This is a genomic window from Nocardioides sp. (assembly GCF_044226765.1).
Classification (GTDB): domain Bacteria; phylum Actinomycetota; class Actinomycetes; order Propionibacteriales; family Nocardioidaceae; genus Nocardioides.
Genome location: NZ_JBGAGJ010000009.1, coordinates 1 through 113,212, shown reverse-complemented (window position 1 = coordinate 113,212; position 113,212 = coordinate 1). Strand labels below are relative to the sequence as shown.

Here is a 113,212-nt window from a genome sequence, read left to right as displayed (position 1 = left end):
CGAGCTCGACGCCGCGGTCGCGCAGCGCGGCAGTGACCCGGTCCAGCAACGCGTCGTCGTCGGCGGCGAACCAGATCTCGAGCTGGTCGTTGGCGGCGACCGGTCGCCCGCGCACGGCGAGGTCGAGGTTGACCACCGAGGTGTTCGGCGGGGAGGCGGGCACCCGCACGACCGACGCGACCCGGCGGGCGGGCTGGTCCTGGCCGTCGACACCGGCCAGCGCGAACCCGTTGCCGTCGGTCCCCGGCGGCAGGTCGCCGGCGACGAGCGCGCTGAGGTCGTCGGGGAGCCAGGCCTGCGGGAGCGCGACGGTCTGCGACCCCGCCCCGCGGACCACGACGGTGAGGTCGTCACCGCGGCCGGCCGCCCGGACCTCGCCGTCGCCGTCCGCCACGTCGACCCACTGGTCGGCCGGACCGAGCGGGTACTGCCCGGCGTCGGTGCGCAGCGGGGAGAAGGTGGCCGCCCCGTCGATGCTCGCGCCCGGCAGGCTGGTGAACGTGATCCGGGTGACGTAGCACCCGTCGCGGCAGCTGAGGTCGCTGGTGAATCGCGCGCGGTCAGCGCCCGGAGCCAGGTCGCCCAGGGTCGCGTGCAGCACCTCACCGGCGTCGGTGACCAGGTCGAGGCCCACCTCCACCGGCTGCCGGTCGCCCCCGACGCCGACCGACCGCAGCGTGCTGGGGTCGACGTCGACCGCGAGCCGGGTCCCCACGACCGTGACCGGCGACGTGTCCGGCGTCGCGAGGCGTTGCCACGCGGCGTTCGGCGGCGCACCGCCGGGGAAGAGCGCGATGCGGGCGAACTCGCCGGGGACCACGGCGAGCGTCTCCCGGGCGCTGTTGCTCGGAGGCACCACCCGCAGCACCGGCGTCGCCAGGCGCCCGCCCGCGTCGACCTCCGCGAGCGCGGCCCGGACGGACGCCAGGTCGGTGCCACGGACGCTCGCGACCATCGCGGCGCCCGCCTCCTGCTCGGCCGCCGAGGCCCGGTTGCGCTCCCCGACGAGCAGGGCGTCGGCGGAGAACACCGCGAGTGCCGTCGCCAGGGTCACGACGGCCACCACCCGCCGGGTCGCCGGGCTGCGCGCGGCGTCGAGCACGCTGACCCCCGCCCGGACCCGGCCGCGACGCAGCAGCCGCCCGCCGGCGACCGCCGCGGTCGGGCTGGTCAGGTGGGCGAGCACCACGCCGACCACCACCGCGAGCAGCCCCGGCGCCGCCAGTGCCGCCGGTCCGTCCAGCCCCCCGGTCGCGAAGACGACCACGACGGAGCCACAGCCGGCGACCAGGAGCGCCTCGGCCACGCCCAGCGTCCAGCCGGCGCGCCGGGGTGGGACCCGGCGCAGCAACGTCGCGACCGGCTCGCGGGCGACCCGGGTGACGGCGAGGACCGTGACGACCGTCAGCAGCGCGACCGAGAGCAGCACGGCGCCCAGGACGGGCACCCGCAGCTCGAACGGCGCGTCCCCCGGCAGCACGGCGGTCCGGGCGACCCAGGAGCCGACGACCGCGAGCAGCACGCCCGGGACGACGCCCACCCAGACGACCGGCAGCAGCTCGCCGAGGAGGAGCCCGCGGGCTCCCCGGCGACCGCGTCCGCGCAGCCGCGCGAGCGCCACCTCGGGGCGCCGCTGCTCGGTCACGGCGAGGAGCACCAGCCAGAGCACCACGACCGTCAGCAGACCGAGCTGGGCCATCAGCAGGGGGACGGTCACCCGCGACTGCGCCCGCTGGTCGCGGACCTGGTCGGCCAGTGCCGGCAGGCCCGAGTGCACGCTGATGGTGGCACCCTGCTCGGTCAGGCGGTTCTCGTCGGCGAGGGTTCGCACGGCCGAGCCCAGGCGCAGCAGCTCGTCGACGCCGACGGCGTCGGGGTCGACCGCGAGGTCGACGGTCGACGACGCGCCCGGCAGTGTCAGGCCGGAGTCGAAGGTCTCCCGGCCGGTCAGCCAGACGTCGTGCTGGACCTGCGTGGGCGGGGTGGGGCTGACCAGCCCGGAGCGACCCGTGAGGATCTGGCCCATCCAGTAGTCGTCGGGCCGCTGGCGGTAGACCCCACTCACGGTCAAGCGGGTCGACCGGCCGTGGACGTGCACGTCGCCGGCGCCCACCGCCGCGATGCGGAACGACGCACCGGGCCGCAGCCCGAAGTTGTCGACGTCCGCCTCGCTGACCGCGACCTCGCCGGCCGCGTCCGGACAGCTCCCGGCGACGATGGTGAGGTGGTCGCAGACGTCGCTGCGCCAGCGCAGCTCACCGATCGGGTCGTGGGAGGCGCCCGGCAGCCGGGTGGCGGTGGCGGCGTAGCCGAGCACCGGCGTGCCGAACGACGACCGCACCCCCGCGGGCACCTTTGTCACCACCGTCTCCGGCGGCGGGGGCGGTTGCGTGCTGGACCGCCCGAACCCGACCGCGTCGGCGTACACCGCCGAGAGCTGGAGCCCGTCGGTGACGGGCGGCGCCTGCTCCAGGGTCAGGTCGACCAGCGACTGCTGCATGGCCCGGTCGTAGAGCGGGGCGAACACCGCGCACGCCGTGACCAGCGCCGCCAGCGTCGCGACGACCGCGGCCTGGAACGGCCGGTACCTCCACCTCACCGAGACCTCCCGCGCACCCCCGTCCGGCGCGTCGCAGCACCCTACCTGCTGGTGCGGGCGCGGAGGCCGCGCATCATCCCCCGGCTCATCAGCAGGTCGGCGGGGACGACGAGCAGGTGCGTGCCGGCGGTCAACCACCCCGGTGACGTGCGCGCCCGCCAGCGGAACAGCAGCCGGGTCGAGCGGCCCCCGTCGACCGGCTCGAGCAGGAAGGTCCACGTCCAGTGCAGGCGGGCGCGGCCGCTGCTCCGCCAGCCGAGCGGCAGGTGGGTGGTGGACTCGAGCACGAGCAGGCGGCCGTCGGCGACCTCGCGGACCACGAACCCGCACTCCGTCTCGGGTGGCCCGTCCGGCACGAAGTCCCCGACGCGCAGCCGAGCGTGCCCGGGGAGCAGCCGGTCGGCACTCGGCGCATTGGCGGGGAAGAGGAGCACGTCGACCCAGCGTGGCGTGTACCAGCCGCCACGGTGCCAGCCGACCTGGGCCAGCCACGGCCACACCTCGTCGGGCGGGGCCGGCAGCGAGGTCGCGTGGGTCGCGACGGTCTGGGGCGCGATGACCACCTCGTCACCGGGCAGGACCCGGCGCCGCTCGGCCCGGGTCGCGCCGTAGCTGAGGCCGAGGTGGTGCACGACCGCGCCGGCGGCCACCACCGCGGCCGCCACCAGCGCGCGGGGTCCGGGCCTCATGGTCCGACTCTCGCCCCTCGTCGCTCCCGACCCCAGAGGCCTTGGTCCTCCCCGCGGTCGGGCCGGGAGCACATTGTCGGTGCCGGCGGGCAGGATGGTGACGAGCAGGAGGACAGCATGCGGACCGTCTCGGGACTGACCACCGACACCTTCGAGCGCCCGCGCGAGCTCGGCGACCGGGCCGACCCGACGGTCCTCTACGCGCGGACCTACCTGCTGATCCGGCTCGTGGTCGGGGGCGTGGGCGTCCTCCTGCCCGTCGCGCTGTGGCTCGTCGACGCCCTGGTCCTGCAGGGCTCGATCACTCTGCGCGGCTCGTTGAGCGCCTACTACCACTCCGGTGCGCGGGACCTGTTCGTCGGCGCGCTCTGCGTGGTCGGCTGCCTGCTGCTGACCTACCTGGCCGCCCAGCGGCGCACCTGGGACTACTGGCTGAGCACGGTCGCCGGCGTCGCGGTGCTCGGGGTCGCCTTCCTGCCGACGCAGCGGCCGCCGTTCTCCACCACGCCACCGACACCGCTGCAGCAGCGGTGGGGCGAGCACCCGGTGGCCGCCGCGCACTTCGCGTGCGCCGCCGTGTTCATCCTGAGCCTCGCCGCGCTGTGCTTCGTCTTCGCCGCCCGGGACCGCCGGTGGGGCGGCGGCCACCCGGCGCTCCACCGCGCCTGCGGGGTGGTCATCCTGGTCGCCGTCGCCTGGGCCGTGGCCGGGTTCGTCGTGGACCTCGACCTCGGGTGGCTGACCGCGCTCTACGCCGGCGAGGTGGCCTCGGTGTGGGCGTTCGGCCTGTCGTGGCTGGTCAAGGGGTCCGACCTGCTCGGCCGGCCGCTCCTCACCCGGCGAGGAAGCTGAGCCGGACCTCGCGCTCGTGGTTGTCGACGTTGAGGTCCACCAGGCAGATGCTCTGCCAGGTGCCGAGGGCCAGCCGGCCGTCCAGCACCGGCACCGTCGCGTACGGCGGCACCAGCGCCGGCATCACGTGCGAGCGCCCGTGACCGCGGCTGCCGTGGGCGTGCCGCCACCGGTCGTCGGCCGGCAGCAGGTCGCCGAGGGCGGCCAACAGGTCGTCGTCGCTGCCCGCGCCGGTCTCGATGACGGCGATCCCGGCCGTCGCGTGCGGGACGAAGAGGTGCAGCAACCCGTCGCCCCGCCCGGCGACGAAGCCGCGGCAGTCGCCGGTCAGGTCCAGCACGGTGTCGGAGCCGCCGGTGCGGTAGGTGCGCGTCTCGGAGTCCACGGCCCCGATCGTGCCACGCGCCGCGTTACCGTCCTGGCGTGGACATCCCCTCGCTCGCGTTCCGCACCGACCTCTCCCTCGCCCGGCTGGCGGGCAGTGAGGTCGAGGACCGCGGCGACCACGTCGTCGTCCGGACCCCCGACAACCCGGACTACTACTGGGGCAACTACCTGTTCCTCCCCCGTCCGCCCACGCCCGACGAGGTGGCGGACTGGGAGGAGGTCTTCACCCGCACCTTCCCGCGCTGCCGGCACCGGGCCTACGGCGTCGCGGTCGCCGACGGCGCGCGAGACGACCTGGCCGCCTTCGCCGCCGCCGGGCTGGAGACCGAGGCGGCGACCGTGATGACCGCGACCGCGGTGCACGAGCCGCCGCGACCGAACCACGAGGCGACCTACCGCCCGCTCACCGGCGACGAGGACTGGGAGCAGCAGGTCGGCCTCTGGTCGGCGGGCGAGGATGTCGCGGCGACGCCGGACTTCGTCCGCGCGAAGGTCGCGGGCGAGCGGCGGATGACCGAGTCGGGGCAGGGCGCCTGGTGGGGTGCGTTCCTCGGTGACCGGCTGCTCTCGTCGATGGGCCTCGTGGCGGCCGACCCGGGGCTGGCCCGGTTCCAGCAGGTGCAGACGCACCCGGACGCGCGCGGCCGCGGCCTGGCCGGCACGCTGGTCCACCGGGTCGCCCGCTACGGCTTCGAGGAGCTCGGCGCCCGCACGCTCGTGATGGTCGCCGACCCGGAGTACCTCGCGATCCGGATCTACCGCTCGGTCGGCTTCGAGGGGACCGAGACCCAGCTGCAGGCCCAGCGCCGACCGTCCTGACGGAGGGCCGGAAGCGGTGGGACTTCGGTCCGGGACCGCCGGGCCGCCCGGCTCTGCCGCCGCGGGCCCGACGCGACGACGATCGGGACGTGACCAGCTCACGGCTGCCCGGACCGCTCGTCGTCCTGCTCGGCGCGGTCGCCCTCGCGGTCGCGGTCCTCACACTCGCGGCCCCGGGCGTCCTGCGCGGACCGGACGCGATGGACGGGTCGGCGCAGGGCACGGCCCTGGTGATGCTGCTGGTCGGCCTGCCGGCGTACGTCGTCAGCGCGGTGTGGACCCGCGCCGGCTCCCTCTGCGCCGAGCTGGTGCTGACCGGTGTGACGGCGTACCTGCTCTACAACGCGGTGATGTTCCTCGTCGCCACGCCGCTGAACCGGCTCTTCCTGCTCTACGTCGCGATGCTGGGGCTCGCCGTGGTCACCCTCACCCACGAGGCGCTCGAGGTCTGGCAGCGCGCCGCGCGCGAGATGAGCGTCCCGCCACGGTGGGTCGCGGGATACGTGCTGGTCGTGGTCGTGCTCAACGCGCTGGCCTGGCTCGGGCGGATCGTCCCGGCGCTGGTCGGCGACGACCCGGGCTCGCTGCTGGAGGGCACCGGCGTGGCCACCAACCCCGTCTACGTCCAGGACCTGGCGTTCTGGCTGCCGGTGATGGCCTGGCTCGGGCTCGGCACCTGGCAGGGGCACCGTCCGCGCGCCGCGCTCGCCGTCGCGGGCCTGGTGATGTGGCTCGTCGAGGCGGTCGGCGTGGCCGTCGACCAGTGGTGGGCCCACGCGGCCGACCCGGCGTCCCCGGTCGCCTCGCTGGGCGGCGCGTGGCTGTTCCTCGCCGTCGCCCTGGTCGCTCTCGTCCCGACGGTCGTCTCGCTGCGCGGGGTCAGTCCTCGAGCAGTCGTTCGACCCGCTCCACCTTCGCGGTGAGCTGGCCGTCGTAGCCCGGACGGATGTCGGCCTTGAGGACCAGTCCGACCCGCGGCGACACCGCGGCGACGACGTCGACGGCCCGCTTGACCACCGCCATCACCTCGTCCCACTCCCCCTCGACGTTGGTGAACATCGAGTTGAGCTCGTGGGGCAGGCCCGACTCCCGGACCACCCGGACGGCTGCGGCCACGGCCTCGGAGACCGAGCCCGTCTCGTCGGCCGAGGTCGGGGAGATGCTGAACGCGACGATCATGCGGTCACGGTATCCGCCGCGTCGGCGCGCAGCCGGGCGAGGGCGTCGCGGGCCTGGGACTTGACCGTGCCGACCGAGATCCCGAGGACACGGGCCGTCTCGGCCTCGGTGAGGTCCTCGTAGTAGCGCAGCACCACCACCGCCCGCTGCCGCGGCGCGAGGCGGGCCAGGGCCCGCTGCAGCGCCACCCGGTCGGCGCCCGGCCCGTCGACCGGCCCGCCGACGGGGCCGTCGGGGAGGTCGTCGGTGGACACCTCGCGCCACCGACGTCGCCGCCACCGGCTGATGCTCTCGTTGACGAGCACCCTGCGGACGTAGGGCTCCGGGTCGCTCGCGATCCTGGACCAGCGGGGCACCACCTTGACCAGCGCCACCTGGACCAGGTCCTCGGCGTCCTCGCGGTGACCGGTCAGCAGGTACGCCGTGCGCAGCAGCGCGCCCCGCCGCGCGGCGACGTACTCCTCGAAGGAGTGGCGGCCACCGTCGTCATCGCGGTCACGGCCGAGCACGGCGCCTCCACACGACGAGCGCGCCTGCCGCGGCGACGATGACCCCGGCGACCAGGCCGGTGGTGAGCCGTGGATCCATCGGGGTCGGGGGCGGGGTCGCCTCGACCGACGGCGCGCCGAGCAGGTCGGTGGCGAACTGCCAGCCGCCGCCGCTCACGCCGGGCAGCAGGACCAGGCGCTGCGACCGACCGGTGGTCACCGCGACCCGGTTGAGCGCACTGTTCTCCCAGCCGTGCCTCGTGAGGGTGACGATGCTGTCCGGAGCGACCCAGGTCACCACGCCGAAGGCCCGCTGCTGCGTCGGCACCTTCCGCTGCGCACCGAACGGACCGGCATGCACCCAGTTGGGGTTCCGGTTGCCCAGGACCAGGGCGAGCCGACGACCGCTCGCGTCGAGCGCGACCGCATGCAGGTGACCGACCGTGCCTCCAGGCCGGGGGAACGAGACGACCCTCGAGGCCGACGCCTCGTGGAGGTCCACCAGCAGCTGGTCGCGATGCGGATCGGCCGAGAGGTCCTGCACCAGGATGCGCCCGTACGCGGCGGCCTCCAGGTCCGCGCCCGGCTCGACCCCGAGGACCGGCTGCGGCTCGCCGCCGGGATCCCACGCCGTCACGATGCCGTGGGACGACGAGGACTGGTCCATGAGCGAGTCGTCGTCACCCCCGCGGAACTGCCCTGCCGAGTAGACGATCGTGTCGGCGTCCGCCCAGGCGAGGAAGTCCGGTGCCAGCCCGTGCACCGTGGTGATCCAGTGCCGGGTGAGCTCCCCGGACGTGGTGTCGTAGACGCCGACGCCCGTGATCGGCCCCGAGTCGCTGTTCGGGGACCCGGTCGTCGGGCCGGTCAGCCAGTACGCGAGGTGCCGTCCGTCGGGCGAGAGCTCGACGTCGCCGACGCCGCTCTCGAGCACGGCGTCGGGCAGGTCGACGAACGCATACCGGCCGGTGGTCGCCGAAACACCTGCCACTCCCGGCTCGGTCCCGGTCCACGTCCCACGTGCCGTCGTGGTCACCGCGACCAGCCGACCCGGCCGCGACGTCGACGGCAGCCAGGGGCTCGGCGTCCAGACCCGGTCGGGCAGCCCGACCGGACCGCCGGCCGGCAGCGGCTCGGGAGCCGACCGGTGCCAGTCCACCCCGGCGACGGCGGCGATCAGCACGGCCGCGGTCGCTAGGATCGCCGCCGTCCCGACCCGACGGCGCCGTCGGAAACGGATGCCCCGGTCCCACAGGTCGGGCGCGGGCCCACCCGGCGGGGCGTCGTCGGCCAGGTCGGCCAGCCGGTCGTGGAGCGTGGTCATCGGTCCTCCCGCACAGTGCTCACACCCTCTCCCACGCCACCGGGCCCGCAGAAGGAGGGGTGCGACCTCGGCACGGCCGCGTGGTCCGGACGACACCACGCCTCGGAGCGCAGGTCCTACAGTGCGCCCATGGATGTCGCACTGGTCACCGGGACCTCGTCGGGCATGGGGATGCACGCCGCCGTCGAGCTCGCAGCGCGCGGACTGGACGTCGTGGCCACCATGAGGGACCCGCGGCGCGCGGACCGCCTGCGAGCAGCGGCCGATGATGCCGGAGTCAGTCTCGACGTGAGAGCGCTCGACGTCACCGACCCGGCGCGGGCCGAGGCGGTCGCCGGGATCGTCGCCGACCACGGCCCGATCTCGGTCCTGGTCAACAACGCCGGTCGGGGCATGGTCGGGACCGCCGAGCAGCTGTCGCTCCAGCAGGTCCAGGAGCAGCTCGACGTCAACTACCTCGGTCCCGTGGCGCTGACCAAGCTGGTCCTGCCGGCCATGCGCGAGGCCGGACGCGGACGGATCGTCACGGTCACCAGCGTCGGCGGAGCCGTCGGCCAACCGTTCGCCGACGCGTACTGCGGCGCCAAATTCGCCGTCGAGGGCTTCATGCAGTCCCTGGCCGCCGTCGCGGAGCGGTTCGGCGTCCGGGTCAGCGTGGTCGAGCCGGCCGCCGTCGCCAGCGAGTTCGTCGCCAACGTCGACCGCCCCGCCGTCGAGGGCCCGTACGCCGAGCTGCTGCAGGCCTACGTCGACCGGACCGCGGGTGCGTTCGCGAACGCGCAGAGCGCCGCCGACGCCGGTCGGGCCATCGCCGATGCCGTGACCTCCGAGGAGCACCGGTTCCGCTGGCAGACGTCCGAGGCCGCGGTCGGGTTCGTCGGGGTGTCGCTCGCCGACCTCGACGGTGGTCGGGTGCAGGCGTTCACCCGTCCGTGGATCGGTTGATCGACCGTCGCGACGTGGACAGCGGCTCGCCGACGTACGCACGCGACACCAGGCCTACGAGCCGCTCGACGGCGTCCTCGGCCGGGGAGAACGGGCCGGGGGCGAAGTGGGGTGACGCCAGACCCCGCTGCACGGACTCGCACGCCGCCCAGTCCTGACGGTTGGTGAGGTCCCAGAACTCCACTGCGTACGTCGGGTCCGGGACGCTGCCGTCCTGGCCGGGGAGGAGGAGCCAGGAGCACTCGACCCAGGTGCGGCCCGGGCCGAGAGGGACCAGGCGGTGGGTCATCACGTAGTCGGGGTGGGCCGAGACGAGCAGGTTCGGCAGCAGGTGGACGTACTCCACGGTGGTCGGCGGGACCCCGGGGATCGGGTGACCGCCGGACTCCCCCGTCAGCGACATCGTCGCCACGCCGTCGCGCAGGTCCATCGTGCCGCCGACCCAGGCGCCGGCGAGGTCGTAGTTGTGCCCCGACGTCGGCGGGGTGACCTGGCAAAGCTCGGGGTGGATCAGCGGGCAGTGGTAGCACTCGTGGTAGTTCTCGGCGACGATCTTCCAGTTCGCGGCGACCTCGTAGGAGTGCCGGGCGGCGAGGCGCAGGTCCGCCGGGCGGTAGGGGTCGATGACCCGGCCGAGGTCCCCCAGCCAGTCCTCGAACGAGACGACGTCGGCGCGGCCGAGCGGGTGCAGCGCGTGCCCGAAGACCCAGCCGGCCCAGACCGCGACCGGCAGCGGCACCAACGAGTACGACGCCCGGTCGAAGCCGGGCACGCCGCGGTAGCCGGGTGCGGCCACGACGTCGCCCGCGAGGTCGTAGGACCAGGCGTGGTAGGGGCAGGTGACCGAGCGGCGCGACGTGGCGTCGTCGGCGGGCAGCAGCTCGTGGCCGCGGTGGCGGCAGGTGTTCGCGAACATCCGCACCTGCCCGTCCTGCCGGGTGAGCAGCGCGGCGACGTCGCCCACCATCACCGCGCGCTGGGTCGCGGGCCGGCCGTCGAGGTCGTCGGGCAACAGCTCGTCGAGCCGGCCCAGGCAGGTCCAGCCACCCGCGAAGAGGTGCCGCCGCTCCCACGCGAGCACCTCCTCGGAGGTGTAGGCCACCGCGGGCAGCATCGCCGGCACCGAGCCGCCGCGCGCTCGCACCTCGTCCTGCAGCCGTTGCACGTCGCCCATGCGCGCCTCCTGACTCGTCAGTCTGCCCGCGCACCCGCGGGTTGCCCGGGAATTGCGCGAGCCGGCGCAGCCGTCGGGTGACAGCTGCGCCGGCTCGGTGGTGGATCAGGCGCGCCGCAGGTTGCGCAGGACGTACTGCATGATCCCGCCGTTGCGGTAGTAGTTCGCCTCGCCGGGGGTGTCGATGCGGACGACGGCGTCGAACTCCACGTCGCCAGCCTTCACCTTCACCGTCTTCGTCGTGCGGCCCTCGTTGAGCTCGGTGATGCCGGTGATGGAGAACTCCTCCTCACCGGTGATGCCGAGGGACTCCGCGCTCTCGCCCGCGGGGAACTGCAGCGGGATGACGCCCATGCCGATCAGGTTGGACCGGTGGATCCGCTCGTAGGACTCGGCGATGACCGCCTTGACGCCCAGCAGCGAGGTGCCCTTGGCCGCCCAGTCGCGCGACGAGCCGGAGCCGTACTCCTTGCCGGCGAGCACGACCAGCGGCGTGCCGGCGGCCAGGTAGTTCTCCGACGCCTCGAACACCGTGGTGACCTCGCCGCCGTTGGTGAAGTCGCGAGTGAAGCCGCCCTCGGTCCCCGGCGCGAGCTGGTTGCGCAGCCGGATGTTGGCGAACGTGCCCCGGATCATCACCTCGTGGTTGCCGCGGCGCGAGCCGTAGGAGTTGAAGTCGCGCTGCTCGACGCCGTGCTCGGCGAGGTAGCGGCCCGCGGGCGAGTCCTTCTTGATCGCGCCGGCCGGGCTGATGTGGTCGGTCGTGACCGAGTCGCCGAGCTTGAGCAGCACCCGGGCGCCCTCGATGTCGGCCACCGGGGTCGGCTCGTCGGGCATGCCCTCGAAGTACGGAGGCTTGCGCACGTACGTCGACTCCTGGTCCCACTCGAAGGTCTTGCCCACGGGGGTCGGGAGCGACTGCCACTGCTCGTCGCCGGCGAAGACGTCCTGGTAGCTCTCGCCGAACATGTCGGAGGTGATCGCCTGGCGGATCGTCTCCTCCACCTCGGACGGCGACGGCCAGATGTCCCTCATGAAGACGTCGTTGCCGTCGGCGTCCTGGCCCAGCGGGTCGTTGAACAGGTCGAGGTCCATCGAGCCGGCCAGCGCGTACGCGACGACCAGCGGCGGGGACGCGAGGTAGTTCATCTTCACGTCGGGGTTGATCCGGCCCTCGAAGTTGCGGTTGCCCGACAGCACCGAGACCACCGCGAGGTCCTTCTCGTTGACCGCGGCCGAGACCTCCGGGATGAGCGGGCCGGAGTTGCCGATGCAGGTGGTGCAGCCGTAGCCGACCAGGTTGAAGCCGAGCTTGTCGAGGTACGCCGTCAGGCCGGCCTTCTCGTAGTAGTCCGAGACCACCTTGGAGCCGGGCGCGAGCGTCGTCTTGACCCACGGCTTGCGCTGCAGGCCCTTCTCGACGGCCTTCTTCGCCAGCAGGCCGGCGCCGATCATGACCGACGGGTTGGAGGTGTTGGTGCAGGAGGTGATGGCGGCGATCGTCACCGCGCCGTGGTCGAGGGTGAACCTTGTGCCGTCCTCGAGCGTGACCTCGACCGGGTCGCTCGGGCGGCCGCCGTCGGTCGCCGCGGCGCTGAAGTGCACCGGGGCGGCCTCGCCGTGGCCGTTGGCCGGCGGGTCCGAGGCCGGGAAGGACTCGGCGACGGCCTCGTCGTACCCGTTCTCGTCGCCTCCCTCGACGTAGTCGGCGAGGGCGGCGCGGAAGCCGGCCTTGGCTTCGGCCAGCTCGACGCGGTCCTGGGGACGCTTCGGCCCGGCGATCGACGGGACGACGGTGGCGAGGTCGAGCTCGAGCTTCTCGCTGTAGCGCGGCTCGGCGTCCGTGTCGTGCCACAGGCCCTGCGCCTTGGCGTAGGCCTCCACGAGCGCCAGCTGCTCGGCCGGACGGCCGGTGAGCTCGAGGTACTTCACCGTCTCCTCGTCGATCGGGAAGACCGCGATGGTCGAGCCGAACTCGGGGCTCATGTTGCCGATCGTGGCCCGGTTGGCCAGCGGCAGCGCGGAGACGCCGGGGCCGTAGAACTCCACGAACTTCCCGACCACGCCGTGCTGGCGCAGCATCTCGGTGATGGTCAGCACCAGGTCGGTGGCGGTCGAGCCCTCGGGCAGGTCGCCCGAGAGCTTGAAGCCCACCACGCGCGGGATCAGCATGGAGACCGGCTGGCCGAGCATGGCCGCCTCGGCCTCGATGCCGCCGACGCCCCAGCCGACCACGCCGATGCCGTTGACCATCGTGGTGTGGGAGTCGGTGCCGACACAGGTGTCGGGGTAGGCCAGCGTCTCTCCGTCCACTTCGCGGGTGAAGACGGTGCGGGCCAGGTGCTCGATGTTGACCTGGTGGACGATGCCGGTGCCGGGCGGGACGACCTTGAAGTCGTCGAACGCGCCCTGGCCCCAGCGCAGGAACTGGTAGCGCTCGCGGTTGCGCTCGTACTCGATCTCGACGTTGCGCTCGAACGCCTCCGGGGTGCCGAAGACGTCGGCGATGACGGAGTGGTCGATGACCATCTCGGCCGGGGCGAGCGGGTTGATCTTCGACGGGTCACCGCCGAGGTCGGCCATCGCCTCGCGCATGGTCGCGAGGTCGACGACGCACGGGACGCCGGTGAAGTCCTGCATGATCACGCGCGCCGGCGTGAACTGGATCTCCTTGTCGGGCTCGGCGGTCTCGTCCCACCCCGCCAGTGCCTTGATGTCGTCGGCGGTGATGTCGGCGCCGTCCTCGGTGCGCAGGAGGTTCTCCAGCAGCACCTTGAGGCTGAACGGCAGCGACGCGACGTCGAGGCCCTCTCCCTGCACCGCGTCGAGGCGGAAGATCTGGTAGGTCGTCCCGTCCACGTCCAATGTGCTCTTGGCACCGAAGCTGTCCTGACTGGCCACAGCCGTCATCTCCTGAGTCGTCGTCCCGGTCGTGATCGTGCCCATCCTGCCGCCGCGCCGCGGTCCGAGGAAGGACGGGGTGCCTACCCCATGCGTACCCGGCAGGCCCGATCCGATATCTCTTGACATCAAGATACATGATGCCGAGACGAGTTTCAGCCCTGGGCGACCTCCGCGACGTGCTGCCACCGCTCCCAGGTGGCCAACCGCGCCTCGTAGTCGGCCCGCGCGATCCCGAGAGGCGCCGTGCCGAAGAACACCCGCAGCGGGGGCTCCTCGGCGTCGACGACCTCCAGCACGGCGGCCGCCGAGGCGGTCGGGTCACCGGGGCTGGCCACCCGGGCCCGGCGCTGCTCGGCCGCCTTCTCGCGGAACGCGTCGTACGCCGGCAGCGGCGTCGCGTGCTTCGCCGAGGCGCCTCCCCAGTCGGTGTCGAACCCGCCCGGCTCGATGATGGTGACCTTGATCCCGAAGTCCGCGACCTCCTGCGCCAGCGCCTGCGAGAACCCCTCGAGCGCCCACTTGGAGGCGTTGTAGATGCCGATGTTGGGGAAGGCCGAGATGCCCCCGATCGAGGAGACCTGGAGCAGGTGCCCGCTCCCCTGCTCGCGCAGCAAGGGCAGGGCCGCCTGGGTGACCCACAGGGCACCGAAGACGTTGGTCTCCAGCTGGGCGCGCGCCTCCTCCTCGCTGATCTCCTCGATGAGGCCGAACTGGCCGTAGCCGGCGTTGTTGACCACGACGTCGAGACGCCCGAAGTGGTCGTGCGCCTGCTGGACGGCCGCGAAGTCCGCCGCGCGGTCGGTCACGTCGAGCCGCAGCGGCAGCAGCGCGTCACCATGCCGCTGCACGAGGTCGTCCAGCGTGCCGGTGTCGCGCGCGGTGGCGGCCACCCGGTCCCCGCGCTCGAGGGCCGCGACCGTCCACTCGCGCCCGAAGCCGCGCGACGCGCCGGTGATGAACCAGGTCTTGGGATCCATGCGTCCGAACCTAGCCACGGCTCCCAACGTCACCGCGTCAGCAGCGCGACGCACTCCACGTGGTGGGTCATGGGGAACAGGTCGAAGCCGCGCAGGCCGACCAGGCGGTAGCCGAACTTCTGGAACGTGGCGACGTCCCGGGCCAGGGCGGCGGGGTCGCAGGCGACGTAGGCCACCGCTCGCGGCGACCGCTCGACCACCTGCTCGACGACCAGCGCCCGGGCGCCCTCGCGCGGCGGGTCGAGGACGACCAGGTCCACCTGCGCGAACGCCGACGGCAGCGGCGAGGCGAGCACCCGGTCGACCGGGCCCTGCTCGACGACCACCCCGGGCAGCCCGGCGAGGTTGGTGCGCGCGTGGCGCGACGCGGTGCGATCGCCCTCCACGGAGAGGACCCGGCCGGTTGGCCCCACGGCGTCGGCGAGGAAGCGGGCGAACAGCCCGACCCCGGAGTAGAGGTCGAGCACGACCTCCCCCCGCTTCGGCGCGAGCAGGTCCAGCACCGCCTCGACCAGCGCCCGGGGTGCCCCGGGGTGGACCTGCCAGAACCCGTCGGCCTCGACCGCGAAGAGGTGGTCGCCGTACCGCGGCGAGACCACCCGCTCCCCCACGACCGTCGAGAGCGCGGCGGTGTGCCGGTCCAGGGAGGTGCCGGCCCGGGTGACCGAGCGGGCGTCCGTGCGGGTGATCAGGCAGTCGTCGACGGGCACCACCTCGCGCGAGCGGTGCTTGCGCAGTCCGCGCCTGCCGCCGGGGCCGAGGGCCCACTGGATCCGGGTGCGCCAGCGCAGCCCGTCCTCGTCACCGGGCACCGGCTGCACCTCGACGTGCACGTCGGTCGCCGCGAGCCGGGCCAGCTGCTCGCGCACGACGGCGGCCTTGAGCTCGCGCTGCCGCGGCAGCGCCACGTGCTGGAAGTCGCACCCGCCGCACGCGCCCGGCCCGGCGTACGGACAGGGCGGCGCCACCCGGTCTGCCGACGCCTCGAGGACCTCGACGGCGTCACCGCGCCAGAACCGGTCGCCGTCGGTGCCCTCGGTGATCTCCACGACCACCCGCTCGCCCGGGATCGCGTGCCGCACGAACACCACCCGGGAGCGCTCGAGCGGGCCGACCGCAGCGTCCTCGAGCCGCACGACGCAGTGCCCGCCGTGCGCGACCGGCCCGACGACGGCCTCGAACCGCTCACCGACGTGGGAGCCGCCCCGCGGCTTGCGACGCCGCGGGCCGCGAGGGCCGGGCTTGCGGGGGCGGTCCCTGCTCATCTCGGGGAGCTCATGGCTGGATCTGCCGGTCCGAGTCCCCGCGCGTGGGCCCGCCGCCGATCCGGTACTCCGTCGGGCGGGTCCAGGTGCCGAGCCGCTCCTCGCGCTCACGGACCAGCTCGGAGGACCGCAGCTGGTAGGGCACAGACGTGACCATCACGCCGGGGGCGAACAGCAGCCGGCCCTTGAGGCGCAGCGCCGTCTGGTTGTGGAGCAGCTGCTCCCACCAGCGCCCGACGACGTACTCGGGGATGTAGACGGCAACGACGCCACGCGGGTTGGCCTTCTTGATCTCCATCGCGTAGTCCACGATCGGGCGGACCAGCTCGCGGTACGGCGAGTGCAGCACCTTGAGCGGGACGTCGAGGTGCCGCTCCTCCCACTCGGTCATCAGGCGCTGGGTCGCCTCCGGGTCGGTGGAGACGTAGACGCCCTCGAGCACGTTGGGCCGCGTCGCCTTGGCGAAGGCCAGGGCGCGCAGCGTCGGCTTGTGCAGCCGCGACACCAGCACGATCGCGTGCACGCGGGTCGGCATGACCTTGTCCTCCTCGTCCGCGGCCAGCTCGAGGTTGACGTTCTCGTAGTGGCGGTGGATCGCCCGCATGATCACGAAGAAGACCACCATCGCCAGGATCGTGATCCAGGCACCGGCGAGGAACTTGGTGAGCAGCACGATCACCAGGACGACGGCGGTGAAGGTGAGCCCGATGGCGTTGATCACCCGGGAGCGAACCATCCGGCGACGTTCGGCAGGGTCGGTCTCGGTGCGCAGGTGGCGGGTCCAGTGCCGGATCATGCCGAGCTGGCTGAGGTTGAAGGACACGAAGACGCCGACGATGTAGAGCTGGATCAGGCGCGTCGTCTCGGCGTTGAAGGCCTGGATCAGCACGATCGCCATGACGGCCAGGAAGACGATGCCGTTGCTGTAGGCCAGCCGGTCGCCGCGCGAGCCGAGCGCCCGCGGCGCGTAGCCGTCGCGAGCGAGGATCGACCCGAGCACCGGGAAGCCGTTGAACGCCGTGTTCGCGGCGAGCACCAGGATGATCCCGGTGACCGTCACGACGAAGTAGAACCCGGCCGGGTAGTCGTGGAAGATCGCGCGCGCCATCTGCGCGATGACCGCGTGCTGGTCGTAGTCCGCGGGCACGGGCTCGCCGTCGATGGTGAGGCGGTCCAGGTCGTTGGGGTCGACGTACTTCAGTCCCATCTGGTCGGCGAGGTTGATGATGCTCAGCATCATCGTGATCGCGATCGCGCCCAGCAGCAGCAGGGTGGTCGCGGCGTTGTCGCTCTTGGGCTTGCGGAAGGCCGGCACCCCGTTCGAGATCGCCTCGACACCGGTGAGCGCGGCACAGCCCGACGAGAACGCGCGGGCCAGCAGGAACATCAGCGCGAACGTCGTCATCGCGTCGCCGTAGCCGGGTGCCGCCTCGATGTCGAAGGCGGCGCTCTCCACCTGCGGCAGGGTCCCCGCGGCCAGCTCGAAGAGCCCGATCACGCACATGCCGAGGATCGCGACCATGAACGCGTAGGTGGGGATGGCGAAGAACGTGCCGGACTCCCGGATGCCGCGCAGGTTGATCGCCATGAGCACCAGCACCATCAGCGTCGCGAGGTTGGCCTCGTGGCCGCTGAACGCGCCGACCGCCGAGGCGGCGTACTGGGCTCCCGAGGAGATCGACACCGCCACGGTCAGGACGTAGTCGACCAGGAGAGCGCTGGCGACCGTCGTGCCGGCGGTGGCCCCCAGGTTGACGGTCGCGACCTCGTAGTCGCCGCCGCCACTGGGGTAGGCGTGCACCGTCTGCCGGTACGACGCGACGACCGCCGCCATCACCAGCGCGACGGCGATGCCGATCTTCCAGGACCAGACGTACGCCGACGCGCCGGCCAGCGACAGCATGATGAAGACCTCGTCCGGGGCGTAGGCCACCGAGGAGAGCGCGTCGCTGGCGAAGACGGGCAGCGCGATCCGCTTGGGAAGCAGCGTCTCCCCCAGCTGGGAGCTGCGCAGCTTGCGTCCCAGCAGGATCCGCTTCGAGACATCGCCGACACCCACGACGAGCAAGGCTAGACCCAGGCGGCGGTCCCGTGAGCATCCGTGCCGAGGCACGGGCCGGGCTGCTGTAGCGTTCGGACGTGCACGTCGTGATCATGGGCTGCGGACGGGTCGGCTCCACGCTGGCGCGCAGCCTCGAGGACCGCAACCACACGGTGTCGATCATCGACGCCAACCCCGACGCGTTCCGCCGTCTCGGGCCCGGCTTCAACGGCGACAAGGTCACCGGCCAGGGCTTCGACCAGGAGGTCCTCGAGAAGGCCGGGGTGCGCCGCGCCGACGCGTTCGCCGCGGTGTCGAGCGGCGACAACTCCAACATCATCGCCGCGCGGGTGGCCCGGGAGAGCTTCGGGATCCAGCAGGTCGTGGCCCGCATCTACGACCCGGGCCGGGCCGAGGTCTACCAGCGCCTGGGCATCACCACCGTGGCCACCGTGAAGTGGACCGCCGACCAGGTGCTCCGCCGCCTGCTCCCGGCCGGTGCCGAGCCGGACTTCCGCGACCCGTCGGGCACCATCCGGGTCGACCACCTCGCCGCTCCCCCGGCGTGGATCGGCCACCGCACGGTCGCCCTCCAGGAGCAGGCCGGCGTGCGGATCGCCTGGATCGACCGGCTCGGCGAGGGCATGCTCCCCTCCCGCGAGAGCGTCATCCAGGAGGGCGACGTCCTGCACGTCGTGATGCGCGAGGAGGGCGCGGGACGCGCCTACGAGGTCATCGACGCCGGACCGGAAGAGAGCTGAGGGCACACCATGCGGGTCGCGATCGCCGGCGCCGGCGCCGTGGGGCGCTCCATCGCCCGGGAGCTGATCGAGAACGGGCACGACGTGCTGCTCATCGACCGCAGCCCCACCGCGATCCGGCCCGAGCGCGTGCCGGACGCCGAGTGGCTGCTGGCCGACTCGTGCGAGCTGTCGTCGCTGGAGGAGGCCCGGCTCGACGAGTGTGACGTCGTCATCGCGGCGACCGGTGACGACAAGGTCAACCTGGTCACGTCGCTGCTGGCGAAGACCGAGTTCGGGGTGCCGCGCACCGTCGGTCGGGTCAACCACCCCAACAACGAGTGGCTGTTCACCGAGGCGTGGGGCGTCGACGTCAACGTCTCGACCCCGCGGATCATGTCAGCGCTGGTGGAGGAGGCCGTCGCCGTGGGCGACCTGGTCCGGCTCTTCACCTTCCGCCAGGGCCACGCCAACCTGGTCGAGATGACCCTGCCCGCGGACTCGCCGTACGTCGGCAAGCCGGCCGGGCTCATCCCGTTCCCCGAGAACTGCGCCCTGGTCACCATCCTGCGCGACGGCCAGGTCTACGTCCCCGACGCCGAGCAGCCCGTCGAGGCCGGTGACGAGCTGCTGTTCGTCGTCCCGGCCGACGTGGAGCAGGACCTCGAGCGGATGCTCGCCCCCTCCGCCCACAGCTGACGGCACGACGGGGCACGACGAGGGGTCAGGCCGGCTCCGCCGCCGGCTGGACCGGGGTCTTGTTGCGGGTGAGCACCCAGGCCATCGCGGCCAGGGCGGCGAGCTGCAGCGGCCAGCCCATTGCGATCTTGAGGATGCCGAGCAGCGCGACCGCCCGGTCGGGGTCCATCGCGCCCGACCGGCCGGCGAACCAGATCGGCGCCTGGGCGAGCACGCGCAGCAGGCACGGCACGGCGAGCAGCCAGGTCAGGCGGGAGCACAGCCGCACCACCTGGCGGTCCCGGTGCCAGGCGGTCGGGTCGCCGGTCACGCTGCCGACCATGAAGCCGACCAGCGGCCAGCCCACCAGGCAGGTGAGCGAGAGCACGAGGGTGTAGCCGGCGTTGTAGATGATGCCGGGCAGGAAGTACGCCAGGGCCTGGTCGTCCGCGCTGCCGCCCTGCCGGGCTGAGATCGTCACGAACAGCCAGCCGATGCCGATGCCGAACAGCGCGTTGAGGCAGAACTGCACGGTCGACCGCTGGGCCAGGCGCACACCCAGCATCACCACCGCGATCGTCACGCTGGCGACCAGCGCGTACCGCAGCTCCTTGGTGGTCAGCCAGACGATGGTGAAGACCAGGGTCGGCACGGCCGCCTCGACCATGCCGCGCCGGCCGCCCAGCGCCCGGCTGATCTGCGCGCGGACCACGGCCTCGACGGTGTCGACGGTCGCGGCCGGGTGCTCGCTGCCCATCTCCTCGGACCCCGTGCCCTCCGCAGCGGTCATGGCAGCAGCTCGTAGCGCGGGTTGTAGAGGATGCGCTGGCCGTCGTGGCGGCCGATCCGGCCCTGCACCTCCAGCGAGCGGCCCGGGTTGACCCCCGCGATCGTGCGCCGGCCCAGCCAGATGACGGTGAGCGTCCCGGTGCCGTCGTACAGCTCGGCCTCCAGGGCCGGGACGCCGCCTCGGGGCCGCAGGGTCACCGAGCGCAGCGTGCCGCGCAGCCGCACCGGCCGGCGGTCGGGGGCGTCGGCGATCCGGTCGTGGTCCTCGTCCGGGGCGTAGGCGCGCTGCATGTCGCGGGCGTGCTGCTCCCGACTGCTCGCCCACCGGCTGATGCTGCGGCGCAGCCGGCTCTTCTCGGCCACGTCACCCGGCCGAGGGGTCCGGCCGCTCGACGAGCTGTCCGTCGCGCGGGAGGCTGAGGGCGAGCTCGGCGCCGGCGGGCATCGGGTGGCTGCCGCGGCGCACGACGACCTGCTCGACCAGGTCCTCCCAGGCGCCGGCCTGGTCGACCTCGACCGCCGGACGTCCGAGCAGCGTCGCGCGGAGCATCCAGCGCGGCCCGTTGACCCCGATGATCCGCGACGGCTGGGTGCCCGTGCGCCCGTCGGGCATCCGCACGGTCAGCTGGCAGACGAGCTCGGTGCCGAACCGCCCCTCGCGCTCGTCCGCGGTGCCGCCACGCTGCGCGAAGTCCGCCGCGATGCGCGGGCGCACCTCGGCCCAGAGGTCGCCACCGCGCGGCGCGGCGAACGCACGCAGCTCGACCGCGCCCTCCTCCCCCGCGATCAGGACGGCCTGGACGGCCTCGGTCTGCTCGTCCACCTGCAGCTGCACCTCGGTGCCCTCGGCGGGCGGGACGAGCAGGGACCCCAGGTCCACGCGTGCCACCGGGTCGTCCTCGGGGAGGTCGTCGACGTCCCAGGGCCCGGTCGTCGGGCCGGCCACGGCGGGGGTCTCCTCGACGTCGTCCTGCTCGACCTCGGGGTCGGCAGGCGCCGCGGACGCCTCGGCGGACTTGCGACGGAACTTCACGGCTGCTGCTCCTCGGTGGGGACGGACGGGCGGCCGAAGCCTCCGGTAGAACCGTAGCCCCCGGCCCCTCGGACCGACGCGGGCAGTTCCCCCACCTCGGTGAACAGCGCGTGCTCGACCCGCTGGACGACGAGCTGGGCGACCCGGTCACCGCGGCGCAGCTCGATCGCCTCGCGCGGGTCGTGGTTGACCAGCGCCACCTTGATCTCGCCGCGGTAGCCGGCGTCCACGGTGCCCGGGGTGTTGACGATCGAGAGCCCGTGCCGCGCGGCCAGGCCGGAGCGGGGGTGGACGAACGCCGCGAACCCCTCGGGCAGGGCGATCGCGACCCCGGTCGGGACGAGCGCGCGCTCCCCCGGGGCCAGCGTCACGTCGACGGTCGTCACGAGGTCGGCGCCGGCGTCGCCGGGATGGGCGTACGACGGCAGCGGCAGGTCGGGGTCGAGGCGGGTCACGAGCACCTCGACGTCCCTCCCGGGGGCGGGGCGGTCAGCGGGCGGGGGCTGGGGGTCCGGCACGGGCCCGGACACTACCCGCCCCACGACGGGTGACAAGATGCCGCCCGTGACCGTTGCCCCCGCCTACGAGGAGCGCCTCGGCGTCCCGCTGCGGTGGTGGGTGCAGAGCACCATGCTGGTCGCGGTCCTGTGGCTGTCGGTCGCCGTCGCGACACCGGCCGCGGTCGCCTGGGTGGTCTGCGCGATCGGGCTCGCGGTCATGGTGTTCTCGCTGCTGCTGATCGGCTCGCCGCGGGTCGTCGTCGCCGACCGGACCTTCCGCGCGGGACGGGCGCACATCGGTGCCGAGCACCTGGGCAGCGCCGTGGCCCTGGACGCCGAGGAGACGCGCCGGGTGGCCGGGGTGGACGCGGACGCCCGCGCCTACCTGCTGCTGCGGCCCTACCTCAAGCGTGCGGTCAAGGTCGAGATCACCGACCCGGCCGACCCGGCGCCGTACTGGCTGGTGAGCACCCGGCGGCCCGACGAGCTGGCCCAGGCCCTGACCGCCCTGACCCGCACCCCCTGAGTCCCACCCCCTGAGCCTGGGTACTGTTCGGCCATGGCCAAGGATTCGTCCAAGTTCTGGACCGTCTTCTCCCTCGTCTCCGCTCTCGGGGCGGCCGCCCTGGCGAAGCAGTCGCTCGACAAGCTGTGGAAGGTCATCACCGGCAAGCAGCCGCCCGAGAACCCCGCGGACCCCGACGTGGACATCTGGGAGGCGGTCAGCTGGGCGATCGCCAGCGGTGTCGCGGTCGGGATCGCCCGGATGCTCGCGCAGCGCAAGGCGGCCGCCTACTACGCGCGCACCACGGGCCACCTCCCGCCCGAGCTCCAGCGCGACGGCCAGGAGGCCTGAGCCCGGACACCAGACGCCCCCACCCCGTGGGGGCTGCGGCCTTCTGGTGCGTCTCGTGCCGCGCCGTCAGGCGGCGCAGTCGCGGCAGATCATCTTCTTCGGGTCCGCCAGCTGGCTGCGGTGGTGGACCAGGAAGCAGCTCATGCAGGTGAACTCGTCCTCCTGCGTCGGCTTCACCTCGACGGCGAGCTCCTCGTGCGAGAGATCGGCGCCGGGCAGCTCGAAGGACTCGGCGGCCTCCGCCTCGTCCTCGTCGACCTTGCCGGAGTTCTTGTCGTGGCGACGCGCCTTGAGCTCCTCGATGCTCTCCTCGGACTGCTCGTCCTCGTTCTTGCGCGGTGCGTCGTAGTCAGTCGCCATCCGTCACTCCACTCCCGTACTTCTCATGCGCCTGCGTCGGCGCCAGATTGTGCACCATCGGACTGATCGACTGCACGCCGGTCCCCTGTGGCGGATCAGGAACGCCCGCCACCAGCCCACTATTCCCCCGCTGGAGCGGTGAAACCCGCCCGTTCCAGCGCCGCCGCGAGGTCGTCGAAGCCGTGTGGCGGAGCACACACCACCAGGTCCGTCCCGCCGATGCCGTCGAGCACCTCCAGGCGGGCGCCGGCCACCTGCGCGACGAGCCCCCCGGCCGCGTGGTCCCACGCGTTGACGCCCTCCTCGAAGTACCCGTCGACCACGCCCTCGGCCACCTGGCACAGGTCCAGCGCGCACGACCCGAGGCGCCGCACGTCGCGGACCTCGGTGATCAGGCGCGCGAGCGCCTCGGCCTGCAGCCGCCGGATCCGCGCGTCGTAGTTGAAGCCGGTGGACACCAGCCTCAGGTGCAGCGGGGCCGGGCCGCGGACCGCGAGCGGCACGCCGTCGCGGGTGGCGACCGCCGGTCCGCGGTCGTCGGCCAGGTGGGCGACGTACTCGGCTCCCGACGCGACGTTGAGGACGACGCCCGCGACCACGACGCCGTCGCGCTCCGCGGCGATCGAGACGGCGTACTGCGGCAGCCCGTAGAGGAAGTTGACGGTGCCGTCGATCGGGTCGACGACCCACCGGACGCCCGACCGGCCGGCCCGGTCGGCACCCTCCTCGCCGAGGACGCCGTCGTCGGGGCGCTCGGCCAGCAGGCGGTCGCGGATCAGCGCCTCGCTGGCCCGGTCGGCCTCGGTGACGACGTCGACGTCGCTGGACTTGGTGGCGGCCACCGTCACCTCGCCGGTGCGGCGCTCGCGCACCAGCGCGGCCGCCTCCCGGGCGATGCGGAGCGCGAGGTCGGCGAGGTCGCCGTTCGAGGGGTGCGCGGCCACCGTCACGAGTCGGCGCCCGCGAGCGCGGGCCGCTCGGCGGCGCGCGCGTTGGGGCAGCAGCCGACCGGGCAGACGTCCCAACAGGCCGGCTCGCTGCCGACCGCGGCGCGGACGACCTCCTCGCCCCGCTCGACCGCGGCCCGCTCGAGGAGCAGGTCGCGCACCGTGGCCACGAAGCGCGGGTCGACGCCCGCGGTGGCGGCCCGGGTGACGGGCAGGCCGAGCTTCTCGGCGGTGGCGGTCGCCTCGGTGTCGAGGTCGTAGACGACCTCCATGTGGTCGGACACGAAGCCGATCGGCACCATCACCACCGCCGGGGCGCCGGCCGCCTGCACGTCCGCCAGGTGGTCGTTGACGTCCGGCTCCAGCCAGGGCACGTGGGGCGCGCCCGACCGCGAGCAGAAGACCAGCGCGTGGGGGTGGCGCCGGCCGGTCTCCTCGCGCACCCGCTCGACCACCACGTCGGCCACGCTGCGGTGCTGACGCACGTAGGCGCCGCCGTCCGGGCCGCTCCCGTCGTTCATCGACAGCGGGACCGAGTGGGTGACGAACGCCAGGTGGGCCCCCTCGCGCACCTCCTCCGGCAGGTCCGCGAGCGCCGCGAGGGTCGCGTCGACGACGGGCTCCACGAAGCCGGGGTGGTTGAAGTAGTGGCGCAGCTTGTCCAGCCGCGGCGCGCCCTCCCCCGCCCCGGCGACGGCGTCGAAGAGGTTCTCGCGGTACTGCCGGCAGCTGGAGTACGACGAGTAGGCGCTGGTCACGAAGCACGCGGCCCGGGTGACCCCGTCGGCCGTCATCTGCCGGAGCGTGTCGGTCAGGTAGGGGTCCCAGTTGCGGTTGCCCCAATAGAGCGGCAGGTCGATGCCCGCGCCGTCGAGGTCCTCGCGCAGGGCGGCGAGGAACTCGCGGTTGTGGTCGTTGATCGGCGACCGGCCCCCGAAGAGGAAGTAGTGCTCGCCGACCTCCTCCAGCCGCTCGCGCGGGATGCCCCGTCCCCGGGTGACGTTCTCCAGGAACGGCACCACGTCCTCCGGCTTCTCCGGTCCCCCGAACGACACCAGCAGGATCGCGTCGTACGGCGTGGCGTCGGGCGTCATGGCGCCATCGTATTGAGGCGCCCACAACCGGTCCGGGCCGGGATTCGTCCGGGCTCGCGAGGGGCCCTACGCTCGGCGACGATGCTCACGTCGTACCGCCGGGTGCTGGCCCATCCGGGTGCCCTCCGCTTCTCGCTCACCGCGCTGGTCGCGCGGCTGCCGATGTCGATGGTCGGGCTCGGGATCGTGCTGCTCGTCTCCGGGGCGACCGGGCGCTACGGGGTCGCCGGCGCCGTAGCGGCCTCGTTCATGCTCGCCAACGCCGGCCTGGCGATCGTCCAGGGCCGCCTGCTGGACCGGTTGGGCCAGGGCCGGGTGCTCGCCGCCGTCAGCCTCGCCTTCGGCGCGACGCTCACCCTCCTGGTCGTCTCGGTGCAGGCGGGGTGGCCGATCGCCTCGACCTACGTGCTGGCGGCCCTCGCCGGGGCCTGCCTGCCGCAGGTCGGCTCCGCGGTGCGGGCCCGCTGGTCGCACGTGCTGGACCGGCCGGCGGACGTGCAGACGGCCTACGCGCTCGAGGCCGTGCTCGACGAGGCCGTCTTCATCCTGGGACCGATCCTCGTCACGGTGCTCGCGACGACCGTGCACCCGGTCGCCGGCATCGCGGTGGCCGTGGTGGCCTGCGTCGCGGGGACGCTGGCCTTCTGCGCCCAGCGCGCGACCGAGCCGCCCGCGCACCCGCGGGTGGCCGCCGCCGGCGACCGGCCGCGGATGCCGTGGCGGACGGTGGCACCCCTGGCGGTGGTCTGCGCGGCCCTGGGCGTGCTCTTCGGCGCCGCCGAGGTCACCACGGTGGCGTTCGCGGACGAGCAGGGCCACAAGGCCTGGTCCGGCGCCCTGCTCGCCCTCTGGGCGCTGGGCAGCCTCACCGCCGGCGTCGTGACCGGCGCGGTGCGCTGGCGCCGGGGGCCGTCGCTGCGGGTCCGGTGGGGGGCGCTCGCGATGGCCTGCGCGATGGCGCCGCTGAGCTTCGTCGGGTCGCTCCCGGTGATGGGCCTGACCCTCTTCGTCGCGGGCTTCGCCATCGCGCCCACGATGATCGCGACCATGTCGCTGGTCGAGCAGGTCGTCCCGTCCGGCCGGCTGACCGAGGGCATGGCGATCATGCAGACCGGCCTGGTCGCCGGGGTGGCGCCGGGTGCCTCGCTCAGCGGCCTCGTGGTCGACCACGCGGGCGCATCGTCGGCGTACCTCGTCTCGCTCGCCGCCGGCGTCGTGGCCGCGTTCGCCGCACTCGCACTCCCCCGGCAGCGATCGGCCGGGGCGCCAGTACGCTCGCCGGCATGACCGAGTGGACCAACTGGTCCGGGCTGGAGTCCGCCCGGCCGCTGCGGGTCGAGGAGCCGACCGGCACCGGGGCGATCGTCGCCGCCGTGCAGCGCGCCCGCGACGAGGGATCCACGGTGAAGATGGTCGGGACCGGCCACTCCTTCACCGCGATCTCCGCGCCCGAGGGCACCATGCTCCGGCCCACGCACCTCGGCGGGATCCTCGCCGTGGACCGCGACGCGATGACCGTGACCGCCCTGGCCGGCACCCAGCTGAAGGTCCTCAACGCCCAGCTCGAGGCCCTCGGGCTGAGCCTGCACAACATGGGCGACATCGCCGAGCAGACCCTCGCGGGGGCCACCTCGACCGGCACCCACGGCACCGGCGGCGTCGCCGCGTCCCTCTCCGCGCAGATCTGCGGGCTGGAGCTGGTCACCGGCACCGGCGACGTGGTCGCGGCCTCCGGGACCGAGAACCCCGAGCTGCTCGAGCACGCGCGGGTCGGGCTCGGGGCGCTGGGCGTGCTGACGACACTGACCTTCCGCGTGGAGCCGCTGTTCGCCCTGGAGGCGACCGAGACCCCGATGTCCTGGGACGAGGCGCTCGACGGCTTCGACGAGCGCGCGGCGGCCCACCACCACGTCGACACCTACTGGTTCCCCCACACCGACCGGCTGGTGGTCAAGACCAACGACCGCCTCGACGACCTCGACGTCGCGCCGCTGTCGCGGTGGCGGGCCTGGTGGGACGACGAGTTCCTCTCCAACTCGCTCTTCGGTGCCCTCAACCACGTGACGAACGCCGTCCCCGCGGTGATCCCCCGCTTCAACCGGCTCTCCAGCCGGATGCTGTCGGCACGCACCTACAGCGACGTCGCCCACCGCGTCTTCACGTCCCCGCGCGACGTGGTCTTCCGTGAGATGGAGTACGCCGTGCCCCGTGAGGCCGGCCTCACGGCGCTCCGCGAGGCGCGGGCGGCGATCGATGCCTCCGACCTGCGGGTCACGTTCCCGGTGGAGATCCGGACCACGCCGGCCGACGACATCCCCCTGTCGACCTCGAGCGGCCGGGACTCCTTCTACCTCGCGTTCCACACCCACCGCGACGCCGACCACCGCGCCTACTTCGCCCTCCTCGAGCCGATCCTGCGTGCCCACGACGGCCGTCCGCACTGGGGCAAGGTCCACACCCGCACCGCGGCCGACCTCGCGCCGGCGTACCCCCGCTTCGCGGAGTTCCTCGCCCTGCGCGACCGGCTCGACCCCGACCGCGTCTTCGCCAACCCCTACCTGCGCCGGGTGCTGGGCGACTGAGGGGTGGATGAATCCCCGGTCAGCCGGGGAAACCTGACGTCGTCAGGGGTTGCAACACCCGACAACGTCAGGAAGAGCCTGACCGGTGGGACTCGCGGGGCTGGTGGGACGGCGCTCCAGTCGGTACGACGACGCGCGCTCGACCGAGCGCAGCTCACACGCTCGCCGGGCCGGTGGCGACCGGGGCCTGCCAGTGCCGCCAGATCGCGAGCAGCCGCCAGCCGGTGCACAGCGCGCCGCCGGTGAACGCGACCAGCAGCGTGGGCAGGTCCGCGCGGGTGCCCGCGACGACGACCGCCGCGCCGGCCAGGGCCGGGATGGCGTAGAGCTCGCCGCGGAAGACGACGGGAACCCGGGACGCCAGCACGTCGCGGAGCATGCCGCCGCCGATCGCGGTGACCAGCCCGATCAGCGCGGCCGCCAGGACGGCCAGGTCGTAGTCGAGCGCCTTGAGGGCGCCGGTGACGCAGAAGAGCCCGAGGCCGAAGGCGTCGAGCACGTTCACCGACCGCTCCCGACGGCCGACCGCGGGGTGGAACCGGAAGGTCAGCAGGCCCGCCAGGACCGGCGCCACCAGGTAGCGCCAGTCGGTGAGGGCGGCCGGCGGGCTGGCGCCGATCAGCAGGTCGCGCACGATCCCGCCGCCCAGGCCGGTGACGCCGGCGAGGACCAGCACCCCGAAGACGTCCAGCCCCTTGCGGACGGCGACCAGCGCACCGGAGACGGCGAACACGAACACGCCCAGGAGGTCGAGGGCGACGAGGAGGGAAGTGGGCTCGGAGGTCGACACGCAGGGAGGCTAGTCGGGCTCCCCGCCCCGGGGCACCCGCTGGCGTAGGCTCGGCCCACCCGAGGACGACGATGGGACAGGAGCACGACCCACGATGGCGCACCTGACGCTCGCTGGAGTGAGCGAGGACGGGAAGCGCCTGCTCCTGGTCGAGGCGGACGGCACCGAGCACAGCGTCGAGATCGATGCCCGCCTGCGGTCCGCCCTGCGCGACGAGCCTTCCCGCCGATTGGAGAAGACGATGGACAGCGCCCTGCGCCCCCGCGACATCCAGGCCCGCATCCGCGCGGGCGAGACGCCCGAGGCCGTGGCCCAGGCGGCCCAGACCTCGGTCGACAAGATCATGGCCTTCGCCGCGCCGGTCCTCGCGGAGCGCCAGCACGTCGCCGAGCGCGCCCAGCGGTCGTCGCTGCGACGCGGCGACGGGGCCGCCCCGGCGCACGGCGTCCGCACCCTCGGCGACGCGGTCGCCGCCCACCTGCGCAGCCTCAACGTGGACCCCGACGGCGTGGAGTGGGACGCCTGGCGCCGCGAGGACGGCCGCTGGTCGCTCACCGGCGGGTACGCCGTCCCGGGCCGCACCGGCACCGCCCAGCTGACCTTCGACGCCCCCGGCAACTACGTGACGCTGGACAACGACGACGCCCGGTGGCTGGTCGGTGACGCCGTCGCCGCCCCGGCCCCGGCGCACGACGACCTGCGGCACGCCCGCCAGCGCCGCCTGACCGCCGTGCAGGAGGAGGAGCTGCCGCTGGGTGGTCCGGAGCGGGGTGGTCCGGAGCCCGGCGGGCAGGAGGTGGGCGGGCAGGAGCTGGGCGACGACGCCATCGACCTGGTCACCGGTGCCGAGCAGCCGGTCGAGGCCTTCCTCGACGACCAGGCCCCCACCGAGCCCATGGTCGAGGAGCAGGCCGCCGAGCTGCGCGAGGAGGCGGCCGACGCCGCGGCGGAGGACACCGGGGACGAGGAGCCGGACCACGACCAGCACGAGCCCCCGACCCGGCGGCCGGTCAAGAAGACCCGGGGCCGGGCGTCGGTGCCGAGCTGGGACGAGATCATGTTCGGCGGCGGCGACAAGGCCTGACCCCGGCTCGCCCTGGCCGCGGAGGTTTACGCGTGGGTAGCGTGCGGCCATGTCGTACTTCGTCACGGGCGCCACGGGGTTCATCGGGCGACACCTGGTCCGCGAGCTGATCGACCACCGCGAGGGCGAGATCTTCGTGCTCGTCCGCGAGTCATCGCTGCGGCGGATGGAGTCGCTCGTCGCGCGGATGGGCACCGACCGGGTGGTGCCGGTCGTCGGCGACCTCGGCGCCGACGCGCTGGGCGTCGACCCGGCGTGGGTGGAGGAGCACCGGAGCGGGATCGACCACTTCTTCCACCTCGCGGCGATGTACGACATGACCGCGGACGCCGCGACCGACGAGGCGATGAACGTCGGCGGCACCCGCAACGCGCTGGCGCTCGCCGACGCGCTGCAGGTCGGCTGCTTCCACCAGGTCTCGTCCGTGGCCGCCGCCGGTGAGCACCGCGGTCGCTTCGACGAGACCATGTTCGACGAGGGGCAGCACCTGCCGTCGTCGTACCACCGCACGAAGTTCGAGTCCGAGAGGATCGTGCGCACCGAGGCGACGGTCCCCTGGCGGGTCTACCGGCCGGCCATCGTGATCGGCGCGTCGTCGACCGGCGAGATGGACAAGATCGACGGGCCCTACTACTTCTTCGGGGCGATCAAGGCGATGCGCGACCGGCTGCCCTCCTGGCTGCCGCTGCTCGGCGTCGACCTCGGCGACACCAACATGGTCCCGGTGGACTACGTCGCCGCCGCGATGGACCACATCGCCCACCTGCCCGACCGCGACGGCGAGGCGTTCCACCTGGTCAACCCCGAGCCGCAGCCGGTGGTCGACACGATCAACGCGTTCTGCGCCGCGGCCGGTGCACCGCGCTTCCGCACTCCGGTCGACCGCGACCGGATGCGCTTCCTGCCCCGCCCGCTGACCCCGGCCGGTGCGCTCAACCTGGTCGCGAAGCAGCCGGCGGTGCAGTCGGTGCTCGACCTGGCGACCAGCCGGGTCGGCATCCCGGCCGAGGTCGTCGCGCACACCTCGTTCGTGCCGACCTTCGACTCCCGGCGCACCGAGCAGGCGCTGGCGGGCTCCGGCATCGGGGTGCCGGAGCTCGAGAGCTACGCCCGGTCCCTGTGGGGCTACTGGGAGGAGTACCTCGACGACTCCACCGCCCGGGACCCTCGCGCGGTCGAGGCGCTCACCGGGAAGTACGTCGTCATCACCGGCGCCTCGTCGGGGATCGGCAAGGTGACCGCCCTCAAGGTCGCCCAGGCCGGCGGCACGCCGATCCTCGTGGCCCGCGGCAAGGAGAAGCTCGACGAGCTGCGGGCGGTCATCGAGGACCGAGGCGGGGCCGCGATCGTCCAGCCGTGCGACCTGTCCGACCTGGAGGCGATCGACGCCCTCTGCGAGACGCTCGTGGCCGAGCTGCCGTCGGTCGACATGGTCGTCAACAACGCCGGGCGCTCGATCCGGCGCTCGCTGCGGCTCTCGCACGACCGGTTCCACGACTTCGAGCGGACCATGCAGCTGAACTACTTCGGCGCGATCCGCCTGGTGATGGGACTGCTGCCCGCCATGCGCGCGCAGCACCGCGGGCACATCGTCAACATCTCCTCGATCGGGGTGCAGACGAACCCGCCGCGATTCTCGGCGTACGTCGCCTCGAAGGCGGCACTGGACTCGTGGAGCAACGTGGTGTCCTCCGAGCTGGTCGGCCACGGCATCACGTTCACCAACATCCACATGCCGCTGGTGCGGACGCCGATGATCGCGCCGACCAAGCTCTACGACAAGTTCCCCACGATCTCCCCCGCCCAGGCCGCGGACCTGGTCATCGAGGCGATGGTCGACCGGCCCCACGAGATCAACACGATGCTCGGCAACGCCGGGGCGGTCGCCCACACGGTCACCCCTAAGCTGGCGTTCCGCGTGCTGAACCTGGCCTACCAGGTGTTCCCGGACTCGGCCGCGGCGAAGGGCGAGACCGCCGAGGGTGGCACCCGCGAGTCCGAGCAGATCATGCTGGCCCGGCTCTTCAAGGGGATCCACTGGTAGGACCGGCGACCGGGCGGTCCGGGTCGGTGATCCAGCCCGACCAGCTCCCCGGGTAGAGCGCCGCCGGGATCCCGGCCAGCTCCAGCGCGACGATGTCGTGCACGGCGGTCACCCCGGACCCGCAGTAGACGGCGACGGCCGCGTCGCCGTCGACCCCCGCGGCGGCGTACAGCGCCCGCAGCTCCTCCGGCGAGCGGAACCGGCCGTCGGCGCGCAGGTTCGTCGTGGTCGGGACGTTGACCGCACCGGGGATGTGCCCCGCGACCGGGTCGATCGGCTCGGTCTCCCCGCGGAACCGCTCGGGGGCCCGCGCGTCGACCAGGACGGGCACCCCGAGCACCTCCTCGGCCTCGACGACCGGCAGCTGGCCGGGGCGGGCGGTGAAGTCGCCGCGCCGCCCGGGCAGCGTGGCCCCGGTCGCCACCGCTCCCCCGTCCGCGACCCACGCCGGCCACGCCCCGTCGAGCAGCCGCACGTCGCGGTGGCCGTGGAAGCGCAGCAGCCACCAGGCCCGGCCGGCGGCCAGGCCGGACCAGTCGTCGTACACGACCACCGGGCGGTCGTCGCTCACCCCCGCACGCCGCATCGCCTCCTCGAAGACGGCGGTGTCGGGCAGCGGGTGCCGCCCACCTCGACCGGGCGGGGCGGCGAGCTCGGTGTCGAGGTCGACGTACACCGACCCGGGCACGTGACCGCGCTCGTGCTCCGCACGGCCGCCGGGTCCGCCGATCCGGTAGCGGACGTCGAGCACCGTCACGGAGCCGAGGGCCTCGTGTAGCTCCCGGGGCGAGAGAAGGGGGGAGGTCATGCGGCCATCCTGTCCCACCGACCCGACGACCTCGTGGAAGACTTCCGCTCCGTGGCTGAACTGCACTTCTTCACCGGGACCATGGACTCCGGCAAGAGCACCCTCGCGCTCCAGACCAACCACAACCACGCCGCGCGTGGCCGGGTGGGGCGGCTGTTCACCACGCACGACCGCGCCGGGACGGCGACGCTCTCCAGCCGCCTCGGTCTCACCCACGAGGCGGTGGAGGTCGACCCCGGCTTCGACTTCTGGCGCTACGTCGTCGACACCCTGACCCACGGCGGGCGCATCGACTACCTGGTGTGCGACGAGGCGCAGTTCTACACCCGGGCCCAGGTCGACCAGCTGGCCAAGGTCGTCGACGAGCTGCAGATCGACGTCTTCGCGTTCGGCATCCTCACCGACTTCCGCACCCAGCTCTTCGAGGGCAGCGCCCGCCTGGTCGAGCTCGCCGACCGCACGATGGTGCTCCAGGTCGAGGCGCTGTGCTGGTGCGGCAAGCGCGCCACCCACAACGCACGGACCGAGAACGGCGTGATGGTCGTCGAGGGCGAGGTCATCGTCGTCGGCGACGTCGAGGCCGCCGACGAGCCGCCCGCGGACGTCGCCTACGAGGTCCTCTGCCGCCAGCACCACCGGCGCCGGCTCACCGCCGCGCGCGCCAAGGCGGTGTCGCTCGCGCCCGAGCCCCTTCCCTTCGGCTGAGGTCCGGGCCTAGATTCCGGCGGGTGCTGACTTCTCGGATCACCACGGCCCTCGCGGCCGGCGTCGCCACCCTCACGACCGCGCTCGGCGCGGCCCTCGCCCTCCCCGTCGCCCCGGCCCACGCCGACGGCCCGGGCAGCGGCTCTCCCTGGGTCGTCACCCTCGGTGACTCCTACATCTCCGGCGAGGCCGGGCGGTGGGCCGGCTCGAGCAACGCGTCGTCGAGCCGGGCCGACGCGCTCGGTCCGACGGCGTACTACGACAACGCCTCCGGCACCGGCGAGCAGATCGCCCGGTGCCACCGCAGCAAGGCGGCCGAGGCGTACGTCGGCGGCGGCGTCAGCGGGTTGAACCTGGCCTGCTCCGGCGCCACCACCACGACCAGCGCGGGCACGTACTTCAAGCCGGGCATCGACTTCTACGACGACGGTGCCGGCCACCGCGGCCAGGCCGCGATGCTGCAGGGCTTCGCCACCACCCACCGCGTCGGGATGGTCGTGGTCAGCGTCGGCGGCAACGACTTCCACTTCGCCGACATCGTGCAGTCCTGCGTGACCGACTTCCTCGCCTCCCCCACGTGGTGGAAGGACTACTGCCGCGACGACAGCTCGGTGACGAGGAACTTCACGGCCGCCAACGTCGCCGCCGTACGCGCCCGGATCGCCGGCGCGTTCCGCAACGTCCAGACGGCGATGCGGGGCGCGGGCTACGGCGACGGGCAGTGGACGCTGCTCGTGCAGACCTACCCGAGCCCGATCCCGCGCGGCTCCGGCTTCCGCTACCCCGAGAGCGGCTACACGCGGCAGAGCACCGGCGGGTGCGGCTTCTGGAACGGCGACGCCGACTGGGCCAACGACAGTGCGCTGCCGACGATCAACGCAGCGGTGACCGGCGCCGCCGCCGACTCGGGCCTGCCGAACGTCAAGGTGCTGGACCTCGCCGGCGCCTTCAACGGCCGACGCCTGTGTGAGAACACCGTGGGTCTCTACGAGGAGACGGGCATCCCCGGCTGGACCTCGCCCGGGGCGGTGGACCGGACCGAGTGGGTCAACCAGATCCGCACGGTGTCGACGTGCTGCGGGAACAGCAGCCCCTACTACGTCCAGGAGTCGCTGCACCCGAACTACTGGGCCCAGCTGGCGACCCGGTCCTGCGTGCGCCAGGCCTGGAACAACGGCGCTCCCCGCGGGGGTCGCTGCACGATCGCCGGCACCGGGCTGGTCAACGGCGAGCCGCGGATGTCGTTGAGGTGAGGCTGCGACGGCACCGCCCCGGCCTACGATCGGCCGCATGGACCTCGACCGCTACACGGTGGTGCTGCTGGTGACCCCCGAGCAGCCGCCCGAGCTCACCGAGGAGGAGGCCGACCGGCTGCAGGACGCCCACCTGGACCACCTCGCCGCGCTGCACGAGGAGGGCGTGCTGCTGGCTGCCGGGCCGGTCGGAGACCTCGCGGACGGCCGGCGCCGCTACCGCGGGCTGTCGATCATGCGCTGCGAGCCCGACGAGGCACTCCGACTGAAGAGCGAGGACCCCGCCGTGCAGGCCGGCGTCTTCGGGCTGGTCGCGATGCCCTGGATGCTGCCCGCCGGGGCGATGCACTTCACCCCGACGACGTTCCCGCGGTCGACCGACGACGTCTGATCGGCCACGCGGCCCCGGCTCCTCAGGACTGACCTGCCGGGGGGTCGTCAGGGGAAAGGTGCACGACACGCCGTTCGCCATCGGCGTGTCCTGCACGTTTCCCCGGGCGGCCGGGGAAACGAACACCCCTCAGCACACCACCAGCGGGATCAGCATCTCGTCCGGCGTCAGCGAGCCGTGCAGGCCCACGAGCGAGGCCTCGTAGGGGAAGTCCGCGGTGGACAGGACCGCGGTGTCACCGTGGCACGCGACGACGACGTCACCGAGGCGGGGCAGCACCCCGGACGACACCGGGCCGAACCACCCCCGCGCGGTCGCGTCGGCACGGGTGAGCACCTCGGCCCGGTCGCCGAGCAGCGCCGACCAGGTCGCGACCACGTCGTCGACCGCACCGCGCCGGCAGTAGAGGTGCCGGAACCGCGCCTCGCCGCCCAGGAGCGCGACCCCCGAGCGGAGCTCGGTGACCTCGTCGACGTCGACGCGGGACTCCGGCGGTGAGTCGACCATCCCGTGGTCGGCCACCACGACCAGGCGCACGGACGCCGGCAGCGACTCACGCAGCTGCTCGGCCTCGGCGTCGACCATCGCGAGCTGCTGCAGCCAGGGCCGCGACGCGACGCCGTGGCGGTGGCCGGTCCAGTCGAGGTCGCCGTCGTAGAGGTAGGTGAGCGACGCCGACTCGGCCGAGGACGCGACGGCGGCCGCGATCCGCTCGCCGACCTTGTCCGCGCCGACGAAGTCGGCACCGCGCTGCGAGGCCACCGTGAGCCCCGAGCGGGCGAACTCCCGCTTGTTGACGACCGTCACCGACGCGCCGAGCTCGCGCAGCCGGCCCAGCGCGGTCGGGTGCGGCTGCCACTCCTGCGGGTCGACGTCCTTGTCCCACATCAGCGCGTTGAGCAGACGGTCGGTGCCGGGGACGCGCGAGGTGAAGCCGACCAGGCCGTGCGCGCCCGGGACGAGCCCGGTGCCGAACGACGTCAGGCTGGTCGCGGTCGTCGACGGCACGCCCGCCGTCGCCGGCTGCTGCTCGGCGAGCAGGGTGGACAGGAACGGTGCCGCGTGGGCGTAGCGCTGCAGCAGCCGCGCCCCGAGGCCGTCGACCAGGAACACCACGTACGCCGGCGCGTCCGGCAGCTCCAGCGCCGTCGTGACCCCGGGCAGCGGGACGCCCAGCGCGGCGCCGACCGCGGGCACCACGTCGCCGAGCGAGCGCCGGCCGTACGCCGGGTCGACGAACTCACCCACCGGCTGGTGCCTAGGCGGTGCGGGCGGACAGCGACTCGGCGAACGCCAGCAACCGGTCCACCGCCTCGGTGCCGTCGGCCGCGGCGGAGACCCGCAGGGAGAAGTCGTCGGACGCGACCACGCCGGTGTAGCCGTGGTCGGCCTCGCAACTGGGGTCGCTGCAGCCGGCCGGCTCGAGGTCCACGCGGCTGACGCCGCCCCAGCCGATGGTGACCACGGCCTCCGCGGGCCGGCTCGGGCCGGACGCCGGGTTGGCGATCATCCGGGTCACGACCACCGACTTCACCGACGACAGCCGCACGGCCTCGGTCGAGGTCGAGGTGTAGGGCTCCGGCAGGAGGTCGTCGCCCTCGTGCTCGTCGGTGTGGGCGATGATCAGCCGGGTCGGGGTGAGGACGACCACCGACAGGTGCCGGCGCACCTCGTCGCGGTCGAACGTGGGCTCGTGGTGGACGAAGAAGGACACCACCTGCTCCCCCGCGACGGCGGCGTCCACGCCCTCGGCCACGACCTCGGGGTAGTAGCCGGTCCGGTCGATGGCGTCCTTCAGCTGGGGGGTCCTGCTCCGCATGGCCGCCAGTCTGTCACGGCCGCACCCCCGCCCTCGGCGCCGCCTCACAGCCCGCCCCGACGGGGTGCGCTCAACCGGGCAGGGTGTCGCCCTCCGGGGTCGGCATCCGCCGGACGAACCAGTCCGAGCGCGGGTCGGTGACCGGGTCCACCCGGGCCGCGGCGGTCAGCACCGTGGCCCCGTCCGCCCCGGCCAGCACCAGCGAGAGGTCCACGGAGCTGACCTGCGGCAGGTCGTTCTGCAGCTGGGCCACCCGCTGGATCAGCCGCTCCACCTCGGCGACGTCGACGACCTCACTGCCCCGGTAGCCGAACAGCATCGGCGCGGACTTGATCTCGCGGACCATCGAGGCCGCGTCCCGCGCACCGAGGGGCGGGATCCGGTAGGACTTGTCGGCGAGCAACTCGGTGAGCGGGCCCGCGATGCCGAAGGACACCACCGGGCCGAACAGCGGGTCCTCGATGCTGCGGATCGCCACCGGCACGCCCGGCCGGGCGTTCTTCTGCACGACGAAGCCGGCCCGGTCGGCGTCGCTGATCAGCTCGGTCAGGGTGTCCCAGGCACCGGCCATCTCGTCGGGGGTGTCGATGTTGCGCCACACGTGGGCCAGGTCGGGCCGCTCGCGCAGGTGCTCGGCGGTCGCCTTGAGCACCACGTCCCAACCCAGTGCCTCGCCGGCCGCGCACGCCTCCTCGCGCGTGGCGACCGGGCGGGTCTGCCACACCTCGATGCCGTACGCCGCCAGGAGCTCGGTGACGCGGTCGGCGTCGAGCTCGGCGCCGTCGGGGCTCTCCGACAGCACCTGGTTGACCAGGCGCTTCGCGGCCAGCGCGTCCACCTCGGCCGGGTCGGCCGGGTCGCCGTCGGGGGTGCGCAGCCACACGGCGTACTCGACGACCCGGGCGAGCGCCCGCACCGCCGCCTCCACGCCCGGGTACGACGGCACCGAGCCGCGCCCAGCGGTCGACCCGGCCACGTCGGGGACCCGGAGCAGCTCCGGGACGCCCTCCGCGCCGAGGAACGAGGAGACCAGCGGCTTGTCGGACTGCTCCCCCACGGCGGCGAGCACGTTGGCGACGTCCTCGCCGGAGACGTTGATCGGTGGCACGTAGACCGCCACCACGGAGTCGACCTCGGGGTCGTCGATGGCGGCGTCGAGGGCATCCTCGAAGTCCTCGGCGCTGGCCTCGGCGCCGAGCGCGGTCGACTTGTTGACGACCAGACCGACCGCGGCGGCGGCGTCGGCGGCCAGCAGGCCCAGTGCGTCGGAGTTGCCGACGATCGCGACGCGGCGCCCGCGCGGGAGCGGCTGGTGGGCGACCAGCTGCGCGACGTCGAACATCTCCTCGAGCGTGTCGACCTGGATCACGCCCGCCTGGCGGAACATCGCGTCCACCGCGGCCGGCGGGGCGGCGATCTTGCGCACCGCGTGCCCCATCGGCACGCCCTGGGTGGTGCGGCCGGACCGCACGGCGATGATCGGCTTGCGCAGCGAGACCCGCCGGGCGATCCGGGAGAACTTGCGCGGGTTGCCGATCGACTCCAGGTAGAGCAGCACCACCTCGGTGGAGTCGTCCTCCTCCCAGTACTGGAGGAGGTCGTTGCCGGAGACGTCGGCGCGGTTGCCGGCACTGACGAACGTCGAGAGTCCGAGGCCGCGGTTGTAGACCTTCTCCAGGATCGCGGTGCCGAGCGCGCCGGACTGGCAGAAGAAGCCGGCCCGGCCGCGGGGCGGCATCAGCGGCGAGAGCGAGGCGTTCAGCGACACGTCCGCGTCGGTGTTGATGATCCCGAGCGCGTTCGGACCGATCAGCCGCAGGCCGTAGGAGCGCGACAGCCCGACCAGCCGCCGCTGGCGGCCGCGCCCCTCCTCCCCGGTCTCGGCGAAGCCGGAGGAGATCACCACGAGGCCGTGGACGCCCTTGGCCGCGCAGTCCAGGACGACGTCCTGCACCGCGTCGGCGGGCACGGCCACGATCGCGACGTCGACGTCGTCGGGGATGTCGCCGACCGTCGAGTACGTCGGCAGCCCGCTGACGGCGCTCGCGCTGGGATTGACGGCGTAGACCCGCCCGGTGAAGTCTCCGGTGACCAGGTTGCGCACGAGGGCCTGGCCGATCGTCTCCTGCCGGCGGCTCGCGCCGATCACCGCGACCGAGCGCGGCTTGAAGAACTTCTCGATCGACGCGGCCTCGGCCCGGTGCTCACGGCCCATCATCACGCCGATGGCGGTGTCGGTCGGGTCGATCGGGAACTCCAGCTGGAGCACGCCCTCCTCGTACTCGCTCACCACCCGGTAGCCCGCGTCCCGGAACGTCTGGATCATCCGGGTGTTGTCGGGCAGCACCTCGGCGATGAACCGGTCCACACCGCGCTCCCGACCGGCCTGGGCGAGGTGCTCGAGCAGGAGCTGCCCGATCCCCCTCCCCTGGTGCTGGTCCTCGACCAGGAACGCGACCTCGGCGTCACCGGGCTTGATCACGTCGTAGCGCCCGACCGCGATGATCTCTCCCTGGAGGGTGAGCACGAGCGCGACCCGGTCGACGTGGTCGACGTGGGTGAACCGGTCCAGGTCGCGGTCGGAGAGCGTGGGCATCGGCGAGAAGAACCGGTAGTACTTCGACTGGTCGGAGACCCGGCTGTAGAAGTCGACGAAGACGTCTCGGTCCTCCGGCCGGATCGGTCGGATGTGGGCGGTGCGGCCGTCGCGCAGCAGGACGTCGGCCTCCCAGTGCCGCGGCGGCTCCTGCGCCGGCGCCGCGGTGGTGTCCTCGGTCTCGCTCACGGGCGAAATCTAGCGTGACGGGGTGAACGCGGCGTGCCCGCGACGTTTCGGTCGGCGGGCCTTGGGAGAATCGGCGCCATGGCACGGCGGAAGACCACCAGCGACCTCCCGGACGACTTCGAGGAGCACATCCTCGACACCGACATCAAGCAGGAGATGGAGTCGTCGTTCCTGGAGTACGCCTACTCCGTCATCTACTCCCGCGCCCTGCCCGACGCCCGGGACGGGCTCAAGCCGGTGCAGCGACGGATCCTCTACACGATGAACGACATGGGCCTGCGGCCCGACCGTGGCCACGTCAAGTGCGCCCGGATCGTCGGTGAGGTGATGGGCCGGCTGCACCCCCACGGCGACGGGGCGATCTACGACGCGCTGGTCCGGATGGCGCAGCCGTGGGCGATGCGGCTGCCGCTGGTCGACAGCCATGGCAACTTCGGGTCACCCGGCGGCGACGACCCGCCGGCCGCGATGCGCTACACGGAGGCCCGGATGGCCCCGCCCGCGGTGGTGATGACCGCCTCGATCGACGAGGACACCGTCGACTTCAAGCCGAACTACGACAGCCGCGAGCTCGAGCCCGGCGTGCTGCCGGCGGCCATCCCCAACCTGGTCGTCAACGGCACCACCGGCATCGCGGTCGGCATGGCGACCAACTGCGCCCCGCACAACCTGGTCGAGGTGGTCCAGGCGCTGCGCCACCTGATCACCCACCCGGGGGCCACGGTCGACGACCTCATGCGGTTCGTGCCGGGGCCCGACCTCCCCACCGGCGGCAAGATCGTCGGCCTGGAGGGCATCCGCGACGCCTACGAGACCGGCCGGGGCAGCTTCCGGATGCGGGCGACGGCACGGGTGGAGAGCGTGACGAGCCGGCGCAAGGGCATCGTCGTCACCGAGCTCCCCTACGGCGTCGGCACCGAGAAGGTCGTCGACCGGATCAAGACGCTGGTGCAGGGCAAGAAGCTGCAGGGCATCTCCGACATCAAGGACCTCACCGACCGTGAGAACGGCCTGCGGCTGGTCATCGAGGTCAAGAACGGCTTCGTCCCCGAGGCGCTGCTCGAGCAGCTCTACAAGCTGACGCCGATGGAGGACTCCTTCGGCATCAACGCGGTCGCCCTGGTCGACGGCCAGCCGCGCACGCTGAGCCTGAAGGAGATGCTGCAGGTCTTCCTCGACCACCGCTTCGAGGTGGTCCGCCGGCGCTCGGTCTTCCGCCGCGGCAAGGCCGCCGACCGCCTGCACCTCGTGGAGGGCCTGCTGGTCGCGATCCTGGACATCGACGAGGTCATCCAGCTGATCCGCTCCTCGGACAACGCGGCGGCCGCCAAGGAGCGGCTGATCGCGGTCTTCGACCTCACCGAGGTCCAGGCCGACTACATCCTCGACATGCCCCTGCGGCGACTCACCAGGTTCTCGCGGATCGAGCTGGAGAAGGAGCGCGACGAGCTCGAGCGGACCATCGAGGAGCTCGACGCGATCATCTCCGACGAGAAGCTGCGCTGGAAGGTCGTCTCCGACGAGCTCGCGGAGGTCGCCAAGACCTTCGGCACGCCGCGGCGCACGGTCCTGCTGGAGTCGGCCGGGACCGCCGTCACGGCGAGCGCCGTGCCGTTGGAGGTCGCCGACGACCCGTGCTTCGTCTACCTCTCCTCCAGCGGGCTGCTGGCCCGGACCGCGAACGCCGACCGGCCGGGCCAGGGCGGCGGCCGTGCCAACCACGACGTGGTGGTCTCGGCGGTGCGCGCCACCGCGCGCGGCGAGGTCGGCGGTCTCACCAGCCGGGGCCGGCTGGTGAAGGTCGGCGTCCTGGAGCTCCCCCAGCTCCCGGGCACCGCGAACGACCCGCACCTGGCCGGCGGCCTGCCGGTGAGCGAGATCGTCTCGCTGGAGCCCGGCGAGCGGCTCCTGGCGCTCTGCACGCTGACCACCGAGGGCCCGGGGATCGCCCTGGGCACCCGGCAGGGGACGGTGAAGCGGGTCAACCCCGAGGTGCTCGGCCGCGAGGACTGGGAGGTGGTCCGCCTCGCCGACGGCGACGAGGTCGTGGGCGCGGCGCAGCTCACCACCGGCCGCGAGATCCTCTGCTTCATCACCTCCGACGCCCAGCTGCTGCACTTCGGCGCCGATGCCGTGCGACCCCAGGGCCGCACGGGTGGTGGCATCGCCGGCGTCCGGGTGGCGAGTGGCGAGAAGGTCGTCTGGTTCGGCGTGGTCGACCCGGACGCGCCGGACGGCTCGGTCGTGGTCACCGCGGCGGGATCGGCCACGGCCCTGCCGGGCACGGAGCCGGGAGCGTGGAAGGTCACGCCGTTCTCGGAGTACCCCGCCAAGGGGCGTGCCACCGGCGGGGTGCGCTGCCACCGGTTCCTCAAGGGCGAGGACGCACTGGTGCTGGCCTGGGCCGGCACGGCACCGCCCCGCGCGGCCGCCGCGAGCGGTGCGCCGGTCGAGCTGCCGCCGGCCACCGGCCGGCGCGACGGCTCGGGCACCCCCGGCAGCCAGCCGGTCGCCGCGGTGGCCGGACCGGTCGCCGCGCGGGTGCAGGCCCAGGCGGATGTGGAAGGGTGACCCTGTGCCCCCACGTCTGACGTCCCGACGGAGCCGTGTCGCGTCCGTCCTGCTCGGCGGCGTCGTGGCCGCGCTCGTGCTGGCCGGCTGCGGCGGGTCGGGCGGCGGCTCGGGCGGGTCGCCCGAGGACGTGGTCGCGGCGGCGAAGAAGAACCTCGACGAGACCAGCGGCGTGCACCTGACCCTGCACACCGACGACCTGCCCGACGGCGTCAACGGCGTCGTCGACGCCGAGGGCACCGGCACCCACGCCCCAGCCTTCGAGGGCACCATCACGGTGACGCTGTCCGGTCAGCCCTTCCAGGTGCCGGTGGTCGCCGTCGACGACAAGGTCTACGTCCAGCTCCCGCTCACGTCCGGCTGGCAGGACATCGACCCGGCCCAGTACGGCGCGCCCGACCCGGCGCACCTGTTCGACACCGACGCCGGCTTCTCCAGCCTGCTCGCCGAGACGACCGACCTGGAGAAGGGCGACACGGTCCGCGGTGGTCAGGACAACAAGGAGGTCCTGACCGAGTACACCGGCACGGTGCCCGGCGAGGTCGTGACCAACTTCATCCCGACCGCCTCCGGCGACTTCGACGCGACGTACACCATCACCGACGACGACGAGCTGCGCGAGGCCACCCTGACCGGCGTCTTCTACGAGGACGCCGACCCGATGACCTACACCGTGACCTTCGACGACTACGGCACCGAGAAGGACATCACGGCCCCATGACCGGGTCGCCGCGCGTGCTGCTCGCGCTCGCGGCGGTCGCCGTGGCGTTCGCCGCGGCCGACACCTACGTCGTCGTCCTGGCGCTGCCGGACATGATGGGCAGCGCCGGGATCCCGATCGACCAGCTCCAGCGCGGTGCCCCGATCGTGTCCGGCTTCCTGCTCGGGTACGTCGCGATGCTGCCGCTCATCGGTCGGGTCGCCGACCTGCGAGGCCGGGTGCCGGTGCTGGTCGCGGCACTCCTGGTCTTCGCCGTCGGCTCGCTGGTCACCTCGCTGGCCTACGACCTGCCCTCGATGGTCACCGGCCGGTTCCTCCAGGGCGTCGGGGGCGGCGGGCTGGTGCCGGCGACGCTCGCCCTGGTCGCCGACCTCTACCCCGTCGAGCGGCGGGGCGTGCCGCTCGGGGTCGTCTCGGCCGTGCAGGAGCTCGGCAGCGTGCTCGGACCGCTCTTCGGCGCACTGGTGCTGGCCGTCGCCGACTGGCGGGCGATCTTCCTGGTCAACCTCGCCGTCGGGCTGGTGCTCGCCGCGGCCATCCGCTCGCTGACGCACCAGAGGGGTCTCGATACGCCGTCGCTCGTCCCTCGCGACGGCTACTCGACCACCGAGAGTGGCCTCGGTGGTCGAGTAGCGAGCGCCAGCGAGCGTATCGAGACCCACGGCCGGTTCGACTGGATCGGCCTCGTGCTCGCGCTGGTCGCCCTGGTGGCCGGGGTGCTGGTCATGGCCCAGCCCGGCGCCGTGATGAGCGACCTCACCTGGGGCCAGCTGTTCATCCCGGTGACCGGCGACAGCCGATGGCTGACCCCGCTCGGCCTCTGCGCGGTCGGGGCCCTGGTGCTGCTCGTCGTGCGCTGCTGGACCGCCCGCCGTCCGCTCCTGGACCTGCGGGGGTGGGCGGGCACCGTGCGCGAGGCCGACCTCGTGGGCGCCCTGCTTCTGGCCGTCGCCCTGGCCGGGGTGATCCTGGCGTTCGCCACCGCCGACCCGAAGCTGCAGGTCTTCTCCGACCAGGGGCTGTGGTACCTCGCCGCCGCCGCGGTCGCCGCCCTGCTCCTCGCCGCCCACCTGCGCCGCGCCCGATCGCCGCTGGTGCCGACCGGTGCGCTGCGCAGCACCCCGGCCTGGGGAGCGATGCTGGTCAGCTTCTTCGTCGGGGCGGCGCTGATCGCGGCACTGATCGACATCCCCCTGTTCGCGCGGACCACGGTCTACCCCGACTCCCAGCTGATGGCAGCGCTCGTGCTCGTGCGGCTCCTGGTCGCGTTGCCGGTCGGCGCCGTCGTCGGCGGCTACCTCACCCAGCGGCTGCCGGCCGGGGTGGTCACGGCGATCGGGATGGCCTGCGCCGCGGCGGCGTTCGCGTGGATGACGACGTGGGACCTCACCAGCCTGGACAGCCCGGTCGCGACCGTCCCGCTGCTGCTCGGCGGCCTGGGCTTCGGGCTGGCGCTCGCACCGGTGAACGCCGCGGTCCTCGCCGGGACCGCCGCGGACGTGCACGGCCTGGCCAGCGCGTTCGTCGTCGTCTCCCGGATGGTCGGCATGCTGGTGGGCATCTCCGCCCTCACGACCTTGGGCCTGCGCCGCTACTACAGCGAGCAGGCCGACCTGCCGCCGGTGCGGGAGGTCTGCGGCGGCAGCAGCCGGTGCGACGAGTTCACCCACCTGCTCAAGGTCGCCGGGATCGCGCAGGAGCACACCGTCTTCGCCGGCGCCGCGGTGTGCGCAGTGGTGGCCGGTGTCCTCGCGCTCGTCGTGTTCCGCACGGCCGAGACCCGTGGCGTCTCGACCGGCGAGCTGCTGCGGTCGGGCGGGTGACGCCGGACCGGACCGGTCGACTAGGGTCACCAGACGTGAGCTTCGACGACCTGCTGGCCGCCAACCGCGCGTTCGCGGCCGACTTCGACCTGGCCGGGTTCGACGGCGTCGCCCGCGCCGGCGTGGCCATCGTGACCTGCATGGACTCCCGGATCGCGCCGCTGCACATGCTCGGCCTCGAGCCCGGGGACGCGAAGATCTTCCGCAACCCCGGTGGCCGGGTGACGCCGCAGGCGCTCGAGGCGCTGGTGCTCGGCGTCCACCTGCTCGGGGTCGACCGGATCCTCGTCGTCCCGCACACGCGGTGCGCCGTGGCGAGCAACACCGAGGAGGAGCTCCACGAGCGGGTGAGCGCGTCAGCCGGGGTCGACGCGACGTGGCAGCAGTTCCACGTGGTCCCCGACCAGCTCGCCGCGCTCAAGGAGGACGTGCACAAGGTGACGTCGCACCCGCTGATCCCCGACACCGTCGAGGTGGGCGGCTTCCTCTACGACGTCGACACCGGCCTCATCGAGCAGCTCGCCTGACGCGGCTCAGGTCACCAGCGGGTCGCGGGGCAGCCCGAGGATCCGCTCGGCGATCTGGTTGCGCTTGATCTCCGAGGTGCCGCCGGCGATCGACATCGCGCGGTGCATCAGCGTGAGGCTCGAGGCGAGCCCGCCGTCGCCGTCGGTGTACGTCGCGTCCGGGCCGGCGAGCTCGGCCAGGACCGACTGGGCGAGGTGCCCCAGCTCGGAGAGCATCAGCTTGGTGACCGCCCCCTCCGGGCCAGGCTCGGACCCGGCGACGGCGCGGTGGGCGCTGCGCACGTTGAGCATCCGCATCGCCTGGCTGAGCGCGACGTACCGTCCCACCCGGGCGGCACCACCGGTGAGCCGCTCGGGGTGCTGCTCGTAGAGCGCGACGAGGAACGACGAGGGCACCGACATCGTGTCCTGGTCACCGCCGATGCTCACGCTCTCGTTGCCGAGCGTGGCCCGCGCGACCGTCCAGCCGTCGTTGATGCCGCCCACGACGTCGGTCTGCGGCACGAAGACCTGGTCGAGGAACACCTCGTTGAAGTCGGACTGGCCGTTGGTCATCCGCAGCGGCCGCACCGTGACGCCGGGCGCCTGCAGGTCGATGACCATCGTGGTGATGCCGCGGTGCTTGGGCGCGTCGGGGTCGGTGCGCACGGTGGCCAATCCGTAGCGCGCCTCGTGTGCCCCCGTGGTCCACACCTTCTGCCCGTCGACGACCCACCCGTCGTCGGCCGGGACCGCGCGCGTGCGCACACCGGCGGCGTCCGACCCGGCGGCCGGCTCGGAGAACAGCTGGCACCAGATGAGCTCGCGCCGCAGGGCCGGGCCGATCCAGCGCTCGACCTGCTCGGGGGTGCCGTGCTGGATGAGGGTGAGCAGGACCCAGGCGGTGATGCCGTACCCGGGTCGCTTGACCCCCGCGGTCCGCATCTCCTGCTCCACCACGAGCTGCTCGATCGCGCCGGCCTCGCGGCCGTAGGGACGCGGCCAGTGCGGCATGACGTAGCCGGACTCGATCAGCGCAGCCAGCAGCGTCTCGTCGTCCGCGCCCTCGACGCCTGCGAGGAACGCGCGGACCTCCCCCCGGAACGGCTCGGCCTCCGGCGGGAGCTCGATCCCGCCGACGCGGCTGACGCCGGCCGCGGTCAGCGACGTGAGGTCTGCGGCTGCCTCGGCAGGACGCAGGAAGGTCCGCAGCGCCCCCGCGCGACGCACGTAGAGGTGGGCGTCGTGCTCCCAGGTCATCGCGATCCCACCGTGCACCTGGGTGTTGAGGTTGGTGGCGAGGTCGGCCGCATCTGCGGCCGTGGTGGCGGCAACGGCGGCGGCGAAGGTGAGCTGGTCACCCCCGGTGGCGACGGCCCGTGCGGCGTCCCAGACCGCCGACGTCGCGAGCTCGGTGGCCACCAGCATGTCCGCGCAGTGGTGCTTGACCGCCTGGAACATGCCGATCGGCCGGCCGAACTGCTCGCGCTGCAGGGCGTAGGCCGCAGCCATGTCCGTGCAGGCACCCGCCACGCCCACCGCCTCGGCGGACAGCAGCACCCGCGCCAGGTCGACCAGCAGCCGCCGGCCGCCGGCGACCACGGCGCACGGCACGTCGTCGAGCTCGACCTCCGCGGTCCGGCGGGTCGGGTCCAGGTTGGGCCGGGTCGTGACCCGCACGCCGTCGCCCACGTCGACGACGACCACGTCGTCGGCCACCGGGAACGCGATCAGGGCGGCCTGACCTCCGCTCAGCACCGGCCCGACGGTGCCGGTGGCCCGGCCGCCCGAGACGGTGACCGCCGAACCCTCGGCGCCCCGACCCAGGCCCAGACCCGCGGTCGCCGTCCCGGCGGCGAGGTCACCGAGGCGGTCGGTGTGGCCGCTGGCGGCGAGGAAGGCGCCCACGACCGCCGACGGCACGAAGGGCCCGGGAGCGACCACCCGGCCCAGCTGCTCGACGACGAGCACCGGCTCCTCCAGGGTCGCCCCCGCACCGCCGTGCTCCTCGGGCAGGTGGATGCCGGGCCAGCCGAGCGCGATCGCGTCCGGCCACCAGCCGGGCAGCTCCTCGGCATCGGCCTCCAGCAGCGCACGAGCGCCGGCGGTCGCGCCGCGCCGCGCGAGCAGGTCGGCAGCGGTGTGCGCGAGGTCGCGCTGGTCGTCGGTGATCGCCAGGGTCATCGTCGCTCCTCAGCAGGCGTCCTGGACCCACTTGCCGTCCTCGCGGACCCAGGGCTGCGCGTCCTGGTCGAGCACGCTGATCTCGTAGCCGTAGCTGACCGTCGCGCTGTCACCGGAGATGTCTGCGTGGTAGGTGGTGAACTTCAGGGGCGCGCCGTAGGTCTGGCCCGCCGCCGCCACCATCGCCGCGAAGACCGGCTGCGAGGTGTTGGTGCGGCACCGCGAGGAGAGGTAGCCGAAGGCCTGCATCGCGTCGCCCGTGAGGATGGCGTCGGAGTACTTCTGCACCGTCGGGGCCAGGTGCACGCCCCCGAGGAACGGCGCACCGGCCAGCGGGGTCGGGGTCGAGGTCGCCGAGGGGCTCGCGGACGGGGTGGCGCTCGGCGTGGTGTCGGCGGCCGGGTCGGCGGCGCTGGTGCACCCGCTGACGGCGATCGCCACGACGGCGGCACCGACCGTGGCGAGCAGGGACTTCATGCGGACGTGCCCTCCGATGGTGCGGGCGGCAGGCTCGGCCGCCAGGGTGTGGTCCGGTCCTCGCGCGAGGCCGGTGACCGTACGGTAAGGGGTCGCGAACACCCGCGGACGCGACTTGCCGCAACCCGCTGGACCTCTGTCCAGACCAGACCGGTCCCAGGCCCGGTTCGTGGCTCGGCTCGTGGCTCGGTTCGTCGCCGGGTCAGGCGTCCAGCGCGGCGACGTCGACCTCGTAGGCACCCTGCACGATGAACTCCTTGCGCGGCGCGACCTCCGAGCCCATCAGCAGCTCGAAGACCTCGGTGGCGGACTCGGCGTCGTCGATGGTGATGCGCCGCAGCGTGCGGTGGCGGGGGTCCATCGTCGTCTCGGCCAGCTGGTCGGCGTCCATCTCCCCGAGGCCCTTGTAGCGCTGGACCGGGTCCTTCCAGCGCTGGTTCTTCTTCTTCAGCTCGGCCAGCCGCCGCTGCAGGTCGGCGTCGGAGTAGGTGTAGATGTACTTGTCCTGCCCCTTCTTGGGGTTGGCCACCTCGATCCGGTGCAGCGGCGGCACCGCGGTGTAGACCCGACCCTCGGCGATCAGCTCGGGCATGTACTTGAAGAACAGCGTCGCGAGCAGGCAGCGGATGTGCGCACCGTCGGAGTCGGCGTCGGCCATGAAGATGATCCGGCCGTAGCGCCGGGCCTCCAGGTCGAACGTGCGGCCGGACCCGGCTCCGACGACCTGGATGATCGAGGCGCACTCGGCGTTCTTGAGCATGTCGCCGACCGAGGCCTTCTGGACGTTGAGGATCTTGCCCCGGATCGGCAACAACGCCTGGAACTCGGAGTTGCGGGCCAGCTTCGCGGTGCCGAGGGCCGAGTCGCCCTCGACGATGAACAGCTCGGTGCGCTCGTTGTCGGCGGCGCGGCAGTCGGCGAGCTTGGAGGGCAGCGCGGAGGACTCCAGCGCGTTCTTGCGGCGCTGGGTCTCCTTGTGCTGCCGGGCCGCGATCCGCGTCTTGGCCGCGCCGGCGACCTTCTCCATCACCAGCTTGGCCTGCGCCTTCTCGTGGCGCTTGGTCGAGGTGAGGAACCTCTTCAGCTCGGTGGTGACCACCCGGCGCACGACGGTGCGGGCCGCCGGGGTGCCGAGGATCTCCTTGGTCTGGCCCTCGAACTGCGGCTCGGCGAGCCGCACGGTGACCACGGCGGTCATCCCCTCGAGCACGTCGTCCTTGATGACGTCGTCGTCGTTGACCTTGAGCACCTTGGTCTGCTTCATCACGTCGTTGAAGGTGCGGGTGACCGCCTGCTCGAAGCCGCTGACGTGGGTGCCGCCCTTGGGCGTGGCGATCACGTTGACGAAGGACCGCAGCACCGTCTCGTAGCCCGTGCCCCACCGCACCGCGACGTCGACGTGCAGCTCGCGCTCGACCTCCTGGGGGGTCATGTGCCCCTTGTCGTCGAGCAGCGGCACGGTCTCGGTGAAGGTGTCCGACCCCTGGAGCCGGACGATCTCGGTGACCGGCTCGTCGGGGGCGAGGAAGTCGGCGAACTCGGCGATGCCCCCGTCGTGGCGGAACTTCTCCTCGAGGAGCTCGGGGCCGCGCTGGTCGCGGATGACCAGCTCGAGCCCGGGCACGATGAAGGAGGTCTGCCGGGCACGACCGATCAGGCCGTCGTACTCGAAGGTCGCGTCCTTGGTGAAGATCCGGCGGTCCGGCCAGAACCGGATCCTGGTCCCCGAGCGGCCCTTGGCCACCCGGCCGCCCTTGCGGGTCAGGCCGGACCGCGGCTGGAACGAGGCGTCGGGACCGTCGCCGTCGAAGACGCCGGGCTGGCCGTGGCGGAACGACAGGCCCTGGCGCGACGGCGACCGGTCGACGTCGATGTCCATCCGGGCCGACAGCGCGTTGACGACCGACAGGCCGACGCCGTGCAGGCCGCCGGTGGCGACGTACGAGCCACCACCGAACTTGCCGCCCGCGTGCAGCTTGGTGGCCACCACCTCGACGCCCGGCAGCCCGGTCTTGGGCTCCTTGTCGGTCGGGATGCCGCGGCCGTCGTCGTACACCTCGGCCGAGCCGTCCGGGTGGAGGGTCACCTCGACGAGCCGGGCCGCGCCGGCGAGCGCCTCGTCCACGCCGTTGTCGATGATCTCCCACAGGCAGTGCATCAGCCCCCGGGTGTCGGTCGACCCGATGTACATCCCGGGACGCTTGCGCACCGCCTCCAGTCCCTCGAGGACCAGCAGGTGTGCCGCGTTGTACGTGTTGTCGATCGTGGGGCTCCTGCAGACGTTCCGATCCGGTGGGGTGGTCGGCTCCGAATCTACCTGCGACACGCCGGGTGCCGGAGCAGGCTCGCCTGCGGCGGCCGGGGATAGCGTGAGCAGCACTTCCCCGGCACCACCTGGATCCACCCGGCAGCACCGGAACGACCGGCACCACCAGCCAGAGCGGGGGTCACGATGTGGACACGATCGACCGTCGATCCACGCGTCTGCGCCCCGGACCCCGCCGCGTCGGGCGACACTCGATGCACACGTCGTCCTCCTCACACCCTCGGCGTCCACGCATGGAAATCCTGAGGACCGGGAAGAGGTCACGTGATTGGATGGAGGTGTCGGGCGCCACGCCCCGGCGGGAATCTTGGCCCCCGTCGGTACGTTGAGCCAGACACCCAGGCAGGACAGAAATGAGGCCGATGTGACCACTGCAGTTGCCCCCGACACCGCGGCGCTGAGCGCGGCGGACCGCTGTGACCGTTGCGGAGCCCAGGCCTACCTTCGCGTGGAGCTCCAGTCGGGCGGTGAGCTGCTCTTCTGCGCCCACCACGCCCGTGAGCACGGCGACAAGCTCCGTGAGGTCGCCGCCAACGTCGTCGACGAGACGCACAAGCTCGCCGGCACCCCGGCCATCGCTCCCGACGACGAGCACTGAGCCGCACCGACGCACGTCGATCGAGGCCCCGGACGCACCGTCCGGGGCCTCGGTCCGTGTCGGGGCGCCTTTGTAGGGTCGTCCCGTGACCGCCGCCGACCTGATCGCTGGGCTGGTGATCGCCGTCGGGCTGGTCGGGATCCTGGTGCCGGTGCTGCCCGGGTCCGTCCTCGTGGTGGCCGGCGTCCTGGGCTGGGCGGTGGCCGAGGGCGGGACCACCGCGTGGGTCGTCCTCGCCGTCGTGGTCCTGCTGGTGGGCCTCGGCACGGTCGTGAAGTACGCCGTGCCGGGCCGGCGGCTGCAGGTGGCCGGCATCCCGGCGACCACCCAGTGGATCGGGGTCCTGCTCGGCGTCGTGGGGTTCTTCGTGGTGCCGGTCGTCGGGCTGTTCCTCGGGTTCGTGCTGGGGGTCTACCTCGCCGAGCTGGCGCGTGTCGGCTCCGCCCGGGCCTGGCCCTCGACCGTCCACTCCCTCAAGGCGGTGGGCCTCTCGATCGTCATCGAGCTCGCCGCGGCCGTCGCCGCCACCTGCGTGTGGGTCGCCGGCGTGGTGGTGACCTGACGCCGTGACCGTCCTGCTCTCGCTGCTCGCGGCGGCGTCCTACGGCCTGAGCGACTTCAACGGCGGGCTGTTCTCCCGGCGGGCCGGCGCCTGGGCGGTCTCGCTCGTGGCCCAGCTCGGCGGCACGACGCTGGTGCTGCTGCTCGCCGCGGTGACCGGCGGCTCCCCCACCGCCGGTGACCTGGCGTGGGCGGTCCTGGCCGGTGTGGCCAACGGCTTCGGCACCGCGTTCCTCTACCGGGGCCTGGCGGCCGGCCGGATGGGGGTGGTCGCCCCGGTCTCGGGTGTCGGTGCGGTCGTGGTGCCGGTCCTGGTCGGGCTGGTCGCCGGCGAGCGGCCCGGCGGCCTGGTCTGGCTCGGCGTGCTGCTGGCGCTCCCGGCGATCTGGCTGGTCTCGCGTGAGCCGGTCGCCGCGCCCGCGGGCGGGATGGCGTCCGGCCTGCTCGACGGTGTGCTGGCCGGCGCCGGCTTCGGTGTCCTGTTCGCGGCCCTCGCCCAGATCGGGGACACGGCCGGATGGTTCCCGCTGGCGCTCAACCAGGCGGTCGCCGGGGTGACGATCGTCGCCATCGCTGTCGTGCTGCGCGCCGACTGGGTGCCGCGCGACCGCTACGCCCTCGGCGGCCTGGTCAGCGGCGGCCTCGGCGCCCTGGCGACGGGTCTGTTCCAGGTGGCCACCCGGCACGGCTACCTGACCGTCGCCGCGGTCATCACCTCGCTGTACCCCGCCTTCACCGTCCTGCTCGCAGCGACCGTGCTGCGCGAGCACATCCACCGGGCCCAGGCCGTCGGGCTCGCCCTCTGCGCCGGCGCGATCGCGCTGGTGGCGGCCGGCTGAGCCGGCGCTCAGCCGGCGACCGGCAGCACCAGCGGGCCGCGGATCAGCGTGGCGTTGCGGCGGCGGACGGCGCCGGCGCGGCGCAGCCCCGGGAGCCGCTCGGCGAGCCGGCGGACGGCGACGGTCGCCTCGAGCTCGGCGAGCGGCCGCCCCACGCAGTGGTGGATGCCGCTGGAGAACGCCAGGTGCTCGGCACCGTCGGTGCGAGCCAGGTCGAAGGTCGCCGGGTCCGCGAAGACCGCGGGGTCGCGGTTGGCTCCGCCCAGCAGCACGTTGACCCAGCGCCCGCGGGCGAGCGCGGTGCCCGCGACCTCGGTGTCGTCGAAGGAGACCCGGATGGTCCGCTGCACGGGCGGGTCCCACCGCAGCGTCTCCTGCACCGCTGCACCGGCCCGGCCGGGGTCGGCGACCAGGGCGGCCCACTGGTCGGGGTGGTCCAGCAGCGCGTTGACCGCGTTGCCCACCAGGTTGACGGTCGTCTCGAAGCCGGCGATGAGCAGCAGCCCGCACAGCGGCAGCAGCTCCTCGGTCGCGATCGAGCCGGCCGCCTCGGCCGCGACCAGCTCGCTGACCAGGTCGTCGACCGGCTCGCGGCGCCGCGCCTCGAAGAGGTCGAGGAACATCCGCTCGATCGCCGCGTTGGCCGCCATCACCTCGCGGGCGTGCGCGAGGGAGCGGACCCCGGCCAGGGCGCTGCCGATCGCGGCGCCGTACCTGCTGAAGGCGGCGGTGTCGGCATCCGGGATGCCGAGGAGGTCACAGATCACCGCGATCGGGAGCGGCGCCGCCAGGGCGCTCACCAGGTCGAAGTCCCCCGCGTCCAGGGCCTCGTCGAGCAGGCCGTCGACGGTCTTCTCCACGCGGACCCGCAGCTCGCCGATGCGGCGCGGGCTGAACGCCGGGGCCACGAGCCGGCGCAGGCGGGTGTGGTCGGGCGGGTTGCGGTCCAGGAACGACAGGTCGAAGTCGGGCGGCGGGTCCTCGCCCTCCGGCTGCACGCCCCAGCGGCGGCTGCGCAGCAGCTCGGAGCAGACGGCGTGGTCGACCGTCGCGAGGTTGCCCAGCGGCGTCTCCACGAACGGTCCCTGCTCCCGGATCTGCTCATAGATCGGGTACGGGTCCTCCCGGCCCGGGGCGAACCGGAGCCGCGCGAACGGCGACCGCCGGACGTACGCGTGATAGGCACCTCTCACCTGCTCGGCGTAGAGGCCGTAGGCGAACCGGGTGACCGCCCGCACCTGGGCCACCCGTCCCCTCGTCGACATGGCGCCGAGCGTAGCGCCCGCCTGGACGGCGGGCCGGCTACCCGCGGTCGGCCAGGGCCGCACGGACGACGAGGGCCACCGCGACCACGACGGTGCCGACCAGCACCGCGGTCCCGAGCGGTCCATGGTCTCGGTCGGCGAGCAGACGCGCGAGGCCGATCCCGACGAAGACCAGGGCGAGCGCCAGCGGCACCCAGCGGCGCAGCGCGCCCCGGGGCTCCGCCACGAGCGCCTCAGTCCAGGTAGTCGCGCACTAGGGACGGCTGAACACTGTAGTTCCGCAGCGTTCCCAGCGCGTGAGTTGCGACCGTCATGGAGCGCAATATATCCGACTGACGAGAGCGAGCTGGCCACCATGCAAGAGTCCCTGATCTACCTCAGCGTTCAGCGCGTCGACGACTCTGCCGCGCACTACCCGCGGCCCGATGCAATGACGATCACTGCAGCTCACGCTGCCTTGCGGCGGCGAGACGCCGAGGGTGGTCTCCCGACCATCCTGGCCGACGACATCAGGACTGTGCTGGCCGTAATCGGGCGGCTGAGCGTCAGCGAGCTAGTCGAGGCGTTCCCGGCAGCGCGACCGCTGCAGCTCGTCAAGGTGGAGCCGTGACAGCCGAAACGTGGGACGCCGCGATCAAGGCGTTCGACGACGCGATGCGGGTCGACGGGGGCCGGTCTCAGGGCACGCGCTGGCAGTATTGCCAGCACGTGCGGTGGGTCGCGCAAGGCGTGCAGCCCGCCGGCCCTTGGGAGCTGACGACGCCGGGCCTCGCGCGTTGGCTCGAGCTCCAGAACTGGTCGAATGAGACACGCCGCAAGGTCTTGGTGTCGGTGCGCGCCTTCTACGCCTGGGGCGTGCGTACTGACCGGCTCGAATGGGCGCCCACGGCCGGCCTTCCTTCTGCAGCCCGTCGCACCCCGGGCCCTCGACCCACGGCGTTTCCCGAGCGATGGCGCGAGCCGTACACAAGATACGTCGCTTGGCTTCGAGCTTCGTCGAAGTCAGAGGGCACGATCGGCCAATACCGATTTCGCCTGAAGCTGCTGGCCGAGGTGGCGGGCGATCCATGGAAGGTCTCGACCGAGGAGCTCGCAGCGTGGCTCTCGAATCCCGATTGGTCGCCTCAGACCAAGCGGTGCTCGGCCGTCGCGGTCGGATCCTTCTACCGGTGGGCCGCCAAGACCGGGCAGGTCGCCGAGTCTCCGGTCGACGGACTCGACACCATCCGGGTTCCCGCTGGCATGCCTCGTCCGACGCCAAACGATGCCCTGCAGGAAGCCCTCGCGAGAGCCGACGACCGCACTCGGCTCGCCCTCTTGCTCGCCGCGCACGCCGGCCTGCGGATCGGCGAAGCCGCCCGTCTTCACTTCAGCGAGGTCTCCGAGGCGATGTTGCTCGTGCACGGAAAGGGCGGCAAGCAGCGAGTCGTACCCCTGGCCCCCGGGGGCGACTTGGGACGCGAGCTCCGTGCCGAGCGGAACCGCCGACGAGAGCGCCGGCCAGGGTCAGGCTTTCCACGGTGGGCATCCGAGGGCGGTTGGGTGTTCCCGTCGAGCGCGCCGAAGAGTGGACACATCACGCCGCAACACCTGGGCCGAGTGGTCGCACGAGCCATCCCGGGCGAGGAGTGGACCGCTCACACCCTGCGGCACTTGTTCGCCACACGTGCCTACGCGGCCGAGCGAGATCTGCAGGCGGTGCAGCGGCTTCTCGGTCATGCTCGGCCGGAGACCACTGCGATCTACGCACAGGTCCCAGACGGGGCCTTGCTGAGCGCGGTGGCCGCGGCGAGCACGGGTTGGTGACTACGCTGCACGGCTATGTCTTTCGGATGCTCCACCATGCCAGCCGGACGGACCTGACCTCGTGCTCGACGACTTCAGCCGTGACCACGCGTTTCACCTGCTCTTCGAGGTCGACGAGGCGGTCGCCCTGGGCCGAAGCGCGCTCCGCGTGCTCGACTCGATGCGCTCCACCACCGAGAGTCACGCTGCCGTCCTCGCGTTACTGTCGATCGCTGCCGAGAAGACGCTGAAGCTCACGCTCGGGCTGCACGCGACTGCCTCGCTGGGGACCTGGCCCAGCGTCAACAAGATGCGTGGCTACCGGCACAACATCGTGCGTCTCGACCAGGAGGTGACTGAGCTCTACCGGACGAACTTGGAGCGTTCCCGCGTACCCGGAACTCTGGCGGTGCTTATCGAGGAGACTCAAGGCGACCCCGTGCTGCAGGGCATGCTCGAGGTGCTCTCAAACTGGGGCGGTGAGGGACGATTCATTCACCTCGACGAACTTGCAGGTCGACCTCAGGGTGTCGAGTCGGCTCAGTTGTTGTGGGACGAGACAGAGCAGATCATCCTGCAGTCGTCACCCGAGCTTCTCAGAGAACTGATCACCGCTCGCGGTGATGTGAATCCGCGAGCTGGAGTCAACGCGATCATGAGCGGCAGCGTGCGTCGCTGGTGGGAGCTGCACGTTCGAGCTTGGATGACCGGCACCATCGGCGAGCCGGCCAAGCAGCTCTCAGTGAACCTCGGACGGGTGCTCGAAGACCTCGGCGAGGGGTAGCGGAAGCCGCCTTCGGTGCCTGTGGAGAGCTCGGGGGGAGACGGAGTTGACTGGTGGGTCATGTGTTCATCGCCGTCTGAAAACTGGTCGGCATACCGACCGCACGAGAGGGGCCCAGCTCAGTGAGCAGGGCCCCTCTCGGTTGAAGCAGTGCGACCGGCGCTGGTCGAGCCGAGGGCCAAGAGCCGACCCTCGATCAGGTGCCGATCATCCGTTCCCGCAGTGTCCCAGACGATGACCCCGAAGGAGCATGGGACTCGGGTGTGGTTGACGCCGGCCGCACAGACCTTGACTGCTGGGCTTAGAAGACTGGCGCCCCCAATCCGAACCCAGCGCTGCCCGCGTTGCCGCCGACAACCCCGACAGCTCCCGGGTAACGGCCAGCGGTGAACGCGCTGTAGCCGTACGCCACGAGCGTGACGGTCAGGCTCGCGCCGGCCGCGTCTTCAAACCGCAGGTCAGTCGGCTGCCCGTCGCCGTCCTGCCACAGCAGAAGGTCGGCAGCCCGGTAGACGATGACGACGTCCTCGGGGCCGGTGCCGACGTTGATCGGGACGTTTGGGTCGACGACGACGCGCAGGCCCAGGAAGGTCGCATCAGTCACTCCGTACGCCGGTCCCCCGGCCTGATCGCTAGTGACCGCGTTGACACCCGTCGACGGAACGACCAGCGGGCGGCCCGCCGAGTCAACCTGATTGGAGAGCCATGCCCACCGGCGCGGGTGCATCACGATCGTGTCGGCTGGCATCAGCCGTGCCCCAGCAATGCTGGCGATGATGCCGTTCACCTTGGCGTAGAAGGTCGCGAAGGTGGCCGCCGCCGTGAACGCTGCGGCTTGCGCGATGCCGGAGGTGTTGAGCAGGCCTAACGCCTGACCGGACGAACCCGTGCCCGACAGACACTGCACGTCCTGTGCGGCGAAGTAGGCGCCGGTGATGTCTGCAAACACAAGCTCATCGAGACCGGGCGCCCCGCGCTCGAGCGACTGCCGGGAAACCTGGGCCTGCCCGGCGATCGTGACGACCGGGACGGTCAGGTTTGACCAGGCCTCGTCGGTGTTCGAGACGGCCGTGTTCTCTGATGCCTGCACGGCTGCCGACGATCCCGTCGTCGATCGCGGCACGACGAGCGACATGCCCTGGCCGGGGATCGGAAGCTTCTGCACTGAGTCGGCGAACGGACGACCAGTGCGCGCGAGTAGGGCAGCCTGATCGAGCAGGTAGGCCGGCGGGACCAGTCCGGCGAAGCCGGCCGTCGAGACAGCTCGCATCTGCTCCGCATGGTGTGCGGCGACCCGCTGACGCGCACCGACGTCGTTGCGAACCTCGGAGGCGAAGAGGTCGGCGAAGTAGCTGCGCTCTCCCCGCTTGCTGCGCTCGGCGTTGTAGACGTCGCGATTCGCGCCGACGCGTGCGACCCCGTCGTAGGAGGGCGCCCGCGTGCCGGTCGGCCGCGACTGGCCTGCGAGCTCGTCGACCTCGCGATCAGCGATCAGCTCTGCTTCGAGCTGCTCGATCTCGGCGAGCTCGACGGCGTTGGCCTTGTCGATGCGGCGCACCGCACCCGAGTGCGATTCCACGCGACGGGCCTCAGCCGGCGACGGGTCCCGCTGCTCGTTGTCACACTGGGTACGGATCTGGGTGATCGCTCGGACGTGTCCGGCGCGTTCGGCAGCGTTGGGCAGCTCGCCACGCTTCTTTGCGATGAGCTCCTGCAGATTCATGGTTAGGCCTTTCCTGGCTGCTACCGCTTTGTCACGTCCGCTGGGGGACGTGGGGCGGCGCGAGCCGAGTAGGTGAAGCAAGTCAGGGAGGTGTCGCGATCGGCCGGCATAGACGCCTCAGCGGTCGGCTCGAGCTGAGCGCGACGTGTCGTGCCGGCGGGGCCGACACGACGAAGACGGTCACCTGTTCGCGAGAGGCTCCGTGTCGGGCCGTGACCAGGCGGGTCGTTACGGACGCGACACCGAGGGTGTCGGGTCGGGACTCTCGCGCGGTCTCGGCTACGGGCTGGCGCCTCGCTGGGCGACCGTGACCAGGGTAGACGGTGGGACCCTCCTCCGACGTCGGACACGCGACCAGCACAAGTCGCTCTCACCGGTCTTCACCGAGTACGAGTGTCGATGCGTCGGCCGGGATCTCTGGGGGAATGTCACCTGCGGCGACGTAGTAGGCATGTCGACCGGGGTCGACCTCGGCAAGCCGCTGGCACACCGCACACAGCACTTCGGCGCGCAGCAGTCGCAGGCCCGGTGTCAGGTTCGGCCAGCGGAGGTCGTTGCGCACGAGTTGGCGCACGGATTCGAGGTGCTCGGGCGCGATCAGAGGGACGAGTTCGGCCAGCATGCCCAGCTCGCCCGCGCCGATCAGGGTCGACGCTTCGGGTGACAGCGTGCTCATGTCCGGGCTCATAGGACGTCATCACCCTGAACCGCAATGTCGCTCTCCGCCGCGGCGACGCGTGTGCGGTTGATCAGCACGACGATGGCCTGACGCGGACGTGGCCTCCATGCGCACCACGACAGGTGCGGCACTTCGACTCGGCCGGCGCGGACGACTGCGGGCGTGTGGCAGGTCGGGCAGCGGTGACTCAGCAGCGCAGTCATGCGTTCCCCTCGATTCGGCGGCGAGCAAGGGTGCGTCGGTGGACTACTCGGCCGGCGCGGGTGACGACCAGGTGAGGGCGACAGATCGGACACGGGACCGGTCGGCCCTCGGCGTCCTCGCGCTGCCATCCGTCGTGGCACGTGTGCTGGGCGTCCTGGGGTCGATCGGCCGCGGCGGCTTCGATCTCGCGCTGTTCTCTCGATTCCTCAGAGGAGACCGGCGGCCACGTCATCGGCTCTGCTCCGTACTAGGTACGTGCCCGGTATCTACCTGGGCCCGGCCCGACCCGGCCCGTCCCGTCCCGGCCCGTCCCGGGCGTGACCCCTTGCCCCTCTGGTTCGTACTGGGTACGGAACGAAGGCCATCGGCTCCCGGTGGCAGGAGTGGTCGCCCCCACTCCTCGAGCGTTCTGCCGCCCTTGGCCGAGTTGCAGCCACGGCAGGCGGTGACGACGTTCTCGTAGGTGTTTCCGAGGGCGGGATCGACGTGATCCCAGGTGCCGCCCGATGCACCTACTCGGTTCTGAAAGGACACCTTTCGGCCGCAGTATCGACAGCGGTTTTGGTCTCGTTCGCGGAGGGCGGCGAGCAGCTCGACGTCGCGGTGTAGCTCGGCCTTTCGCCTGTTGTATTCGGCGTCCGCTTCGAGCTTGGCCTTGGTGGGTTGGTAGTCCGTCCAGTCGTGGAACCGGTACCCGTCCTCACCGTCGAGGACTTCGAGCTCCCATAGTCCGACTGCGACGAGGCGGGCTGCGTGGTCGGTAGCGTCCTGGTCCCATCGGTCGAGCAGGTAGTCGGGGACGAACCCGTCCGTGCGGTTGTCGGCGGCCCACGAGGCGGCGAGAAGCCAGAGCCCGAGGGGCGCTGCGTCGACCTTGCCGGGGCCCGCGCGCAACAGCTTCAGCACCTTACGGTGGTCGTGCAGGTGATCGTCGATCTTGAGCCATGCCATCAGGCGCCGGCCTTGCGTCGCCGTCGAGCTTGGGCTGACTTCAGCGCGAGTCGCTGAAAGTAGGCCTTGCGCAGGTGAGCGGCTCGCACCGGGTCGCCCCCGGCCTCGTCGAGGAACTTGCGATCGAGGGCGGCCCGCCCGGGTGCGGTGCGCGCGGTGCGGTCAGCGGTGTTGGCCCACGAGACGTGGGCGCCGATTCGGCCGATCTGCTGACGGAAGGCGTCGGGGGTCTGGTCTGCAGGCACGAAGGGCCCTCCCTCTTCGGGAATGGCCGGTGCTCAAGGTCCGACAAGGCAGACGACTGCCGAGCGCTATGGCGACGAAGGTACCGCGCCGGGGCGCGGCGCGGACGCTATAGCGTCGGCGTGTCTCCGTTCGGATCGGGCCGCGACCCGAATCGATAGCCGGGGTTGCTCAGTCGCCGCATGAGGTCGTCATCAAGGTCGTCGTCGAGGTCGTCCAACTCGGCCCGGCGCATGTTGCTCGGCGCGTCTTCGTCGCGAGTCAGCATGGAGCTGGGCACGACGGCTCGGGGGTTGCCCTGATCGAGTTGCTCTTGCACCCACGACGTTGACAGCAGGACGTGACAGCAGCAGCGCAGATGAAGCGTTGCCCGCGGTTCGTCCCAGGACCGCACTCGCATCGCGGGCGCCCGCCGACTCGGCTGCCACAGGGGCCCAGGATCGCTGGGAGGGCTGGCGGTCAACTCGGAGAGCAGGGCGACGGCGGCGCGGGGCCGGGCATCGTCAGCGCCCGCGTCGGCGTCGAGTGGGATGCGACCGAGGGCTCGGTCGCGTCGATGATCCTCGAGGAGAACAAACGAGCCGCGGTCGGCCGGCCCGCGGAGAAGGCGCTGCGTGTAGAGAACGCCACCGGGATAGACCTCGCACAGAGCGTGTTGCCGTTCGCCTGGGCAGATCGCCGCAAACTGCCGGAGCTTGGACCTCCTCATGCGGTATTGCTCGACAGCTCGGATGACGGACGAGAACTCAGGCAGCCCGTCCGGGCGGTAGAGGCCGCTCACAGCTCACCGAGGTTCAGGTGCCGCGCCTCTTCGGCAGCTCGGCTCGCTGCCTGTGCCTTGGTGTAGCGCATCAGCATGTCGGGGCGGGTCCAGCCGGCAACGGCCATCAGCCCGGACTCGGAGCCGCCGGCTGCGAGCCATCGGTGTGCGGCGGTGTGGCGCAGTTTGTGCGGGTGGAACCCGACGACGCCGGCCTCGTCGGCGCGGAGTCGGAGCGTCTTGTGCAGTGCGTCGTAGGAGAACCGTTTGCCGCGGTCGCCGAGCCACAGATCAGGGGCCGCGGCGAGCCGGTGACCGCGGCGTACGCGCAGGTATCGGTCGATCGCCAGGGAGGTTTGCGGTCCGAACGGCACCGTGCGGCCCTTGCCGCCCTTGCCCCGACGCACGGTAGCGATACCGGCAGCAAGGTCCACGTCGGCGAGCTGCAGAGCCACGACCTCACCGGCCCTAGTGCCGGTCTCGAACATGAAGCGAATCAGTGCCTCGTCGCGGCGGTGCCACAGCATCTGTGCCGGGGTGGCGTCTCGAGGGGGTGCGCAGGCCTTGAGCATGGCGCGGATCTCGTCATCGGTGAGTGGCTCGATCACGCGCTCGTCGAGCTTGGGTGACTTGAGCCCGAGGAACGGATCAGACGGGATCTCGCGCTCGTCGGTCAGCCACGCGGCGAATCGTCGTACGGCGAGCTGCCGGGCGCGGGCCGTTGACGCCGCGGCACCACCCTCGAGTAGCTCGGCGACCCAGAGGTTGAGGGCCGCTCGAGCCATGGGCTCAGCCGGCTTGGCCGCACACCAGGCCAGGTAGGCGCGGACCCCGTCTCCGTAGGCCTTGAGAGTCTGCGGGCTCTTGCGTTCGGCCCGCAGGGCGAGCATCCACGACTGTGACAAGAGCTCGCACTGAGCGACGTTCACGACACGCACCGTAGCCGAATATCTGGACTATCAGCGTCATAGTGGTTAGCGTGTCGCCCATGACGATCGCCTAAATGGCCGCTGACCTGCACAAACGTCCGTTCAGACGCGGATAGGTCAGTCCAGATAGTCGCGCAGGACCTGGGAGCGCGACGGGTGGCGCAGCTTCGACATGGTCTTCGACTCGATCTGGCGGATCCGCTCGCGGGTGACGCCGTAGACCTTGCCGATCTCGTCGAGCGTCTTGGGCTGGCCGTCGGTGAGGCCGAACCGCATGCTCACCACGCCGGCCTCGCGCTCGGAGAGCGTGTCGAGGACGGCGTGCAGCTGCTCCTGCAGGAGCGTGAAGCTGACGGCGTCGGCCGGGACGATGGCCTCGGAGTCCTCGATCAGGTCACCGAACTCGGAGTCGCCGTCCTCGCCGAGCGGGGTGTGCAGCGAGATCGGCTCGCGGCCGTACTTCTGGACCTCGATGACCTTCTCGGGGGTCATGTCGAGCTCCTTGGCCAGCTCCTCCGGGGTGGGCTCGCGGCCCAGGTCCTGGAGCATCTGCCGCTGGACGCGGGCCAGCTTGTTGATGACCTCGACCATGTGCACCGGGATGCGGATGGTGCGCGCCTGGTCGGCCATGGCGCGGGTGATCGCCTGGCGGATCCACCAGGTCGCGTACGTCGAGAACTTGTAGCCCTTGGTGTAGTCGAACTTCTCGACCGCGCGGATCAGGCCGAGGTTGCCCTCCTGGATCAGGTCGAGGAAGAGCATGCCGCGGCCGGTGTAGCGCTTGGCGAGGCTGACGACCAGGCGGAGGTTGGCCTCGAGCAGGTGGTTCTTCGCGCGGCGGCCGTCCTCGGCGATCCACTCCAGCTCCTCCTGGAGCTTCGCGGACATCTTGCCGCCCTTGGCGAGCTTCTCCTCCGAGAACAGGCCGGCCTCGATCCGCTTGGCGAGCTCGACCTCCATCTCGGCGTTGAGGAGCGGGACCTTGCCGATCTGCTTGAGGTAGTCCTTCACCGGGTCGGCGGTCGCACCGGCGACCATGACCTGCTGCTCGGGCTCGTCGGTGTCGTCGGCCGCGGAGACGACGAACGACGCCTCCTTCTCGTCCTCCTCGATGCTCGGGTCGGACTTCACGTCCTTCTCGAACTGCTCGTCGGGGAGGTCGGGCAGCACCTTCTTGCCGTCAGGGCCGACGACGACCTCGGTGGCCACCACGTCGACGACCTCGACCTCCTCGGTCGCGGCCGCCTTCTTCGCCGCTGCTGTCTTCGTGGCGGGTGCCGCCTTCTTGGCCGGCGCGGCCTTCTTCGCCGGAGCCGCCTTCTTGGCCGGCTCCGCGGTCTTCGCCGCGGCCGCCTTCGTGGTCTTGGCGGGCGCCTTCGCGGTCGCGGTGGCGGTCTTGGCGCGGCCGGACGTCGCCGCGACGGCACGGGCGCCCACCGCCGGGATCTGCACCGAGATCCCCAGCGCGCTGAGGTGGGCCAGCAGCGCCTTGAGGTGGCGCGGCTCGACGGCCGCATCCTCACTGGCCTGGCGTACCTCCTCCGGCGTGATGCTGCCGGTGGGAGCTCCTCGCTCGACGAGGGCCACGACGGCAGGGTGCGTGAGCACCTCGGCGGGAAGGGACTTGCGCGCGTTCGAGGACACGAACACCTCTCGTGGAAACGACAGTCGAACCGATCTAGGGCGCGGCCCGTCCCGGTGTCGTCAAGAGCCGCGATGCCCATTCTGCCACGCGTCCCCAGCCCGCACGGCAATCGGGGCGGACTGCGACCGACGGGTGGACGGTCAGCCGCCGGCGCGTGCCGCGGCCTTCTGCTGCTTCTTGAACTCGCGCACCTTCTGCAGCGACGCCGCGTCCACGACGTCGGCCACCGATCGGTGGCCGTCCTCCGCGTAGGCGCCGACCGCCGCCTCCCAACCCTCGGGCCGGACGTCGAGCTGCTTGGCCAGGAGGGCCACGAAGATCTGCGCCTTCTGCTTGCCGAACCCGGGCAGCTCCATCACCCGGGCGAGGAGCTCCCGCCCCGAGCCGGCTTCGGTCCACAGCCGCTCGGCGTGACCGTCGTACCTCTCCTCCACGATCGTCGCCAGGGCCTGCAGACGGGCCGCCATCGAGCCCGGGAACCGATGGATCGCCGGCGGCGTGCTGCACAGGGCGGCGAACTCCTCGGGGTCCGCGGCCGCGATCCGGCCGGGGTCCAGCGTGCCGAACCGGTCGAGCACCTTCGCCGGGCCGCGGAACGCGTGCTCCATGGGGTACTGCTGGTCGAGCATCATTCCAACAAGAACAGCAAACGGGCTGTCCGAGAGCACCCGATCAGCGTGCTCATCACCCGTGATGTGAAGGGACATGATCACAGCATGCCGGAGAGTGACGAGGGATCGGCGGGACCGGACACCCGCGTGACGGACGATGTGGGCGGCGGCATCTGTCACGGGAACGCGCTTGCCGGCGACCAGCTGCGCTAGCACCCTGACCGCGGTTGCGAACCGCGCGGAACCCGCAGCCATGAGCGGATGTTGGGCGACCTGCTCAGTCGTCCGGCGGCGGGGGCCGAAGGACCCTTCCGTGCGCTCCACGGGAGCGGCGATCGTTGGTCGCAGGGACCGTCTCGGAGATCGAGGGATGAACTGATGACTGCATCTGCGATGCCCGTGCTGGCTCACCTGGGCGGAACCCAGGCCTTGACCACCACCCCGGTAGTGGGGGATCCCGACCAGGTGCGCCCGCAGGTATTCGTTCCTGGCACCGAAGAACTGGCCACCGGCGAGATCCGCGTGACAGTGCTCGGGAGCGGAGATCCGTGGATCCGACGCAGTCAGGCGTCAGGGTCGCTCCTGATCGAGGTGGGCAACCCGGAGCGGGACTTCTTCTTCTTCGACCTCGGCTCGGGGTCCCTGGCGAACTTCAACGCGCTCTCGCTGCCGGTGGAGTCCACGACGAAGGTCTTCCTGTCGCACCTGCACGCCGACCACATCGGCGACATCCCGGGCCTGCTCGGCAGCATGGCGAAGGTGGGCCGGGTCGACCCGGTGGAAATCTGGGGCGGAGGGAACGAGGACCCGGACCTGGGTCTGGCCGCCTTCGTCGAGCACATGGGCAAGGCGATGGCCTGGGACACCGCCTCGGTCCGTGGAGTCCGTCCCACGACCGGCTTCCAGATGGTCGGGCACGAGATCCCGTTCGACCGCCCAGAGAGGATCTACGAGCGCAACGGGGTCACCGTCTCCTGCTTCCCCGCCATTCACGGGCTCAGCGGGGCGCTCGGCTACTCCGTCACCTACGCCGGGCTCAAGGTCGTCTTCTCCGGAGACACCCGCCCGTGCCGACACGTGGTGGAGGCCGCCGTAGGCGCGGATCTGCTGATCCACGAGTGCTTCCAGTCGCCCGCGGTCCTGGCACGCGCTTCGGGACTCCCGTTGGAGACGGCACTGAACATCACCCGATCCGCCCACACGATCCCCGACCAGATGGGCCAGATCCTGGACATGGTGAAGCCCCGCATGGGTGCCCTGTGGCACCTCGACGTGACACCAGGCGTGGACGCAGTCTTCGACGAGGTGGGTGCCCACTACGGCGGGCCGGTCACGGTGAGCCAGGACTTCACGGTCTACAACGTCACCAGCGACGCCGTGGTCGCTCGGCAGGCCAAGGTGAATGACGCTGCTCCGCCGGTCCACGGACCCTCGCAGACCAGCCCCGAGCTCGACCCGCGACCAGCGCCGCCGACCTGGTGGGCGGAGGCGCTCCTCGACATGTGACGCAGCCGCTCATCGGCCATGATCGCGCACTCGTCGCGGCAGATCCGGTCTGTGACCGCGGTCGGCGCCCGAAGCGCCACGGGAAGTGAGGAGGGCGGCATGCAGCGGCGGAGTCGTCGCGATCCGAGGTCGCGGGCCCGAGTGGAAGAGGGGTGAGCCGGCGATGACCGAGCTTCGTCCGGCCGACGACGCCGAAGACGGCGCCAGTACCACCTCCTCCGGAGGGCTCCGCGCGTGGCTGCACTCGGTCAAGCCAGAGCGCGCGACCTTCGGCAAGGACATGGTCGCGGGGCTCCCGGGGGCGATCAGCAGCGTGCCTGACGGAATGGCCTCGGCAGTGCTCGTCGGGGTGAACCCCGTCCACGGCCTCTATGCCAGCTTCGCCGGGCCGATTGCCGGCGGTCTCTCCTCGAGCACCCGGCTCATGGTCATCACGACCACGACGGCCGCCGCGCTCGCTGCGGGCTCGGCTGTGTCCGGGCTCGAGGGTTCACAACGAACCGAAGCGCTCTTCCTGCTGACGCTCATGGCGGGCCTTGTCATGGTCGCCGCGGGCCTGCTGCGGCTGGGCCGCTACACCCGCTTCGTCTCCCACTCTGTCATGACCGGGTTCCTGACCGGGGTGGCGGTCAACATCCTGTGCGGGCAGCTGGCCGACCTCACCGGCACCACCGCCGAGGGCGACAACTCCCTCGCCAAGGCGATCGATGTCGTCACGCATCCCTCCGAGATCGACGTGGCGTCGCTGCTGACCGGTCTGGGAGCGCTGGCGATCCTCTTCGGGCTGGCGCGCACGAAGCTGAACAGCGTGAGCGCCCTCATCGCGCTGGTCGTGCCGACCCTGGCGGTCGTCCTCGCAGGTGCAGGCACCGTCGCCCAGGTTGACGACCAGGGCGCCATCCCTCGGTCGCTGCCGCTGCCGGCGATCCCCGACCTCGGACTGATCTCGGTCGACCTGGTCACCGGGGCGCTGGCGATCGCGGTCATCGTCCTGGTCCAGGGCGCCGGCGTGAGCGAGGCAGCGCCCAACGCGGACGGCCGCCCTTCGAGGATGAACCAGGACTTCATCGCCCAGGGCTTCGGCAACGTGGCAGCCGGACTCTTCCGCGGCCAGCCCGTCGGCGGCTCCGTCGGACAGACGGCGCTCAACGTGTCGGTCGGTGGGCGGACCCGGTGGGCGGCGATCTGGTCGGGTCTGTGGATGGTGATCATCCTGGTGGTGTTCGCCGGGGTGGTCGGCAAGGTCGCCATGCCCACCCTGGCCGCGGTCCTGATCTTCGCGGCCGTGGGCTCGTTGCGCCCCAACAACGTCCTGACGATCTGGCGCACCGGTCGCCTGTCACAGATCGCGATCGCGGCCACGTTCGTCGCCACCCTCTTCCTGCCGGTGGCCACGGCGGTCGGGGTGGGCGTCGTCCTCTCGCTGCTGCTGCAGCTCAACCGCGAGGCCATGGACCTCACCGTCGTCGAGCTTGTCCCGACCGAGGACGGACGCTTCACCGAGCAGCCCGCACCGCAGCAGCTCGTCGGCCACCAGGTCACCGTCCTGGACGTCTACGGCAGCCTGTTCTTCGCCGGTGCCCGGACGCTTCAGGCCCGGCTTCCGGAAGTCGCAGAGGCCGAGCAGCCGGCGGTCGTACTGAGGTTGCGCGGCCGGATCTCCCTGGGTGCGACGTTCTTCCGCATCCTGTCGACGTACGCCGAGCAGATCGGTGCGGCAGGCGGCAGGCTCTACGTGTCCGGGCTCGACCCGGAGATGGCACGGCTGCTCGCCCGCACGGTGCCGGTGACAGTCGAACCGCCCGACCGGGTATTCGGTGCCACCCCCGTGCTGGGTGAGTCGACCTGGGCGGCGATGAACGAGGCGCAGGCCTGGGTCGTCGGTCCCAAGGCCTGAGGTCACCGGTCAGGCGGCCGGGAGCCTTCGTGTCGAGTGCTCGCGCACCAGCACGAGGATGCTGAGCGTCATGACCCAGGCTGGGAAGAGCAGCTGGGCCCATCGGGGCAGTGGCGGCGTGAGCAGGAGCAGCAACCCGGTCGCGTAGCCGAGTGCGGCGACGACCTTCGGCATCGACCCCAGACGCAGGCCGGCGGTCGAGACTGTCAGGGCGAACACGGCGGCCATCCGCGCGCCGAAGGAGCCGAGCAGGGCGCTCGCGAGCGCCCAGGCCTCGGCGTCGGCCTCCGGGTCCCGGGCGACACCGGCGTCGACGAGGGACAGTGCGGCCATCAGCACCGCGGCCGCTGCGAAGAGCATGGCGACGAAGAGGAGCCCGGATCCCGTGAAGACGGCGTCGAAGAACCGGTCCTGGCGGTGTCCGAACGACGAGCGGACGACGGCGATGAACCAGAGGAAGGCGATGCCCGCGAACGGGATCAGCGCGAGCGCGGCCGAGATGGCCTCCCGTCGACCTTCGTCGTCGGTCCAGGTGCCGGACTCGTCCACCGAGGTCGGCGTCGCGGACTGCAGCAGCAGGAGGACGCCGATCAGGATCAGCCCGAACGCGAGGCCCGCGATACCGGCTGCCCTCGGCTGCCGCACCGCTGCGAACAGACCGGACTCCTTGTCCATCCTCGACCTCCGACACGGCTCGACGCCGGCTCCACTCTCCCGTCGTGCCGCTGTGTGCTGCAGTGCCGAACGTCCCGCAGTGGCAGGTCGGGTGGTACCGCGCGACGCTCGCTCCACGACCCCCCCAACCACGAGAGACGACCCTGTCTCGCCGGCACGACCATCCGCCGAGCATGACGCGGCTCTGAACATGGTGCTGGTCTTGCCTTCGGCGTCAGCCCGATCTCCCAAGGCATCGCGCCGCTGTTCTGAGGTGGCAGCGGCAAGGGGTCAATAGACCCTGTTCGGCCTCTCCGTCCCGCCGGGATCCTGAGCATGTGACGCGCGCGGAGGGATGGCGACGAGCGGCGAGGGATGGGTGGGCCGCTGCCTCCGGGCGGCACCGTGCCTACGTCGTGCTCGCGGGGGTGGCGGTCGTGGTCGTCGTGGTGGCGGCCGGGTTGTACATGGCGACCGGTGACGGGTTCTCGGTCACCGACGCCTCCAGTGACCTCCTGACCTACCTCGGCATCTTCGGCCTGGTCGCCCTGGACGGGGTGGTGCCCATCTTCCCGGCCGAGACCACGCTCAACGCGGCTGCGACCTCCGCGGCCCAGGGCACGCTCGACCTACTACCTGTCATCATGATGGGAGCACTCGGCGCCATCGTCGGCGACTCCAGCCTCTTCTGGATCGCCCGCCGCTCTGCCCGGCGCATCCAGCCGCAGCTGGACAAGGCGAAGGCGAACCCGAAGGTCAGCCAGGGACTCGCCATCATGACCGGGAGCGTCCCGGTCCTCATCGTCGGCGGCCGGTACGTCCCCGGCCTGCGCTTCGTCGTCAACGCCACCATGGGACTCTCCGACATCCCGTACCGACGCTTCCTGGGCTGGTCGGTTCTCAGCGGCGTGCTGTGGAGCACCTACACGTGCCTCCTCGCCTACTGGATCGGCCTGAGCCTGGGCGAGTACCCGCTCGCCTCGGTCGTGATCTCCGGGACGGTCACGACCGTCGCGATCGCGGTCGTCTTCTGGAACCTGCGGCGGGAGCACGCCAGGACCGCCGGCCACGCGCAGGACTCCCCATGACCATGACCGGTGACTCGATGCCCGCCGGACCGTGCTCAGCGGACCGTGCTGCCGGTGCCCGACGAGCAGTTGTCGGGCGAGTAGTTGCCGCTGATGCTGAAGTCCTCGCACGTGAGGATCCGCGGGTGCTGCGTACCGACGAGGAACGAGGCGACCATGACGGTGGCAACGACTCCAACCGCCGCCAGCCGCTCGCGGCCCTGGAGGCGCTCGGCGGTCGGGATGATCAGGCGCACCAGGAAGGCAGCCAGCGCGGGAAGCCCGACCGCGGTGATGACCACCCCGAACCAGAACAGCGCCTGGTAGATCCCGGAGGTGCCCCCGACCGGGAGGATCCAGGCCAGCACGATCCACAGCGTGGGCAGCAGCAGAGCCAGGACGGCCGGCCGACGCCACACGCGCGGCCCGCGCGCGTAGCCGAGGGCGAGGAACGCAGAGGTCGCCGCGGCCCAGAGCGACAGGTGCTGCTCGAAGAAGATGACGCCGTAGACACCGAGCGTGAACGCCGGCCAGGCGCCCAGCGCAGCACCGGCGACCGCAGCCGCCACAACGCGACGACTGTCTTCGTCGAGCAGGGGCTGGCGTGGCGCACTCGGGACCTCGTCGTTCATGCCAGCATTCAACCCCCGGGGCACCGCGGGGACCATCCCCCATGGGAGACGACTGCGCCGATCTTCCCGACCGATCCTTACCCTCGCCCCAGAACCAGGAGAGGTTGACCGGTGGACGTTGCGCGCCCGACCCCCGCCGCCCGATCGAGGAGACCGGCGGTCGTTCCGGCATGGCTCCGTGGCTACCGGAGGCAGTGGCTGACGCGTGACCTGGTCGCCGGGCTGACCCTCTGGGCGCTGGTGGTGCCCGAGGCGATGGCCTACGCCTCGATCGCCGGTGTCCCCGCCCAGTTCGGCCTGTACTCGGTGCCGCTCGCCGTCCTCGCCTACTCCTGGCTGGGCAGCTCGCAGCGGCTCTTCGTCGGGCCGAGCTCCACCGTCGCCGCGCTGACCGCGACGGTGGTGGCGCCGCTGGCAGCGGCCGCGACCGACCAGTACGTCGCCCTGACGGCCGTGCTCTCGCTCCTCGTCGGCGCGGTCTTCGTCGGCCTCGCCGCGCTGCGGCTCGGGTTCATCTCACGGCTGTTCGCCGAGCCGGTCCTCGACGGGTTCATCATCGGGCTCGGCGTGTACGTCGTCGTCGGGCAGCTGCCCAAGCTGGTCGGGACCGAGAAGCCCGAGGGGAGCACGGTCCAGCAGCTGTGGGGGGTGGCGACCTCCTGGGGGTCCTGGAACACGGCGACGGTCACCATGGGCGTCGGCTCGCTCGCAGCACTGCTGCTCCTGCACCGCTACGCACCCAAGCTCCCCGCGGCCCTGTTGGTCGTCGTGCTGTCGCTGCTGCTGGTGCCGGCACTCGCCCTCGAGGACAAAGGGGTCGAGATCGTCGGCAGCATCCCGGCAGGCTTCGCGTTCGTGCCGTGGAGCGGGGTCAGCTTCCGCGACGTCCTCGACCTGCTGCCCGGCGCGTTCGGGATCGTGGTGGTCGGGTTCGCCGAGGGCCTGGCGGTCGCGAAGGCCTACGCCGCCAAGGACCGGACCACCGTCGACGCCAACCGCGAGCTGCTCGCCTACGGTGCCGCCTCGGTCGGCGCCGGTGTGCTGCAGGGCTTCCCGCCCGCGGGCAGCCTGTCGAAGTCCGCTGCGGCGGAGGAGAGCGGTGCGCGGACCCCGTTGGCGTTCGTGACCACGGCAGGACTGGTCACCTTGACGGTGCTCTTCCTGACCGGGCTCTTCACCAACCTCCCGGAGCCGGTCCTCGGCGCGATCGTCATCTCGGCCGTCATCGGGATGATCACGCCGCGCAGGATCTGGCACCTCCACCAGGTCCGGGTGCCCGACTTCTGGCTCGCCCTGTCCGCCTTCCTCGGCGTCGTGCTGATCGAGGTGATGGCAGGCGTCCTGATCGGGATCGTCCTGAGCCTGCTCCTGCTGCTGCAGCGGATGAGCACCCCCCACGTCGCGGTGCTGGGGCGGCACCCCGACCGCGGGTTCGTCGAGATCGAGGCCAACCCCGGCACGACGCCCGTCCCCGGCACCGTGATCCTGCGGACCGACGGGCCGCTGGTCTTCGCCAGCGTCGACCCCGTCGTCGAGAGGCTCACCTCGCTCACCCTCGACGCCGACCCACGGCCCGACCGGGTCGTCCTCGACTTCGACTCCACCTCCGAGATCGACGTGACGGCGGCCGGCGCGCTGGCGACGGCGGTCGACGACCTGCGCGCCGCAGGGATCGACGTCCGGTTCGCCGCCGCTCACGACCAGGTCCGGCAGTACGCGGCCCGGCTGGGGCACGAGCAGCTCACCGGCCTCGCCGACCCCTACCCCACCGTGGCGGCCGCAGTCGCCGACACCCCCGACCTCGACCCCCCACATCCGTCCGGGACGGCACCATGAGTGACGCGATCGACCAAGCACACCGCGCGCCGCGGTGGTCGACCGCGAGGTCCCACATCACCGACATCCGCACCGTGAGGACCCCCACGTCCGCGGATTACGACGACGCCGTGTCCCAGTCCATGAACAGCACGCAGGCGCCGGAACCAGCCGGGACCAGCCCCGTCGTCACCTCGACGTCGTAGGTGAGGCCCGACGTCGTCACGCGGGGGTTGCTCAGCGCCAGCCGGGCGTCCCCGGCGAGCCGCGAGTCGGCATCGAGGAGGGCCAGGGTCCCCTCGACCCGCCTGACCCCCGGACTCCCCGGGAGCCGGACGTCGGCCCACAGGTCGAGGAACGCGCCGGTCCGCAGAAACCCGAGACGGCGCGGGACCGGGCTCATCCAGATTGTCGAGGGCGACACGTCCAGCAGCGTCAGGGTGCCCCCGGCGAAGTGCAGACCCCGGGCGAGCTGGGCGTAGACCTCGCCCGAGCCGACCACGCTCTCCATCCGACTCCTCCTCTCGGGTCGATCCGACTCCTCCTCTCGGGTCGAGAACCGGCACACGGGCCCCATCCCCCACGACGAGCCCGAGCCCGACTCCCAGTGGACTCCCGCCCGGGGCCGGCGTCATCGTCCGCGGAGAATGAACACCGCGCACCGACAGCATCCGGACTCGTCGATGCACGGGCCGAGTCTCCCCCCAGCACGGGACCTTCTGCGGTGGCCGACAGCGGCGCCGAGCGGCACGTGGTGGCCAGGGCACGGACCCTGGGCCCGGTCGAGTCGCCCCCCGCGGACTGACGCAGGGCACTCGCCCGAATCATCCCCAACGAGCGGATGCCTGCCATAGCACCGGAGTTGGGTGATGGGCGGAGAACGTCCGTCGCCAGGTCCTGGACCCGCTCAGCCGCGAACAGCTCGGTCAGCTGCGAGACATCACTGACGCCCTGCTGACCCGGCTGGACCCCGACGGGCGGATGACCGCCCTACTCGACCCGAGGTCCTGCGCGAGATCAAGACTGACCCCGTCCAGTCGTACTGGCTGCAGTGGCGGCGACTGCGCAGAACTGGATGGGCGGCACAGATGTGTTCGACAGCAACGGGCTGTCGGACCACACACGGAGGACTGACATGACGGGAATGACCCCCTCGGCTGACGACTTGGCCGCCGCGTGGGCGGCCTACTGGAGCGCGATCGACGGCGAGGACTGGCTCACGGCGAAGGCACTCATTGAGCTCTCGCCTTCGCTGCAGGTGGAGGCGGCACGGTGGGTCGCCGCCGATCGCGACTTGGACGCTTGGGTCAGGCATATCGACGACCAAGGCCGGGGTTGGTCGTCGACGGAACGGCGCCTCTTCCGGGTGGTGGCGGCTCTCCTTGACCCGGCGCCCGATGTCATCGACGCCCACGAGGTCCCGTACGCGATGCAGATGGGCGAGGACCGGGTTCTCCGCGGCGTACCCCTCGCGTACTTCTTGGAGCTGATGGGCTCGTGGGAGGGCGACTTCTGGCGGATCTTGACCACATGGGGCACAGGCGGGAACAACCGCGACCGTCCTGGGCGGGCGACCGTGGTGCCGACGCACGGAGCCTGCGGGTCAGCGACGCGGGCGGCCTGCGGCAGTCTGTGACGGCACTGGTCTTGAGCGCGGTAGTGGGGAGGAACGAGATCCGCTCCTCCCCACCACATCATGAGTGCAGTAGTTCAATGCCCTCGGTAAGAGTGGCTCGGACCTTCTGCTGCGTCTCACGCCCGAGGGCGATGAGCTTCTCGAGCGCCTTGTGCGCCTGGACGGCAAGTCGCCCGACCTCGTCAAGCTGGCTGATACCGGTGAGCGCGAGGTTGAACCTCGCTTCGACCTGTGCGAGGTCGATCTCGGCGTCGTCGTCCTGTCGGACGGTGAGCATCGCAACCTGTTCCCTCACCAAAAGGAAGATGAGCTCGACGGAGGCCGGATCTTCGACACTGACCACGTAAGTAGCCGTGTCGATTCGGGCAAACGAGCCTCCGCCCGGGACTTCGTTGCTCGTCGGAACGAGGATGAGGGCTCCGGCTGCGTCGCGCACCTGACACGCGTTTGTCGCCTCGGCGCGCAGGCTCTTGGCCGTCATCGGTCTTGACCGGGTTTTGGCCTCGATTGCGATTCTGACCTTGCGGCCGTGGCCGGTGATCGCTGGGCCGAGGGTGGCGACTCCGTCGCCGGTTCGGCGCGTGGTTCCGCCGACCCCGGCTTGGCTGCCGGTGCGCTCGAACAGGTCTCCGGCGCTCGTGACGATCTGGTGGATGAGTTCCATCGCCTCGTCCTCGTTGGCGGCTCCGATCGCGCGGCTGCTCTTGGCGCCGGCGGCTCTTGCGGCCTGTTGGGCTTCGACTAGGCCGCGGACGGCGGTCAGCTGCTCCGTGAGCTCCCGGCGGGTGCCATTGAGCTCGTTGAGGAGGTCTTGTCGGAGCATTCGCACCGGGCCCTCCCGGTCGAGGGAGAGCGCGTCGCGGATCGATGCCTGGTGTTGGGCAAGCGCCGTCGTCAGCTCCTGCAGACCGGCCGTCTGAACAGCGCGGGCAGCCTCGACGACGCTGGCCCGGACGCTGCCGGCCTGGCCGGCGAGCGCTGCTTCGACCTGGGCCGGCAGGTTGTCGAGGATCGCGCCGGCGGTCTGGGCTACCAGCTGCTCCCCGGCCTGTAGTCGGTCGACGGTCTGGTCGAGGCTAGCGATGGCCGCCTTCGACTTCTCGTCGACCTGGTCGGCGAAGGAGTCCAGGGTGCGGGTCAGGGACCCGGTGTCGATGCCGGCGGTGCTGATCGACAGGGCAACCAGTCCCACGGGCAGGGCTCGTCGGACCAGGTCGGCTGCGGCCTCCGGCCCGTGCTCGGTTGTCTGGGCACGGAGGAACGACGCGGCCTCGGCGTGGGTGACGGTCAGGTCGTGGATGACCACCGTCTCCCCCGCCACGGTCACCGGCTCTGGTCCGGTGGACAGGTGGGCGAGACTCATCGGACGCCTCCGATCCCGGCCGGGAGAGGCACGTCGGCGGGGAGCCCGAGGCGTGCCTTGCGGCAGATCAGGCAGGTCTCCGGTGGCATCTCGACCACGTGGAGCAGCGTCGCCTCCCAGGCCCAGAGCTCGGCCATGACGGCGTCGGAATCGGCCAGGTGATCGACGAGTGCTTCCTCGATCTGGATCTGCAGGTTGCGCAGCGACGGCTCGTCGCTGCTGTGGTGCGCGGCCGCAGACGCGAGGCGCACTGTCAGGTCGACCCACAGGGCGAGGAGGCGAGCAGCCTCACGGTCGCGTGGTGGGACGGTGCTGGCGGTCTGCGCGAGCGCGGACCGCGGCTGTTGTGGTGTCACGAGGACCCCTCCAGCGGTGTCGACCGCCGCGATGGGGGCCGGATGCCCCCACCGTCAGCGGGGGCTCGGTTGTGTGGCCCGCACGGACCTGTTGGGGCGATGTCCGCCAGGAGAAGTAGCCCGATCGGACATTCTCCTGCGAATCGTGGCGGCGAAGTCGCGGGGCTGATTGACGAAGTGATCGGTGCGCGGACATTCCGATCCGGCCGCGCTAGCGGTGCCCGACCACCGACTCACTGGAAGAGACTGAAGTTGACCACCGACACCCCCACGACCGCCAACGACGTCGTCATCGTCGTCCGCCTGCCTCACGACCTCCGCGACGCCCTGAAGGCCCGCGCCGCAGTGGAGGACCGCTCGGTCGCCTCCCTCATCCGGATCGCGGCCCGCGCCTACGTCGACAGCGAGACCGGAGCGGCGCGATGACGTCCACGCCGACCACCGACAACCGCGCGGTTGCACCGGCCGCGATCACGCCTGACACGTCGTTCGAGCTCCTCGGACGCCTGCGACTTGCGAGCCGGCTCGAGCACCGGCACCAGGTACCCCAGCTCGCCGAGGATGCCTTCCACGGGCTCGCCGGCGACATCGTGCGCACCATCGAGCCCCTGACCGAGGCGTCCGCGCCCGCCATGATGGCGACGCTCCTGGTCACCTTCGGAGCGATGGCAGGACGGCACAGCTTCGTCTACGTCGGACCGAAGAAGCACCACCCCCTGCTCTACGCGGTCGTGGTCGGCCAGTCGGCCAGAGCACGCAAGGGAACCGGGGCCGCCGCTGTGCGGCCCATCATCGACGCAGCTGACAGCGATCTTGCGCCGTTCATGCGGGACCGCCAGGTCCGCGGCGGCATCCAGTCCGGAGAGGCCCTGATCAGGGCGGTGGCCGACGCCAGCCAGGCCGAGACTGGCGAGGCAGGCGCAACCGACCAGCGGCTCCTGGTCGTCGAGGAGGAGTACGCACGACTCCTCACCGTCGCGGGGCGGCAGGGCTCGACCCTCTCCCCCATCGTGCGGTCGGCCTGGGACAGCGACGTGCTGACGACCAAGACCAAGGCCGAGAGCATGATGGCCGAGCACTCGCACGTCGCCATCCTCGGGCAGGTCACGATCGCCGAGCTGATGGAGGTCCTCAAGCCGGTCGACGTCGCCAACGGCTACGCCAACCGCTTCCTCCACGTGCTCAGCGTCCGCGACAAGCTCATCCCCGACCCGGGCCGGCTGCCCGACTCGACCGTCGACGCACTCGGGAAGCGGCTCCGAAACGCGATCGAGTTCGCGCACACCGCCGGCGAAGTCACGCGGAGCCCCGGCTTCGTTGAAGCGTGGGACCGCCTCTACCGGGTAGTCGAGTCCCAGCCCAGCGGGGGCATGGTCTACGACTCGCTCACCGCGCGTGCGAGCGCCTACCAGCTCCGCCTGGCCCTGGTCTACGCACTCCTCGACCAGTCGCGCACCCTCGAGGACGTCCACCTCCGTGCGGCCGCGGCGCTGTGGGACTACAGCGAGGCCACCGTCGCCCACGTGTGGGGAGCCACCCTCGGAAACGCCCGCCTCGACAAGCTCTACCGGGCTCTTTCCGAAGCAGGCCCCACGGGGCTCTCCAAGACCGAGGTCAGCCGGCTGTTCTCCAACGACCTGAAGAAGGACGAGCTCGACAGCCTGATCAACCAGCTCGTCGACGCCGGTCTCGCAAGCCGCCGGTCCGAGGCGACGGGCGGTCGGCCGCTCGAGCGCCTCAGCGTGGCTGGATGAGCGGCGACCGAAGAAACGAAAGAACGAAGGAAGTCGGCGGGACTTCCTTCGTTCTTTCGTTTCTTCGTGCACCCCGGTGCTGCACACGCGACGGCGTCCAGTTGGGTCCGGCGCGGCCGCGCCAACCGGTGCGCCCATGCCCCGCCTCGACGCCATCGCCCCGCTCGACTCCTACCTCGCCCAGGTCGACCGGGTTCGCAGCCTCACACCCGAGCAGTTCGCACGCGACCTGGAGCACATCACGCCCCTCTGGATCACCTTGAGGGTTGACCCCGGGGTGTAGGAGTCAGCGTCCATCTCGGTGGGCGCCAACTCCTACATCGGTCCCATTGCGCTGCAGCTCCTCGCCGGCACGGTGCACCGCACCCGACCCGAGGAGCCCACCGTGAACCAGTACACCGACCGCAAGGTCTTCCACCGCCTCGCCGCCAAGCTGCCGGCCGCTGCACCCACCAACTCCGACTGGGTGCGGTACTCCGTCGAAGGAGACAGCGCCGGAGTCGCCGCCCAGCGCGCCACCCACTGCAGCACCTACGCCGACGACCCCGACATCGCCGCCATCGCCGCGATCCCCGAGGCAGCCTGGGACCCTGACCAGCCGGACGTCGGCGCCCGACACGGCATCATCTGGCTCACCCTGGCCGACCTGCACCACAACGCCGTCGGGAACGCCCCGGTCGCAGCGTTCGTCGTCGTCGGAAGCACCATCTTCTTCAACATCACCCTCTCCACGACGATCAAGCACATCACTCGGGAGGACGGCGAGGACGAGAACGGCGTCACCCGGCTGATGCTCGGCGTGCTCAACCACTACCCGTCGCTGCGCGCCTCTCGCTTCGCCGAAGACGTCACCCGGGCCGGCCGCGACGAGGTCGACTGGGCCGCGATCACCGGCAAGCACAAGACCCGCGCGATCGCGATGTGCTTCGGGGGCCAGCGCTACGACCCGACGCAGCGCGGTGACTGGCTTGCGCTGAGCGCCCTGGGCATGGTCGGCGGCGACGACGACCCGATGCGCCGTCGGAAGCTCACCGGCAAGCGCCTGATGAAGTACCGCAAGGGCGGAGCCGCCATCTCCGAGGACCAGATGCCCCACGGCTGGCACCACCAGAAGGACCAGCACGGCCGGACCGTCGTTGAAGGCGACCGCGGCATCTTGCCCGAGGCAGACCCAGGACTGATCCCCGTGATCCAGTCGCTCTACGCAGCGCACGCCGACGGAGAGAGCTACCAGAGCCTCGCGCAGCGGCTGATCGACCACGAGGCTACGGGCGCACTCCGCCGGCGCGACCACACCAACATCGCCAACACCTACGCCGCCACCCTCGACGACCCCCACGCCAGCTACGACGCGGCCAAGAGCTTCTTCGTCCGCAGCAGCTTCCGGCCGCGCACGATCCCGGACGGCGAGGCGATCGCGCGGTACCTGGCCGGCGAGGACCCGGCCGAGGTGTTCGACGCGGACAGCCGCTTGTACATCGCGAAGGTCGAGCTGTTGCGGACCGGTAGGTACTTCCGCCGGCTGACCAGCGACATCAAGGGCCGCAACGTGGTGCTCGACGGCATCCCCGCTCAGTACCGGGACGATCGAGACGAGTACGGCTGGTTCGACGTTCTGTCCGAGCCCTGGCCTTGGCCTCGCAGTGGGGACGGTGATGAGGTCGCACGGTTCGGCGTCTCCGACGAGACGTGCCGCAAGGTCGCGGCACGCCTCCTGGCCGAGCTCCGGGAGCCGAAGGCGCCGACCGGTGGTCGCGCCCACCGGCACTCGACCCGGCGGGCCCTCCAGCGCTTCGACAACTGGCTCGCGGAGCCCGGACTGCCCGGCGCACGCTACGACGACGAAGCCACCCAGTGGGGCGTCGAGGCCCGGTGCAACAACTCGGGCAAGGCCAACTTCGTCGTCCTCTTCCGCCGCGCCTCCAGTGGAATCGGCACGCGCTCCGGGCGCAGCTGGAGCTACTTCGGGCCCGGGGAGTGCAAGCCGGACCACACCGCTGCCACGGCCTCGCTCAGCGAGCTGTGCGCGTCGGTGTCGGTGAAGCTCGACGGCGCCGTCCGGGACGTCCTCGAGGGCGACGCGGTCGCAACCTTGTCGGAGGTGCCACGATCCGAACCGGTCATCGACCCGACAGCTGTCTGGCGGCACAAGCTCACTGCCAAGCAGGCCGAGCTCGACCTGCTGGCGAAAGAGGCCAAGGGACACAGGGCCATGGCCGCTCTGGCCGCTGGCGAGGGCGACGAGCGCGAAGCAGCCGAGTACGCCACGCAAGCTCGCGAAACCGCGACCCGAGCCGACGCTCTCACCGTCGAGATCGCCCGGCTCGAGGACAGGATCCAGACCGCGTCAGCGACCTCGAGCCCATCCGGGAGAGACGACCAGGGCGACGTCAGCGTCGCCGCCTACCTGGTCGTCGGTCTCGAGCGCGCCAGCATGGAGAACGGCAACGGAGCCGCCCGACTGGGTGAGCTCTGCGACGACATGCTCGTCGACTGGCGATTCGTCCCCCAAGGCGAGGACCTCGCTTGGTCATGCAACGCGCTGATCCCACTCGCCTCAGGCAGCCAAGCCCGGCTACCCCTGGCCGGACTCATCCGCAACGTCCGGACCCGCACCGGCAAGTCCCTCGCGAACACCGAGACGGTCGTCCGCTACCTGTTCGAAGAAGGTCGCGACCTGACCGACGTCGCCGCCATCCTCGACGTCAGCCGCAAGTCGCTTCTCACCCGGCGCGTCATGCCGTGGCTGGTGGGCAAGGACGTCACCGCACGCGGCGCGAAGTGCGCGCTCGTGGACCACCCGATCCCGCAGGTCCGCCGAGATCTCTACTCATGGCTGACGCGCGCCCCGCATGCACTGGAGGCCATCGCCAGCGAGTACTCCGCCCGGCTCCGGATGACCTACGTTGACCCGGACCTGGCCTGGGGCGACGCCGCGGTTCCGGACGACACCACGTGGATCGCAGAGGCACTGCGGATGCTCACGGCCGACACCGACACGCGGCGCAACGGCATCGCCGTCCTCGATCTCGCGCTCGCCCTCGGACAGACCGAAGCAGACGTTCGTGAGCTGGTGAAGCCGCAGAAGCGATCAGGGGGCTTCACCCGGCCCCGCTACCTGACCTACACGAACCGGCACAAGACGCACGTCAAGGCGATCGGGTGCCCACACGACCGGTGCCGTGGCCGCCGCTACGCCGACCACGTCGTGCTCTTGCCCGAGGTCGCGGCGAGCGGGTACGGCGTCATCTGCCGTCACTGCCGGCGCACACCTGCAGTTGCGGAAGCCTGGTCGCGGACCCAGTACCCGAAGACTTACCTCGATGACTTCACGGGTCGGCGCACGCCGGGTGGACTTAGAGCAGAAACGCAGACCCGCCGGTCAGCGAACTAGATGTGGCCAATCTGAACTCCGTGGCAGCGACCCACTGACTTCGCCGCGATTTGCGCGCTCACCGCGGCGGCGTGGGCTGACCGAACCTTCGGCGCAGGTCCACCCGCACCGCCTGATGCGACACTCGCGGCATGGCCCTGACCGTCTACGTCCCCCAGTGGTATCTGGAGGAGGACGAGGCCGTAGTCGCCTTGGGTGACCAACTGAGCACCTGGCTCGTGTTCTACGAGAGCGCCCGGTGGGACCGACCGCCCGACCACCCACAGCGGCTGGTGGGCGCCGCCAGAACCATCCCGATGTGGCCCGGAGCCGAACGGGGCAGACACCCGACCGTCATCGAGGTGGGCGGCGCGCCCATCTACTGGGACGCACCCGAGCCGACCAACGGACCCGTCGAGGTCACCGGCACCGTCTGCGCGAACGACCAAGACGCACCAGACGACTTCCCTCCCACCGACGGCGTCGTCACCCGGGTCCGCATGGTGTGGCAGGACTACCGGCCCGGGGAGAACCATGTCTGGTACCCGGTGCCTGGCACGACCCGGTACGAGGACCTCGACTCGAGCTACCTACCGCACCTCGACCTCACCGACCCGACGGCGCGGGTCGTATGGACGGGCGTGCTCGTCGACCTCGACGTCACCGGTTCTCAGCCGTCTTGACCGGGACTCCCCGACGCCTCCGCGCGTGTCCAGTGGAGCCCTCCGCCCAGCCGGCAGGGGCTGCCGCGGGCTGATGGCTTCAGCGCCGCCTGAGGCAGTCGAGCGCATCCTGTGCGCCGCTCGAGGTTGCGACGGCTCCTCGGAGCTGGTCGACCGGGCTCCCCGGCCGGGCCATGTCGCCCCAGTTGAAGTACGGGAGTGCCGACTTCGTGGCGAGGGTCAGCCCGGCGCCGTCGCGGGCTGGCGCCGCCAGCACCACGCTCGCCGGCTTGCCGCCCCTTCTGACGCGTACGGCTACAGCGGCGTAGCCGTCGGCGCCGTTTCCGTCGTTCACGGACGCGATGTACGCGGGCGGCTGGATGGTCACACCGGGCCGGGCTCCGGATGCCAGGGTAGAGAGCCGGGCCTTGGGGAGGACGGTGCAGTCGAGTTCCTTGACTCCGTCGGAGTCTCCGTCAGTTGGAGAGGGCGATGATCTGGCCGAGGACGTCGACGGTCGTGCGGCCGGCGCTGCCGAGTTGTCGGACGCGGCGCCGCAGGCAGCCGTGATGAGAGCAAGGGCCGCCCAAGCGGCCGTCCCGAGAGTGCGCTTCACCCACGGCACGGTATGTGCTTGCCGCAGCGACCGGTGGGGCTTCGGCGAGATACGGCGCGGGCGGGCGGACCGACGGCTGCCGACGCCTGCGTGTGCTCGCGTCGTCCGAGCGCCAGCACCAGCTGTGTCGAGACCAGATCACTCGGAGCGTCGCCCTACGAAACCCGCGCCACGAACCGGCGTCACGAACCGGATGGCGGGTCGTCCCAGACCCGCAACCACGCAAGAGCACTTGCGCCTCGGACGCACCGTCGCGTGAGGCCGCCGCCCGGCCCTGCGACCCTCCGCGCGCCCGCTGGCTGCGCGGCAGCGCCGAGCTCGTACAGGGCCCCGGACCGGGCCATGCGCTGCCCGGACAGAGAGACCGTCCATGACGGCCTTGTTCTCGGCCCACCGACGCTTTCCCTCCGCCCGGCGCTTCTCGGCGAGCACCGGTGCGAGCAGCGACTGCTTCCGGTTTCAACCCGAACCGTTCCCGATACCCGGCAAAGGTGAGGCTGTGCCGGGCCGCGTGCTGGGCGGAGATCGCCGACAGCGCGTCCCCGCACACGTGGCACACGACCCGACGACCAGCCTCGACCGCCAGCATCGCGCCGTACGGCGCGTACACCCACGTGCCGTCGCTCAGGCGACCACGGGCACGTGCGGCTCCCGGTCGCGGCCGGCTGCCCGGACCGGCATGGCAGGGGCTGGTCTTGTGCGCTGCATCGTCGTCAGTGTGAGCGACACCGCCCACAGATCGACGGAGAAGTCAGTTGACGGTCGCGCTGAAGACCTTCCTCGGGTAGCCGCGGTTGATACGGCCGGCGTCCGCGAGCACCTTCAGCAACTGGTCGTGCGGGTCGCTGCGATCGAACTCGAGCCTGTCGCCGGTCTGCCGGATCCGGGCGTAGTCGCCTCCGAGGTGCTCGAAGACGGCGATGATGTCGTCCGCGGACGCCGCGGGAGAGCTCTTGGCCAGCAGTCGCAGCGTGAGATCGCGCTGCCGTTCGCTGTTCGCGTCAGCGACCCGGGTGATGCGCAAGACCGCTTCCGGCGGGAGAGGGATGTCCTGCGCACCGGCAAAGCGCGCGACGGCCCTCAGCTCAGCCCAGTCGTCTGAGGGCACGAACTCGTCCATGCGGTCGACGACGATGCGGCCGAGCTCGGCGGCAGTCTCACCGTCGGCGAGAAGGTCGGCGACCATGCCGGTCACCACCGCGGGCTCGAGGAACGTCGCGATACCGGTGGACGCCTTGATGGCCGGCGCCATCGCGGCCCAGCCTCCTTCGCGGATGTGCACGAACGTGGGGAGGTCGTCGGCGACAAGTCCCCTAGCGAGCATCTGGGCGAACAGGTCGTTTGGTTCGACGCCGACGGCCTCGGCCGGGAGCGGTGTGTCTAGGTGCAGGCTGGCGGCCAGGTTCACGCGAACGTCGGTTGTCAGGTGGGTGGTGTTCAGGAGTGCGACGGCCGCTTCCTGCCGGTCGTACTCCGCGCCGTCCTCATCGCGAACGTCGTCGGGCTCGTCGACGTGCACGGTTCCGGCGTTTTCGAGGAGCTTCGCGAGGTACGTGTCGATGGCCCCTGCCGTGACTCCGCCGCGTGTCCGGTAGGCGGTCATGTTCGCGAGCGACGCACGGAACCGGTCTGCGGCCGCGAGCGCGGTCCAGGTCATCTCTGGTGCGGCGCGAAGGTTCCCCAGCCAGGAGGCGGGCGCGGTCTGGGCGAGCAGGTCAGCGATGACACCGACGTGAGGGTCGGCGTCCTGCTCGGCATCAGGAGCGCTCTCGGAGGCGGCGATGTCCGTGAGCACGGCCGCGAGGGTTTCGGGGGTGGTGGCGGCGTAGTCGGTGGCTAGGTCGTGGTCGACCGCCGTTAGGTACGCCGGCAGCTGTCTGATGCAGAACGCGTACACGGTGTCGTTGCGGTGGACGGCCTCCAGCGGGACTCCCTTGGGGCGTCCGGGACGGTCGCGGGTGGTGCCGAGCGCAGTGCGCAGGTTGTCGGCGGTGAGCTCGTAGCGGCTCTCGTCGATGACCAGGTGGCGCAGGCGCTCACCGAGAAGTCGGAGGTTGGGGATGACGACGTTGGCACGCTCGAGGAGAACGCTGAGCCGCTCCGGGAGGCGCTCGGCTGGATGCTCGGCGGGATCGTCAGGGTGGTCGGAGCTGAAGGCCGGCATGGCACCGTAGTGCTTGGCGATGAACACACCGACGTCGTCGCTGAGGTCGTAGGACGCTCCAGGGTCGAACGCGGACGCTGCGGCGCTGAACAGGGCGGTGCGCGCGTCGGCGGCCACGCCCTGGTTGCCGGCTAGGTAGGCGAACACCTCCCGGCAGCGGTGCTCGGCCAGGCCCGCTGCGAGCTTCTGCCGCTCGGCCGTGCGCGAGGTGAAGTACGCGGCGAGGAACGTGCGCACGTTGTCGCTACCCCAACCCGCGATGAGGCTCTCGATAACCGCGGCTGCGCGCCGGTGATCTTTGACGAGGAGGTGGTTGACGATGTCGATGTTGAAGGCGGCGACCGTGTCGGTGAGCTCATCGCCGGCTTCCTGTGCTTCGTCGAGAAGGTTCGCAACGGCGCCGGGGCGCCTGAGGTCGTAGTGGATGGCGGGCGTGTTGGTCTGCACGTGCCGGACCATGAAGTTCGCGACATCGAGGCCGGTGAAGTTGCCGTAGAACTGGGCGGCGTAGAGGGAGAAGTTCCGGTCGATGTACCCGCGGCGGACCAGGTCGCACGCAAGCTCGGACTCCAGCGTCTCCTCGACCAGCTCTGCGAAGGTCCGCGGGCCGGACTCGCCGGCCTCCCCCTCCGGGAGCGGTGTGAACCGCGGCATCCGGGCGAGCTCCGCGAAGCCCGCGCGCCGCAGGTCCTCGATGTCGGTCTCGACGCCGTCGAGCTCGACCTGCCAGGAGGTGGCGTCGTTCCCAACCCAGCGGCGTGGGTCGAGGCCCTCGGGTGCGAAGAACTCGAGCTCAGCCTCGAGCACCCCGATCGGGTACATGGACCCGCCGGTCGGCCTCGTTGCCATGAACATGTCGATTCTTCGAGCTCGAGCCACGGCCGCCCAGAACTCGTAGCCGGTCACGTCTTCGCTGGCGAAGTTCCCAGAACCGACCGCGAACTGCAGGTGGCTGTAGCCGGACAGTCCCTCCCTTCGCCGCGCCTCGGCGAGCAGGAGGAGACGCTGACCCAGCTGTTCGGCTCCAGCACCTCGCGCCTCTACGCGCTCGGTCTCGGCGAGTAGCTCCCGCTTCCGTTCGTTTCTCACGGCGATGTTGTCGCGTACGAGTGCCTGGTGGAGCTCGTAAAGTCGGTCGAGGGCGCTGGCGCGTCGGGTGATGTTCTCGAAGTCCCCGAGGTGGAAGTTCTTGTACGCCACGAGTGCGAACACGTGACTCGCGTCCATCTCCGGCGCAGGCTTGTACGGCGGCTTCGGCTCAAGCAGCCGCTCGGCGAAGACCAGGTACTCGTTGCACATGTTGCGCATGAGCCGCATGTCGGTGCAGTGCTGCGCGATGGTGTTGACGAGCTGCGGCTTGAGGTCGGTGATGCCGCGTGCGTCGAGCATCTTGGCGAGCAGGTCGCGTGCGTTGCGGTGCGAGATGAACGGCACAAGGGAGATGACGACGTCGAAGAACTTCGTCCGGTTCGCGCGCATCGTCTCCGCGCCGGCTGCGTCGACGCGTCCACCCGGCTGCGTCGCCGCAGCGGCCGTCTCGGCGTCGAGCTTCTCGAACACGCTGTCGCGCAGCGCGTACACGAACCGGAGGGGGTGGCCGGTGCCGAACAACCAGGCGGTGAACTGGTCCGGCAGCTTCCGTTCCAACCACCCCCACAGGCGCTTGCCCCGGACCGCGTGCAGCACCTGACCGAGCCGGTTCCCGTCCCTGCGGCGGCGACGCTCCGGGGTCTCGTTCAGCAACAGGTTCAGCTCACGCAGCGCCTCGAAGATGCCCGGGTCCTCGAACCGGTCCAGGTCTTCGAAAATGACGATGTCCTTCGGCTCGCGGCCGAAGTAGTACACGATCTCGTCGAGGAACTTGTCGAAGTACGAGTCCGGACTCGCGTCGAGCGTCAGAGCCGCGCCACCTGCGGAGAACTCCTTCACCTGGAGGCGGCCCGCGGTCAGCCTCCGAACGACCGTCACCACCCCTGCCGCCAGCGCTCCGACGCCGGCCCACGCGACCACGCGCACCCAGGTGTCGTGGGTGTCACCGGTCCCCTTGATACTCGGCAGCCACCCAAGCAGGAAGAGCAGCGCGCCAACGCAAGCGACGAACGCCGCTGACTGGACGAACGCCTTCCACCAGCCCACGACGGCAATCCTGCGGAACCGGGAGTTCCTGCCGACCTTCTCCGAGGCGCCGTACAGCAGCTGCTTGACGATCTCCTTCTGGATCTGGTTCGTCGTGCTGTCTCCTTCAGCACTCCCGCGGTCACCCTCGGTGGCGTCCGGGTCGTCGCTGCCCCGGCCGCTGTCCTTGCCCGGCGTCAGGCTGGAGATGGCCAGCCGCAAGGTCGACTCGGCGTGGGCCGCCTGGAACTCGTCGAGCACGCTCGACTTCCCGGCGCCGTAGCGACCGGTCAGGGCGATGTTGCGGTTCCGCGGGTCAGTGAGCACCTCCTCAAGGCGGCGCAGGTAGGTCCCGTGCTGATCGGGGTCGAAGCTCGGCGACAGCGACTCGAGCGGCTTGGCGGCCATGCCCGTTGCTGGCGCGTCGGATGAGGGGGTGGGCTGGGAGCTGGTGGACCCGGAGACGGACCCGTTGGTTCCGTCCGCGGTCGCCGAAGAACCGGTCGTCCCGCTCGGCTGACCCTCGCCGCTGTGTTCTGGACCGTGCGCCATCGTGTTCCCTTCGTGCGCCGTGCTCGCGTGTCCGGCAAGACCGTGCCGCGCCAGCGGCGTCCAGCACTCAGGGCCCCCGGAACGCGCCCCGTTCCCGAGACGGGAACTTGGAGACGTCAGCGTAAAGGTGCCCGCCGACATGAGACGGACATTCCCTACCTCTCACGGCGGGGCTTTCGGCGTCTCGGCGGCGCCCAATCGCTCCTCGCCCGAAGTGGGCGTCAGCCCTCGGCGCTTGGCCGCCTCGCCGGGCCACCAACGGTTCCGGCCGACCATCCCCACCAAGGGAGGCCGGCACATGCCCGAACCCATCCCGCAGCCCCCGCGCCGCATCAGCCCCGACAAGCCGCCGCTGGACCAGTTGCCGCTCATCCGGGCCGACCAGCGCGACGGCCCCATCACGGTCACTGCGGCGAGTTCGACCCCCACGAGCTCACCGAAGCCCAACGCGAGCACGTCCGGTACATGGACGGCTACGACTTCGGCGTGTTCGCCAACACCCTCGGACAGCACCGGATCGCGTGGCGCAACCAGCTCATCGACCGCAGCATCGACCTGTCGAAGGTCGGTGACCTGCCGGTCGAGGACGGCCGTCCGGCGACCCGGACGCCTGGCTTCCCAGCGACATCGCGGCCGGCGCGCTGACGCTGCGCTTCCGCGCCCAGGAGCTGCTCGACCTCGCCGAGGAGTACGACGAGCGCATCGCCGAGGGCTGGGAGCTCCACCACGACCCGTACCTCGCCCGGTACGTCCGGCCGTCGCGCCGGACCCCGACGAGGGTTCCGGTCGGCGACATCAGCGTGGCGGTCGATGGCAGTAGCGCGGTGAAGTGTCCCGCCTGGAATGACGCAGTGTCATGCCTGGATCCGGGAGTGTCCTGGTCGGACCGGAGCTCTCTCGGTGGTCCAGTGTCCCCCTCGGAATCTCAGCGTGGTGTCGCTGACACTCCCGTCGGACTCCGCAGCACACCATTGCGCCCGTGTGACTGCGCCGGACGGTCCGCGGGCATGACGACCGACGAGTGGATCACCAGCCAGCTGGAGCATGCCCCCGAGATGACCCCGGAGAGGTGGGCCGCACTCAGCCGGGTTCTTGCACGAGCTCGCGCCAGACAGGAACAAGTCGGCCCGGGTCGAAGGTGTTCCCGCGGCGAGTAGACGCCAGCACGTAGATCGCCTTGAGCTCCGCTCGGGCGTACTGCCGGCGCACCTCGACAGGGAGTTCATCCCACATGTCGGGGCCGACCTTCACCTGGCGCTCGGTCCGCATCCGGCTCGTCAACCACGCACTTCGCTCTTGCCGGAGCTCCTCAACCCGGTCCCCCGCGGCCTGCACCGCAGCCAACGACATGCGCGCAGCGTCCCCAGTCAGCTCCGAGTACTCAGCGACCTTCGCCTTGAGCTCGGTCCTGAGCGCCGCGAGCTCGCTCTCGCGTGGCCACACAGTGCTCTCGGCGGCGACCTCTACCGTCGCAGCCCGCATCCGCGCCTTCAAGAGCTTGCTCACGACCTCGTCCACCGCCACGCCCGAAGCGCTGATCTTCCCGCAGCCGCCCTCCCCGTTCACGCCACCGCCACGCGTCTTGCACGCGTAGTAGAAGTGCTTCTCAGTGCGCGCGTTGCCGTGCAGCGGCCCTTGGCACTCCGAGCAACGCAGCAGCCCGCTCAGAAAGTACTCGCGGTGCGCCTCGCTACGGCGCTCCGCGCCGGCGCGGCCTTCGGCGAGCAGCAGCTCCTCGAGAGCGGCCCAGACCCCCTCGTCGAGGATCGGGTCCCACTGCCCGCGGACGAACTCCGTCGTCTTGGGATCGACGAGAAGCTCGCCCTGGTGGACCCGATACCCGGCCAATCGCGGCGCGAGCAACATCTGCTTCAGCGTCGCCGCAGTCCAGGGGTTGCCGCGACTCGTTCTTACCTCCCGTTCGTTGAGGTCCCTCACGATCGTGTTCAGGGCGACGCCGGCGAGCAGGTCGTCAGCCGCACGGCGGATCACGCCGGCCTCGAACTCGTTGACGACCTGGTTGCCCTTACGACCGGGTTCGGTCACCTTCGGCAACACCCGCCCATCAGCCAAAGTCACCGCCGCGCGGGTCCAGTCCCAACCGAACGGTCGGGTCCCGCTCACAGGACGACCGGTCAACGCGGTGGCACGGTGCTTGGCCGCCACTCGTCGCGCTGTGTCCCGACTCGCCTTGTTCGCGAAGGCCACCATCACCCGCGCCAGCGTGATCCCGTCCGGAGACGACAGGTCGATGGCGTCGTGGACCGTGCGGAACACGAGACGACGGCCAGCCTTTGCTCCGGCGTCGTAGATGTCGATGACGCGTTCAAGATCCCGGGGTCGGCGAGCGAGCCGGTCGAGGTCGTAGACGACGATGCCGTCGATCACCCCGTCCTCGAGGTCTGCCAACAGCCGCTCGAACTCAGGCCGCACCACATCCTTGAACGCCGAGATGTCGTTGTCGACGTGGTGCTTCTTGATCTTCCAGGTCTGCCGCTCGTGGCTCACCGAGGCGCAGAGGAGCTCTATCGCCTCTCGCTGGCGTTCGACGCCAGCGCCGCGGTCGCCTGTGTCGGCATCTTCCTGATCATCAGAGATTCGTTCGTACGCGCCGACTTCAACGACGGCTGGGCCGCTCCGCGCCTCCTCCGCCTGCTGGAGGGCGGCCTGTGCACCTCGCTTCAACCTGTCGGAATGCCTCGCGCGAACCATGCCGCCAGCCTAGGTCGCTAGTGTTCGTAATCAAATACTCTGGTCAAGCATCATGCCGACCAGCAGGGCGAAGGGATCACTGCTCAGCACCTCGTCGGCGGCAGTGTCACCAGTGATGTGCAAGGCCATGGTGTCCAGCATGCCCGATGCCCGGCCTCGACCTGGCACGCCGGGCGCGCGCAGCATCGGTGGCGAGGTCACCGCCGAGCAGACGGTGACGCCGGGGGCGGCGTCCCACGTGCGGCTGCCACGGAGCCACCCTCACCGACCCCGGGCCGTGCCGGTACGAGCAGGTCGCCGAGCAGGGGGTCGCCGGAGACGGCACCCACCTCGCGGGACCACTCGTGCCCGAGGACGACGCGGGCCATCGGACCGGGCAGTCGAAGCAGCAGGGCGACGGTGCGGGGGCCACCGCCGCCCTGCTGGCTGACGTGCGCACGCAGGGCAGCTCGCTTGCGCCCGAGCTCCGCGCGGACGTCGATCCGGTGGGTCAGGTCGGCCCGCGCGGTGTACGCGTGCCGCTCGTCCGGCAGATCCGGCACCGGGAGGAACCAGCCCACGGCGCGGAGGACCCGGACGGCTCGGGCGAACCAGGTGCGGTCGAGCGTGACCTCGAGCACCCGCGGCGTGCCCGCGATGGCCGCGGCCCGGATCCGACCCGGTGCACCTGCACGTGGTCGGGATGCCCGTAGCCGCCGTGCTCGTCGTAGACCGTCAGGATGTCGGCCGACTCCTCCTGGAGCACGGTGGCCAGCCGCCGCGCAGCGTCTGCGAGGTCGGCGTCCGCGAAACGGTCCGCCGGGGTCGATGCCCCGGTCGGGACCGGGCGCGACCCCGAGTCGGCGTACCCGAGGTGCAGGGTGCGGGCGACACCCAGCACGGCCGCCGATCGCGCGAGCTCCTCGCGGCGTCGCTCGGCCAGCCCCACGTGACCGGGATCGGCGAGGCCGAGCTCACCGCTGGTGGCGACCACCAGGACCACGCGGTGACCCTGGCTCGCCAGGCCGGCCATCGTCCCTCCTGTCAGGAGCGCCTCGTCGTCGGGGTGGGCGTGGAACAGGACCACGGTGCATGCCCGGCTCGTGCTCATGCGACCGCCATCGAGCCCGGGCCGTCGCCGGCGAACCTGGGAGCCGACGCCCGGTCGGCCGCGCGGGCGTAGAGGGTGTCGAGGTCGGCGAGGACGCGCCCCCAGGTGCACGCCGGCACGTGCGCGACGTTGTGGTCCCGGATCGCCGTCAGCAGCCTGCGGTCCATCACGAGCCTCGCGACCGCCTCGGCCAGCCCGCGGTCGTCCTCGGCCAGCAGCCCCTCGCGACGGTGCTCGACGAAGTCCGCGATCCCCGATCGTCGGTGTGCGACCACGGCGAGCCCCGCAGTGCGAGCCTCGAGGGCGGCGATCCCGAAGGCCTCCCGGTCCGCCGGCGCCAGGAAGACGTCGGCCGACCGGAGGTGCTCGCGGACGCCGGCGCGGTCCAACCGCCCTGCCAGGCGCACCCAGGTGTCGGCACCGGCGCGGGCGAGCCGCCTGCGCAGCACACGCTCCTCCGGTCCCTCGCCGACCACGACCGCGTGCAGCGAGACGTCCGCCGGCAGACGTCGGCGGACGTCGGCGGACGTCGACCAGGATCTCCGCCAAGGCCCGCGTCCGCTTCGTCCGGGTCAACCTCATCACGCTGACCACGCTCACGGGCCGGACCGGGTCCAGCCGGGCGCCCAGCGCCGGCCGCCACCGGTCCACGTCCACGGCGTTGCCGGCCACCTGGACGGCGACGTCACCGCCGAGGACCTCGGTGACCGCGCCGGCCGCAGCCGTGCTGACGGCCGACCACACCGCCGCCCCCGGGTCGCCCAGCGCCGCCACGGCGAGCCGGGGCACCGGCCCCCAGCCGGTCCACACCGAGTGCACGGTCAGCACGAGGGGCACACCGAGCCGGAGTGCCTCGCGGGCGACCTGGACGGCGAACGGCGACGCCACGGACAGGTGGGCGTGGACCACCGCCGGGGGCCGGGCGGCCAGTCCGAGGCGGGCCTCCCGCGTACCGGCCCGGGTGACCCAGCCCGGGTCGGCGGACGTGTCCCCGTGCGGCCGGGTGGCGGTGAGCACGCACGCCTCCGTCCCCGCCGCTCGTTGCCGGACGACCAGGTCGCGGACGTGCAGCTCGATCCCGCCGACCCACGGCAGGTAGCCGTCGGTCACGTGGACGACGCGCACGCGGTCACCCCCTCTGGCCGCCAGGACGCGCGAGCGCGGCACGAGAGCCAGGCCAGCAGCCAGATGCCCCCGACCGGTACCTCGAGGGCCACGGTGAGCAGGCGGTAGAGGACGATCCCGGCGACCGCCGTGCCGGGGGCGCCGGACGAGGCGAGCAGCGCCGCCAGCGCGACCTCGACGAGCCCGGCGCCGCCGGGTGTGACGCCGGCCAGGGTGAGGAGGCGCTCCAGGGTGAACACGCTGAGGACCAGCAGCGGCGGCACGTCCGCACCGGTGGCGAGCAGACAGCACTCCAGGAGCGCGAGCAGGGCCAGGGTGTACAGGACCATGCCGAGGGTGAGCCGACGCCAACGCAGCCGCACCAGACCGGCGGTCGCGGACTGCAGCTCGGTCAGCCGCCTCTCCCAGGTCCGGTCGACGGCGCCTTCCCGGCGCCGACGGACGACTGCCCCGGCCCGGTCGAGGCTCTGCCCGAGCACGGTGGCGCCTCGCGGGGTGAGGAGGGCCAGGCACCCGACGGCGAGGACGAGCAGGCTCGCCACAGCGACCGGCGCCGCCAGTGCCAGCTGGTGGGTCCGGGCGCCCGTCACGAGCAGGACCGGGATGACCAGCAGCGGCAGCGCCACCTTGACGAGCACGTCCCAGACGTTGGTGACGACCGTGTAGCGCGACATCGCCTGGCCGCCGAACCCCCAGGCCCGGCCCATCTTGACGTTGAGTGCGATGCCTGCGGCTCCGCCGACCGGCAGCACGTTGGCCACGGCGCTTCCCGTCAGGCTCAAGGTGGCCGCGCGCCGAGCCGTCAGGCCCGGGAGGGCGGCGGTGAGCGTGATCGTGTGCAGGGCCAGACCGAGTGCCCACAGCGCCACCAGACCGGTGACGACCGTCATCGGCACGGAGTCCAGCGTCCGCCAGAGGCCGCCCCAGGCGACGCCGGAGACCGCCGGGAGGACGGCGATGAGGAGGGTGCTGGTGACGACGATCCCCACCACGTACCGGGCACGGCTCGCGGCGGATGACCGGGTCCCCGTCGAGAGCGGCGCCGGCGCTTCGATGACGGCAGTCATGGTGCCACCATGACCGGCCGCTCCTGACGACAACCTGACCGTCGCTGACCGGTCGCCGGTCAGGTGGCAGACAGGTCCACGACGTCAGGCTCATCAGGTGGAGACCTCAGCCCTGCCCGACCTGCGCCCGGCGCGCCGCTGCTGCGTCGTGCTGCCGACCTACGACGAGGCCGACGGCATCGCGGTCTTCCTGGACCGGTTGCTGGCCGCCACGGCAGGGGGCGACGTCGACGTCCTCGTGGTCGATGACAACAGCCCGGACGGCACCGCGGACGTGGTCCGTTCCCACCCGGCACACGGCGGGCGGGTGCGGCTGCTCCAGCGGCCGGGCAAGGAAGGCCTGGGGGTCGCCTACCGCGCCGGTTTCGCGCACGCCGTCGCCGTCGGCTACCAGGTGGTCGTCCAGATGGACGCCGACGGCTCACACTCCGTCGAGGACCTCCTCCCGATGATCGCCGGGCTCGACAGTGCCGACGTGGTCGTCGGCTCGCGCTACGTGGCAGGTGGCGCGACCCGTGGCTGGCCCTGGACCCGGCGGGCGCTGTCGGCGGCGGCGAACCTCTACGCGCGGGCCGTGCTGCGGCTCCGGACCCACGACGCAACCGCCGGGTTCCGCGCGTGGCGATCGTCCGCGGTCCACCGGGCCGGCCTGCTCGCCACCACCTCGAACGGCTACGGGTTCCAGGTGGAGAGCACCTGGCGCGCCGAACGTTCCGGGCTCCGCGTGCGGGAGCACCCCATCGTCTTCACCGACCGCACCACCGGCGCGTCCAAGATGGACGGCGCTGTCGCGGTCGAGGCGTTCCTCAGCGTCGCACGCTGGCGTCTCGGCGAGCTCACCCGGCACGCCGGCCGAGGCACCTCGGTCGCAGTGCCGCTCAGTCGGCCTTGACCGCGAGCACCGGGCAGTGGGCGTCGAGGAGCACGCGCTGGGCGTTGCTGCCGAGGATCAGCTTGCCCACCGGCGAGCGGCGGCGCAGGCCGATCACGATGAGCTCGGCGTCGTTGGCCTCGGCGATGCTGAGCAGGTCCTCGGCCGGCTCGAACCCCCGGACCAGCTGCCGCACGTCGTAGTCGACGCCGGACCCGTCCAGGACCGCACGGACGGTCTGCATGTCGTGCTCGGCCTGGACGGACGCCTCGTCGTCGAAGTCGGGGCCGCCCCGGTGGGAGTTGACCACCACGAGCTTGGAGCCACGCAGCCGAGCCTCGTCGACGGCCCGGTGCAGCGCGGCGTCACCCTCGGGCTTCGGCACGTAACCCACGACGACGGTTCCCATCGATCCTCCACTCCTGGCAGCGGTCACACCGGCTCGACGACGTGTCGACCCGACGCGGTCACGCTATCCGATGCGGTGGGGCCCCGCAGCCTGTGGAGGGAGACCGCGGGCATCGCGGCCGGCGGGCAGGCTGTCGGGCGTGGAAGGGATCCGAGAGCCGCTCCCCCGCGCGACCGCTGCCGTGCTGCGTCGCGCGGCGCTGGACCACGCCCGCGCCGAGCACCGCCGCCACCACCCGCCGGTGCTGCACGTCGGCTTCCCCGGGGGTGCCGAGGAGGTCTTCGCCCTCACCGCCGACGACCCGCGCGACACCGCGCTGCTCACCGACGTGGTGGCCGTGCTGCTGCACCGCCTCCGCCGCCGCACCGGCGCGGTGCCCCTGGTCTGGCTCACCCGGTCGGGCCCGCTCGACCTGCAGGACGTGGACGTCGCCTGGCTGGCCGCGGCCCGGTCGGCCGCGGCCGAGGCCGGGGTGGCGCTGACCATGGTCGTGGTGACCCGGCACGGCTGGGTCGACCCGCGCAGCGGGGTGGGGCGGACCTGGAAGCGGCTGCGGCAGCGGTGAGGGGCGCTGAGCAGTCGAGTGCCGCTCACGGCTCCCAGGTGTGGACCGGCTCGTTGGTGTGCATGCGGTCGCGGTAGTCGCGCAGCGTGGCGCGCAGGCCGTCGTACCGCTCGAGGTCGCGGCGCTCGTGCATCCGCCGCACGAACCACTCCGCACCGTTGACGCCGGTCAGGCACCGCTGCTCGATGATGCCGAGCAGCCGGTCGATCTCCGGACCGGACGTTCCCCACGACTCCAGGCCCTCCTGTGCCTGGGGCAGGAGCCGGCGCAGCACGAGCTCGGTGGCCCGCACCTGGCCGACCCCGGGCCAGTAGACCTGCGCGTCGATCCCCTGGCGGGCGGCGGTGTGGAAGTTCTCCTCGGCCGCACTGAACGACATCTGTGACCACAGCGGTCGCTCGCTCTCCGCGAGGTAGCGCACCAGGCCGAAGTAGAAGGCCGCGTTGGCCATCGTGTCCGCGACCGTCGGCCCGGCACCGAGCAGCCGGTTCTCCACCCGCAGGTGCGGGATCCCGCGCGCGACGTCGTAGACCGGCCGGTTCCAGCGGTAGATGGTGCCGTTGTGCAGCCGCAGCTCGGACAGTGCCGGGGTGTCGCCGCGCTCGAGGACCTCCAGCGGGTCCTCGTCGTCGGTGACGGGCAGCAGTGCCGGGAAGAACCGGACGTTCTCCTCGAACAGGTCGAACACCGAGGTGATCCACCGCTCGCCGAACCACACCCGGGGGCGCACACCCTGGGCCTTGAGCTCCTCGCTGCGGGTCTCGGTGGCCTGCTCGAAGAGCGGGATGCGGGTCTCGCGCCACAGCTCCTTGCCGAGCAGGTACGGCGAGTTCGCGCCGACCGCGACCTGGACCGCGGCGATCGCCTGCGAGGCGTTCCAGTAGTCCGCGAACTGGTCCGGGGAGGTCTGGACGTGGAACTGCGTGCTGGTGCACGCGGCCTCGGGCACGATCGAGTCGGCGGTGGTCCGCAGCCGCTCGGTCCCGTCGATGGCGATGGTGATGTCCTCGCCGCGGGCGTCGAGGATCTGCTCGCTGAGCAGCTTGTAGCGCGGGTTCGCGCTGATCGAGCTCAGGCTCATGTGGCCGGGGGCGAGCGTGGGCAGGATGCCGATCATCACCAGGTGCGCCCCGACGTCGGCGGACTTCTGCTCGGCGTCGTTGAGGCTGTGCCGCAGGCTCTCCTCGAACGTGGTCAGGCCACCCTCGCGCAGCTTGGCGGGCGCGACGTTGATCTCCAGGTTGAACTGGCCCAGCTCGGTCTGGAAGGCCGGGTCGGCGATGGCGGCGAGGGCCTCGGCGTTGCGCAACGCCGGGTCGCCGAGGTCGTCGACCAGGTTGAGCTCGACCTCGAGACCCGTCATCGGGTCGTCGGTGTCGAAGCGGGCCTCGCGCAGCATCCGGGCGAACACGTCCAGGTTGCGGCGTACCTTCTCGCGGTGCCGGGTCCGGTCGGCCCGGGAGAACTCCTGAGCCTCCACCTCTTCGCCCATGGTCCGACCTTAGGGCAGTTCCGGTGCGTGCCAGGACGCTTCGGTGCGAGCAACCAGGTCGTCGACGACCCCGGCGACGGTCCGCGACCGCTCGAAGGCCGCCCGCTGGCGGGCGGCCCCGCTGTCCGGGACGGCGCGAGCGACCGCCGTCGTGACGCGCTCCAGGTCACCGGCATCCTCCAGGGCCGGTCGGACCGTCTGGACCAGTGCCTCGATGACCTCGCGGGCCGGGCGGAGCTCGCGCGACGCCGGGTGGACCAGCCGGTCCGCCGTGCCGTACCGGGCCGCCCGCCAGTGGGCGGCGCGGAGCTCCTCCGCGCGCCACGCCGGCTCCGGCCCGTCCGCCTCCCTCGCGGCGGTCTCGACCAGGCCGCGGACCAGGGCAGCCACGGCGACCGCGCGCTCCGGCTCGGTGCAGACGTCGCACACCCGGACCTCGACGGTCGGCTGGCCGACCGAGAGCCGGGCGTCGAAGTAGAGCATCCCGCTGTCGCGCGCGGCACCGCTGGCCAGCATCGTCCGGCTCACGTCCCGGTAGCCCTCGACCGACCCGAACCGCTCGGTGGGCCCGGCGCTCGGCCACCGGCTCCACACCTGCGCACGCCATGACGCGTAGCCGGTGTCGTGCCCGCCGGCGAACGGCGAGTTGGCACTCAGCGCCAGCAGGCTCGGCAGCCACGGCGCGATCCGGTCGATCACCGCAACGCCCTCCCGGTCGGAGGCGATCTCGACGTGCACGTGCATCCCGCAGGTGCCGCCGGTGCGCGCGATGTCGCCATAGGTCTCGACCATGTCGCGGTAGCGGTCATCGGGCGAGACGACGGCCTGGTCGCCGCCCAGCGGGACGATGCCGCACGCAGCGATCGTCAGGCCGGCGGCCTGCGCGGCCTCTCCCGCGGTCCGGCGGGCTGCCACGAGCTGGGCCAGCGCGTCGCCGGCGTCCCGGGTCGGGTCGGTGCGGGTCTCCAGCTGGTGGCGGAACAGCTCCTGCTCCAGCGCGGCGGTCGCGCCCGACGCGGCGGCGCCGGGCCCGTGCTCGCGGAACGCCTTCAGCACCCGGGGAGAGGCCGGGACCACCTCGCGGGTCGCGGGGTCCACGAGCAGCAGCTCCTCCTCGAGCCCGACCATCCGCGCCATGGCGCCGCCGTACCCCGGGAGGCCCCCGCGCACGCGCGGTGACGTCGCGGCGTCCGCAGTCGCTGCTCACCCGGCCTCCTCGACGGGTGGATCCGCCTCCCCGAGGCCCGGCGGCACGGCACCGAGGAGCGCCTGGGCGACCAGGGCCGCCAGCGGGTAGGCCTCGTCGACCTCGGCGCACCGGTCCAGCGCACACCAGGCGAGCGCACCGTCGCCGGCCTGCCAGGCGGTGAGCGCGAGCAGGGCGGCGGGGCCGGCGAGCAGCGGAGCCGGTGATCGCCGCACGACCTCGGTCCAGAACCCGACCAAGGCCGGGGCGGTGGCCCGACGCAGGTCCCGGCACACCGCGTCGCGCACGACACCGTCGAGCAGCCCGCGGAGCAACCGGGCGAGCTCTGCATCGTCGGGGACGGTGCCGTCGCGGGAGTGTCGGGTCACCAGGTCGGCGGCCCAGTCGGGGTCGGGCAGCCCGTCCCCGCACTCCCGCGCCAGGGCGGCCACGACGCCGACCGACAGCGCAGGTGCCGCCGCGACCGTCGCGCGCAGCTCCTCGCGCGAGCCGTGCAGGACCCGGCCCTCGAGGACGGCCCGGGCACTGAACGGGTGGGCGGAGACGTCGTACGGGATGCCGACGGCCCCGGACCCCGCCTCCGCCGGCCACCAGCGGAGGCCGTCGGCGCACAGCACCTCGACCACCCCGATCCCGGCGTCGCCGAACGCGACACGAAGCGCGCGCGACGCGTGCCGGGCGAGGGACGGCTCGGGGCTGTAGACGACGAAGAGCACCTGCATGACCGCGTGCCACCGGGCCGGCTCGAGCAACGCCGCCACCATCTCGGCGAGCCCGGCACCGGTCCCGGGCAGGTCCACGCGAGCGTGGAAGGGTTGCGCGGCGCCGAAGGTCAGCATGACGACGGAGTCGCGGGGAGCGAAGCCGAGCACGACCGGGACCAGGGCCAGGACGTCCTCGGGGGTCCGCGCCGTGAACGGGAGCGGGGAGCCCGGTGGTGAGGTGGGTGCGGTCATGGGGCGACTCTCCCCGCGGCGACGGACGGTACGGGGCGGCCGCGGGAGCGCCTGTGGACGATGGTGGCGCGGCGCCCTCCTGTGCACGGTGACCGGGTTGCGTCGGCACCGGGCGGTAGCGTGCCCCGCGTGCGTGCGGAGGCGTCGGTGCTCCACCTCGACCTGGACGCGTTCTTCGCGGCGGTGGAGCAGCGCGACAAGCCCTCCCTGCGGGGCAAGCCGGTGGTGGTCGGGGGCGTCGGTGGTCGCGGGGTGGTGTCGACGGCGTCCTACGAGGCCCGGACGTACGGCGTGCGCTCGGCGATGTCCACGCGCGAGGCCCGCTCGCGCTGCCCGCACGCGGCGTTCCTCAGCGGCCGTTTCCACGCCTACCGCGACACCAGCCGGCAGGTGATGGCGCTGCTGCGCGCGGCGTCCCCCCTGGTGGAGCCGCTCTCGCTGGACGAGGCGTTCGTCGACCTGGCCCGGGCCGACCTGCCCGACCTGGAGGTGCCGACCGTCACCGCGTTCGCGGAGGACCTGCGGACCCGCGTGGTCGAGGTGACCGGCGGCCTGACGGCGTCGGTCGGCGTGGGGACCTCGAAGTTCATCGCGAAGGTGGCCAGCGACCTCGACAAGCCCGACGGCCTGGTGGTGGTGCCGCCCGGCACCGAGCAGGAGCTGCTGCGCCCGATGGACGTCCGCGTGATCCCCGGGGTCGGGCCGGCCACGGCCGAGCGGCTGCGCCGGGTCGGCGTCCACACGGTGGCCGAGCTGGAGCGGGTCAGCGAGGACGAGATGGTGCGCCTGCTGGGCCGGGCCAGCGGCCACTGGCTCTACCAGCTGGCCCGCGCCGAGGACGACCGGCCGGTCGTGCCCGAGCGTGAGGCGAAGTCGGTGAGCGTCGAGGGCACCTACGACACCGACCTCACCGACCGGCGTCTGATGGAGGGCCTGCTGACGCGGCAGGCGGGTGAGGTGGCGGGCCGGCTGCGCAAGCACGGCCTGTCCGGCCGCACCGTCTCGATCAAGGTCCGCCTGCACGACTTCACCACGCTCAGCCGGTCGACCACGCTGGCCTCTCCGACCGACAGTGCCGCGACCGTCGCCCGGCTGGCCCGCGCGCTGCTGGCCGATCTCGACACGTCCGGCGGGGTGCGGCTGCTGGGGGTGGGCGTCTCGGGGCTCGCCGACTGGGTGCAGGAGGACCTCTTCGGCGAGACGGCCGACGCCGCTGACGAGGAGCCGCTCCCGGAGGCGGAGGTGCCCCACCACTCGCGCCGCACCTGGGCACCGGGCATGGACGTCGAGCACGCCGAGCACGGACGGGGCTGGGTGTGGGGCTCGGGCCGCGGGGTGGTGACCGTGCGGTTCGAGACGGCCGCGACGCCGGCGGGTCCGGTCCGCTCCTTCCGCGCCGACGACCCGGACCTCAGCCCGTGGCGGCCCCCGGAGCCGGAGGACGGGGCAGGGCTGTGAACCGCACCTCCTCGCCCGGTCGCACCTGGGCACACCGCCACAGGTCCGCCTCGTCGACGACGCCCACGACGGGGTAGCCGCCGGTCGGCGGGTGGTCGGCCAGCAGGACGACGGGCCGGCCGCTCGGCGGCACCTGCACGGCCCCCAGCACCATGCCCTCGGAGGCGAGCTCGCCGTCGCGGGCACGCCGCAGGCCGACCCCCTCGAGCCGGAGCCCGATGCGGTCGGAGTCGGCTCCGACCGTCCACGTCGTCCGGCACAGCTCGTCGAGCGCGTCGCCCGTGAACCAGTCGTCCCGCGGACCCGGCACCACCCTCAGCGCGCCCGGGGGCGGCGACGGCGGCGTGTCCAGCGGCCGGAGCTCACCGGTCGGCTCCCCCACCGGGAGCTCGACCCCCGGCTCGACGCGCGGCGGCCCCACCCACGCGAGCGTGTCGGTGGCACGGGACCCCAGGACCGGCTCGACCGCGAACCCGCCGGCCACGGCGACGTACGACCGCAGGCCCGCCGCCGGTGCGCCGACCCGCAGCACCCCACCCGCGGGCAACCACTCGGCGCGGGACAGCGCCCGGGCGGAGCCGTCGACGCTCACCGGCGCGGGGGCGCCGGTGACGGCGACCCAGCAGCCGCCGCCCGCTCGCACGGCGAGGCCACCGAGGAGCACCTCGAGGACCGCGGCGTCCGGCCCGTTGCCCACCAGCCGGTTGGCCAGCGCCGCCGCCGGGCCGTCCAGGGCGCCGGCGCGCGGCACCCCGAGGTGGGCGAGCCCGATCCGGCCCCGGTCCTGCACGGTGACCAGCGGGCCGGTCTCGAGCACCTGCCAGGTCGTCGAGGTCATGCCGGCACGAACCGGACCCGGGTGCCAGGTGGCAGCAGTGCGGGCGGGTCCCGGTGCTGGTCCCACAAGCGGGCGTCCGTGCGCCCCAGCAGCCGCCACCCGCCCGGCGACGCGGTCGGGTAGACACCGCACCAGGTGCCGGCCACCGCCACGGAGCCCGCGGGAACCCGGGGGCGCGGCGTCTCCAGCCGCGGCACGGCGAGCGCGTCCGGCAGCCCGGCGAGGTAGGAGAACCCAGGAGCGAAACCGCAGAACTCCGCGACGAACTCGATCGCCGCGTGCCGCTCGACGACGCCGGCCTCGTCGGTGCCCCAGGCGGCCGCGACGAACCCGAGGTCGGGACCGTCGTAGAGGACCGGCAGCTCCACGAGCTCGCCGGGCGTCGGCGCATCCGCGGGACGCCACTGCGACAGGACGGCCGCGAGGGCCGAGGCGTCGGCGACCCCGTCGAAGAGCACCGTCTCCGCGGCCGGGACGACCTCGGTGGCGGCGACCGAGCGCGCCCGGGCCCAGGTCGCGAGCGCGAGCGCGGCGGCGGCGTCCCCGACCTCGGCGAGCACGGCGGCGCGACCGACCGGACGCAGCGGCACGGGGCGGCTGACCATGAGTCCAGTCAAGCAGTTCACGAACCGGTCATGTCCAGACCACCGCGCCGCCGGGGCATGGCCACCTCGCGGCGGGGAAAGTCTGGGGAAATGAGGTGAGGGGCTCCCGGTGGTATGAGCACCAGGAGCCCCTCGGCTCGGCCGGAGATGGTGACGCCCGGCCCACCGGACCCTCCCTCTCGACCCCACCGTCCCCGTCACCGGGCCGGTGCCGCGAGTCGCCTCGCGGTGCGGATCGTCGGTCCTGTCCGATCCCCGACTCCGCCTCGCGGCGGCTTCGGTGAGGAGAGTTCTACGCCCGCGCGTCGGGGGGCCGCAAGAGGTCACCGACAACCCACAGGTCCCTCCACAGCGAGGACCCGGCCCTCCACAGCACTCAGGCGCTCTCCACAGGTCGCGGTCCAGACCTGTGGACGCGACGGTGGACAGCCCCGCCGAGGGCGACTCAGGCGAACGGGCGCAGGTCGAGGTCGGCGCGCTCCAGGGCGCTGCGGACGGCCGTCGCGTGGCGCACCGCGCCGGGCGAGTCACCGTGCAGGCACAAGGAGTCGACCGACCCGGCCAGGCGCAGCGCCTGCGCCACGATCGCGTCCTGGTCGGTCACCAGGTCACCGGGGAGCCCGCGCGGGACGAGCCGTCCGTCGGCGGTGTAGCCCCGGTCGGGGAACCCCTCGTGGAACGTCCCGCGCCCCGCAGCGGCGGCCTCCCGCAGCAGCGCTCCCGGCATGCCGAGCACCGGCAGCGAGCCCGACCCGGCGAGTACCGCCGTCGCCTGCTCCTCGTCGTCGAGCACCCGGTGGTAGAGCGCGCCGTGCGGCTTCACGTAGCGCACCTCGGTGCCGCAGTCGCGAGCGATCGACGCCAGGGTCCCGACCTGGTCGGCAACCTGCTCGCGCAGCACCTCGAAGGCCACGTCGTGTGGCACGCGGCCGAAGTTCTCCCGGTCGGCGTAGGAGACCTGAGCGCCGACGGCGACGCCACGGTCGGCCGCCTCGGCACACACCGAGCGCATCACCGCCGGCGTGCCGGCGTGGTAGCCGCAGGCCACGTTGGCGCTGGTCACCACCTGCAGCAGCGCGGGGTCGTCGGTGACCTCCTCGCCCAGGTCGGCGTTCAGGTCGATGGTCCTCACCCCGCCGACGCTATCGTCGCGCCCATGCAACCGCCCGTGGCCGAGAAGCGTCCGCAGACCACCGAGCACCACGGGCGGAGCCGCACCGACGACTACGAGTGGCTCCGCGACAAGGAGTCGCCGGAGGTGCTCGCCCACCTCGAGGCCGAGAACGCCTACACGCAGGAGCGGACCGCCCACCTCGCCGCGCTGCGCCAGGGCATCTTCGACGAGATCAAGGCGCGCACCCGAGAGACCGACCTGTCCGTGCCGACCCGCAACCGCGGCCACTGGTACTACGGGCGCTCATTCGAGGGTCGCGAGTACGGCGCCAGCTGCCGGGTGCCGGTCGTCGACCCCGACGACTGGACACCACCGCGACCGGCGGAGGACACCTCGCCCGACCAGCCCGCCCTGCCCGGCGAGCAGGTCCTCCTCGACCTCGACGCCCTGGCCGCCGGCCACGACTTCTTCAGCCTCGGTGGGTCGTCGGTGAGCCCCCGCGGCGACCTGCTGGCCTACTCCACCGACGTGGTCGGTGACGAGCGCTACACGATCCGCGTCAAGGACCTGGGCTCGGGCCAGCTCCTCGACGACGAGATCACCGGCGTGATCGGCGGCGCCACCTGGACCCGCGACGGGACCAGCTTCTTCTACACGACGCTCGACGACTCCTGGCGCGCCGACAAGATCTGGCGCCACCGGCTCGGCACCGACCAGGCGGACGACGAGCTCGTCCACCACGAGACCGACGGACGGTTCTGGGCCGGTGTGGGCCGCACCCGCAGCGACCGGTTCATCGTCGTGGCGAGCGGTTCGAAGACGACCTCGGAGTACCGGTTCCTCGACGCCGACGCCCCCGAGCTCGGCTTCCGGGTGTTCAGCGAGCGACGCGAGGGGCTGGAGTACTCCCTGGACCACGCCGTCGTCGGCGGCGCCGACGTCTTCCTCGTGCTGCACAACGGCACCGGCCCCGACTTCGAGCTCGCCACCGCCCCGGTCGCGCCGACCCCGCCGGAGGACTGGCGGTCGCTGGTGGCCCACGACCCCGCCGTACGCCTCGAGGACGTGGACGCCTTCGCCGGACACCTGGTCGTGCACCAGCGCAGCGACGGCCTGACCCAGCTGCGCATCATCGAGCTGGACCCGGTCGCCGAGTCGGGTCTCGGCGACGACTACCTGGTCGAGTTCGACCACGAGATCTACACGGTCGGGTCGGCCGGCAACCCGGCCTTCGACCAGCCGGTGGTCCGGCTCGGCTACGCCACGATGGCCGTGCCCGCCTCGGTCTACGACTACGACGTGCGCAGCCGCGAGCTCACCCTCCTGCGCCGCGCCCCGGTGCTCGGCGGCTACGACCCCGGCGACTACGAGGAGCACCGGCTCTGGGCCACCGCCCCCGACGGCGAGCGGGTGCCGGTCTCGGTCGTGGCGCGCCGCGACGCACGGGCGTCCGGCGACCCCCTCCCCCTGCTGCTCTACGGGTACGGCGCCTACGAGACGTCGATCGACCCCTACTTCTCGATCGCCCGGTTGTCGTTGCTCGACCGGGGTGCGGCGTTCGCGATCGCCCACGTCCGCGGCGGGGGCGAGATGGGCCGCCGGTGGTACGACGGCGGCAAGCTCTTTGCCAAGCAGAACACCTTCTCCGACTTCGTCGCCTGCGCCCGCCACCTGGTCGAGGCGGGCTGGACCACCCCGGAGGTCCTGGTCGCGGAGGGTGCCAGCGCGGGCGGGCTGCTCGTGGGGGCGGTGGTGAACCAGGCGCCGGAGCTGTTCGCCGGCGTGGTCGCCGGCGTCCCGTTCGTGGACGCGCTCACGACGATGCTCGACGCGACCCTCCCGCTCACGGTCACGGAGTACGACGAGTGGGGCAACCCGGAGGCGGACGCGGCGGTCTACGACTACATGGCGGCGTACGCCCCGTACGACAACGTGACGGCCGCCGACTACCCGCCGATCCTCGCCGAGACGTCCCTCAACGACACCCGGGTCCTCTACGTCGAGCCGGCCAAGTGGGTGGCGCGGCTGCGAGCGACGGCGGTCGGCCGCCGCGACTTCCTGCTGCGCACCGAGATGGCCGCCGGCCACGGCGGGGTGTCGGGACGCTACAAGTCGTGGCACGACCGGGCGTTCACCCTGGCCTGGGTGCTGGACCGGATGGGGCTGGCCTCGGCCGACTGACGCCGTCCGGCTCGGGCATCTCCCCTGAGAAGTCACTGAGAGTTCGGGCCGGACGCAACTCACCGGGCCGGCCGCACGTCGTTCCGGGTGTCAGGTCCGCAGGTTTGCCGCGGGAATCCGATGGTCACCGTGGACGTTGTACGCCACGTGTGGGGGCGCTCCGGCGCCGTCCACCGCGACGAAGGAGGAGGGCGCCCCATGGCCACACGTACCGCACCCACCGGCGCACGCGAGATCGAGGGCCGCGACAGCGTCGGGCTCTACCTCGACGAGATCGCCCGCAACCCGCTCCTCGACGCTGCCGCCGAGGTGGAGCTCTCCAAGGCGATCGAGGCCGGTCTGATGGCCGAGGCGCTGCTCGCCGAGGGTCGCGTCGGGCGCAAGAAGGGCGGCGCGCCGATGCACGCCACCCAGGCGGAGCTCGAGTGGCTCGCCGAGGAGGGGCGCAAGGCCGTCGACACCTTCATCACCGCCAACCTGCGGCTGGTGGTCTCCATCGCGCGCAAGTACGGGCGGGCCCAGATGCCGATGCTCGACCTGATCCAGGAGGGCAACACCGGCCTGATCCGGGCCGTGGAGAAGTTCGACTACACCAAGGGCTACAAGTTCTCGACCTACGCGACCTGGTGGGTGCGCCAGGCGATCACCCGGGGCATCGCCCAGCAGGCTCGTGTGGTCCGTCTTCCCGTGCACGTCGTCGAGGAGCTGAACCAGGTGGGCGGCGCCCGCCGCAGCCTGGAGCGCCAGCTGGGCCGGGACCCCGAGCCCGCCGAGATCGCCGCCGAGCTCGGCATGGACGTCGACCGGGTGCTCGACCTGATGGCGTGGGGCCGCGAGCACGTGTCACTCGACTCCCCCGTCGACGAGGACGGTGACACCTCGCTGGGTGACCTGATGGCCCAGGAGACCGCGCCCGGCCCCGACCTGACCGTCCTCGACGTCGAGTCCCGCGACCGGCTCAACTCGCTGGTCGGACAGCTCGACGACCGCGCGGCCGACATCATCCGCTCGCGCTACGGCCTGGTCGACGGGCGGCAGCACAAGCTCGCCGACATCGGCGCCAAGCACGGCATCTCGGCCGAGCGGGTCCGCCAGCTCGAGCGGGAGGCGCTGCAGAAGCTCCGCCGCCTCGGGGATCCCGACCTGGCTGCCTGAGCGCACCGGCCTCCAGCAGTACCGTGCTGGGGTGATCGGCCGTTCCCTCCTCCTGTCCCTGCCCGTGTGCCTGGTCTGCGCGGGGCTGGGCGTCGGGTCGGTCCAGCCCGCCGCGGCGGACGACGGCACCGGCATCGAGGTGACGGTGACCGGACCCGGCGCCAGCACCTGGCCGGCGTACGACGCCGGTGTCGACCGCTTCGCGATCGCGACCACCGTCGACAGCACGGGGAGTGTGACCGTGGCGGTCACGGGCGCGTCGGCCGACGCGGTGGTGCTCGTCGACGGGGCGCCCGCACCGGGCGGCACCGCGGAGGTCGACGGCCTCACGACCGGTGACGAGGTCGACGTCCAGGTCGTCGACGGCGCCACGAGCACGAACCAGTCGTGGATCTACCTCCCTCCGGGCTTCCCGGAGCTGACCACGACGGCGTCCGGCGCCGGCCCGACCCCGGGCAGGACCTTCCTCGGCCTGATCAGCTACTACGGCAAGCCGTTCGAGACCGTCGTCCACGAGCACGGGGTGCCGGTCCACGTCCGGGCGGGCGCCGGGACGGACCTCAAGCCGTCCGGCGACGGCTACGTCGTGGCGCGTCCCGCCGAGGACGGCAGCACCGAGATCGTCGAGCTCGACGACCAGTTCCAGCCCGTGGCCAGTCACCAGCTCGTCGGCATGCCGGCCTCCACCGACAACCACGACGTCGAGGTGCTGCCGGACGGCAGCGTGCTGATGATGGGGTACGACGCGGCCACCCGGGGCGACGAGCACTGGCAGGACGCCGTGATCCAGCTGGTGGACCCGCAGGGCGACGTCGCCTTCGAGTGGAACAGCAGGGACCACGTCGACCCGGCCGAGGCACTCGTGCACGGCCAGGTCACGATCCTCGGCACGAGCTTCGACGACTACGCGCACATCAACTCCCTGCAGCTGGTCGGCGAGCACCAGGACGTGCTGGCGTCGTTCCGGAACCTCTCCCAGGTGCGGCTGATCGCGACCCAGGCGCACGACGGCCACCAGCCCGGTGACACGATCTGGATCTTCGGCGGCGGACCCGACGCGGGCTCGGGCGAGGCGGTCCGGCCGCCCCGGTTCACGCTCACCGACGGGGAGGGCTCGCGGGACCCGGGCCCGTGTGCCCAGCACATGGCCCGCCTGCTCCCCGACGGCGACCTGACGCTCTTCGACAACGGCTCACGCGCCGGCGGCAACCAGATGGCGGACATGTGCGAGGACCCGGCGGATCCGGAGGGCCCCCGCATCGCCCGACCGCAGACGCGGGTCACGCAGTACGCGCTCGACCTCTCCGACCCCGAGCACCCGAGCGCCGACCTGGTCTGGCACTACGCCTACCCGCACCGCTACGCCGCGTTCGCCGGCAGCCAGCAGCGCCTCGACAACGGCAACACCGTGATCGGCTGGTCGCAGGCCGTCGACGGATCGGGCGGCGACGAGGCCCAGCCGATCGCGACCGAGGTGACCGCGGACGGCAGCCAGGTGTGGCGGCTGGACGGGTTCGGCTACTTCACCTACCGAGCGACCCACGGTCAGGCTCCCGATCGGATCCCGCCCGAGGTCACCCTGAGCGGTCCGGAGGACGGTGGCACGTACGAGCCGGGCACCGACATCCCGGTCACCTACTCGTGCACCGACCGTGGTGGGTCCAACCTCGACGGGTGCGACGGCACGGTCGACAACGGCGGGTCGGCACCGACCACCCCCGGGCAGCACACCGTCACGGTGACCGCCAGCGACCGAGCCGGGAACACGACTTCGTCCTCGGTCACCTACACGGTCACGGCTCCGCCGCCGGTCGTCGTCCGACCCGACCTCTCGCTCCGGCGGTCGGGAGACGCCTGGGTAGGCCGCGGGGTCAGCGGCCCGGCCCGCGACCAGTCGGTCACGCTCGACCTCGGACCGAGGGGCACGGCTCGGCACGCGGCCGTCCGGATCCGACTGGCGAACCTGGGCACCGACACCCAGCGGTACCGGCTCACCGGCGGGACCGGCGCGACCGGGTTCACGATCGCGTTCCGCCGCGACGGGGTCGACGTGACCCGTCGGCTCACCGGAGCCGGGCTGACCACACCGGCCCTGGCGCCCGGGCAGACCTACGACCTCGTGGCGACGGTGTCGCGCAACGCCACCACCCGCCCGGGTGGTCGCGTCCTCCGGGGCCTCGCGACGGTCTACACGCTCGGCGGCGCGCGCATGGACGGAGTCGCCGTCCGGCCCCGCGCGGTGCGGTGACGCTCAGCCGGACCGCTGGGCCGAGGTCAGCTCGGCGTAGACCTCCTCCACCCGTCGGCGCAGCTCGTCGCGCGTCCCGGTGTTGACGACCAGGTGCGTCGCGATCGCGCGGCGCTGCTCGGGGGTGGCCTGCGCCGCGATGCGCGCCTCCGCGTCCTCGCGCGTCCAGCCCCGGTCGCGCAGCATCCGCTCGACCTGCAGCTCGGCCGGTGTCTCGACCACGATCACCGCGTCGAAGGAGTCGGCCCGTCCCGACTCGGCCAGCAGCGGGATGTCGTGCACGACCAGGCCGTCCACGGGTGCGGCGGCCTCCAGCTCGGCGTACCTCTGGAAGACGAGCGGGTGCACGATCCCCTCCAGGACCTTGCGTCGCGACTCGTCGTTGAAGACGATCCGGCCCATCTTCGGACGGTCCAGGTCGCCGTCGGGGGTGAGGACCTCGGGGCCGAACGCCTCGACGACCTGGGCCAGGCCGGGCGTCCCCCGGGCCACGACCTCACGGGCGAGCCGGTCACCGTCGATGAGGACGGCGCCGAGCTCGACGAGGATCGAGGCCACGGTGCTCTTGCCGGAGGCGATGCCCCCTGTCAGTCCCACGCGCACGAGCCCACGCTAGCGACTGCGGATCAGCCGGCGAGCACCTGCTCCGCGGTGGCGCGGCACACCTCGTCCCAGGGCGTCGGGGTCAGCCCGAAGGCCTCGGTGATCGCCGACGAGTCCAGCACGTATGGCCGCTGGAACTGGTACGCCGTCTCGCGCATCTCCCGCAGGAAGGGGACGACCGCGCCGCCGACGCCGAGCATCGCGGCCGGCCACGCCTTGACCCGGGGCGCGGGACGCCCGACGGCCGCACACACGTCGGCCAGGGTCTGCGCCTGGCTGAGCGCCGGGTTCGTCGGCGCATGCCAGACCCGCCCCCACGCCGTGGCCTCGCCGGCGACCGTGACCATCGCGGTGGCCATGTCCCGCACGTCGGTCATCGAGTGCGGTGCCGAAGGATCGCCGAACACCCGGGCCGTCTTGCCCGCCAGCGCGCGCTTCGCCGCGATGGGCACGTGCGCCTGGGTCACCCCGGGCCCCATGTAGTCCGACCCGCGGACCTCGACCGCGCGCAGCCGGCCCTGTGCGTGCCGGTCCGCCAGGTCCGCCCACATCCGGGCGCGCAACGCGCCCTTGACGCCGGCCGCACTGTCGGGCAGGCCCTCGACCATCGGCCGGTCGAGCGGGCCGTAGGGGTAGAGGTTGCCGGTCACGACCAGGACGGCCCCGGTACGCTCCGCGGTCGTGGCGAGCGCCTCGGCGATCGGCGGCCAGTAGGTCGGCCAGACGGTGTAGCTCGGCGGGTTGATGCAGTTGTAGAAGGCCTCCGCGCCATCGACCAGCTTGGTGAGGACGTCGGGGTCACCGGCGTCGACGGACTCCCGGCGCACCCCCTCGACCGACGGGCCGGTGCCCGACCGGCTGGCCAGCACCACCTCGTGGCCGCGACGGACCAGCTCTGCAGCGGTCGCCTGCCCGACGGGCCCGGCTCCGACGACGACATGACGGTGGGACATGGGACGCTCCTCGATGCTCAGTACGAGAGCAGTGCTCTCTGTTCGCCCCACTCTGGCATGGCGAGGCCCGAAAAGCAAGAGCACTGCTCTCGTCTGTTGTCATTGCTCTCGTCATGCGCCACAGTGGCACCGTGTCCGCACCCCGCACCGCCCGCGCCATCGCTCGCGCCGAGCTCACCCGGGCCATCCTCGACCTCGCCGGCGAGCAGCTCGCCGAGGTCGGTCCGGCCGCACTGTCGGTGCGCCGGATCGCGCGCGACCTGGAGATGGCCTCGTCAGCGGTCTACCGCTACTTCCCCAGCCGCGACGCGCTTCTCACCGCGCTCATCGTGGAGGGGTACGACGACCTCGGTGCCCGCGCCGAGGCGGCCGACGCCGCTGTCGAGCGGTCCCGCCACGACCTGCGCTGGCGCGCCATCGCCCACGCCGTCCGCGACTGGGCGCGCGAGCAGCCGCACCGCTACGCCCTGCTCTACGGCAGCCCGGTGCCCGGCTACGCGGCCCCGCAGGACACCGTCACCCCGGCCACCCGCATCACCGCGCTGCTGCTCGCCGTGGTCCGCGACGCCGAGCAGGCCGGCGTACGACCCCGCGGCGCGCTGCCGGTCCCGGCCGCCGAGCGGGCCGCCGTGCAGCCGGTCGCCACGATGCTCACCCCGCACCTGGGCGAGGAGATGACCGTCCGCGGTCTCGGCGCCTGGGCGACCCTCTTCGGCCACGTGTCGCTCGAGCTCTTCGGCCACATGCACCGCGGCGTGCTCGACTACGACGCCCACTTCGCCCACGTCGTCGACCAGCTCGCCGCCGACCTGGGCCTGGGTTAGTCCGCCGGCGACGGCACCCCTGCGTTCCGCATCCACTCCACGAGAGCTGCGCGGACGACCACGTGCGGCGGTGGCGGCAGCTGGGCATGAACCACGGATCTCCGCCACCGGGGCAGCCGGACCAGGTACCGTCGCGCTGACCCCGAGGACGGCCCGAGGAGACCGATGGCAGACCGTGACACCGCAGGCGTGACCTTCGAGACCACCGTGAGCTCCTTCGGCAACAACACCGGCATCGAGGTGCCCGAGGAGGTCATCGAGCGGCTCGGCCGTGGGAAGCGCCCGCCGGTGCTGGTGACCGTGAACGGCTACGAGTACCGCAGCACGGTCGGGGTCATGGCCGGCCGCTCCCTCATCCCCGTCAGCGCGGCCATCCGGAAGGCCACCGGCCTCAGCGGCGGCGACGCGATCACCGTGACCCTGGTGGTCGCCGAGGCTCCGCGGGAGGTCGACGTGCCCGCCGACTTCGCGGCGGCCATGGCCGAGCACGAGCCTGCCCGGCCGTTCTTCGACGCGTTGTCCAACAGCCTCCAGCGCTACCACGTCGACACCATCAACGGCGCCAAGACGCCGGAGACGCGCGAGCGGCGGATCCAGAAGGCTGTCGACCTCTTCCTCGCCGGCAAGAAGCGGTAGCGATCCGGTCATGACCTCGAGTGTCCGGCGGTCCGGGTGCGCGCCAGCCGGACACCGGTGGCGAGCAGCCAGATGAACCAGGCGAGGTAGCCCGGCACCCCGACGAACAGGAGGGACGAGCCGTCCGCGATCGCGAGGTTGGCCACACCGGCAGCGATCAGCACACCTCCTCCGGCCACGCCGAGCAGACGCTGCCACGGTGGCGTCATCCCGGCCGCGTGCGTCGCCAGCGCGGCGCCGATGAGCGTGGTGCCGAGTGCCGACAGCGCCCACGCGAACGCTGCCGCGTGCATCTGCCAGGTCAGGACCAGCTCCGGGCTCGGCTCGGTGAGCTCGCCGGCGGACAGGACCACTCCGTCCCACAGGACGGCGTAGAACGCGAGCACCGCCGCGGCCGACGCACCCGCGGCCACCGCCAGACGCGACCAGTCGGCGCCCCTCCCGCCGCGACGCCGGACGATCCCGTGCAGGCCGGTCACGAACCCGAGCAGCAGGGGCAGGTTCAGCGCCTCGAGTCCGACGGCGATCGCGACCGCGCCCCGGTGCTCGGCATGGAACGCGAGGACCTCGGTGATCGGGTCGCCGTAGCCCGGCGCTCCGGTCGAGATCAGCACCGCGTTCTGGACTGCCACGGACGCTGCCAGCGCGATCGCCGTCACGCCGACCAGCCGCTCTGGGACCGCTCGGGTCGGGACGGCTGCCGTCGGTGCGGTGGCGCTGTTCTGTGGTGATGTCACGTCGTGCTCCTCGTCGTCTCAGGGCCGGATGGTGGTCTGGTACTCGACGTCGTCGAGGCGAGGCTGCGGCCCGGCGAGGACGTTGCGCGCCTCGGTGTCAGCGCTGACTGTCTCGCGCAGGAACGCAGTCGTGTAGTGCATGACGACGTCGAGGGGCCGTGCGGACCAGACGGCGTCGGTGCAGAACCCCTCGTGGTAGGCGGACTTCCGGGTCCACGGCAGGTCCTTGCACGGGTCGAGGAAGATCATGTGGCCCGCACCGGGGAAGGTGACCAGTGCCTTGTCCGTGCTGCCGACGCCCTCGTAGGTCAGTCCTGCCCCCCATGCGTAGGGCGTGCCGTCGTCGACCGTTCCCCCCAGCGCCATGACGGGAACCGTGACCTCCGCGAGACCGCGCCGGCCGAAGGGGTACGCGTCGCCAGCCATCGAGATCACCGCCTTGACCCGGGTGTCCCCGAGCGATGGCCACAGCCCGGACGGCACCGCGGGCAGTCCGGCTCGGGTGGCCATGTCCGACTCCCGAGGAAGGACGGGATCGCAGAAGAACGTGCGAGGGTCATCCGCGCCCAGGGTCGCGCAGCGGCGCTCGTAGGCGGTGAAGTCGAACCGCGCCCCTGCGGCCGCGAGGGCGGTGTACCCGCCGTACGAGTGACCCACGACGGCGACGTGGTCCACGTCGAGCAACCCGGCGAACGACGCCCCCGGCTCGTTGAGGCGCTCCGCGAGGTCGATGGTCCGGTGAACGTCGTCCGGCCTGTCGATCAGCGCCTTCCAGAACCCGGTGAGCGATCCGTCGAACCTCTCGTCGTGCTCGGGGGCGAGGACGACGTAGCCCTGCGACGCGTAGTGCTCCACCAGCGTGCTGTACACGACCGGGCTCAGCGCGTAGCCATGGGAGAAGACCACCAGGGGATACGGATCCGAGGTTCGTTCCGGCTGGGCGTCCAGGATCGCGCCGCCGGCGGCAGTGATGTCCTTCCCCGGCGTGATCTGCCGGTCGAACTTGTTCGGCGCCGTGTAGGTGATCGTCTTGACCGGCTCGTCGTCGGGCTGTGAGGCCGGGTACCACGCGCGCAGCGTCAGCGCCTCGTGGTCGGTACCGACGCTGGTGAAGACGCGGTAGCCCACTGCGTGCCGCCCGGGCGCCGCGTAGGTGAGTGAGGGCGCCGGTCGCCTCGCCGCTGGTGGGCTCGTCGATGGGCTCTCCGACGTGCATCCGCTCGCCAGCAGTCCGCCGGCGATGAGAACGGCGAGGCCGCAGATGGAGGCGACGAGTCGGTCGCGGTGATCGTTGCTGGGTCGCCGTGTGAGCGCGCTGGACATGGTGATCTCCTGTGCCGGCCTGCACCCGGTGCGCAGGACCGACTCCACGCTCGCGGCGCGCGGGGAGGAAGGACATCGGTCGCACGGCTCCGATCCGGTCCCGCCTTCGGTCGAGGACGGATCAGCCTTTCGGCCGGTCCGTCCGGCAGTACCACCTCCCTAGGCTGCGCAGGTGTCCAATCCACTACGGCTCTGCTGCGTAGCGATCGCAGCGACGGTGGCCGTCTTCGTCGTGCCGGCCCTCGTCGCCTCTCTTCGGGGCTTCACCGGGGAGGCTGCCCTGGTGGCGGCGGCCGAGTCCGCCTTCGTCCATGCCGACCTGGGCGGTCGCGTGGCAGAGTCGAACGCCCTGGCCGAGCTGACCGCGCGGTGGCGGGAGTTCCACGTCGTCAAGGCGGTGATCGCCGGTCTGCTCGTCCTGGTCCTCGCCGGGCTCGCCTCGGCGTTGCGCCAGGAGGTCGAGGCCGCCGGCCGAGGTCGTCGCCGGTGGTCGCTGCTCGCGGCGTACGGTGCGGTGGTCGTGTGGCTGCTCGGCGCACTCACCGTCCTGCTCGCCAACGTGCAGGGGGCGGTTGCTCCCCTGGCATCGGTAGCCTCGCTCCTGCCGGCCGACCGAAGGCCCGCCGACCTCGGCAGAGTCATGGCTGACCTCCGGCGGGCGGTGGAGGCCGGTCCACCGTCCCGTGTCGACGGGATCGCGAGCGAGCTCCTCGCAGACTTCACGCTCTACCACGCTGTGCTGGCCGTCCTGGCGGCCGCCGCGGGGTTGGCGCTGCTGACCCTGGCCGTCCGCGCCGTGGCGGGTCGGCGGCGGCCCCGAGGACTGGGGCGGTCTCCGCAGCGGACCTGGGTCCTGACGACGACGCTCTACGGCGTCGCAGGCAGCCTCTTCCTCCTGCTGTCGCTGGCCAACACGAGCACCTGGCTCGACCCGGTTCCCGCGTTGGTGGCGACCCTCGCAGGTGCCTGAGTCGTCGAGCTCGGCACCTGTCGGTCATCGACCGGCACGTCAGGGCTGGTAGACGATGCGGAAGCGGCGGTGCAGCTCGCGTCGAAGACGGCGGACCAGCGCTGCGGCCTGTGCGTCCAGCTCAGCGGTTGCCGGCCCCTGGGACGCCCGCCCCCACCTCACGACATCGGTCGCGAGCTCCTGACTGACACCCCACTCCCGCACGAGCTCCTGACCGTCGACGAAGATCAGGCCCTCCTCGCTCCACAGCGGAACATCCACGCCGTCCTCGGACATGAAGCGGATCAGCGAGCCGTCGCGGGGCCCTTCCCAGGGCTCGTCCTCCAGCTCCGGCTGATGGCCCGCTGGAGGGAACGCGTACCAACCGGATCAACCGTCGACGGAACCGCGCGCATCGAACATGCGCCCGACGACGCTGCCGCTTCGTGGGCGTCCGCGCGCATGGGTCTGCCGTGACGAGTGTGCCCTCATGCTGACGTTGGACGCTGGGCACGGTCGCTGGTGCGGTGTCATGGTCGCTCCAACCGCGGTCTACCTCTGCGAATGCGTCGACAGCACCGCAGAGGTCAGCTGGCTTGGCGGAGCTCGTGTTCGATGCGGTCCAGGGCCTGGTCGAGGTCGGCGTCGGCGATGAGCTGTTCGGCGTCCTCGGGATCGATGGGGTGGGTGCCGGTGGCATCGACGCGGCGGTAGAGCCGGTGGGGGGTGCGCCAGACGTAGTCGCCTGGCCCGAGTTGTCGCACCGTGTAGCCCAGGTGGGTCTTGGCGCGGTGCTCGGTGCGGCCCAGGGGTGCGGCGTTGTGGTCACCGGTCTGCCCCTCGGGG

General features: G+C 72.1%; 105 protein-coding genes and 1 pseudogene (1 of these 106 cut by a window edge). 45 read left to right on the top strand and 61 right to left on the bottom strand.

What is annotated here, in order from left to right:
* Both ACILRH_RS17530 and ACILRH_RS17525 read right to left on the bottom strand, forming a co-directional pair.
* On the bottom strand, positions 1 to 2,599 hold the 5' portion of the coding sequence (locus ACILRH_RS17530; protein ID WP_395695338.1) for an FtsX-like permease family protein. It extends 479 nt beyond the left edge of the window; only the first 2,599 of its 3,078 coding nucleotides appear in the window; the start codon lies at positions 2,597 to 2,599; its stop codon lies off the left edge, out of view.
* A 41-nt stretch (positions 2,600 to 2,640) separates the two neighbouring features.
* Positions 2,641 to 3,288 carry an SRPBCC domain-containing protein gene (locus ACILRH_RS17525; RefSeq protein ID WP_395695337.1) on the bottom strand — a complete coding sequence of 216 codons (648 nt, stop codon included), beginning with the start codon at positions 3,286 to 3,288 and terminating at the stop codon, positions 2,641 to 2,643.
* A 117-nt stretch (positions 3,289 to 3,405) separates the two neighbouring features.
* Between ACILRH_RS17525 and ACILRH_RS17520 the strand changes: the two genes are divergently transcribed.
* Complete coding sequence (locus ACILRH_RS17520) at positions 3,406 to 4,140, top strand: hypothetical protein (protein ID WP_395695336.1); 735 nt, start codon at positions 3,406 to 3,408, stop codon at positions 4,138 to 4,140.
* On the opposite strand, the gene ACILRH_RS17515 is transcribed toward ACILRH_RS17520, so the two are convergent.
* A complete protein-coding gene (locus tag ACILRH_RS17515) occupies positions 4,121 to 4,525 on the bottom strand; it encodes a YjbQ family protein (RefSeq protein WP_395695335.1) in 405 nt (134 codons plus the stop codon). The two genes, ACILRH_RS17520 and ACILRH_RS17515, sit on opposite strands and share 20 nt — an antisense overlap.
* Positions 4,526 to 4,563: 38 nt before the next feature.
* Here ACILRH_RS17515 and ACILRH_RS17510 point away from each other — a divergent pair, with 38 nt between their 5' ends.
* Positions 4,564 to 5,346: a GNAT family N-acetyltransferase gene (locus ACILRH_RS17510; protein WP_395695334.1), complete on the top strand. Its 783-nt coding sequence runs from the start codon at positions 4,564 to 4,566 to the stop codon at positions 5,344 to 5,346.
* A gap of 89 nt (positions 5,347 to 5,435) precedes the next feature.
* On the top strand, positions 5,436 to 6,269 hold the full coding sequence (locus ACILRH_RS17505) for a hypothetical protein (RefSeq protein ID WP_395695333.1): 834 nt from the start codon (positions 5,436 to 5,438) through the stop codon (positions 6,267 to 6,269).
* On the opposite strand, the gene ACILRH_RS17500 is transcribed toward ACILRH_RS17505, so the two are convergent.
* From ACILRH_RS17500 to ACILRH_RS17490, 3 genes are read right to left on the bottom strand one after another with little or no spacing between them, the layout of a single operon-like run.
* Positions 6,226 to 6,525, bottom strand: coding sequence for an MTH1187 family thiamine-binding protein (locus ACILRH_RS17500; RefSeq protein ID WP_395695332.1), 300 nt, complete (start codon positions 6,523 to 6,525; stop codon positions 6,226 to 6,228). The genes ACILRH_RS17505 and ACILRH_RS17500 overlap by 44 nt on opposite strands.
* On the bottom strand, positions 6,522 to 7,034 hold the full coding sequence (locus tag ACILRH_RS17495) for a SigE family RNA polymerase sigma factor (protein ID WP_395695331.1): 513 nt from the start codon (positions 7,032 to 7,034) through the stop codon (positions 6,522 to 6,524). Before ACILRH_RS17495 ends, ACILRH_RS17500 begins: the two co-directional genes overlap by 4 nt.
* Positions 7,021 to 8,337: a hypothetical protein gene (locus tag ACILRH_RS17490; RefSeq protein ID WP_395695330.1), complete on the bottom strand. Its 1,317-nt coding sequence runs from the start codon at positions 8,335 to 8,337 to the stop codon at positions 7,021 to 7,023. Before ACILRH_RS17490 ends, ACILRH_RS17495 begins: the two co-directional genes overlap by 14 nt.
* Positions 8,338 to 8,466: 129 nt before the next feature.
* On the opposite strand from ACILRH_RS17490, the gene ACILRH_RS17485 reads away from it, so the two are divergent.
* Complete coding sequence (locus tag ACILRH_RS17485; RefSeq protein WP_395695329.1) at positions 8,467 to 9,282, top strand: SDR family NAD(P)-dependent oxidoreductase; 816 nt, start codon at positions 8,467 to 8,469, stop codon at positions 9,280 to 9,282.
* On the opposite strand, the gene ACILRH_RS17480 is transcribed toward ACILRH_RS17485, so the two are convergent.
* The 5 genes from ACILRH_RS17480 to ACILRH_RS17460 all read right to left on the bottom strand — a co-directional run bounded on the left by ACILRH_RS17480 (position 9,260) and on the right by ACILRH_RS17460 (position 17,661).
* Complete coding sequence (locus tag ACILRH_RS17480; RefSeq protein WP_395695328.1) at positions 9,260 to 10,456, bottom strand: SRPBCC family protein; 1,197 nt, start codon at positions 10,454 to 10,456, stop codon at positions 9,260 to 9,262. The genes ACILRH_RS17485 and ACILRH_RS17480 overlap by 23 nt on opposite strands.
* 105 nt (positions 10,457 to 10,561) lie before the next feature.
* The gene (locus ACILRH_RS17475; protein WP_395695327.1) at positions 10,562 to 13,366 is read right to left on the bottom strand and encodes an aconitate hydratase; all 2,805 of its coding nucleotides are present in this window, start codon (positions 13,364 to 13,366) and stop codon (positions 10,562 to 10,564) included.
* 146 nt (positions 13,367 to 13,512) lie between these two features.
* Positions 13,513 to 14,337: an SDR family oxidoreductase gene (locus ACILRH_RS17470; RefSeq protein ID WP_395695326.1), complete on the bottom strand. Its 825-nt coding sequence runs from the start codon at positions 14,335 to 14,337 to the stop codon at positions 13,513 to 13,515.
* A 29-nt stretch (positions 14,338 to 14,366) separates the two neighbouring features.
* Positions 14,367 to 15,602 (bottom strand): class I SAM-dependent RNA methyltransferase, encoded by a 1,236-nt coding sequence (locus ACILRH_RS17465; protein WP_395695325.1) that lies wholly within the window; start codon positions 15,600 to 15,602, stop codon positions 14,367 to 14,369.
* 10 nt (positions 15,603 to 15,612) lie between these two features.
* Positions 15,613 to 17,661, bottom strand: coding sequence for an APC family permease (locus ACILRH_RS17460; RefSeq protein WP_395695324.1), 2,049 nt, complete (start codon positions 17,659 to 17,661; stop codon positions 15,613 to 15,615).
* 95 nt (positions 17,662 to 17,756) lie between these two features.
* Between ACILRH_RS17460 and ACILRH_RS17455 the strand changes: the two genes are divergently transcribed.
* Positions 17,757 to 18,404, top strand: coding sequence for a potassium channel family protein (locus ACILRH_RS17455; RefSeq protein ID WP_395695418.1), 648 nt, complete (start codon positions 17,757 to 17,759; stop codon positions 18,402 to 18,404).
* 9 nt (positions 18,405 to 18,413) lie between these two features.
* The gene (locus ACILRH_RS17450; protein WP_395695323.1) at positions 18,414 to 19,082 is read left to right on the top strand and encodes a potassium channel family protein; all 669 of its coding nucleotides are present in this window, start codon (positions 18,414 to 18,416) and stop codon (positions 19,080 to 19,082) included.
* A 25-nt stretch (positions 19,083 to 19,107) separates the two neighbouring features.
* On the opposite strand, the gene ACILRH_RS17445 is transcribed toward ACILRH_RS17450, so the two are convergent.
* The 4 genes from ACILRH_RS17445 to dut are packed head-to-tail and all read right to left on the bottom strand — an operon-like array spanning position 19,108 to position 21,344.
* Complete coding sequence (locus ACILRH_RS17445; RefSeq protein WP_395695322.1) at positions 19,108 to 19,851, bottom strand: DUF3159 domain-containing protein; 744 nt, start codon at positions 19,849 to 19,851, stop codon at positions 19,108 to 19,110.
* The gene (locus ACILRH_RS17440) at positions 19,848 to 20,213 is read right to left on the bottom strand and encodes an OB-fold nucleic acid binding domain-containing protein (RefSeq protein ID WP_395695321.1); all 366 of its coding nucleotides are present in this window, start codon (positions 20,211 to 20,213) and stop codon (positions 19,848 to 19,850) included. The genes ACILRH_RS17445 and ACILRH_RS17440 overlap by 4 nt, the downstream gene beginning before the upstream one ends.
* 1 nt (position 20,214) lies before the next feature.
* Positions 20,215 to 20,883 carry a DUF3710 domain-containing protein gene (locus tag ACILRH_RS17435; protein WP_395695320.1) on the bottom strand — a complete coding sequence of 223 codons (669 nt, stop codon included), beginning with the start codon at positions 20,881 to 20,883 and terminating at the stop codon, positions 20,215 to 20,217.
* Positions 20,880 to 21,344, bottom strand: a complete 465-nt coding sequence (dut, locus tag ACILRH_RS17430; protein WP_395695319.1) for a dUTP diphosphatase — start codon at positions 21,342 to 21,344, stop codon at positions 20,880 to 20,882. Before dut ends, ACILRH_RS17435 begins: the two co-directional genes overlap by 4 nt.
* A 103-nt stretch (positions 21,345 to 21,447) precedes the next feature.
* On the opposite strand from dut, the gene ACILRH_RS17425 reads away from it, so the two are divergent.
* Together ACILRH_RS17425 and ACILRH_RS17420 are read left to right on the top strand one after the other, a co-directional pair.
* Positions 21,448 to 21,909, top strand: coding sequence for a DUF3093 domain-containing protein (locus tag ACILRH_RS17425; protein ID WP_395695318.1), 462 nt, complete (start codon positions 21,448 to 21,450; stop codon positions 21,907 to 21,909).
* Between the two features lie 33 nt (positions 21,910 to 21,942).
* Positions 21,943 to 22,239, top strand: coding sequence for a DUF4235 domain-containing protein (locus ACILRH_RS17420; RefSeq protein ID WP_395695317.1), 297 nt, complete (start codon positions 21,943 to 21,945; stop codon positions 22,237 to 22,239).
* 66 nt (positions 22,240 to 22,305) lie between these two features.
* On the opposite strand, the gene ACILRH_RS17415 is transcribed toward ACILRH_RS17420, so the two are convergent.
* The 3 genes from ACILRH_RS17415 to ACILRH_RS17405 all read right to left on the bottom strand — a co-directional run bounded on the left by ACILRH_RS17415 (position 22,306) and on the right by ACILRH_RS17405 (position 24,640).
* On the bottom strand, positions 22,306 to 22,599 hold the full coding sequence (locus ACILRH_RS17415) for a DUF4193 domain-containing protein (RefSeq protein WP_395695316.1): 294 nt from the start codon (positions 22,597 to 22,599) through the stop codon (positions 22,306 to 22,308).
* Positions 22,600 to 22,718: 119 nt separating this feature from the next.
* A complete protein-coding gene (locus ACILRH_RS17410) occupies positions 22,719 to 23,543 on the bottom strand; it encodes an inositol monophosphatase family protein (RefSeq protein ID WP_395695315.1) in 825 nt (274 codons plus the stop codon).
* Positions 23,544 to 23,545: 2 nt separating this feature from the next.
* Positions 23,546 to 24,640, bottom strand: coding sequence for a ferrochelatase (locus ACILRH_RS17405; protein ID WP_395695314.1), 1,095 nt, complete (start codon positions 24,638 to 24,640; stop codon positions 23,546 to 23,548).
* Positions 24,641 to 24,721: 81 nt separating this feature from the next.
* On the opposite strand from ACILRH_RS17405, the gene ACILRH_RS17400 reads away from it, so the two are divergent.
* Positions 24,722 to 25,927 (top strand): MFS transporter, encoded by a 1,206-nt coding sequence (locus tag ACILRH_RS17400; RefSeq protein ID WP_395695313.1) that lies wholly within the window; start codon positions 24,722 to 24,724, stop codon positions 25,925 to 25,927.
* Positions 25,924 to 27,222: a D-arabinono-1,4-lactone oxidase gene (locus tag ACILRH_RS17395; RefSeq protein WP_395695312.1), complete on the top strand. Its 1,299-nt coding sequence runs from the start codon at positions 25,924 to 25,926 to the stop codon at positions 27,220 to 27,222. Before ACILRH_RS17400 ends, ACILRH_RS17395 begins: the two co-directional genes overlap by 4 nt.
* Before the next feature lie 154 nt (positions 27,223 to 27,376).
* On the opposite strand, the gene ACILRH_RS17390 is transcribed toward ACILRH_RS17395, so the two are convergent.
* Complete coding sequence (locus ACILRH_RS17390; RefSeq protein WP_395695311.1) at positions 27,377 to 28,012, bottom strand: trimeric intracellular cation channel family protein; 636 nt, start codon at positions 28,010 to 28,012, stop codon at positions 27,377 to 27,379.
* Positions 28,013 to 28,106: 94 nt separating this feature from the next.
* Here ACILRH_RS17390 and sepH point away from each other — a divergent pair, with 94 nt between their 5' ends.
* Together sepH and ACILRH_RS17380 are read left to right on the top strand one after the other, a co-directional pair.
* On the top strand, positions 28,107 to 29,096 hold the full coding sequence (gene sepH / locus ACILRH_RS17385) for a septation protein SepH (RefSeq protein WP_395695310.1): 990 nt from the start codon (positions 28,107 to 28,109) through the stop codon (positions 29,094 to 29,096).
* A 49-nt stretch (positions 29,097 to 29,145) separates the two neighbouring features.
* Positions 29,146 to 31,140: an SDR family oxidoreductase gene (locus ACILRH_RS17380; RefSeq protein WP_395695309.1), complete on the top strand. Its 1,995-nt coding sequence runs from the start codon at positions 29,146 to 29,148 to the stop codon at positions 31,138 to 31,140.
* Here the strand turns inward: ACILRH_RS17380 and ACILRH_RS17375 are convergent.
* Entirely contained in the window at positions 31,121 to 31,948 is an 828-nt protein-coding gene (locus ACILRH_RS17375) for a sulfurtransferase (RefSeq protein ID WP_395695308.1), read from the bottom strand. The two genes, ACILRH_RS17380 and ACILRH_RS17375, sit on opposite strands and share 20 nt — an antisense overlap.
* Positions 31,949 to 31,999: 51 nt before the next feature.
* Between ACILRH_RS17375 and ACILRH_RS17370 the strand changes: the two genes are divergently transcribed.
* The 3 genes from ACILRH_RS17370 to ACILRH_RS17360 are packed head-to-tail and all read left to right on the top strand — an operon-like array spanning position 32,000 to position 34,297.
* Positions 32,000 to 32,653 (top strand): thymidine kinase, encoded by a 654-nt coding sequence (locus ACILRH_RS17370; RefSeq protein ID WP_395695307.1) that lies wholly within the window; start codon positions 32,000 to 32,002, stop codon positions 32,651 to 32,653.
* Positions 32,654 to 32,676: 23 nt separating this feature from the next.
* Entirely contained in the window at positions 32,677 to 33,906 is a 1,230-nt protein-coding gene (locus ACILRH_RS17365; RefSeq protein WP_395695306.1) for a hypothetical protein, read from the top strand.
* A 37-nt stretch (positions 33,907 to 33,943) separates the two neighbouring features.
* The gene (locus ACILRH_RS17360) at positions 33,944 to 34,297 is read left to right on the top strand and encodes a YciI family protein (RefSeq protein ID WP_395695305.1); all 354 of its coding nucleotides are present in this window, start codon (positions 33,944 to 33,946) and stop codon (positions 34,295 to 34,297) included.
* Positions 34,298 to 34,426: 129 nt separating this feature from the next.
* Here the strand turns inward: ACILRH_RS17360 and ACILRH_RS17355 are convergent, their stop codons facing one another.
* From ACILRH_RS17355 to ACILRH_RS17345, 3 genes are all read right to left on the bottom strand, one after another.
* Positions 34,427 to 35,545 (bottom strand): alkaline phosphatase family protein, encoded by a 1,119-nt coding sequence (locus tag ACILRH_RS17355; protein WP_395695304.1) that lies wholly within the window; start codon positions 35,543 to 35,545, stop codon positions 34,427 to 34,429.
* A 10-nt stretch (positions 35,546 to 35,555) separates the two neighbouring features.
* Positions 35,556 to 36,116 carry a DUF5998 family protein gene (locus ACILRH_RS17350; RefSeq protein ID WP_395695303.1) on the bottom strand — a complete coding sequence of 187 codons (561 nt, stop codon included), beginning with the start codon at positions 36,114 to 36,116 and terminating at the stop codon, positions 35,556 to 35,558.
* A gap of 70 nt (positions 36,117 to 36,186) precedes the next feature.
* Positions 36,187 to 38,901 (bottom strand): GNAT family N-acetyltransferase, encoded by a 2,715-nt coding sequence (locus ACILRH_RS17345; RefSeq protein WP_395695302.1) that lies wholly within the window; start codon positions 38,899 to 38,901, stop codon positions 36,187 to 36,189.
* A gap of 78 nt (positions 38,902 to 38,979) precedes the next feature.
* Here ACILRH_RS17345 and ACILRH_RS17340 point away from each other — a divergent pair, with 78 nt between their 5' ends.
* From ACILRH_RS17340 to ACILRH_RS17325, 4 genes are read left to right on the top strand one after another with little or no spacing between them, the layout of a single operon-like run.
* A complete protein-coding gene (locus ACILRH_RS17340) occupies positions 38,980 to 41,472 on the top strand; it encodes a DNA topoisomerase (ATP-hydrolyzing) subunit A (protein WP_395695301.1) in 2,493 nt (830 codons plus the stop codon).
* Positions 41,473 to 41,476: 4 nt separating this feature from the next.
* Entirely contained in the window at positions 41,477 to 42,193 is a 717-nt protein-coding gene (locus tag ACILRH_RS17335) for an LppX_LprAFG lipoprotein (RefSeq protein WP_395695300.1), read from the top strand.
* Positions 42,190 to 44,016 carry an MFS transporter gene (locus ACILRH_RS17330; protein ID WP_395695299.1) on the top strand — a complete coding sequence of 609 codons (1,827 nt, stop codon included), beginning with the start codon at positions 42,190 to 42,192 and terminating at the stop codon, positions 44,014 to 44,016. Before ACILRH_RS17335 ends, ACILRH_RS17330 begins: the two co-directional genes overlap by 4 nt.
* A 35-nt stretch (positions 44,017 to 44,051) precedes the next feature.
* Entirely contained in the window at positions 44,052 to 44,543 is a 492-nt protein-coding gene (locus ACILRH_RS17325; protein ID WP_395695298.1) for a beta-class carbonic anhydrase, read from the top strand.
* Between the two features lie 6 nt (positions 44,544 to 44,549).
* Here the strand turns inward: ACILRH_RS17325 and ACILRH_RS17320 are convergent, their stop codons facing one another.
* From ACILRH_RS17320 to ACILRH_RS17310, 3 genes are all read right to left on the bottom strand, one after another.
* Positions 44,550 to 46,706 carry an acyl-CoA dehydrogenase gene (locus ACILRH_RS17320; protein WP_395695297.1) on the bottom strand — a complete coding sequence of 719 codons (2,157 nt, stop codon included), beginning with the start codon at positions 46,704 to 46,706 and terminating at the stop codon, positions 44,550 to 44,552.
* A 9-nt stretch (positions 46,707 to 46,715) separates the two neighbouring features.
* Positions 46,716 to 47,183 (bottom strand): nuclear transport factor 2 family protein, encoded by a 468-nt coding sequence (locus tag ACILRH_RS17315; protein WP_395695296.1) that lies wholly within the window; start codon positions 47,181 to 47,183, stop codon positions 46,716 to 46,718.
* A 202-nt stretch (positions 47,184 to 47,385) separates the two neighbouring features.
* Positions 47,386 to 49,509, bottom strand: a complete 2,124-nt coding sequence (locus tag ACILRH_RS17310) for a type IIA DNA topoisomerase subunit B (RefSeq protein WP_395695295.1) — start codon at positions 49,507 to 49,509, stop codon at positions 47,386 to 47,388.
* A 364-nt stretch (positions 49,510 to 49,873) separates the two neighbouring features.
* Here ACILRH_RS17310 and ACILRH_RS17305 point away from each other — a divergent pair, with 364 nt between their 5' ends.
* The 3 genes from ACILRH_RS17305 (at position 49,874) to ACILRH_RS17295 (ending at position 51,507) form a co-directional block, all read left to right on the top strand.
* Entirely contained in the window at positions 49,874 to 50,107 is a 234-nt protein-coding gene (locus ACILRH_RS17305; RefSeq protein ID WP_395695294.1) for a hypothetical protein, read from the top strand.
* Between the two features lie 85 nt (positions 50,108 to 50,192).
* A complete protein-coding gene (locus ACILRH_RS17300) occupies positions 50,193 to 50,669 on the top strand; it encodes a DUF456 domain-containing protein (RefSeq protein ID WP_395695293.1) in 477 nt (158 codons plus the stop codon).
* Between the two features lie 4 nt (positions 50,670 to 50,673).
* Entirely contained in the window at positions 50,674 to 51,507 is an 834-nt protein-coding gene (locus ACILRH_RS17295) for an EamA family transporter (protein ID WP_395695292.1), read from the top strand.
* Between the two features lie 8 nt (positions 51,508 to 51,515).
* Here the strand turns inward: ACILRH_RS17295 and ACILRH_RS17290 are convergent, their stop codons facing one another.
* Together ACILRH_RS17290 and ACILRH_RS17285 are read right to left on the bottom strand one after the other, a co-directional pair.
* A complete protein-coding gene (locus ACILRH_RS17290; RefSeq protein ID WP_395695291.1) occupies positions 51,516 to 52,772 on the bottom strand; it encodes a cytochrome P450 in 1,257 nt (418 codons plus the stop codon).
* Between the two features lie 37 nt (positions 52,773 to 52,809).
* Entirely contained in the window at positions 52,810 to 52,998 is a 189-nt protein-coding gene (locus ACILRH_RS17285) for a hypothetical protein (protein ID WP_395695290.1), read from the bottom strand.
* A gap of 129 nt (positions 52,999 to 53,127) precedes the next feature.
* Here ACILRH_RS17285 and ACILRH_RS17280 point away from each other — a divergent pair, with 129 nt between their 5' ends.
* The 3 genes from ACILRH_RS17280 (at position 53,128) to ACILRH_RS17270 (ending at position 55,341) form a co-directional block, all read left to right on the top strand.
* Positions 53,128 to 53,382 carry a hypothetical protein gene (locus ACILRH_RS17280; protein WP_395695289.1) on the top strand — a complete coding sequence of 85 codons (255 nt, stop codon included), beginning with the start codon at positions 53,128 to 53,130 and terminating at the stop codon, positions 53,380 to 53,382.
* A complete protein-coding gene (locus ACILRH_RS17275; RefSeq protein WP_395695288.1) occupies positions 53,379 to 54,578 on the top strand; it encodes a tyrosine-type recombinase/integrase in 1,200 nt (399 codons plus the stop codon). Before ACILRH_RS17280 ends, ACILRH_RS17275 begins: the two co-directional genes overlap by 4 nt.
* Positions 54,579 to 54,639: 61 nt before the next feature.
* Positions 54,640 to 55,341, top strand: a complete 702-nt coding sequence (locus tag ACILRH_RS17270; protein ID WP_395695287.1) for a hypothetical protein — start codon at positions 54,640 to 54,642, stop codon at positions 55,339 to 55,341.
* Positions 55,342 to 55,642: 301 nt separating this feature from the next.
* Here the strand turns inward: ACILRH_RS17270 and ACILRH_RS17265 are convergent, their stop codons facing one another.
* From ACILRH_RS17265 to ACILRH_RS17230, 8 genes are all read right to left on the bottom strand, one after another.
* Positions 55,643 to 57,064: a phage major capsid protein gene (locus ACILRH_RS17265; protein WP_395695286.1), complete on the bottom strand. Its 1,422-nt coding sequence runs from the start codon at positions 57,062 to 57,064 to the stop codon at positions 55,643 to 55,645.
* 370 nt (positions 57,065 to 57,434) lie between these two features.
* Positions 57,435 to 57,740, bottom strand: coding sequence for a hypothetical protein (locus ACILRH_RS17260; RefSeq protein WP_395695285.1), 306 nt, complete (start codon positions 57,738 to 57,740; stop codon positions 57,435 to 57,437).
* Positions 57,741 to 58,175: 435 nt separating this feature from the next.
* Positions 58,176 to 58,898 carry an HNH endonuclease gene (locus ACILRH_RS17255; protein WP_395695284.1) on the bottom strand — a complete coding sequence of 241 codons (723 nt, stop codon included), beginning with the start codon at positions 58,896 to 58,898 and terminating at the stop codon, positions 58,176 to 58,178.
* Positions 58,898 to 59,143 carry a hypothetical protein gene (locus ACILRH_RS17250; protein WP_395695283.1) on the bottom strand — a complete coding sequence of 82 codons (246 nt, stop codon included), beginning with the start codon at positions 59,141 to 59,143 and terminating at the stop codon, positions 58,898 to 58,900. The genes ACILRH_RS17255 and ACILRH_RS17250 overlap by 1 nt, the downstream gene beginning before the upstream one ends.
* 107 nt (positions 59,144 to 59,250) lie before the next feature.
* Positions 59,251 to 59,850: a hypothetical protein gene (locus ACILRH_RS17245; RefSeq protein ID WP_395695282.1), complete on the bottom strand. Its 600-nt coding sequence runs from the start codon at positions 59,848 to 59,850 to the stop codon at positions 59,251 to 59,253.
* 68 nt (positions 59,851 to 59,918) lie between these two features.
* Complete coding sequence (locus ACILRH_RS17240) at positions 59,919 to 60,830, bottom strand: tyrosine-type recombinase/integrase (RefSeq protein ID WP_395695281.1); 912 nt, start codon at positions 60,828 to 60,830, stop codon at positions 59,919 to 59,921.
* A 117-nt stretch (positions 60,831 to 60,947) separates the two neighbouring features.
* Positions 60,948 to 62,480, bottom strand: coding sequence for an RNA polymerase sigma factor (locus tag ACILRH_RS17235; RefSeq protein WP_395695280.1), 1,533 nt, complete (start codon positions 62,478 to 62,480; stop codon positions 60,948 to 60,950).
* A 135-nt stretch (positions 62,481 to 62,615) separates the two neighbouring features.
* The gene (locus ACILRH_RS17230) at positions 62,616 to 63,182 is read right to left on the bottom strand and encodes an HhH-GPD-type base excision DNA repair protein (protein WP_395695279.1); all 567 of its coding nucleotides are present in this window, start codon (positions 63,180 to 63,182) and stop codon (positions 62,616 to 62,618) included.
* Between the two features lie 165 nt (positions 63,183 to 63,347).
* On the opposite strand from ACILRH_RS17230, the gene gntH reads away from it, so the two are divergent.
* Together gntH and ACILRH_RS17220 are read left to right on the top strand one after the other, a co-directional pair.
* Positions 63,348 to 64,592 carry a guanitoxin biosynthesis MBL fold metallo-hydrolase GntH gene (gene gntH / locus ACILRH_RS17225; protein ID WP_395695278.1) on the top strand — a complete coding sequence of 415 codons (1,245 nt, stop codon included), beginning with the start codon at positions 63,348 to 63,350 and terminating at the stop codon, positions 64,590 to 64,592.
* Positions 64,593 to 64,755: 163 nt separating this feature from the next.
* Entirely contained in the window at positions 64,756 to 66,489 is a 1,734-nt protein-coding gene (locus ACILRH_RS17220) for a SulP family inorganic anion transporter (protein ID WP_395695277.1), read from the top strand.
* A 9-nt stretch (positions 66,490 to 66,498) separates the two neighbouring features.
* Here ACILRH_RS17220 and ACILRH_RS17215 read toward each other — a convergent pair whose 3' ends face one another.
* The gene (locus ACILRH_RS17215) at positions 66,499 to 67,164 is read right to left on the bottom strand and encodes a hypothetical protein (RefSeq protein WP_395695276.1); all 666 of its coding nucleotides are present in this window, start codon (positions 67,162 to 67,164) and stop codon (positions 66,499 to 66,501) included.
* Between the two features lie 395 nt (positions 67,165 to 67,559).
* Here ACILRH_RS17215 and ACILRH_RS17210 point away from each other — a divergent pair, with 395 nt between their 5' ends.
* Positions 67,560 to 68,231, top strand: a complete 672-nt coding sequence (locus ACILRH_RS17210; protein ID WP_395695275.1) for a DedA family protein — start codon at positions 67,560 to 67,562, stop codon at positions 68,229 to 68,231.
* Between the two features lie 35 nt (positions 68,232 to 68,266).
* Here ACILRH_RS17210 and ACILRH_RS17205 read toward each other — a convergent pair whose 3' ends face one another.
* Positions 68,267 to 68,842 carry a hypothetical protein gene (locus ACILRH_RS17205; protein WP_395695274.1) on the bottom strand — a complete coding sequence of 192 codons (576 nt, stop codon included), beginning with the start codon at positions 68,840 to 68,842 and terminating at the stop codon, positions 68,267 to 68,269.
* 111 nt (positions 68,843 to 68,953) lie between these two features.
* On the opposite strand from ACILRH_RS17205, the gene ACILRH_RS17200 reads away from it, so the two are divergent.
* The gene (locus tag ACILRH_RS17200) at positions 68,954 to 70,678 is read left to right on the top strand and encodes a SulP family inorganic anion transporter (protein WP_395695273.1); all 1,725 of its coding nucleotides are present in this window, start codon (positions 68,954 to 68,956) and stop codon (positions 70,676 to 70,678) included.
* 97 nt (positions 70,679 to 70,775) lie between these two features.
* Here ACILRH_RS17200 and ACILRH_RS17195 read toward each other — a convergent pair whose 3' ends face one another.
* Positions 70,776 to 71,168, bottom strand: coding sequence for a hypothetical protein (locus tag ACILRH_RS17195; protein WP_395695272.1), 393 nt, complete (start codon positions 71,166 to 71,168; stop codon positions 70,776 to 70,778).
* Between the two features lie 624 nt (positions 71,169 to 71,792).
* Between ACILRH_RS17195 and ACILRH_RS17190 the strand changes: the two genes are divergently transcribed.
* Complete coding sequence (locus ACILRH_RS17190) at positions 71,793 to 72,293, top strand: hypothetical protein (RefSeq protein ID WP_395695271.1); 501 nt, start codon at positions 71,793 to 71,795, stop codon at positions 72,291 to 72,293.
* Positions 72,294 to 72,351: 58 nt separating this feature from the next.
* Here the strand turns inward: ACILRH_RS17190 and ACILRH_RS17185 are convergent, their stop codons facing one another.
* Both ACILRH_RS17185 and ACILRH_RS17180 read right to left on the bottom strand, forming a co-directional pair.
* Entirely contained in the window at positions 72,352 to 73,656 is a 1,305-nt protein-coding gene (locus ACILRH_RS17185; protein WP_395695270.1) for a hypothetical protein, read from the bottom strand.
* Positions 73,653 to 74,012, bottom strand: coding sequence for a hypothetical protein (locus ACILRH_RS17180; RefSeq protein ID WP_395695269.1), 360 nt, complete (start codon positions 74,010 to 74,012; stop codon positions 73,653 to 73,655). The genes ACILRH_RS17185 and ACILRH_RS17180 overlap by 4 nt, the downstream gene beginning before the upstream one ends.
* A gap of 252 nt (positions 74,013 to 74,264) precedes the next feature.
* Here ACILRH_RS17180 and ACILRH_RS17175 point away from each other — a divergent pair, with 252 nt between their 5' ends.
* The 5 genes from ACILRH_RS17175 to ACILRH_RS17155 all read left to right on the top strand — a co-directional run bounded on the left by ACILRH_RS17175 (position 74,265) and on the right by ACILRH_RS17155 (position 79,822).
* Positions 74,265 to 74,438 (top strand): ribbon-helix-helix protein, CopG family, encoded by a 174-nt coding sequence (locus ACILRH_RS17175; RefSeq protein WP_395695268.1) that lies wholly within the window; start codon positions 74,265 to 74,267, stop codon positions 74,436 to 74,438.
* Positions 74,435 to 75,766: a hypothetical protein gene (locus ACILRH_RS17170; RefSeq protein WP_395695267.1), complete on the top strand. Its 1,332-nt coding sequence runs from the start codon at positions 74,435 to 74,437 to the stop codon at positions 75,764 to 75,766. Before ACILRH_RS17175 ends, ACILRH_RS17170 begins: the two co-directional genes overlap by 4 nt.
* A gap of 136 nt (positions 75,767 to 75,902) precedes the next feature.
* Positions 75,903 to 76,049, top strand: coding sequence for a hypothetical protein (locus tag ACILRH_RS17165; protein ID WP_395695266.1), 147 nt, complete (start codon positions 75,903 to 75,905; stop codon positions 76,047 to 76,049).
* Between the two features lie 18 nt (positions 76,050 to 76,067).
* Positions 76,068 to 79,160, top strand: a complete 3,093-nt coding sequence (locus ACILRH_RS17160; protein WP_395695265.1) for a hypothetical protein — start codon at positions 76,068 to 76,070, stop codon at positions 79,158 to 79,160.
* 131 nt (positions 79,161 to 79,291) lie between these two features.
* Positions 79,292 to 79,822: a hypothetical protein gene (locus ACILRH_RS17155; protein ID WP_395695264.1), complete on the top strand. Its 531-nt coding sequence runs from the start codon at positions 79,292 to 79,294 to the stop codon at positions 79,820 to 79,822.
* A 79-nt stretch (positions 79,823 to 79,901) separates the two neighbouring features.
* On the opposite strand, the gene ACILRH_RS17150 is transcribed toward ACILRH_RS17155, so the two are convergent.
* Positions 79,902 to 80,156 carry a hypothetical protein gene (locus ACILRH_RS17150; protein ID WP_395695263.1) on the bottom strand — a complete coding sequence of 85 codons (255 nt, stop codon included), beginning with the start codon at positions 80,154 to 80,156 and terminating at the stop codon, positions 79,902 to 79,904.
* Between the two features lie 1,012 nt (positions 80,157 to 81,168).
* Positions 81,169 to 85,104, bottom strand: a complete 3,936-nt coding sequence (locus ACILRH_RS17145) for a hypothetical protein (protein ID WP_395695262.1) — start codon at positions 85,102 to 85,104, stop codon at positions 81,169 to 81,171.
* Between the two features lie 609 nt (positions 85,105 to 85,713).
* Here ACILRH_RS17145 and ACILRH_RS17140 point away from each other — a divergent pair.
* Positions 85,714 to 85,893, top strand: coding sequence for a hypothetical protein (locus ACILRH_RS17140; RefSeq protein ID WP_395695261.1), 180 nt, complete (start codon positions 85,714 to 85,716; stop codon positions 85,891 to 85,893).
* 435 nt (positions 85,894 to 86,328) lie between these two features.
* On the opposite strand, the gene ACILRH_RS17135 is transcribed toward ACILRH_RS17140, so the two are convergent.
* The 5 genes from ACILRH_RS17135 to ACILRH_RS17115 all read right to left on the bottom strand — a co-directional run bounded on the left by ACILRH_RS17135 (position 86,329) and on the right by ACILRH_RS17115 (position 91,242).
* Positions 86,329 to 87,960, bottom strand: coding sequence for a recombinase family protein (locus ACILRH_RS17135; protein ID WP_395695260.1), 1,632 nt, complete (start codon positions 87,958 to 87,960; stop codon positions 86,329 to 86,331).
* A 197-nt stretch (positions 87,961 to 88,157) separates the two neighbouring features.
* Entirely contained in the window at positions 88,158 to 88,502 is a 345-nt protein-coding gene (locus ACILRH_RS17130; protein ID WP_395695259.1) for a hypothetical protein, read from the bottom strand.
* On the bottom strand, positions 88,451 to 89,050 hold the full coding sequence (locus ACILRH_RS17125; protein ID WP_395695258.1) for a PIG-L deacetylase family protein: 600 nt from the start codon (positions 89,048 to 89,050) through the stop codon (positions 88,451 to 88,453). The genes ACILRH_RS17130 and ACILRH_RS17125 overlap by 52 nt, the downstream gene beginning before the upstream one ends.
* Positions 89,047 to 89,556, bottom strand: a complete 510-nt coding sequence (locus ACILRH_RS17120) for a glycosyltransferase (RefSeq protein ID WP_395695417.1) — start codon at positions 89,554 to 89,556, stop codon at positions 89,047 to 89,049. The genes ACILRH_RS17125 and ACILRH_RS17120 overlap by 4 nt, the downstream gene beginning before the upstream one ends.
* A gap of 600 nt (positions 89,557 to 90,156) precedes the next feature.
* Positions 90,157 to 91,242, bottom strand: a complete 1,086-nt coding sequence (locus ACILRH_RS17115; protein WP_395695257.1) for a flippase-like domain-containing protein — start codon at positions 91,240 to 91,242, stop codon at positions 90,157 to 90,159.
* A 97-nt stretch (positions 91,243 to 91,339) separates the two neighbouring features.
* Between ACILRH_RS17115 and ACILRH_RS17110 the strand changes: the two genes are divergently transcribed.
* On the top strand, positions 91,340 to 92,134 hold the full coding sequence (locus ACILRH_RS17110) for a polyprenol monophosphomannose synthase (protein ID WP_395695256.1): 795 nt from the start codon (positions 91,340 to 91,342) through the stop codon (positions 92,132 to 92,134).
* Here the strand turns inward: ACILRH_RS17110 and ACILRH_RS17105 are convergent.
* Entirely contained in the window at positions 92,121 to 92,522 is a 402-nt protein-coding gene (locus ACILRH_RS17105) for a universal stress protein (RefSeq protein WP_395695255.1), read from the bottom strand. The two genes, ACILRH_RS17110 and ACILRH_RS17105, sit on opposite strands and share 14 nt — an antisense overlap.
* 139 nt (positions 92,523 to 92,661) lie before the next feature.
* Here ACILRH_RS17105 and ACILRH_RS17100 point away from each other — a divergent pair, with 139 nt between their 5' ends.
* Positions 92,662 to 93,087 carry a hypothetical protein gene (locus tag ACILRH_RS17100; RefSeq protein WP_395695254.1) on the top strand — a complete coding sequence of 142 codons (426 nt, stop codon included), beginning with the start codon at positions 92,662 to 92,664 and terminating at the stop codon, positions 93,085 to 93,087.
* A gap of 25 nt (positions 93,088 to 93,112) precedes the next feature.
* Here the strand turns inward: ACILRH_RS17100 and ACILRH_RS17095 are convergent, their stop codons facing one another.
* Genes ACILRH_RS17095 through ACILRH_RS17085 form a run of 3 tightly spaced genes read right to left on the bottom strand, consistent with a single transcriptional unit; the run spans position 93,113 to position 96,742 of the window.
* Complete coding sequence (locus ACILRH_RS17095) at positions 93,113 to 94,579, bottom strand: glutamate--cysteine ligase (protein ID WP_395695253.1); 1,467 nt, start codon at positions 94,577 to 94,579, stop codon at positions 93,113 to 93,115.
* Between the two features lie 9 nt (positions 94,580 to 94,588).
* Positions 94,589 to 95,749: a glutamate--cysteine ligase gene (locus tag ACILRH_RS17090; protein ID WP_395695252.1), complete on the bottom strand. Its 1,161-nt coding sequence runs from the start codon at positions 95,747 to 95,749 to the stop codon at positions 94,589 to 94,591.
* A 33-nt stretch (positions 95,750 to 95,782) separates the two neighbouring features.
* Entirely contained in the window at positions 95,783 to 96,742 is a 960-nt protein-coding gene (locus ACILRH_RS17085) for a DUF4192 domain-containing protein (RefSeq protein ID WP_395695251.1), read from the bottom strand.
* Positions 96,743 to 96,871: 129 nt separating this feature from the next.
* Here ACILRH_RS17085 and ACILRH_RS17080 point away from each other — a divergent pair, with 129 nt between their 5' ends.
* Complete coding sequence (locus tag ACILRH_RS17080) at positions 96,872 to 98,200, top strand: DNA polymerase IV (protein WP_395695250.1); 1,329 nt, start codon at positions 96,872 to 96,874, stop codon at positions 98,198 to 98,200.
* Here ACILRH_RS17080 and ACILRH_RS17075 read toward each other — a convergent pair.
* The 3 genes from ACILRH_RS17075 to ACILRH_RS17065 form a co-directional block, all read right to left on the bottom strand.
* A complete protein-coding gene (locus tag ACILRH_RS17075; protein WP_395695249.1) occupies positions 98,154 to 99,038 on the bottom strand; it encodes a biotin-dependent carboxyltransferase family protein in 885 nt (294 codons plus the stop codon). The two genes, ACILRH_RS17080 and ACILRH_RS17075, sit on opposite strands and share 47 nt — an antisense overlap.
* A complete protein-coding gene (locus ACILRH_RS17070; protein WP_395695248.1) occupies positions 99,035 to 99,643 on the bottom strand; it encodes an allophanate hydrolase subunit 1 in 609 nt (202 codons plus the stop codon). Before ACILRH_RS17070 ends, ACILRH_RS17075 begins: the two co-directional genes overlap by 4 nt.
* Before the next feature lie 445 nt (positions 99,644 to 100,088).
* The gene (locus ACILRH_RS17065; RefSeq protein WP_395695247.1) at positions 100,089 to 100,775 is read right to left on the bottom strand and encodes a LamB/YcsF family protein; all 687 of its coding nucleotides are present in this window, start codon (positions 100,773 to 100,775) and stop codon (positions 100,089 to 100,091) included.
* Positions 100,776 to 100,799: 24 nt separating this feature from the next.
* Here ACILRH_RS17065 and ACILRH_RS17060 point away from each other — a divergent pair, with 24 nt between their 5' ends.
* The 3 genes from ACILRH_RS17060 (at position 100,800) to ACILRH_RS17050 (ending at position 106,341) form a co-directional block, all read left to right on the top strand.
* Positions 100,800 to 102,938: a S9 family peptidase gene (locus ACILRH_RS17060; RefSeq protein ID WP_395695246.1), complete on the top strand. Its 2,139-nt coding sequence runs from the start codon at positions 100,800 to 100,802 to the stop codon at positions 102,936 to 102,938.
* Positions 102,939 to 103,136: 198 nt separating this feature from the next.
* Complete coding sequence (locus ACILRH_RS17055) at positions 103,137 to 104,093, top strand: RNA polymerase sigma factor RpoD/SigA (RefSeq protein ID WP_395695245.1); 957 nt, start codon at positions 103,137 to 103,139, stop codon at positions 104,091 to 104,093.
* A 31-nt stretch (positions 104,094 to 104,124) separates the two neighbouring features.
* Positions 104,125 to 106,341 carry an aryl-sulfate sulfotransferase gene (locus tag ACILRH_RS17050; RefSeq protein WP_395695244.1) on the top strand — a complete coding sequence of 739 codons (2,217 nt, stop codon included), beginning with the start codon at positions 104,125 to 104,127 and terminating at the stop codon, positions 106,339 to 106,341.
* Between the two features lie 3 nt (positions 106,342 to 106,344).
* On the opposite strand, the gene coaE is transcribed toward ACILRH_RS17050, so the two are convergent.
* Positions 106,345 to 106,944: a dephospho-CoA kinase gene (gene coaE, locus ACILRH_RS17045; protein WP_395695243.1), complete on the bottom strand. Its 600-nt coding sequence runs from the start codon at positions 106,942 to 106,944 to the stop codon at positions 106,345 to 106,347.
* A gap of 23 nt (positions 106,945 to 106,967) precedes the next feature.
* Positions 106,968 to 107,897, bottom strand: coding sequence for an NAD-dependent epimerase/dehydratase family protein (locus ACILRH_RS17040; RefSeq protein ID WP_395695242.1), 930 nt, complete (start codon positions 107,895 to 107,897; stop codon positions 106,968 to 106,970).
* Between the two features lie 131 nt (positions 107,898 to 108,028).
* On the opposite strand from ACILRH_RS17040, the gene ACILRH_RS17035 reads away from it, so the two are divergent.
* Together ACILRH_RS17035 and ACILRH_RS17030 are read left to right on the top strand one after the other, a co-directional pair.
* Positions 108,029 to 108,721, top strand: coding sequence for a TetR/AcrR family transcriptional regulator (locus ACILRH_RS17035; protein WP_395695241.1), 693 nt, complete (start codon positions 108,029 to 108,031; stop codon positions 108,719 to 108,721).
* 165 nt (positions 108,722 to 108,886) lie between these two features.
* The gene (locus tag ACILRH_RS17030) at positions 108,887 to 109,357 is read left to right on the top strand and encodes a YdeI/OmpD-associated family protein (RefSeq protein WP_395695240.1); all 471 of its coding nucleotides are present in this window, start codon (positions 108,887 to 108,889) and stop codon (positions 109,355 to 109,357) included.
* 8 nt (positions 109,358 to 109,365) lie between these two features.
* Here the strand turns inward: ACILRH_RS17030 and ACILRH_RS17025 are convergent, their stop codons facing one another.
* Both ACILRH_RS17025 and ACILRH_RS17020 read right to left on the bottom strand, forming a co-directional pair.
* A complete protein-coding gene (locus ACILRH_RS17025; protein ID WP_395695239.1) occupies positions 109,366 to 110,094 on the bottom strand; it encodes a DUF4386 family protein in 729 nt (242 codons plus the stop codon).
* An 18-nt stretch (positions 110,095 to 110,112) separates the two neighbouring features.
* Positions 110,113 to 111,222 carry an alpha/beta hydrolase family protein gene (locus ACILRH_RS17020; RefSeq protein ID WP_395695238.1) on the bottom strand — a complete coding sequence of 370 codons (1,110 nt, stop codon included), beginning with the start codon at positions 111,220 to 111,222 and terminating at the stop codon, positions 110,113 to 110,115.
* Positions 111,223 to 111,589: 367 nt separating this feature from the next.
* Here ACILRH_RS17020 and ACILRH_RS17015 point away from each other — a divergent pair, with 367 nt between their 5' ends.
* Positions 111,590 to 112,387: a hypothetical protein gene (locus tag ACILRH_RS17015; RefSeq protein ID WP_395695237.1), complete on the top strand. Its 798-nt coding sequence runs from the start codon at positions 111,590 to 111,592 to the stop codon at positions 112,385 to 112,387.
* A gap of 39 nt (positions 112,388 to 112,426) precedes the next feature.
* On the opposite strand, the gene ACILRH_RS17010 is transcribed toward ACILRH_RS17015, so the two are convergent.
* On the bottom strand, positions 112,427 to 112,663 hold the full coding sequence (locus tag ACILRH_RS17010; protein ID WP_395695236.1) for a hypothetical protein: 237 nt from the start codon (positions 112,661 to 112,663) through the stop codon (positions 112,427 to 112,429).
* Between the two features lie 290 nt (positions 112,664 to 112,953).
* Positions 112,954 to 113,212 (bottom strand): annotated as a pseudogene (locus tag ACILRH_RS17005) (hypothetical protein); the annotation flags it as partial.

Bases quoted from the DNA above. Each gene is read 5' to 3' on its own strand.
- ACILRH_RS17525 (WP_395695337.1), bottom strand. From the start codon at position 3,288: ATGAGGCCCGGACCCCGCGCGCTGGTGGCGGCCGCGGTGGTGGCCGCC.
- ACILRH_RS17520 (WP_395695336.1), top strand. From the start codon at position 3,406: ATGCGGACCGTCTCGGGACTGACCACCGACACCTTCGAGCGCCCGCGC.
- ACILRH_RS17500 (WP_395695332.1), bottom strand. From the start codon at position 6,525: ATGATCGTCGCGTTCAGCATCTCCCCGACCTCGGCCGACGAGACGGGC.
- ACILRH_RS17490 (WP_395695330.1), bottom strand. From the start codon at position 8,337: ATGACCACGCTCCACGACCGGCTGGCCGACCTGGCCGACGACGCCCCG.
- ACILRH_RS17485 (WP_395695329.1), top strand. From the start codon at position 8,467: ATGGATGTCGCACTGGTCACCGGGACCTCGTCGGGCATGGGGATGCAC.
- ACILRH_RS17480 (WP_395695328.1), bottom strand. From the start codon at position 10,456: ATGGGCGACGTGCAACGGCTGCAGGACGAGGTGCGAGCGCGCGGCGGC.
- ACILRH_RS17475 (WP_395695327.1), bottom strand. From the start codon at position 13,366: ATGACGGCTGTGGCCAGTCAGGACAGCTTCGGTGCCAAGAGCACATTG.
- ACILRH_RS17470 (WP_395695326.1), bottom strand. From the start codon at position 14,337: ATGGATCCCAAGACCTGGTTCATCACCGGCGCGTCGCGCGGCTTCGGG.
- ACILRH_RS17465 (WP_395695325.1), bottom strand. From the start codon at position 15,602: ATGAGCAGGGACCGCCCCCGCAAGCCCGGCCCTCGCGGCCCGCGGCGT.
- ACILRH_RS17455 (WP_395695418.1), top strand. From the start codon at position 17,757: ATGGGCTGCGGACGGGTCGGCTCCACGCTGGCGCGCAGCCTCGAGGAC.
- ACILRH_RS17450 (WP_395695323.1), top strand. From the start codon at position 18,414: ATGCGGGTCGCGATCGCCGGCGCCGGCGCCGTGGGGCGCTCCATCGCC.
- ACILRH_RS17445 (WP_395695322.1), bottom strand. From the start codon at position 19,851: ATGACCGCTGCGGAGGGCACGGGGTCCGAGGAGATGGGCAGCGAGCAC.
- ACILRH_RS17420 (WP_395695317.1), top strand. From the start codon at position 21,943: ATGGCCAAGGATTCGTCCAAGTTCTGGACCGTCTTCTCCCTCGTCTCC.
- ACILRH_RS17415 (WP_395695316.1), bottom strand. From the start codon at position 22,599: ATGGCGACTGACTACGACGCACCGCGCAAGAACGAGGACGAGCAGTCC.
- ACILRH_RS17405 (WP_395695314.1), bottom strand. From the start codon at position 24,640: ATGACGCCCGACGCCACGCCGTACGACGCGATCCTGCTGGTGTCGTTC.
- ACILRH_RS17400 (WP_395695313.1), top strand. From the start codon at position 24,722: ATGCTCACGTCGTACCGCCGGGTGCTGGCCCATCCGGGTGCCCTCCGC.
- ACILRH_RS17395 (WP_395695312.1), top strand. From the start codon at position 25,924: ATGACCGAGTGGACCAACTGGTCCGGGCTGGAGTCCGCCCGGCCGCTG.
- sepH (WP_395695310.1), top strand. From the start codon at position 28,107: ATGGCGCACCTGACGCTCGCTGGAGTGAGCGAGGACGGGAAGCGCCTG.
- ACILRH_RS17380 (WP_395695309.1), top strand. From the start codon at position 29,146: ATGTCGTACTTCGTCACGGGCGCCACGGGGTTCATCGGGCGACACCTG.
- ACILRH_RS17375 (WP_395695308.1), bottom strand. From the start codon at position 31,948: ATGACCTCCCCCCTTCTCTCGCCCCGGGAGCTACACGAGGCCCTCGGC.
- ACILRH_RS17360 (WP_395695305.1), top strand. From the start codon at position 33,944: ATGGACCTCGACCGCTACACGGTGGTGCTGCTGGTGACCCCCGAGCAG.
- ACILRH_RS17350 (WP_395695303.1), bottom strand. From the start codon at position 36,116: ATGCGGAGCAGGACCCCCCAGCTGAAGGACGCCATCGACCGGACCGGC.
- ACILRH_RS17340 (WP_395695301.1), top strand. From the start codon at position 38,980: ATGGCACGGCGGAAGACCACCAGCGACCTCCCGGACGACTTCGAGGAG.
- ACILRH_RS17330 (WP_395695299.1), top strand. From the start codon at position 42,190: ATGACCGGGTCGCCGCGCGTGCTGCTCGCGCTCGCGGCGGTCGCCGTG.
- ACILRH_RS17320 (WP_395695297.1), bottom strand. From the start codon at position 46,706: ATGACCCTGGCGATCACCGACGACCAGCGCGACCTCGCGCACACCGCT.
- ACILRH_RS17315 (WP_395695296.1), bottom strand. From the start codon at position 47,183: ATGAAGTCCCTGCTCGCCACGGTCGGTGCCGCCGTCGTGGCGATCGCC.
- ACILRH_RS17290 (WP_395695291.1), bottom strand. From the start codon at position 52,772: ATGTCGACGAGGGGACGGGTGGCCCAGGTGCGGGCGGTCACCCGGTTC.
- ACILRH_RS17280 (WP_395695289.1), top strand. From the start codon at position 53,128: ATGCAAGAGTCCCTGATCTACCTCAGCGTTCAGCGCGTCGACGACTCT.
- ACILRH_RS17265 (WP_395695286.1), bottom strand. From the start codon at position 57,064: ATGAATCTGCAGGAGCTCATCGCAAAGAAGCGTGGCGAGCTGCCCAAC.
- ACILRH_RS17260 (WP_395695285.1), bottom strand. From the start codon at position 57,740: ATGAGCACGCTGTCACCCGAAGCGTCGACCCTGATCGGCGCGGGCGAG.
- ACILRH_RS17255 (WP_395695284.1), bottom strand. From the start codon at position 58,898: ATGGCATGGCTCAAGATCGACGATCACCTGCACGACCACCGTAAGGTG.
- ACILRH_RS17245 (WP_395695282.1), bottom strand. From the start codon at position 59,850: ATGAGGAGGTCCAAGCTCCGGCAGTTTGCGGCGATCTGCCCAGGCGAA.
- ACILRH_RS17230 (WP_395695279.1), bottom strand. From the start codon at position 63,182: ATGTCCCTTCACATCACGGGTGATGAGCACGCTGATCGGGTGCTCTCG.
- gntH (WP_395695278.1), top strand. From the start codon at position 63,348: ATGTTGGGCGACCTGCTCAGTCGTCCGGCGGCGGGGGCCGAAGGACCC.
- ACILRH_RS17220 (WP_395695277.1), top strand. From the start codon at position 64,756: ATGACCGAGCTTCGTCCGGCCGACGACGCCGAAGACGGCGCCAGTACC.
- ACILRH_RS17215 (WP_395695276.1), bottom strand. From the start codon at position 67,164: ATGGACAAGGAGTCCGGTCTGTTCGCAGCGGTGCGGCAGCCGAGGGCA.
- ACILRH_RS17205 (WP_395695274.1), bottom strand. From the start codon at position 68,842: ATGAACGACGAGGTCCCGAGTGCGCCACGCCAGCCCCTGCTCGACGAA.
- ACILRH_RS17195 (WP_395695272.1), bottom strand. From the start codon at position 71,168: ATGGAGAGCGTGGTCGGCTCGGGCGAGGTCTACGCCCAGCTCGCCCGG.
- ACILRH_RS17190 (WP_395695271.1), top strand. From the start codon at position 71,793: ATGACGGGAATGACCCCCTCGGCTGACGACTTGGCCGCCGCGTGGGCG.
- ACILRH_RS17185 (WP_395695270.1), bottom strand. From the start codon at position 73,656: ATGAGTCTCGCCCACCTGTCCACCGGACCAGAGCCGGTGACCGTGGCG.
- ACILRH_RS17170 (WP_395695267.1), top strand. From the start codon at position 74,435: ATGACGTCCACGCCGACCACCGACAACCGCGCGGTTGCACCGGCCGCG.
- ACILRH_RS17165 (WP_395695266.1), top strand. From the start codon at position 75,903: ATGCCCCGCCTCGACGCCATCGCCCCGCTCGACTCCTACCTCGCCCAG.
- ACILRH_RS17155 (WP_395695264.1), top strand. From the start codon at position 79,292: ATGGCCCTGACCGTCTACGTCCCCCAGTGGTATCTGGAGGAGGACGAG.
- ACILRH_RS17145 (WP_395695262.1), bottom strand. From the start codon at position 85,104: ATGGCCGCCAAGCCGCTCGAGTCGCTGTCGCCGAGCTTCGACCCCGAT.
- ACILRH_RS17140 (WP_395695261.1), top strand. From the start codon at position 85,714: ATGGACGGCTACGACTTCGGCGTGTTCGCCAACACCCTCGGACAGCAC.
- ACILRH_RS17135 (WP_395695260.1), bottom strand. From the start codon at position 87,960: ATGGTTCGCGCGAGGCATTCCGACAGGTTGAAGCGAGGTGCACAGGCC.
- ACILRH_RS17125 (WP_395695258.1), bottom strand. From the start codon at position 89,050: ATGAGCACGAGCCGGGCATGCACCGTGGTCCTGTTCCACGCCCACCCC.
- ACILRH_RS17115 (WP_395695257.1), bottom strand. From the start codon at position 91,242: ATGACTGCCGTCATCGAAGCGCCGGCGCCGCTCTCGACGGGGACCCGG.
- ACILRH_RS17105 (WP_395695255.1), bottom strand. From the start codon at position 92,522: ATGGGAACCGTCGTCGTGGGTTACGTGCCGAAGCCCGAGGGTGACGCC.
- ACILRH_RS17095 (WP_395695253.1), bottom strand. From the start codon at position 94,579: ATGGGCGAAGAGGTGGAGGCTCAGGAGTTCTCCCGGGCCGACCGGACC.
- ACILRH_RS17085 (WP_395695251.1), bottom strand. From the start codon at position 96,742: ATGACCGCACCCACCTCACCACCGGGCTCCCCGCTCCCGTTCACGGCG.
- ACILRH_RS17075 (WP_395695249.1), bottom strand. From the start codon at position 99,038: ATGACCTCGACGACCTGGCAGGTGCTCGAGACCGGCCCGCTGGTCACC.
- ACILRH_RS17070 (WP_395695248.1), bottom strand. From the start codon at position 99,643: ATGGTCAGCCGCCCCGTGCCGCTGCGTCCGGTCGGTCGCGCCGCCGTG.
- ACILRH_RS17060 (WP_395695246.1), top strand. From the start codon at position 100,800: ATGCAACCGCCCGTGGCCGAGAAGCGTCCGCAGACCACCGAGCACCAC.
- ACILRH_RS17055 (WP_395695245.1), top strand. From the start codon at position 103,137: ATGGCCACACGTACCGCACCCACCGGCGCACGCGAGATCGAGGGCCGC.
- ACILRH_RS17040 (WP_395695242.1), bottom strand. From the start codon at position 107,897: ATGTCCCACCGTCATGTCGTCGTCGGAGCCGGGCCCGTCGGGCAGGCG.
- ACILRH_RS17030 (WP_395695240.1), top strand. From the start codon at position 108,887: ATGGCAGACCGTGACACCGCAGGCGTGACCTTCGAGACCACCGTGAGC.
- ACILRH_RS17010 (WP_395695236.1), bottom strand. From the start codon at position 112,663: ATGTCCGAGGACGGCGTGGATGTTCCGCTGTGGAGCGAGGAGGGCCTG.